The 113677-nt window shown below is 53.9% G+C and carries 105 protein-coding genes, 1 tRNA gene and 9 pseudogenes (2 of these 115 only partly in view); 54 read left to right on the forward strand and 61 right to left on the reverse strand.

The features are described from left to right. A protein-coding gene (locus tag LOY38_RS22685; RefSeq protein WP_258697144.1) for a hypothetical protein crosses the window boundary here: on the reverse strand, nt 1-286 show its 5' portion. 185 nt of this gene lie to the left of the window's left edge; the window shows 286 of its 471 coding nt (coding positions 1-286); it begins with the start codon at nt 284-286; the stop codon falls past the left edge of the window. Nucleotides 287-496: 210 nt separating this feature from the next. Beyond that, nucleotides 497-739, reverse strand: coding sequence for a hypothetical protein (locus tag LOY38_RS22690; protein WP_258697145.1), 243 nt, complete (start codon nt 737-739; stop codon nt 497-499). Nucleotides 740-942: 203 nt separating this feature from the next. Here LOY38_RS22690 and LOY38_RS22695 point away from each other — a divergent pair, with 203 nt between their 5' ends. The 11 genes from LOY38_RS22695 to LOY38_RS22745 all read left to right on the forward strand — a co-directional run bounded on the left by LOY38_RS22695 (nt 943) and on the right by LOY38_RS22745 (nt 12655). Next, entirely contained in the window at nt 943-1161 is a 219-nt protein-coding gene (locus tag LOY38_RS22695) for a cysteine-rich CWC family protein (protein WP_258697146.1), read from the forward strand. 33 nt (nt 1162-1194) lie between these two features. Beyond that, a complete protein-coding gene (locus tag LOY38_RS22700) occupies nt 1195-1887 on the forward strand; it encodes a pseudouridine synthase (RefSeq protein ID WP_258697147.1) in 693 nt (230 codons plus the stop codon). A 315-nt stretch (nt 1888-2202) separates the two neighbouring features. After that, nucleotides 2203-3087, forward strand: coding sequence for an alpha/beta fold hydrolase (locus LOY38_RS22705; protein WP_258697148.1), 885 nt, complete (start codon nt 2203-2205; stop codon nt 3085-3087). A 275-nt stretch (nt 3088-3362) separates the two neighbouring features. Then, nucleotides 3363-3436, forward strand: a tRNA-Gly gene (locus LOY38_RS22710). Nucleotides 3437-4117: 681 nt separating this feature from the next. Further along, nucleotides 4118-5497: a site-specific integrase gene (locus LOY38_RS22715; protein ID WP_258697149.1), complete on the forward strand. Its 1380-nt coding sequence runs from the start codon at nt 4118-4120 to the stop codon at nt 5495-5497. Then, nucleotides 5494-8844, forward strand: coding sequence for a hypothetical protein (locus LOY38_RS22720; RefSeq protein ID WP_258697150.1), 3351 nt, complete (start codon nt 5494-5496; stop codon nt 8842-8844). Before LOY38_RS22715 ends, LOY38_RS22720 begins: the two co-directional genes overlap by 4 nt. Then, nucleotides 8844-9401 (forward strand): hypothetical protein, encoded by a 558-nt coding sequence (locus tag LOY38_RS22725; protein WP_258697151.1) that lies wholly within the window; start codon nt 8844-8846, stop codon nt 9399-9401. Before LOY38_RS22720 ends, LOY38_RS22725 begins: the two co-directional genes overlap by 1 nt. Beyond that, nucleotides 9391-9795, forward strand: coding sequence for a hypothetical protein (locus tag LOY38_RS22730; RefSeq protein ID WP_181286650.1), 405 nt, complete (start codon nt 9391-9393; stop codon nt 9793-9795). The genes LOY38_RS22725 and LOY38_RS22730 overlap by 11 nt, the downstream gene beginning before the upstream one ends. A gap of 3 nt (nt 9796-9798) precedes the next feature. Next, the gene (locus LOY38_RS22735; protein WP_258697152.1) at nt 9799-11640 is read left to right on the forward strand and encodes a hypothetical protein; all 1842 of its coding nucleotides are present in this window, start codon (nt 9799-9801) and stop codon (nt 11638-11640) included. Nucleotides 11641-11745: 105 nt separating this feature from the next. Beyond that, nucleotides 11746-12069 (forward strand): hypothetical protein, encoded by a 324-nt coding sequence (locus tag LOY38_RS22740; RefSeq protein WP_258697153.1) that lies wholly within the window; start codon nt 11746-11748, stop codon nt 12067-12069. Continuing rightward, nucleotides 12053-12655 carry a DUF262 domain-containing protein gene (locus LOY38_RS22745; protein ID WP_258697154.1) on the forward strand — a complete coding sequence of 201 codons (603 nt, stop codon included), beginning with the start codon at nt 12053-12055 and terminating at the stop codon, nt 12653-12655. Before LOY38_RS22740 ends, LOY38_RS22745 begins: the two co-directional genes overlap by 17 nt. A 511-nt stretch (nt 12656-13166) precedes the next feature. Here LOY38_RS22745 and LOY38_RS22750 read toward each other — a convergent pair. Next, on the reverse strand, nt 13167-14219 hold the full coding sequence (locus LOY38_RS22750) for a hypothetical protein (RefSeq protein ID WP_258697155.1): 1053 nt from the start codon (nt 14217-14219) through the stop codon (nt 13167-13169). Between the two features lie 267 nt (nt 14220-14486). On the opposite strand from LOY38_RS22750, the gene LOY38_RS22755 reads away from it, so the two are divergent. Further along, nucleotides 14487-15290 (forward strand): DUF6694 family lipoprotein, encoded by an 804-nt coding sequence (locus LOY38_RS22755; protein WP_258697156.1) that lies wholly within the window; start codon nt 14487-14489, stop codon nt 15288-15290. Nucleotides 15291-15367: 77 nt separating this feature from the next. Here the strand turns inward: LOY38_RS22755 and LOY38_RS22760 are convergent, their stop codons facing one another. Further along, nucleotides 15368-15727 carry a hypothetical protein gene (locus tag LOY38_RS22760; protein ID WP_309475857.1) on the reverse strand — a complete coding sequence of 120 codons (360 nt, stop codon included), beginning with the start codon at nt 15725-15727 and terminating at the stop codon, nt 15368-15370. A 391-nt stretch (nt 15728-16118) separates the two neighbouring features. Here LOY38_RS22760 and LOY38_RS22765 point away from each other — a divergent pair, with 391 nt between their 5' ends. Together LOY38_RS22765 and LOY38_RS22770 are read left to right on the forward strand one after the other, a co-directional pair. Next, on the forward strand, nt 16119-17084 hold the full coding sequence (locus tag LOY38_RS22765; RefSeq protein ID WP_258697157.1) for a hypothetical protein: 966 nt from the start codon (nt 16119-16121) through the stop codon (nt 17082-17084). A 343-nt stretch (nt 17085-17427) separates the two neighbouring features. After that, on the forward strand, nt 17428-17826 hold the full coding sequence (locus LOY38_RS22770) for a GFA family protein (protein WP_258696296.1): 399 nt from the start codon (nt 17428-17430) through the stop codon (nt 17824-17826). A 26-nt stretch (nt 17827-17852) separates the two neighbouring features. On the opposite strand, the gene tnpC (LOY38_RS22775) is transcribed toward LOY38_RS22770, so the two are convergent. From tnpC (LOY38_RS22775) to LOY38_RS22795, 5 genes are all read right to left on the reverse strand, one after another. Next, nucleotides 17853-19400 carry an IS66 family transposase gene (gene tnpC, locus LOY38_RS22775; RefSeq protein WP_258696295.1) on the reverse strand — a complete coding sequence of 516 codons (1548 nt, stop codon included), beginning with the start codon at nt 19398-19400 and terminating at the stop codon, nt 17853-17855. Between the two features lie 61 nt (nt 19401-19461). Further along, a complete protein-coding gene (tnpB, locus tag LOY38_RS22780) occupies nt 19462-19797 on the reverse strand; it encodes an IS66 family insertion sequence element accessory protein TnpB (RefSeq protein ID WP_258696294.1) in 336 nt (111 codons plus the stop codon). Continuing rightward, on the reverse strand, nt 19794-20111 hold the full coding sequence (tnpA, locus tag LOY38_RS22785; protein WP_258696293.1) for an IS66-like element accessory protein TnpA: 318 nt from the start codon (nt 20109-20111) through the stop codon (nt 19794-19796). The genes tnpB (LOY38_RS22780) and tnpA (LOY38_RS22785) overlap by 4 nt, the downstream gene beginning before the upstream one ends. 59 nt (nt 20112-20170) lie before the next feature. Next, the gene (locus LOY38_RS22790) at nt 20171-20995 is read right to left on the reverse strand and encodes an HNH endonuclease (protein WP_258697158.1); all 825 of its coding nucleotides are present in this window, start codon (nt 20993-20995) and stop codon (nt 20171-20173) included. Then, nucleotides 20992-22530, reverse strand: coding sequence for an ATP-binding protein (locus LOY38_RS22795; protein WP_258697159.1), 1539 nt, complete (start codon nt 22528-22530; stop codon nt 20992-20994). The genes LOY38_RS22790 and LOY38_RS22795 overlap by 4 nt, the downstream gene beginning before the upstream one ends. A 352-nt stretch (nt 22531-22882) precedes the next feature. Here LOY38_RS22795 and LOY38_RS22800 point away from each other — a divergent pair, with 352 nt between their 5' ends. The 4 genes from LOY38_RS22800 to LOY38_RS22815 all read left to right on the forward strand — a co-directional run bounded on the left by LOY38_RS22800 (nt 22883) and on the right by LOY38_RS22815 (nt 26148). Beyond that, complete coding sequence (locus LOY38_RS22800; RefSeq protein ID WP_243241947.1) at nt 22883-23176, forward strand: hypothetical protein; 294 nt, start codon at nt 22883-22885, stop codon at nt 23174-23176. Then, entirely contained in the window at nt 23173-23745 is a 573-nt protein-coding gene (locus LOY38_RS22805; protein WP_060708137.1) for an ABC-three component system protein, read from the forward strand. The genes LOY38_RS22800 and LOY38_RS22805 overlap by 4 nt, the downstream gene beginning before the upstream one ends. After that, entirely contained in the window at nt 23739-24245 is a 507-nt protein-coding gene (locus tag LOY38_RS22810; protein ID WP_258697160.1) for an ABC-three component system middle component 5, read from the forward strand. Before LOY38_RS22805 ends, LOY38_RS22810 begins: the two co-directional genes overlap by 7 nt. A gap of 124 nt (nt 24246-24369) precedes the next feature. Beyond that, nucleotides 24370-26148 carry a hypothetical protein gene (locus tag LOY38_RS22815; RefSeq protein ID WP_231981943.1) on the forward strand — a complete coding sequence of 593 codons (1779 nt, stop codon included), beginning with the start codon at nt 24370-24372 and terminating at the stop codon, nt 26146-26148. A 77-nt stretch (nt 26149-26225) separates the two neighbouring features. Here the strand turns inward: LOY38_RS22815 and LOY38_RS22820 are convergent, their stop codons facing one another. Next, nucleotides 26226-27053 carry a pentapeptide repeat-containing protein gene (locus LOY38_RS22820; protein ID WP_258697161.1) on the reverse strand — a complete coding sequence of 276 codons (828 nt, stop codon included), beginning with the start codon at nt 27051-27053 and terminating at the stop codon, nt 26226-26228. Nucleotides 27054-27352: 299 nt separating this feature from the next. Here LOY38_RS22820 and LOY38_RS22825 point away from each other — a divergent pair, with 299 nt between their 5' ends. The 4 genes from LOY38_RS22825 (at nt 27353) to LOY38_RS22840 (ending at nt 30508) form a co-directional block, all read left to right on the forward strand. Continuing rightward, nucleotides 27353-28483 (forward strand): XRE family transcriptional regulator, encoded by a 1131-nt coding sequence (locus tag LOY38_RS22825; RefSeq protein ID WP_258697162.1) that lies wholly within the window; start codon nt 27353-27355, stop codon nt 28481-28483. After that, the gene (locus LOY38_RS22830) at nt 28473-29081 is read left to right on the forward strand and encodes a hypothetical protein (RefSeq protein ID WP_258697163.1); all 609 of its coding nucleotides are present in this window, start codon (nt 28473-28475) and stop codon (nt 29079-29081) included. Before LOY38_RS22825 ends, LOY38_RS22830 begins: the two co-directional genes overlap by 11 nt. A 59-nt stretch (nt 29082-29140) precedes the next feature. Further along, nucleotides 29141-29626, forward strand: coding sequence for a hypothetical protein (locus LOY38_RS22835; RefSeq protein ID WP_258697164.1), 486 nt, complete (start codon nt 29141-29143; stop codon nt 29624-29626). A gap of 189 nt (nt 29627-29815) precedes the next feature. Continuing rightward, nucleotides 29816-30508, forward strand: coding sequence for an ImmA/IrrE family metallo-endopeptidase (locus tag LOY38_RS22840; protein WP_258697165.1), 693 nt, complete (start codon nt 29816-29818; stop codon nt 30506-30508). A gap of 33 nt (nt 30509-30541) precedes the next feature. Here the strand turns inward: LOY38_RS22840 and LOY38_RS22845 are convergent, their stop codons facing one another. Next, the gene (locus tag LOY38_RS22845; RefSeq protein ID WP_258697166.1) at nt 30542-30754 is read right to left on the reverse strand and encodes a hypothetical protein; all 213 of its coding nucleotides are present in this window, start codon (nt 30752-30754) and stop codon (nt 30542-30544) included. 792 nt (nt 30755-31546) lie between these two features. On the opposite strand from LOY38_RS22845, the gene LOY38_RS22855 reads away from it, so the two are divergent. Continuing rightward, on the forward strand, nt 31547-31756 hold the full coding sequence (locus LOY38_RS22855; protein ID WP_258697168.1) for a hypothetical protein: 210 nt from the start codon (nt 31547-31549) through the stop codon (nt 31754-31756). A gap of 209 nt (nt 31757-31965) precedes the next feature. On the opposite strand, the gene LOY38_RS22860 is transcribed toward LOY38_RS22855, so the two are convergent. Beyond that, the gene (locus LOY38_RS22860; RefSeq protein ID WP_258697169.1) at nt 31966-32604 is read right to left on the reverse strand and encodes a hypothetical protein; all 639 of its coding nucleotides are present in this window, start codon (nt 32602-32604) and stop codon (nt 31966-31968) included. Between the two features lie 691 nt (nt 32605-33295). Further along, nucleotides 33296-34198, reverse strand: coding sequence for a LysR substrate-binding domain-containing protein (locus tag LOY38_RS22865; RefSeq protein ID WP_258697170.1), 903 nt, complete (start codon nt 34196-34198; stop codon nt 33296-33298). Nucleotides 34199-34357: 159 nt separating this feature from the next. Here LOY38_RS22865 and LOY38_RS22870 point away from each other — a divergent pair, with 159 nt between their 5' ends. The 3 genes and pseudogenes from LOY38_RS22870 to LOY38_RS22880 all read left to right on the forward strand — a co-directional run bounded on the left by LOY38_RS22870 (nt 34358) and on the right by LOY38_RS22880 (nt 37065). After that, a complete protein-coding gene (locus LOY38_RS22870) occupies nt 34358-34903 on the forward strand; it encodes a sugar ABC transporter (RefSeq protein ID WP_258697171.1) in 546 nt (181 codons plus the stop codon). A 503-nt stretch (nt 34904-35406) separates the two neighbouring features. Beyond that, entirely contained in the window at nt 35407-36267 is an 861-nt protein-coding gene (locus LOY38_RS22875; protein WP_258697172.1) for a LysR family transcriptional regulator, read from the forward strand. A gap of 125 nt (nt 36268-36392) precedes the next feature. Then, nucleotides 36393-37065: pseudogene (locus LOY38_RS22880) on the forward strand (IS5 family transposase). Nucleotides 37066-37088: 23 nt separating this feature from the next. Here the strand turns inward: LOY38_RS22880 and LOY38_RS22885 are convergent. Continuing rightward, nucleotides 37089-38312 (reverse strand): MFS transporter, encoded by a 1224-nt coding sequence (locus tag LOY38_RS22885; protein ID WP_258697173.1) that lies wholly within the window; start codon nt 38310-38312, stop codon nt 37089-37091. 293 nt (nt 38313-38605) lie between these two features. Between LOY38_RS22885 and LOY38_RS22890 the strand changes: the two genes are divergently transcribed. The 3 genes from LOY38_RS22890 to LOY38_RS22900 are packed head-to-tail and all read left to right on the forward strand — an operon-like array spanning nt 38606 to nt 42163. Continuing rightward, on the forward strand, nt 38606-40036 hold the full coding sequence (locus LOY38_RS22890) for a bifunctional 2-methylcitrate dehydratase/aconitate hydratase (RefSeq protein ID WP_258697174.1): 1431 nt from the start codon (nt 38606-38608) through the stop codon (nt 40034-40036). Nucleotides 40037-40067: 31 nt separating this feature from the next. Further along, entirely contained in the window at nt 40068-41207 is a 1140-nt protein-coding gene (locus LOY38_RS22895; RefSeq protein WP_258697175.1) for a hypothetical protein, read from the forward strand. Then, nucleotides 41207-42163, forward strand: coding sequence for a hypothetical protein (locus LOY38_RS22900; RefSeq protein WP_258697176.1), 957 nt, complete (start codon nt 41207-41209; stop codon nt 42161-42163). Before LOY38_RS22895 ends, LOY38_RS22900 begins: the two co-directional genes overlap by 1 nt. 356 nt (nt 42164-42519) lie before the next feature. On the opposite strand, the pseudogene LOY38_RS30395 reads toward LOY38_RS22900, so the two are convergent. Next, nucleotides 42520-42588, reverse strand: a pseudogene (locus LOY38_RS30395) (hypothetical protein); the annotation flags it as partial. Nucleotides 42589-42749: 161 nt separating this feature from the next. Between LOY38_RS30395 and LOY38_RS22905 the strand changes: the two are divergent. From LOY38_RS22905 to LOY38_RS22915, 3 genes and pseudogenes are all read left to right on the forward strand, one after another. Beyond that, nucleotides 42750-43853, forward strand: a pseudogene (locus LOY38_RS22905) (IS3 family transposase). 95 nt (nt 43854-43948) lie between these two features. After that, the gene (locus tag LOY38_RS22910; RefSeq protein WP_258697177.1) at nt 43949-44158 is read left to right on the forward strand and encodes a hypothetical protein; all 210 of its coding nucleotides are present in this window, start codon (nt 43949-43951) and stop codon (nt 44156-44158) included. A gap of 129 nt (nt 44159-44287) precedes the next feature. Beyond that, a complete protein-coding gene (locus tag LOY38_RS22915; RefSeq protein ID WP_258697178.1) occupies nt 44288-45475 on the forward strand; it encodes a hypothetical protein in 1188 nt (395 codons plus the stop codon). Between the two features lie 328 nt (nt 45476-45803). Here LOY38_RS22915 and LOY38_RS22920 read toward each other — a convergent pair whose 3' ends face one another. The 10 genes and pseudogenes from LOY38_RS22920 to LOY38_RS22965 all read right to left on the reverse strand — a co-directional run bounded on the left by LOY38_RS22920 (nt 45804) and on the right by LOY38_RS22965 (nt 58305). Next, nucleotides 45804-46958: a hypothetical protein gene (locus tag LOY38_RS22920; RefSeq protein ID WP_258697179.1), complete on the reverse strand. Its 1155-nt coding sequence runs from the start codon at nt 46956-46958 to the stop codon at nt 45804-45806. Further along, complete coding sequence (locus LOY38_RS22925; protein ID WP_258697180.1) at nt 46955-48112, reverse strand: hypothetical protein; 1158 nt, start codon at nt 48110-48112, stop codon at nt 46955-46957. The genes LOY38_RS22920 and LOY38_RS22925 overlap by 4 nt, the downstream gene beginning before the upstream one ends. A gap of 699 nt (nt 48113-48811) precedes the next feature. Further along, complete coding sequence (locus LOY38_RS22930) at nt 48812-50803, reverse strand: hypothetical protein (protein WP_258697181.1); 1992 nt, start codon at nt 50801-50803, stop codon at nt 48812-48814. A 320-nt stretch (nt 50804-51123) separates the two neighbouring features. Continuing rightward, nucleotides 51124-51267: pseudogene (locus LOY38_RS22935) on the reverse strand (AAA family ATPase); the annotation flags it as partial. A 143-nt stretch (nt 51268-51410) separates the two neighbouring features. Beyond that, nucleotides 51411-52067, reverse strand: a complete 657-nt coding sequence (locus tag LOY38_RS22940) for a VOC family protein (RefSeq protein WP_258697182.1) — start codon at nt 52065-52067, stop codon at nt 51411-51413. Nucleotides 52068-52079: 12 nt separating this feature from the next. After that, nucleotides 52080-53615 carry an IS66 family transposase gene (gene tnpC / locus LOY38_RS22945; protein ID WP_258697183.1) on the reverse strand — a complete coding sequence of 512 codons (1536 nt, stop codon included), beginning with the start codon at nt 53613-53615 and terminating at the stop codon, nt 52080-52082. A 61-nt stretch (nt 53616-53676) separates the two neighbouring features. Next, nucleotides 53677-54012, reverse strand: a complete 336-nt coding sequence (gene tnpB, locus LOY38_RS22950) for an IS66 family insertion sequence element accessory protein TnpB (RefSeq protein ID WP_068933360.1) — start codon at nt 54010-54012, stop codon at nt 53677-53679. After that, on the reverse strand, nt 54009-54341 hold the full coding sequence (gene tnpA, locus LOY38_RS22955; RefSeq protein WP_206379650.1) for an IS66-like element accessory protein TnpA: 333 nt from the start codon (nt 54339-54341) through the stop codon (nt 54009-54011). The genes tnpB (LOY38_RS22950) and tnpA (LOY38_RS22955) overlap by 4 nt, the downstream gene beginning before the upstream one ends. Before the next feature lie 155 nt (nt 54342-54496). Then, nucleotides 54497-56689, reverse strand: coding sequence for a DEAD/DEAH box helicase (locus tag LOY38_RS22960; RefSeq protein WP_258697184.1), 2193 nt, complete (start codon nt 56687-56689; stop codon nt 54497-54499). Further along, nucleotides 56686-58305 carry a dsDNA nuclease domain-containing protein gene (locus LOY38_RS22965; RefSeq protein ID WP_258697185.1) on the reverse strand — a complete coding sequence of 540 codons (1620 nt, stop codon included), beginning with the start codon at nt 58303-58305 and terminating at the stop codon, nt 56686-56688. Before LOY38_RS22965 ends, LOY38_RS22960 begins: the two co-directional genes overlap by 4 nt. Before the next feature lie 357 nt (nt 58306-58662). On the opposite strand from LOY38_RS22965, the gene LOY38_RS22970 reads away from it, so the two are divergent. Continuing rightward, nucleotides 58663-61308, forward strand: a complete 2646-nt coding sequence (locus tag LOY38_RS22970) for an ATP-binding protein (RefSeq protein ID WP_258697186.1) — start codon at nt 58663-58665, stop codon at nt 61306-61308. Nucleotides 61309-61741: 433 nt separating this feature from the next. Further along, the gene (locus LOY38_RS22975; RefSeq protein WP_258697187.1) at nt 61742-62740 is read left to right on the forward strand and encodes a metallophosphoesterase; all 999 of its coding nucleotides are present in this window, start codon (nt 61742-61744) and stop codon (nt 62738-62740) included. A gap of 195 nt (nt 62741-62935) precedes the next feature. On the opposite strand, the gene LOY38_RS22980 is transcribed toward LOY38_RS22975, so the two are convergent. From LOY38_RS22980 to LOY38_RS23015, 8 genes are all read right to left on the reverse strand, one after another. Next, a complete protein-coding gene (locus tag LOY38_RS22980; protein WP_258697188.1) occupies nt 62936-63805 on the reverse strand; it encodes a hypothetical protein in 870 nt (289 codons plus the stop codon). A gap of 125 nt (nt 63806-63930) precedes the next feature. Beyond that, nucleotides 63931-64722: a Shedu immune nuclease family protein gene (locus LOY38_RS22985; protein ID WP_258697189.1), complete on the reverse strand. Its 792-nt coding sequence runs from the start codon at nt 64720-64722 to the stop codon at nt 63931-63933. A gap of 119 nt (nt 64723-64841) precedes the next feature. After that, entirely contained in the window at nt 64842-66302 is a 1461-nt protein-coding gene (locus LOY38_RS22990) for an SAM-dependent methyltransferase (protein ID WP_258700778.1), read from the reverse strand. Further along, nucleotides 66295-66876, reverse strand: a complete 582-nt coding sequence (locus LOY38_RS22995) for a restriction endonuclease subunit S (protein WP_258697190.1) — start codon at nt 66874-66876, stop codon at nt 66295-66297. The genes LOY38_RS22990 and LOY38_RS22995 overlap by 8 nt, the downstream gene beginning before the upstream one ends. A 1502-nt stretch (nt 66877-68378) precedes the next feature. Next, entirely contained in the window at nt 68379-68660 is a 282-nt protein-coding gene (locus LOY38_RS23000) for a hypothetical protein (RefSeq protein ID WP_258697191.1), read from the reverse strand. 70 nt (nt 68661-68730) lie between these two features. After that, nucleotides 68731-69114: a hypothetical protein gene (locus tag LOY38_RS23005; RefSeq protein ID WP_258697192.1), complete on the reverse strand. Its 384-nt coding sequence runs from the start codon at nt 69112-69114 to the stop codon at nt 68731-68733. Between the two features lie 90 nt (nt 69115-69204). Continuing rightward, complete coding sequence (locus tag LOY38_RS23010) at nt 69205-69495, reverse strand: hypothetical protein (protein ID WP_236710306.1); 291 nt, start codon at nt 69493-69495, stop codon at nt 69205-69207. A 210-nt stretch (nt 69496-69705) separates the two neighbouring features. After that, the gene (locus tag LOY38_RS23015) at nt 69706-70089 is read right to left on the reverse strand and encodes a DUF6957 family protein (protein WP_258700779.1); all 384 of its coding nucleotides are present in this window, start codon (nt 70087-70089) and stop codon (nt 69706-69708) included. A 252-nt stretch (nt 70090-70341) separates the two neighbouring features. Here LOY38_RS23015 and LOY38_RS23020 point away from each other — a divergent pair, with 252 nt between their 5' ends. The 3 genes from LOY38_RS23020 (at nt 70342) to LOY38_RS23030 (ending at nt 73792) form a co-directional block, all read left to right on the forward strand. After that, nucleotides 70342-70839, forward strand: coding sequence for a helix-turn-helix domain-containing protein (locus LOY38_RS23020; protein WP_258697193.1), 498 nt, complete (start codon nt 70342-70344; stop codon nt 70837-70839). A 622-nt stretch (nt 70840-71461) separates the two neighbouring features. Beyond that, a complete protein-coding gene (locus tag LOY38_RS23025) occupies nt 71462-73006 on the forward strand; it encodes a Fic family protein (RefSeq protein ID WP_258697194.1) in 1545 nt (514 codons plus the stop codon). Between the two features lie 225 nt (nt 73007-73231). After that, a complete protein-coding gene (locus LOY38_RS23030) occupies nt 73232-73792 on the forward strand; it encodes a magnesium transporter (RefSeq protein ID WP_258697195.1) in 561 nt (186 codons plus the stop codon). Between the two features lie 32 nt (nt 73793-73824). Here LOY38_RS23030 and LOY38_RS23035 read toward each other — a convergent pair whose 3' ends face one another. From LOY38_RS23035 to LOY38_RS23055, 5 genes are read right to left on the reverse strand one after another with little or no spacing between them, the layout of a single operon-like run. Next, nucleotides 73825-74142 (reverse strand): cytochrome C oxidase subunit IV family protein, encoded by a 318-nt coding sequence (locus tag LOY38_RS23035; protein ID WP_007935708.1) that lies wholly within the window; start codon nt 74140-74142, stop codon nt 73825-73827. A 13-nt stretch (nt 74143-74155) separates the two neighbouring features. Beyond that, a complete protein-coding gene (locus LOY38_RS23040; protein ID WP_258697196.1) occupies nt 74156-74860 on the reverse strand; it encodes a heme-copper oxidase subunit III family protein in 705 nt (234 codons plus the stop codon). A gap of 6 nt (nt 74861-74866) precedes the next feature. After that, a complete protein-coding gene (locus LOY38_RS23045; protein ID WP_258697197.1) occupies nt 74867-75559 on the reverse strand; it encodes a cytochrome c oxidase subunit 3 in 693 nt (230 codons plus the stop codon). Next, a complete protein-coding gene (gene ctaD, locus LOY38_RS23050; protein WP_258700780.1) occupies nt 75556-77331 on the reverse strand; it encodes a cytochrome c oxidase subunit I in 1776 nt (591 codons plus the stop codon). The genes LOY38_RS23045 and ctaD overlap by 4 nt, the downstream gene beginning before the upstream one ends. Before the next feature lie 50 nt (nt 77332-77381). Continuing rightward, on the reverse strand, nt 77382-78854 hold the full coding sequence (locus LOY38_RS23055; protein ID WP_258697198.1) for a cytochrome c oxidase subunit II: 1473 nt from the start codon (nt 78852-78854) through the stop codon (nt 77382-77384). Nucleotides 78855-79114: 260 nt separating this feature from the next. Here LOY38_RS23055 and LOY38_RS23060 point away from each other — a divergent pair, with 260 nt between their 5' ends. Beyond that, nucleotides 79115-79450 carry a hypothetical protein gene (locus LOY38_RS23060; protein ID WP_258697199.1) on the forward strand — a complete coding sequence of 112 codons (336 nt, stop codon included), beginning with the start codon at nt 79115-79117 and terminating at the stop codon, nt 79448-79450. A gap of 148 nt (nt 79451-79598) precedes the next feature. Here LOY38_RS23060 and LOY38_RS23065 read toward each other — a convergent pair. Continuing rightward, nucleotides 79599-79718: pseudogene (locus LOY38_RS23065) on the reverse strand (IS630 family transposase); the annotation flags it as partial. A gap of 209 nt (nt 79719-79927) precedes the next feature. Here LOY38_RS23065 and LOY38_RS23070 point away from each other — a divergent pair. The 3 genes and pseudogenes from LOY38_RS23070 to LOY38_RS23080 form a co-directional block, all read left to right on the forward strand. Beyond that, the gene (locus LOY38_RS23070) at nt 79928-80458 is read left to right on the forward strand and encodes a DUF4822 domain-containing protein (RefSeq protein WP_258697200.1); all 531 of its coding nucleotides are present in this window, start codon (nt 79928-79930) and stop codon (nt 80456-80458) included. 103 nt (nt 80459-80561) lie between these two features. Continuing rightward, nucleotides 80562-81002 carry a hypothetical protein gene (locus tag LOY38_RS23075; protein ID WP_258697201.1) on the forward strand — a complete coding sequence of 147 codons (441 nt, stop codon included), beginning with the start codon at nt 80562-80564 and terminating at the stop codon, nt 81000-81002. Nucleotides 81003-81082: 80 nt separating this feature from the next. Continuing rightward, nucleotides 81083-81528 (forward strand): annotated as a pseudogene (locus LOY38_RS23080) (helix-turn-helix domain-containing protein); the annotation flags it as partial. Nucleotides 81529-81598: 70 nt separating this feature from the next. Here LOY38_RS23080 and LOY38_RS23085 read toward each other — a convergent pair. Together LOY38_RS23085 and tam are read right to left on the reverse strand one after the other, a co-directional pair. Continuing rightward, nucleotides 81599-83725: a TonB-dependent siderophore receptor gene (locus tag LOY38_RS23085; RefSeq protein WP_258697202.1), complete on the reverse strand. Its 2127-nt coding sequence runs from the start codon at nt 83723-83725 to the stop codon at nt 81599-81601. A 183-nt stretch (nt 83726-83908) separates the two neighbouring features. Beyond that, nucleotides 83909-84679 carry a trans-aconitate 2-methyltransferase gene (gene tam, locus LOY38_RS23090; protein ID WP_258697203.1) on the reverse strand — a complete coding sequence of 257 codons (771 nt, stop codon included), beginning with the start codon at nt 84677-84679 and terminating at the stop codon, nt 83909-83911. A 397-nt stretch (nt 84680-85076) separates the two neighbouring features. Here tam and LOY38_RS23095 point away from each other — a divergent pair, with 397 nt between their 5' ends. From LOY38_RS23095 to LOY38_RS23110, 4 genes and pseudogenes are all read left to right on the forward strand, one after another. Then, nucleotides 85077-85580, forward strand: a complete 504-nt coding sequence (locus tag LOY38_RS23095) for an inclusion body family protein (RefSeq protein WP_007903283.1) — start codon at nt 85077-85079, stop codon at nt 85578-85580. Nucleotides 85581-85704: 124 nt separating this feature from the next. Then, nucleotides 85705-86244 carry an inclusion body family protein gene (locus LOY38_RS23100; RefSeq protein ID WP_258700781.1) on the forward strand — a complete coding sequence of 180 codons (540 nt, stop codon included), beginning with the start codon at nt 85705-85707 and terminating at the stop codon, nt 86242-86244. 476 nt (nt 86245-86720) lie between these two features. Beyond that, a complete protein-coding gene (locus LOY38_RS23105) occupies nt 86721-87224 on the forward strand; it encodes an inclusion body family protein (protein ID WP_258697204.1) in 504 nt (167 codons plus the stop codon). A 122-nt stretch (nt 87225-87346) separates the two neighbouring features. Further along, a pseudogene (locus LOY38_RS23110) lies at nt 87347-87886 on the forward strand (AidA/PixA family protein). Nucleotides 87887-88139: 253 nt separating this feature from the next. On the opposite strand, the gene LOY38_RS23115 reads toward LOY38_RS23110, so the two are convergent. From LOY38_RS23115 to LOY38_RS23135, 5 genes and pseudogenes are all read right to left on the reverse strand, one after another. Further along, entirely contained in the window at nt 88140-88643 is a 504-nt protein-coding gene (locus LOY38_RS23115; RefSeq protein ID WP_258697205.1) for a DUF4142 domain-containing protein, read from the reverse strand. A gap of 73 nt (nt 88644-88716) precedes the next feature. Then, nucleotides 88717-88872 carry a stress protein gene (locus tag LOY38_RS23120; RefSeq protein ID WP_258697206.1) on the reverse strand — a complete coding sequence of 52 codons (156 nt, stop codon included), beginning with the start codon at nt 88870-88872 and terminating at the stop codon, nt 88717-88719. A 116-nt stretch (nt 88873-88988) separates the two neighbouring features. Next, a complete protein-coding gene (locus LOY38_RS23125; protein ID WP_258697207.1) occupies nt 88989-90338 on the reverse strand; it encodes a sensor domain-containing diguanylate cyclase in 1350 nt (449 codons plus the stop codon). Nucleotides 90339-90441: 103 nt separating this feature from the next. Next, nucleotides 90442-91080: a LysE family translocator gene (locus LOY38_RS23130; RefSeq protein ID WP_258697208.1), complete on the reverse strand. Its 639-nt coding sequence runs from the start codon at nt 91078-91080 to the stop codon at nt 90442-90444. Between the two features lie 66 nt (nt 91081-91146). Then, nucleotides 91147-91251, reverse strand: a pseudogene (locus LOY38_RS23135) (glutathione transferase); the annotation flags it as partial. A gap of 200 nt (nt 91252-91451) precedes the next feature. Here LOY38_RS23135 and LOY38_RS23140 point away from each other — a divergent pair. Further along, nucleotides 91452-92195, forward strand: a pseudogene (locus LOY38_RS23140) (MFS transporter); the annotation flags it as partial. Here LOY38_RS23140 and yiaY read toward each other — a convergent pair. Further along, entirely contained in the window at nt 92192-93340 is a 1149-nt protein-coding gene (gene yiaY, locus LOY38_RS23145; protein WP_258697209.1) for an L-threonine dehydrogenase, read from the reverse strand. The pseudogene LOY38_RS23140 and the gene yiaY sit on opposite strands and share 4 nt — an antisense overlap. Nucleotides 93341-93496: 156 nt before the next feature. On the opposite strand from yiaY, the gene LOY38_RS23150 reads away from it, so the two are divergent. Beyond that, nucleotides 93497-94516 carry a DUF4917 family protein gene (locus tag LOY38_RS23150; RefSeq protein ID WP_258697210.1) on the forward strand — a complete coding sequence of 340 codons (1020 nt, stop codon included), beginning with the start codon at nt 93497-93499 and terminating at the stop codon, nt 94514-94516. Between the two features lie 86 nt (nt 94517-94602). Here LOY38_RS23150 and LOY38_RS23155 read toward each other — a convergent pair whose 3' ends face one another. From LOY38_RS23155 to LOY38_RS23165, 3 genes are all read right to left on the reverse strand, one after another. Beyond that, nucleotides 94603-94947: a YegP family protein gene (locus tag LOY38_RS23155; protein ID WP_258697211.1), complete on the reverse strand. Its 345-nt coding sequence runs from the start codon at nt 94945-94947 to the stop codon at nt 94603-94605. Nucleotides 94948-95137: 190 nt separating this feature from the next. Beyond that, on the reverse strand, nt 95138-95443 hold the full coding sequence (locus LOY38_RS23160) for a ribbon-helix-helix domain-containing protein (protein WP_007935755.1): 306 nt from the start codon (nt 95441-95443) through the stop codon (nt 95138-95140). A gap of 14 nt (nt 95444-95457) precedes the next feature. After that, nucleotides 95458-96039 (reverse strand): DJ-1/PfpI family protein, encoded by a 582-nt coding sequence (locus tag LOY38_RS23165; RefSeq protein WP_258697212.1) that lies wholly within the window; start codon nt 96037-96039, stop codon nt 95458-95460. A gap of 272 nt (nt 96040-96311) precedes the next feature. On the opposite strand from LOY38_RS23165, the gene LOY38_RS23170 reads away from it, so the two are divergent. Next, nucleotides 96312-97217, forward strand: a complete 906-nt coding sequence (locus tag LOY38_RS23170; RefSeq protein ID WP_258697213.1) for a DMT family transporter — start codon at nt 96312-96314, stop codon at nt 97215-97217. 59 nt (nt 97218-97276) lie between these two features. Here LOY38_RS23170 and LOY38_RS23175 read toward each other — a convergent pair whose 3' ends face one another. From LOY38_RS23175 to LOY38_RS23190, 4 genes are all read right to left on the reverse strand, one after another. Then, nucleotides 97277-98491, reverse strand: a complete 1215-nt coding sequence (locus tag LOY38_RS23175; RefSeq protein ID WP_258697214.1) for an SAM-dependent methyltransferase — start codon at nt 98489-98491, stop codon at nt 97277-97279. A 152-nt stretch (nt 98492-98643) separates the two neighbouring features. Then, the gene (locus tag LOY38_RS23180) at nt 98644-99261 is read right to left on the reverse strand and encodes a TPM domain-containing protein (RefSeq protein WP_258697215.1); all 618 of its coding nucleotides are present in this window, start codon (nt 99259-99261) and stop codon (nt 98644-98646) included. 58 nt (nt 99262-99319) lie between these two features. Further along, nucleotides 99320-100072: a YgcG family protein gene (locus LOY38_RS23185; RefSeq protein ID WP_258697216.1), complete on the reverse strand. Its 753-nt coding sequence runs from the start codon at nt 100070-100072 to the stop codon at nt 99320-99322. A gap of 43 nt (nt 100073-100115) precedes the next feature. Continuing rightward, nucleotides 100116-100724, reverse strand: coding sequence for a LemA family protein (locus tag LOY38_RS23190; protein ID WP_258697217.1), 609 nt, complete (start codon nt 100722-100724; stop codon nt 100116-100118). Between the two features lie 234 nt (nt 100725-100958). On the opposite strand from LOY38_RS23190, the gene bglX reads away from it, so the two are divergent. After that, nucleotides 100959-103250 carry a beta-glucosidase BglX gene (gene bglX, locus LOY38_RS23195; RefSeq protein ID WP_258697218.1) on the forward strand — a complete coding sequence of 764 codons (2292 nt, stop codon included), beginning with the start codon at nt 100959-100961 and terminating at the stop codon, nt 103248-103250. A gap of 124 nt (nt 103251-103374) precedes the next feature. Here bglX and LOY38_RS23200 read toward each other — a convergent pair whose 3' ends face one another. The 5 genes from LOY38_RS23200 to LOY38_RS23220 all read right to left on the reverse strand — a co-directional run bounded on the left by LOY38_RS23200 (nt 103375) and on the right by LOY38_RS23220 (nt 107839). After that, nucleotides 103375-104532: a phosphatidylserine/phosphatidylglycerophosphate/cardiolipin synthase family protein gene (locus LOY38_RS23200; protein WP_258697219.1), complete on the reverse strand. Its 1158-nt coding sequence runs from the start codon at nt 104530-104532 to the stop codon at nt 103375-103377. Between the two features lies 1 nt (nt 104533). Beyond that, the gene (locus tag LOY38_RS23205; protein WP_258697220.1) at nt 104534-105124 is read right to left on the reverse strand and encodes a YceI family protein; all 591 of its coding nucleotides are present in this window, start codon (nt 105122-105124) and stop codon (nt 104534-104536) included. Between the two features lie 232 nt (nt 105125-105356). Next, on the reverse strand, nt 105357-105686 hold the full coding sequence (locus LOY38_RS23210; protein WP_258697221.1) for an amidase: 330 nt from the start codon (nt 105684-105686) through the stop codon (nt 105357-105359). Beyond that, nucleotides 105683-106777, reverse strand: coding sequence for a serine hydrolase (locus LOY38_RS23215; protein ID WP_258697222.1), 1095 nt, complete (start codon nt 106775-106777; stop codon nt 105683-105685). Before LOY38_RS23215 ends, LOY38_RS23210 begins: the two co-directional genes overlap by 4 nt. A 180-nt stretch (nt 106778-106957) precedes the next feature. Next, on the reverse strand, nt 106958-107839 hold the full coding sequence (locus LOY38_RS23220; protein ID WP_258697223.1) for an acyl-CoA dehydrogenase family protein: 882 nt from the start codon (nt 107837-107839) through the stop codon (nt 106958-106960). Between the two features lie 154 nt (nt 107840-107993). Here LOY38_RS23220 and olsB point away from each other — a divergent pair, with 154 nt between their 5' ends. Then, entirely contained in the window at nt 107994-108749 is a 756-nt protein-coding gene (gene olsB, locus LOY38_RS23225; protein ID WP_019580897.1) for an L-ornithine N(alpha)-acyltransferase, read from the forward strand. Next, nucleotides 108749-109543 (forward strand): 1-acyl-sn-glycerol-3-phosphate acyltransferase, encoded by a 795-nt coding sequence (locus tag LOY38_RS23230; protein WP_258697224.1) that lies wholly within the window; start codon nt 108749-108751, stop codon nt 109541-109543. The genes olsB and LOY38_RS23230 overlap by 1 nt, the downstream gene beginning before the upstream one ends. A 91-nt stretch (nt 109544-109634) precedes the next feature. On the opposite strand, the gene LOY38_RS23235 is transcribed toward LOY38_RS23230, so the two are convergent. Continuing rightward, nucleotides 109635-110207 carry an ACP phosphodiesterase gene (locus LOY38_RS23235; RefSeq protein ID WP_258697225.1) on the reverse strand — a complete coding sequence of 191 codons (573 nt, stop codon included), beginning with the start codon at nt 110205-110207 and terminating at the stop codon, nt 109635-109637. A gap of 154 nt (nt 110208-110361) precedes the next feature. Here LOY38_RS23235 and LOY38_RS23240 point away from each other — a divergent pair, with 154 nt between their 5' ends. The 3 genes from LOY38_RS23240 to LOY38_RS23250 are packed head-to-tail and all read left to right on the forward strand — an operon-like array spanning nt 110362 to nt 112937. Then, nucleotides 110362-110664, forward strand: coding sequence for a helix-turn-helix transcriptional regulator (locus LOY38_RS23240; RefSeq protein WP_258697226.1), 303 nt, complete (start codon nt 110362-110364; stop codon nt 110662-110664). A 34-nt stretch (nt 110665-110698) separates the two neighbouring features. Continuing rightward, the gene (locus LOY38_RS23245) at nt 110699-111865 is read left to right on the forward strand and encodes an MFS transporter (RefSeq protein WP_258697227.1); all 1167 of its coding nucleotides are present in this window, start codon (nt 110699-110701) and stop codon (nt 111863-111865) included. Nucleotides 111866-111887: 22 nt separating this feature from the next. After that, nucleotides 111888-112937 (forward strand): alkene reductase, encoded by a 1050-nt coding sequence (locus tag LOY38_RS23250; RefSeq protein ID WP_258697228.1) that lies wholly within the window; start codon nt 111888-111890, stop codon nt 112935-112937. Between the two features lie 325 nt (nt 112938-113262). Here LOY38_RS23250 and emhR read toward each other — a convergent pair whose 3' ends face one another. Then, on the reverse strand, nt 113263-113677 hold the 3' portion of the coding sequence (emhR, locus tag LOY38_RS23255) for an efflux system transcriptional repressor EmhR (RefSeq protein WP_258697229.1). Its footprint extends 218 nt past the window's final position; only the last 415 of its 633 coding nucleotides appear in the window; its start codon lies off the right edge, out of view — the gene reads right to left on this strand; it ends in the stop codon at nt 113263-113265.

Raw genomic sequence — 113677 nt, forward strand, 5'->3', positions numbered from 1 at the left:
CCGGCTGGTAATAACGTGGTGCCGATTGATAAACCCGCGGCTGGTGGTAATAACGCGGCGTTGGCTGGTAATACCGTGCAGGCGGTGAGTAATACCGGCGCGGCGCGGAGTAGTAACGGCCATCGGAGTAATAAGACCCGCCACCGGAGTAATACGGTGCTGGGGATGTATAGACCTCGGAACGGTAATAGCCGGATCCTCCATCGGAATAGGGCACGCATGCACCAAGAGACAGTCCCGATAAAACAATCAGCAGAATTTGGCGGAGCTTTTTTTGACAGAGCATGGCGGCCTCCTGGACCGCGGGTGAGCCATGCCAGCGACGCTGGCAGGCGACAGTCAATTGTTCGCGACTGTCGAAAGATCAGACAGTGAAATCGGAATCTGGTGCGCTCTTGCAACACGTTGAAACAAGTAGTCGATGAAAGTTTTTTCATCTACCGAAAGAAAATGGCGCCTCCGTAAGACCGGACGCGCCATCGTATTCATGACCTGATCAACGATGCCCGCGATAGTGTCCACCGTGGTAATGACGGGGTCCACGTCCACCGTAGTAAAAATAGCGATAGCCCCCGTAAAAACGCGGGCCGCCGTAGTAGTAAGGAGAGTAGTAATAGCCAGGGTAGTAATAAGGTGTCGAATAAACGTCGGCACCACCTACGTAGTAATAGCAGCCGGACAAGCCCAAACCAAAAAACACACAGAGCAGTATTCGGCGGAGCTTTTTCTGACAAAGCATGGCGGCCTCCTGGAAGACCCGCAAACAGCAGTCGGCACAGGCCGGCTGACACCTGTTTTGACTTTCAAACCGGCACCGAGTGCCAGACGGCGTCTGGCCTTCAGATCAGCGGCCAGCTGCAGCCGGCTTGCGCAGGAGTGCTTGCCGGCCGATCATGCGCGGTCTCGGGCCAGACAAACCGGCCGTAACCGAATGCCCCCTTCATGAATAAACCTGACCTCTGCCCGGCCTGCGGCGCCTCCAACGACTGCAGCCTGGCTGACCCGCGAACCGTCGATCATGCCTGTTGGTGCTACGGCGTCAGCATCGACCCGGCGGTGCTCCAGGCGCTGCCGGCCGAGCTGCGCGACAAGTCCTGCCTGTGCCCGGCCTGTGCCCGGGTCGAGGTGCAGTTGCAAGCAGCCGCCTGGCCGATCACGTAAGATGCGCCCCCCTTTTCCCACCGATCCCTAGTCATGCGCGTTGACCGCTTTCTCAGCAACCTGCCCCGCTTCAACCGCAAGCAGGTACGCCTGTTGCTGGTGGAAAAGCGCATCAGGGTCGACGGAAACATCGTCAGCGACCCTCACGCCGAGGTGCTCGAGTTCAGCCGCGTGGAAGTTGACGATGAGGTGCTGCAAGTCGGTAAACCGACCCGCTACTTCATGCTCCACAAACCGCCCGGCTGCGTCAGCGCCACCCGCGACCCGCAACACCCGACCGTGCTCGACCTGATCCATGAACCGGACAAGGATGACCTGCACATTGCCGGTCGCCTGGACTTCAACACCACCGGCCTGATGCTGATCACCAACGACGGCACCTGGTCGCGACGCCTGACCCAACCGCAAACCAAACTGCCCAAGGTTTACTACGTCGAGACCGAGCAGGACATCACTGCCGAATACGCGATCACCTTCGCCAAAGGGCTGTATTTCGCCTTCGAAGACCTCACCACACAACCTGCCGAACTGGTCGTGCTCGGAGCAAAATCGGCGCGTTTGAGCATTGTCGAGGGCCGCTATCATCAGGTAAAACGGATGTTCGGCCACTTCGACAACAAGGTGTTGCGCCTGCACCGCGAACGCATGGGGCCGCTGCTGCTCGACGACGCGTTGAAGCCTGGCGAATACCGGCCGCTGAGCGACGAAGAGATCCGATTGATCTAAGCAGACGACCGCTCAGCAGAAGTTGTCGAACATTTTACGAAAGATACTTGCGCGATGACGTGACCCCTGCTTGAATCAGGACGTCGGCGCGAAATGTGACCGACGAGTCACCAAAACTACTCTAAGAAACTTTTTGCCGGCAGAGAACCCTCAGGTTCCGCATTCCCCCGGCAAACTGCCCGCTTATAACAATACCCGTCGACCGGCCTTCAATGGATCGACATGGGCCTTCAAAAATTCCAGGCGTATGCCTACCTGTCACAAAGCTCGTGCAATCTGATTTGCGCGCATACCCGCTTGCCAGGAGTCTTTGACATGAGGCCAGAAATCGCTGTGCTGGATATACAGGGTCAGTATCGGGTTTACACGGAGTTCTATCGCGCAGACGCCGCAGAGAAGACCATTATTCTGGTCAACGGCTCGATGTCCACGACTGCGTCGTTTGCACAGACCGTGAAAAACCTTTATCCGCAGTTCAATGTGGTGTGCTACGACCAGCCCTACGCGGGCAAGTCCAAAGCGCACAACCTGCATGAGAAAATGCTCACCAAGGAAATCGAAGGGCAGATCCTCCTTGAGCTGATCGACCACTTCGCCGCCGAACACGTGCTGTCGTTTTCCTTTGGTGGCGCTGCCACGCTCGTCGCCCTCGCCCAACGGCCACGGCGCATCGAAAAGGCTGTGATCAGCTCGTTCTCGCCGGTGGTCAACGAACACATGCTCGACTACCTTGAACGCGGTGTCGACTACCTCGGCAGCCGTGACGGTGACCGGGTCGGCCATCTGGTGAACAGCACCATTGGCAAACACCTGCCCTCGCTGTTCAAGCGCTTCAACTACCGTCACGTCAGCAGCTTGGCCGAACATGAATACGGGCAGATGCATTTCCACATCAACGACGTACTCAACAGCGACCGCCAGTGCTACCTGAACGCGGCGAAGAAAATCAACGTGCCGGTACTGTTCATGAACGGCGAATGGGACGAGTACACCACCGCCGCCGATGCCAGGCTGTTCGCTGGCCATGTGCAACACAGCACCTTCAGTACCCTTCAGGCCACCGGCCACTTTCTCGACATGGAACACAAAACCGCTTGCCAGGACAGCCGCAATGCACTGCTGGGCTTCCTGAAACCGGCGCAACTCGAAAGCCGACCGCGTTACCACTACGTCCAGGACCACCATGCACTGGCAATCTGAAACAGAGTCATCGCGAGCAAGCTCCGCCCTACCGTGTTGAACGCACTCCTGTAGGCGCGAGGCTTGCCCGCGATAGACCGCAAAGCGGTCTCTGGTTCGTTTCACCTGTGCTAAAGCCATCGCCATAAAGAAAAACTTCAAATCCGCGCTCACATCTGGTACAAAGTCAGCCGCTCTGAGCGGGTGTCGTATAATGGCATTACTCCAGCTTCCCAAGCTGATAACGAGGGTTCTTATAGGACATCCCGTTTTGTGAGCAAAGAAATATGTGTAATGCGGGTATAGTTTAGTGGCAAAACGAAAGCTTCCCAAGCTTTAGTTGAGGGTTCGATTCCCTCTACCCGCTCCACAACACAGCACCACGCCCCAGCAAATATGGACTTCCCCTCCCTGATCCCTGATCAGCATTCCCTCCATCCCAACCTACTTTCCAATCGCACACCCCCTTCCCTCCGCGCCAATAAACAACCATCCGCGATCACATCAAGTTGTGAATAAAGAAACCCTGAAACGCACGCCAAACGGTAACTATCGGACGCAGTGAATACACGCTAGGCAGTGAGACCTGCATGAGGCAGGAAATCATAGAGAACCTCCGTCGCGCATCAGACCAAGACAACCTACAAAACTCCACTGAGAGCTCTAAGCCCATACAGCATTCGCACAGCAGCGTGCCCGACGGATGTCTGGCTTATCGAGCACAGGGAACCGGACAAGAGACGCGAATGATGTGGGAGTTATTGCCAAAGAAACTGCGGAGGGAATAAGCGACTTCCCATAAATCTACGAATGACGGAAGGCTCGAAACGCCGATATTCCTGAGAACAGCCAAAAGCAAAGTTTTAATTCCAAAAAGGAATTACACAATTTAAATGTTAGATGCGTAGAATTCGGCGCGAATTTATACACCATCATGCCTGGCGCGTCAATATATGCTTAATGTTTTTACACGGAATTGTCAGTCTTCTCCATTCCCAAGCGCAGATACTCGGCTGTCAGCTCGGGCCCTCCAGGTCGGAAGGAGAGCCCTGTGAAGCATGTTTACCTCATTCAGATGGACACACCCCGCCTATTCGAGGTAGCCACCGAACGCCCGATTGACGCCTTCAACAGGTATGCGGGATACAAGACGAAAGAAGTGGGTCATGCGTTTGGTGAATCTGTGCCCTACCAATATTGCAGCTCGGTAGCTCATTTCTTCGACTACTGCTACGAAACAGGTGTGATGGGAGGCCAGCCCATGCCACCCGAAGTCGCTCAAAAGACCATTAACCTGTACTGGGAGTTTTTGACCAAAGGGGTTAACAGCACTGATTTCATCGTGCGCCGAGCTGCTAAAGCCCTGGGAAAGACTCCAGTCAAAACTGTGAGTGCTCAAAAGTATTTGGCCGGGGTTAATGACTTCCTTCGCACCAGCCAAATGAAGCTCAATGACTTGGCATCCCTCATTCGGATCCTCACCAAGAGCGACGCATTCGCCAACGTCATGTCTCTACCCCAAACGCAGGACAGACGGCGCACCAAAGCCGAAATGGACAACATTCATAACAACACGTTGACATTCGGCAATACACCTAAGGATGCCCATGCTTACGCCCCTGGCGGCATTCCCGGCGGTAAGGTCAAAAGCTCTCACGTTAGTCGGAGTTTCCCCACTGAACATGTTCTGACGCTACTCAATAGCATTGAAGACCCTCAATGCAGGTGCGCTGCCGCAATGATTGCCGCAGGCGGCTTACGCCATTCAGAAGTTTGGGGGATTAGACGGTCGGACATCGATATTGATTCGCGTACCATCCGGATTGAAGATCCTAACTTCCACCGCAACCCTGCGGCGGAGAAAGCAGCGAGAAAGCTGCCATTCAAAGGCAGAACACTTGCGGCCATTGTAATGTTCGAGCCCTTCAAGAGCCTGTTTTTTGAGTCTCTGGCTGACTATCTGGATGTACGACCAACGACCGACAGTGACTATCTATTCGTTTCGAACGAAAGACAGACATACGGTGAGTCCATGCTTCTCTTGAGGAATATGAATTCGCTCAACAGGAATCTGAATAGGGCCTTGAGGAAGGCGCAGGTGGATCTTGGCACTATCTCACCTGCTACTGGGGCGCCTTATACCTCTCACAGCCTGAGGCATTTTTACGGGGTATGGGCAAGAAACTTTGTTTACATCCCCGGTCGTAATCAGATGGGGCTTACCTTGTCCGAGATAAAGCTTTTGATGGGCCACAAGGACATAAGATCTACGGAAAAGTACGCACGACTCAGCGAAGAAACCGTAATCGCTGAAATCGAGGCGGCAGAACGTATGAAAGCTTTATGGGGAAGAAACCCTCACATTGATCAGATCAGATCCGCTATATACGCCGAGCTTGCCTATGATCTTTCGCAGCGAATTGCCGCATGATTAACACCTCCGAGAAAGTCATCCTAGCTCCAAACGTGAACATCCAGGAAGAGGTGCGCGAGACCTTCGATACACTTTGCGAACAAATGCGCCAGGAGTATGGAAATAAAATTGATCAAGCCTTGGATAGCTCCAGCCGACAAGATCGAAGCAGGTTTTCGCTTTTCATTCTTAAAAGCTTAACAGGCTTCAAAAAAATCAACAAAACCCAGCTCGACTTGATGTATGACCTATCACTAATTAAAACAGAAGACACTTCCGGCGCAAGCACGCTTTATGAAAAGCTTACCGGACGCCTACCTGTCATCATTGAAGACGCTATAGGGTTACGGGTATCTTTTCGGGCAATGTTTGCGATCTTGTGGTCGAAAGGCCTAGCGACCTTACCTCATACATTTGAACTCCAAGGTATTTGGACAAAATTCCCTCTCCTCGAACCGCTAAGTAAAGGCTTTATCTACGAGCACTCACAGGGTTTCCCAGAGACCATCAGAGCTTCCAGGGTCTTTCAATACAGAACTAACTGGCTTAAAGCTGAGGATGTAAGCCTTGAAGAACTATGGGAGGCTGCACCCAGTGTTTGCGACAACCGTGTGCCCGACCCGAAAGTTTTCCGCTACCTCCCCTGGATCAAAACCTTTGCAGCCAGACACCCGACGATCATATCGCCTGCAGACGCCTATAATCTTGAAAAATACCACCAATATCTACAGGCAAAATCCACTGCATCCATCTCCGCCCACGACTTCAAAATGAGCATCGAGGAGTTCAAGGACTATTTCGCAGTCCCGTTCGAGGATGCCGTGGAGATGACACCAAAACAGCGTGAGCGTGCCAGACGAAATTACAAGTCTGACTGGGCAAAAAAAACAACGGCAATTGCAAGGCGCGTAAAGGATGCAACGATTGCCAGACAAATCTCGACACAACAAGATTTGACGGTCGAACAGCGCTACATGCTAACGCCCAAACCAGAGCGCACCACCAAAAATTTTAGCTGGCTCAAGAACACGTATTATCCAGGCCGTGAACACGTTAACATTTGCAACCTATCCAAATTTTGGCTAGCTGCCGCAAATTATTATCTTGTTCATCTGGACAAGCATAATCACGCGACCAAAACGCGAAAAGGTAAAATCAGGGCCATCTTCTTACTTTTGGACTACCTGCTTTGCTACTTACCGATGTGGCTAGAAGAGAACCCTGACACACTGGTGTGCTTCCCTCTGCGCCCATCCGAATTCGAACGAGTTCTTTTTTGGAATAACACCATTTCTCAAGATGAACTAAACAGCAGCTTATTTGATTTTGGCCACCCGATCAGCGGAATTACTCTTCCATGCACGCTTACCCAGATATACGATATGACTTTCTCTCCCAAGACCAAGTCAGCTTTCGTCGCGACAATTCATGAGTTCTTTGAACTTATAATAAAGAACAACGCGTTCGTTAAAGCCGACGGTGAATGGGTGGTCGAGAAAGGTTTCGAGAATCCAGTCAGCCTCCTGTTTGATCGCTCAGGAAGCGGCGCACGGGGGAGCACCGACAAGGTGCCCCTGCCTCTCGACTCAACCGTAATCGCTAAAGCGTACCTCCAAGCGGTTGAACATGTCGGCCTATCCCTCCAGCAGCAGATTCTCAAGGGCGAACTTAAAGGCGATCAACTGGATGAAGTTCGACGAGCAGAGTGGATCGACCTATCTGAAGTAGGTTTAAGTCACGAAATCCAGATCAGTAATCCTGACGACGAAGATGACGCGCTGGTTATTCCAGTTACGCGCATCATCAACGTTTACTCATGGTATTCCGGCCTGTATGGAGCCGCAAGTACCGAAGTTTACATGCCTTGGATAAGCGTCGTGAGGATGTTATCCATCGCCCTGCATGGTGGCTTGCGCCTTCAAAATTGCCAATGGCTCGATATCAATACATTCGACAGACTACTTAGCAAGCCTGAGCATCGAATACTCAACTCCTGCATTCTTTATGTTAATACAGATAAAGACGGGCAAGATCGTCCAGTTGTGATTCCTGATGACGTCATGGATTCCTTGATCGCCGAGCGGCATTTTCAGCGCAAGGTTTTCCAAAGCCCGTTGCTTCCGACGTACTATGAAAATGACTCTACAGATCCTAAAGAGTATGGAGAAATCCACTCCCTATTCCGCAGTCCTTGGAATCGCCATGCACTGCCCTTTTCTGACTCGAACTACTCCGAAAGATGGACACAATTACTATATGGCGTACAGGATGTTTACAACAGCCTAGTTCCTACAGAGCGCCATCATCAATTCGTTACTTATAACAAACACGGACAAATGAAGTCTGTCCATACACCACACTCGCTGAGGGCTACCTGGCTCACCCACGCTCGGATCTATGGCCACCTTGACATTCGAGTTGCTCAGCAGCAAGTCGCTCATAAAAACGCTTACACCACGGATTACTACACCATCCCGGACATCTCCGAGTCGATTAAGGCGATTTCGGAATCCAACAAGCTTATAATGCGTAGCGCTTGGTCGCAGATGATGCCTGCTGCCAGCAGCACCTATATGACGCCCAATGCGATTAGCTCCGGCTGGCGCTTAGACCGAAACAAACTGGCCCAAGATCAGAATTTTATCAGCGTAAGTTCAGCAGTTATTGAGCACGAAAAGACTGGCATGCAAATTATTGCCTCAGACAAAGATCCAGACGTGGGTTTTTACTCAAACTGCATTTGCCTTAAAAACGGGAATTGCCCTAAAAACCTCATCGATTTCACTGGCAGATCTAGAGTCTGTGGGCTGTGCCCGATTGCCGCTTTCGGCATCGACCATTTGCCTGCGATAAACTGCCTGATCAGAAAACTGACTGGCGAATCGGAAAGCCTGGTGGGCAAACTTAAGAGCCTCAAGGCAAGCAAAGCAAACAGACACGAAATCGATGCAGTCCATCACGAGCTGACCGTGGCGAAGCTTGAATTAGGTAGCTACCACCTTGTTAGGCAGGCTTTAAAAGATCGTCTCGAGAAGGACGCTACTGGGCCACGACTGATCACCAGAATGCGGGATCTGAAAGACTTCCAATCTCATGAGATTGACATGAACAATCCTGCACAACGCGTGATAGCTCAATTGCTAGACAGCCAGGATTACCCTCAATTCACATCGCACAACTATCCCTACATGATTGAAAAAATCGCCAAGAACCCTGACTTACTTAAGATGGCCATTGCTCAGGATTCTGACCGGGACAAATATGCTGGGCAAGTCCTTTCAATCATGAAGACCATGAACCTGTCCGTGGCGGAAATTGCCGACCGCATCGTCTCCAATTCACTCCCAATCGGCAATCACCTTTAATGAAGCGAAAACCGAACTGCGCTGCCTACCAGGCAAACCAGCTTGCCAATACTCTCCGAAGCATCGAGAGCTGTTTAATACTTCTTAAAAATGGGAAGCCGTTCCCCTCGATTAACCGGCTCACGCTAGAGGTCGGCAAGCAGCTGGACATTGATCCTTCTATCTTTCGCAAGCCTACAAGCGAACATCGAAAGCTACTAAATAAATACATTAAGGATTTAGTTTCAAGAGGCACAAAGGAAACCGACGAACCTTCAGTCGATGCGCTTAAGATTCGGAATATTGAGCTCACCCGAAAGGTCTCCATCCTAGAAAAAGAGCTGAAAAGCCCGCACAACAAACTGGCATTGGTGGCACCCAAAATCGCAAAGTCCGATCCAAGGCAATTCGACCTAGATAGCCTTTGCATGCTTATTGATGACATTTTGAAATGCCAGAGAAATCTACAATTCAAAGATGGTGCTCTATATAACCTGGAGACGTTTTCGGAGGAAAATGAGCTAGTATCAGCCAATAATAATTGCAAAGTCTATCTGGAGTGGAAAAATGGACGTTAACACTCTCATCGAAATCTTATTGAAAATGCCAGTTGGGAACACAAAGGCTATAAAGCTCCAGAAGGTCGTAGTTGAGATTTTACGCAGCGGCCAAAGCCTGATGCTGCATCATGGCGAAGTAAATCTTTCGTCCCTCGCCGCGCTGGTGGGTTGTACGCGCCAATGTTTTTATCCAGGTCGAGGACATGATGATATGCGAGCGATTGTTAGTCTTCTAAATACCCACGCTTCGGTGTTGGCAAACTGCGTGTCATCCTCCACACCGCCAAAACTTGGAAAACTCAACGTTTCGCTCCACAAGGTTTTATCAGATAATGAAAAACTCAAGAGGGAACTACTAAAAAGCCAGGCGCGCTGGAAGGATCTTTACAACCAGCGTTTGATAGTGGACTAACTAATGGCGACGTATTTGATCGTTAAAGTGATACACCGCCTTGACGGTACTGTAGTCGTCAAAGGTGTATTACCATGGAATCAACGGCGCGTGGTCTTCAGGCTTGAACGCGCACCAACGACGGCAATCCTGCCAGGCAAAACATACGGCGTGCGACGTTCTCAAGAAAGGATAGATTTTACGCTTACGTCGACCTCTGCTGCTCATTGGCACCTGCTGGTCAAGCACCACTTCTACTTGCCAGAACTGTACTTACCAAGGTGCGAGCAAGTTAGGCTCCTGGCTTTGAGTACCCAAGGTATCTCAGCCGCACTATTGGCGTTGGAACAGCAGGATCACAGAGCTCTGTGCATGTACATCTCTGAGCCGTATGCAAGTCAGCTGGCCTATCATTTCCATCGTCAATCTTGCCTCTTCGATGCAGCCACCTTCATGCTTGAATCCGGTTTTTGTCACTATCAGGCGCTTAATATCTGCCACCTCCATGGCCCTGGAGGCACTCGTGCACTATTTGAGACACCCGCCAAAGCGTTTCCATTCCTGGGTATTAGGCATTTGCAGGACAACTCCTCGACCGCCAGCCAGCTCGCGAGCACTCCCAGTTATCAGCTAATCGCCAAGATGCTCACCGACGCCAAGCGGGGGGCAACGGTTCTGAATGCCTTAGATCTCCCGGCGTCTCTCAGGTCGGCGCTACCTGATTGCTTGGACAAGAATCTGGTTGTTGGACACCATGATAATTTTCAACTCATGGGCCACCACCTGATCCAGAGTTCAATACGCTCGCAACTCCAGACGCTAACTCATGCCTTTTTTCCTACGTACTCCGACCGCGAGATCGAGTATGCCTACGTCCGGTATTCCAGTTTATACGGAGCCCTCAATGACTCTGACCACGGCCAGCTTGTTGGTGACGCGATTAATTCGCGGTTTTCCGTATTCACTCACTCAGGTAACGAATCGGCTGCGTCGTTCTGTGACGAGTTTTCTTCCATTCTGCAGATTCTAGGAGGCTCTGAACCAGGTATTGTTCATCAGGGTCTAGCTGGGCGGTATGGCTCCGAAGCCCATCTGGTACATTGGGAATCTATACCTGCGGGACGAGGCGAGTACCGAACCTTTATCGTCTGGGACTTTCAATGGTACAGCGCGGTTGAAGTATCCCTGCTTCTAGGACAGTTCACCCCCCGTGACCGGGTCGTCTTTCTTTGCAACCAAAAAACTGCAGTCGACGGCAGCTTGAATGGCCGCATTGTCAATCAGCTCCAAGGCTACTTCCCCAGTCACCACATTGACCCGCCTCTTGGCGCTATCTCGAACCTACCGTCAGGTCATCCGTCTCTGGATCAGGCTGTCGCGGGACTGCGGGCTGATCCCAACCTTGTCGCCATATGCGACAGCTTCCAACTCTGTGAAATGATCAACGAGTTAGTGCGCGAGCGTAGTAAGCCAGTGGCCTTGGAAACGCAGTGGGACACCTACTCAAAGGGAGATCGACTGCTCCTCAAACAGACGCTTCCCAAACGGGTTAGCTACGCCAGGTTGGTCTCGACCGATGACCGGGGCTTGCGTGTCGAGACTCAGGGGAGACACTGGCGGATCGACACGGAGACGGTGAGGGAATCTGTATGCGCTCTTGGAGCCGCCATGACCATCGATGATGCGCTGCACGCCGGGGTAAGGCGCGCGATGGTGGTTGCCGGCGTGGCTCGAATGTCGGGACTTGCTCGGGCGGTCGAAGAGTACGGTGTCGATTTGGTGGGAGCCTTCGCTCATGACTTATCCGAAGCAGGCTCGTCAGTAGTATGCATCTCGATGCAACGAATCACGCCAACTGTTGAGTAGGAATTCAGCCCACCTTACCTATTCACAAAAAATTATCATTTCAAGCTCAAGGTTTTCAGAATCCAACCGTTTGTCATATGCATGTAGACCATGAAGTGATAGGCCTTGAACCAGTCTAAAGATGCATACGCACAGAGTTTGAAAGACGCCATCTCGTTCCCCAAAACTCTCCCAGGCAATCGCCATCGGCTCACATGGAGGCGGCTGATTACCTACATCGAATCCTCTGCCTGTACATCCGCATTCGACAAGGCCGCAGCCTACGCTGAGGGCTATGCACAAGCGTTGGTCGATAGTGACCAGATCGGCATATCCATCGAACGAGATCTTTTGATCATTGCAACGGTGGATGCATGGCGATGCGCCCGTAATTACCCGAATACTTCGACCAACCTGAGCTACCCAAGAAACCATGACTCCCTTTTTTAAACGCTACGCCGACGGCGGAACATCAGACCTGCACATCCATATGCCGCAGCGTCTTCTGCCCACGACCGTTAGTCATTGTCCGCTCGAGGTCTTAGTGGGCCATTGGGAAAAATATCTGGTAGACCCCTCCTCCGTTCGTGAGCAGTTTCCGTGGGCGGCGCGATTCGTTATGGGCATGCCCGTTCCAACCTGGGCGCGCGGGCTGGAGTGGAACCTTGGTCAGAAGTCTCGTTTTATCTCCGCATTATGGTCAGGCGCGGATCTGGGGAGCTACCTCACGAATGACTGGTACCAGCCAGAGATCGCCGGCAGGGCATTGGCCGAAAACAGCGAGATTCTGGTTGATGGCCAACAACGTCTGCACAGCCTGGAAGAGTATCTCCTCGACCGGTTGGCGATTCCTGATGCACAAGGGCAGCCAAGGATTTGGTCTGAGCTCGGCAATGGCGAGCGGAGGCGGTTTTTGTCGACGATCTTTACCCATGCAAGGGTGTCTTCTGGTGACGAGGTGGCATTGCGCAGGACATACGATCTTTGCGCGCTGGGCGTAGTGCCTCGGTCATCTGATCAACGAGCTGTTCGGTAATCTTTGCATTTCCAATAGTCGGGCGCCCCCCTCCGGGGACGGCTGTCGTAAACCGAGCCCCGTGATGACGGGTCTCGGCCCTCCGGGCTTCCATCCTTACGCTCTTCGACCATCATGGTCTGCGCGCTCCGCTTGCAGAGCGAGCCGACTCACCTTCTTGCTTGGACATTGGCTACCGCTCCCACATACTGCTGAGCATCCGATCAAAGATGAGGCCGGGCAAATGGGTTGGCTCTTTTGGAAAGACAAGCGCCCCGCGTGGGTTCAGGCGGAAGAACGAGAATTCATTAAGGCTGCGAACCGCCTAAAGACGCTTCAGGTCACGCCTCGCGGTGGCATGCGCATTGACCCTGAGGAGATCAGGGATCAGATCCTTGAGGCCCGAGAGTTATACAAAGACTTGGTTAAAAAGTAGCACTACACACGTCCATAATCACACATTTCGGCCTTACCGGCCTGCGCGCTCTGGTTGCATCGTCAGGCTGTGCGAGTAAAGACAATGGTGTGGATGCTAAATAGCCGCCATCACGAGACGTTCACCAAGCAATATCAGCTTCGGAATGTACTCTGGGTCGCCAGATGTCTTGGGAACGTGCGAGTCGCTATGGATTCGTCGGAGCTGAATCCCTACTTCGTGAGCAATGCGCTGAGCGTCCTTTATCCCCCACCACTGGGCAAGCCCAGCTGCAATAAGCGAGGCATCACTCCCTTCGCGGCCTACTGTCATCAGGAGGTTCGTCGTTAGCTTCAAATGTGCATCGAAGCTAGCAAGCAAATATTGAACGTTCCCGAGATCGGCGCTCTCGTTTGAGCGAAGAATAAAATCGCTCAGATGAGTGATATCCCATGCAGCGTTTCTCACCCCAGCGATCGCCGCCATCCGATCAGCAGACCTGCTGTTTTTGAACACATTCTTGCGGGCAGGCGAATGAGTACCGAGGTACACACATGCGAGCATCAGAGCCGGCCCGGCGAATACAAGACTCCTACTCATCCAATCTAAAAGACGAAGCATCTTGTCGATTTGCCTACCCGGGGCAAGGTCTAACTCCAGAATTTTGAGCGCAGTGATGTAATTTCGATTCCAGCGTTTCAATGGCAGTTCTAGGTTGAGATGCGGAGCCTCGACCGGGGTATACGTGCGGGAAACACGATTTGTCCTACCGAGTGCTACGTTAAGTATATCCTGGGGAGGGGCGTTGTCAGCCGCCCTGAACCAGCCAAGCTCATCCGCTGCGCTAGTGTTACCACATCGGTGAGCAAGCTCATGGAAGGAAACACTTGGCTCAAAATCGATATTCAGAAGCTGAGCAAATCCTAGCAGTGCGGCTGATAGCTTGAGTTGCTTGTCGTTGGTCGTTTCTTTGCCTTTAGCTAATTGCGCGATACGCGAGGCTACGTTCCGATCCGGCAGTATGACCGTCTGGACGCCCTGATCTCGCGCATAAAAGTACACGGCAGGCTCATATATACCTGCGTCGGGTGGGAGGTATGCAGGTGTGAGCAAGCTTGCTGTTTTTAGCACCTCACTCACCTCAAAGAGATCATCGACCGGAAAGTCCATCGGTAGCATCCATTCTGTCTTTTTAGATTTCGCTTTCAATTCGGCCTACCTATGGATAATCGAACTACAGCAGTGCGTTTGAGCTACAGGCTATCATCAGCAGAGCACCGCCTCGGATAATCGCCTATTGACGCACCTACACAGCATGCTCATGGCTAATAGCGCAATGCTGAATTGCTCTGTTGGTTACGGAAACCAAAAACTGCACAGATCGCATTCAGACATCATTTTGATATGCTGCCCTGAATTTTCTGAGAGGGAATGCAGATGCGTCGATTTATATGCATAGCGCTTATGGCAGGGATGCTAGCTGGCTGTGGCGAGCCGAAGCTGGACGGTAGCTCACAACAGGCCTTCAAAGACTCTGCGGCGAAGGTTGCTGCGAGTTTGCCTGAGGACAAGCGCAAGCAGTTCGCATCTGATGTGATGGTGCTTGCATTTCAGGGACTCGATATTTCTCAGGTTTTACAGGGCAAAAAAAATGCCGAAGGTGTGTCAGCAGACATGCTTGCTGCCCTCAACGGAAAGACTGCTCAGCAGGTTGCCGATGAAGCAAACCGAGCACGAACAGAACGTGCGGAGCGAGAACGGCAACAGGCCTTGACGGAAATTCAGGAGCTGGTCGAAAAGCAAAAAAAATCCGAAGCTGCAAAAACAGAATTAGCCCGCTTTCAGGTTTCAAAGTCTCGCTTTTATCAAAGGGCCAAAGAGTATGGCCTTGGTAACCAACCTATCATCGAAATAAGGGTGAATAACGGGACTGCCAGCGCCGTGTCACGGGCGTATTTCAAAGGCACCATCGCCTCTCCTGGACGCTCAGTGCCTTGGCTTGTCGAAACGTTCAATTACTCAATCAGCGGTGGTTTGGAACCAGGCGAATCTCAATCCTGGAGTCTCGCACCTAATCAGTTTTCGGACTGGGGCAAGGTCGAACCACCAAAGGATGCCATCTTCACCGTAACCGTCGAACGGCTTGATGGTGCTGATGATAAGCCTCTATTCGACGCAGGCTCATTCACCGAGCGTGATGCAACTAGGCTAACCGCACTCCAAACCAAATACGCTCAGTGACGTGGTGCAGGCCCTATAGCAGACTCGTGATTAATGTTGAATTTCATCGGGCGAGCCGCCTTTGCGTGCGGAGATCATCATCCATTTTCAGTGCCTCGATTCAAACCGGCAGTCAGTCGACGATAAAGGTCGGCCAGGATTCGAGCGTCCATCAGCGCATGGTGTGGGAGTTCGGGCAGCACTGCGTCGATTTGATCTGCGGAGAGATGCCTGAATAGCTGAATCAAATTGGTTGCGCGATTGGCTGTATTTGCTGGCCAACGATGGTTTACGTAGGCCAACTTGCAAAAGAGATCCCAGTCCCAATCGGGAGCGTCCGAGCAAATCTCGAGCGGGCCTTCAAGGTTGCTTAGGAAAGTGAGCAGTGATGCTTGAGCTTTGGACAGGGTTTGTCCATGCAGCGAGAGGTCAAGCTGTGGCAGGACGTTTTGAATCACGAAGTCGCTGCAGTCCTCCACTCGGTAGGTGTCCGTGAGTTAGACGTAAAATTCCTGGCTGGCTTCAGACACCAGTGCCAAGGAGACCAACTTCGCTTCCCGGGTGAGCTGGGTGAACTCGCAGTCCAAAAATAGCTTCATCCCCTCCTCCCATGTGAGTACCTGGTTCATTCCTGCCGTTTTACCTTTGGTAAAACGATCAAAGCAGGCTGGTTTCTTTTATGACTTTAACCGATTGCCCTGACGAATCTATGCCTGCACTCACAGCAAGGGAGGTTTGCCCGGTTCACGACCATAAAATTTCATGGCTTCTCGACACATGAGTAGCGGAGACTAGGCAAAAGTAGCTTCGATCTGCCGTCAGCAGGTAAGCATTAACTGTGAGAAAGGGATGTCAATGCAGGATAACGCGGTCGCTTCGATCCGACTCGGGGTAGAAGACTTCAAGGCGGCGGAGCACGATGAAGCCCGAGCCCTTTCATCCATTCGAAATTTGACGTCGGGTCTCCTGTTGCTCTTCAAGGTCAAGTTGCAGGCCATGAGCTCGCCCGGTTCAGGTGAAGCACTCCTTAAAGAGAAAGTGACACCTACCTTGGGCACTGCAGGCCAAGTCATGTGGGTCGGCAGCGGTAAAAAGACCGTCGATGTCCACACGATAATTTCGCGACTCAAGAGCCTTGGGATTGATGGAGTAGAGTGGAACCTGCTGGAAGCACTCACCACCATCAGGAATGATATAGAGCACTATTTCAGCAGCCGTCCGACGTCGGTATTGCTAGAAACCGTTGCCAACTGCTTTCACCTGATACAGCAATTCGTCCCCACTCATTTAGGCATCAGCCCGGGGACTCTGCTTGGCACAGACACCTGGACATTTCTGACCGAGCAGGAAGCTTTCTACGAGCGGGAGCGAAAGACATGCCTGGAGTCTCTCAGCCAGATCACTTGGCCATCTGACATTCTTGCAAGCGCAATAGAGCATTTGAGCTGCCCTGAGTGCAGAGCAAAGCTCATGAAAGCTTCAGGCAACGTCGAAACACTCTCGCTAACATCCTTTCACTGCACCAGGTGCGAAGCCACCTCTGAGTTTGGTGACGTGGTTGACTCCATGCTCACTGGAAAGTATTTCGCAGACCTATACATTGCCGCCACCCAGGGCGGTGAAGGCCCTTTGGATCTCTGTGATCGTTGTGAACGTGATTCATACGTTGTAGAGGAACAATGTTGCGCTATCTGTGGGGACGGCCCGAAAGCTCCCGAGTGCATGCAATGCGGTACCCAGCTTGATGACGATACTGATGAAATGCAATCGCAAAGGCTGTGTGCCCATTGTCAGTACGTGCTTGAAATGGATTAGGGAGCCCTAACTGTTCTAGTCAACAGAGCAGTCTGAAAAGGAATCTATTCGCTCCCTATCGCACAACTTGACATCTAGGGAGCGCAGAACAAAGGATCCTCTGCCAAAGCGGAATACATTACCTTACGCCAGTGATTAGGGAACACACTCGTAGGCGTCCGCTCAATACACCTTGTGGATCACGATTTTTATGCTGTGCGTCCGGCACATATCGTAACCCTGAGAATTAGGGCAGAAAAATTTAGAGGTTTAGAAAATATGTATCTATTGATTGCTCGTCGAGACAGGTTCGATTGCCTACCGCTAAGCTTGACCCTATGACCGCAGGTCAACGGAGTAGTACATGGAAAAAACAACCTATAGTGGCGGATGCGTCTGCGGATGGGTTCGATATGAAGCGCTAGGCCCAGCAGAGAAACCACATACGTGCTCATGCAAAACTTGCCAGCAGCATACTGGCTCTCTTACTGCCGTGTGGGTCGAGTTTGCGCGAGACAGAGTTAAGTGGATAGGTGCCGGTGGTGCTCCCTCAGCGTTTAGATCCTCGGATTACTCCAGTAGAGCTTTTTGTCCAAAGTGCGGAAGCTCCATCGGTGCAATAGATGACGAACCAACTATCGCATTGCTAGTCGGTGGTTTTGACGACAATGATCTAGAAGCTCTCTTACCGTTGTATCACTCGTACGAGGACAGAAAGCCACGGTGGTGGTACGTTAGTTCGACGGATTCGGAATCAAAGTAAAATTTCTCAAAAAGTACACTCCTCGACTATAGGGGGTTCCATCTTTGGGGCAGTAACTCAGCAGCCTCACTCGCACGCTGCGTCGGCAGCCGCGTCAGCACATCTTTAAGATAGGCATACGGATCATGCCCATTCATGCGTGCCGACTGGATCAAGCTCATGATCGCAGCTGCCCGCTTACCGCTGCGTAGTGACCCGGCGAACAACCAGTTCGAGCGTCCAAGTGCCCACGGCCTTATCTGATTTTCGACCGCATTATTATCTATGGGCACAGCACCATCCTCGAGATATCGAGTCAGTGCCGTCCAGCGCTTGAGGCTGTAATCCAGAGCTTTGGCGATAGCCGACCCTTCGGGCACAAGGTCGCGCTGGGCCATCATCCAGGTATGCAGTGCGTCGATAATCGGCGCCGCTTTTTCCTGACGTATTCGCCAGCGATCTTCATCGGTCATCTCCCGCGCTTGCCGTTCAATTTCGTACAACCCGCCAATTGAGTGCAGCGCCTGCTCGGCCAGTTGGCTTTTATTCGTCGCGTGCAAATCGAAAAACTTGCGGCGGGCGTGGGCCATGCAGCCGATTTCAGTGATGCCTTGCTGGAAGCTTGCTTTGTAACCGGCGAAATCATCGCAAACCAGCTTGCCATTCCACGGGCCAAGGAAGTTGCGTGCATGCTCTCCCGCACGGCTTGGGCTGAAGTCGTAAACCACTGCTTTGAGTGCCGAAAAAGGCGTGGTGCAGTAGGCCCAGACGTAAGCACGGTGGGTTTTCTTCTCGCCCGGTGCGAGCATCTGCACCGGCGTTTCGTCAGCGTGGATCACGCCTTGAGCAAGCACTGTTTCGCGCAGTGCATCGACCAAGGGCTGGAGTTGCACACCGGTTTGGCCGACCCATTGCGCCAGTGTCGAGCGGGCGATAGCCAGGCCGGCGCGGCCAAAGATTTTCTCTTGGCGATACAGTGGCAAATGGTCGGCGAATTTGGCCACCATCACGTGAGCCAGCAGCCCTGCGGTCGGGATGCCCTTGTCGATTACCTGCGCCGGAACCGATGCCTGAGTCAGCGTTTCACACTCGCGGCAGACCCATTTCCCGCGCACATGCTGCTCCACGGTGAACACGCCCGGCGTGTAATCCAGCTTCTCGCTGACGTCCTCGCCGATCCGCTGGAGCTGGCAGCCGCAGGCGCATTGGGTGTTATCTGGTTCGTGATAAATCACGGTGCGCGGAAACTGCGCAGGCAAAGGAACACGCTTGGGCTGCTTGCGTGGCTCGGCCGGCGCAACCGGCGGATTCAACGCCTTCAGTTCGGCTTCAATGGCCGCGATGTCAGTGTCGAGCAGGTCGTCGAGCAGACTGCCTTGAGCAGGGCTCAATTGCTCACTGCGCTTGGCAAACTTGTTACGTTTGAACCAGGCGATTTCGTGGGTGAGTTGCTCGATGATGGTTTGGTCACGGTCGTTTTTCTTGCCCATCCTGTCGACTTGCTGCCCGAGAGAATCAACCTGGGACAGCAACTGCGCTGCGAGGGCACGCAGTTGGTCGGAGGACATTTGGTCGAGATTGGGCGATGAAGTCATGCCGCGAATTTTGCCAGAGCAAGCCGTTTGCGGAGATAGACCAATGGGCTAATGGCGGGCGTTAGAGCAGTGTGATTGCACCGCCAGCCCCAACGCGTTGCCAAGGTAGGCCGAGCACCAACGCTTGAAGTTGCTCAATATCCAACTCCATCTCGGAGCCACGCCGAATGCCGGGCCAGTGAAACTTGCCTTGATTCAACCTGCGAGCAGCCAGCCAGACGCCAATCCCGTCATGCACCAGCACTTTCATACGAGTGGCGCGGCGGTTGGCGAACAGATAAGCGCAGTGCGGCTTCGCCGCACCGAATACCGCGATCACCCTGGCCAGCGCAGTTTCAGTGCCGGCACGCATGTCCATGGGCTCGGTGGCGAGCCAGATGGCGTCGATGCGAATCATTGAGTGAGTCCACGGACAAAGCGGGCGCAGCCTTCAGGATCGGAAGTTGGCCATTTCACTGTGATCGATTGCTCGCCAAACGGCAGCTCAATAATCGCCAACGCTTCCGCCTGCCGTTTGGGCGTAGCTCTCAACGGAACGAAAGCCGGCAACGCCGCTGGCGGCTGGTCTCGGTAAAGTGGTAGCCACTTGCGGATCACGTTGGCGTTGATGCCGTGGCTGATGGCAACGCTGGATAGGGTTGCGCCCGGTTGCAGGCATTCCTGAACAATCTGGGCCTTGAAGGGTTTCGGGTAAGAGCTTCGTTGGCGCATGGAAATCCTGACGTTAAGGGCGATGGCGTCCGCTTAAAAATACGCGGACACAATCGCCCTTATCGGCCGAGCGAGGAAGGTGTGTTCCCCGGCCCCTTACACACACTCGAGCTTTCAGCCGCCGAACGTAGATATTGCGAGAACTCCTCAGCCGGTCTGTTGCGGAAATAGCTCCTGTGCATATCCAGCAAAAAAATAAGCTCGCTACTCGCGGCGATGCTGTAGCGCTTCGCGATCCCGAAAAACTCAAAATGATTTATGGCACGTTCACGATCCACTTCAGACCACGTGTCTGGAGGAGTTGCTGCATAGCTGATTACATGAGGCTGGCTATGCGTGACTGATGCGCTAATCCACGTTTGATCAAAGAAGCAAGGCTGATCAAAATACGGGTGGATTAGCTGTTTATGAGCGTGTTCGATCAGCGGATTGCCCTTGTCGGTGTTGCAATCCCGGCATGCGGGAATGAGATTTTGAGGAAGCACTGCCAATTTGGGGTAGTTAGCTTTCGGAAGGTAATGATCTAGCGTACGTGGATGACCTATTCCCCCACAGGTTGGGCATTCATCCCCCGCCCCAACTAAAATCGAATCGTAAATGACGCGCCCTAGAGGGCGTCTCACCATGTAATACTCATATAGTGCGACCAGTTCGCTCTTGCGAATATCACCGACCACAATCGGATCTTCGCCTTTCGCCACGACGAGAGGAGGAAGTTCCCAGGTTGCCCCGGCGGCGGCCCGCTCGACGAAGTCGATGGCCGTGTCTCGTATATCGTTCACACCCGCCATCATCCGGGTTCGTTCTGGCTCGTCGAGGATTGCCGATACGCAGGTAGCGTAAGAGTATTCTGGAGCGTATTCCGGACAAGGTAGCCGCTTCATGACTTGGCCCCGTTGTCTCGGTCGGCAATAAGTGCCCGGAGTATCGCCTGAGCCTCAAAGCCCAACTGTCGGTTGAATTCTAGGAAGATTTGGTCAAAGTCCTTACCTTGATCCACCGCTGCAGCCAACAGGGTGTGAAAGCCAGACGATGTCACTTCCAGTCCGAAGACCTCTCGCGTCAATATCCCTACATTCTCACCAAAGGTTTCGACAGATGGGCGATGGGCTGCTGCTACGAGATGTGAGCGGTTAATCTTCCACACGCACGATGAGGGGATCTCCTGGAGAACAACAGGTGAGTGAGTTGCGATGATCGCCACACCGTTGCGTTCCAAGAGCAATTCGCTCAAAGCTCTAATGAAAGCGGACAAAAGTGGCGGATGGAGGTGACTCTCCGGCTCGTCCAGAAGCACAAGCGTCTTCTCTTCGACTCGCTCAACCAGCTTTGTAATTGTCAGCAAGACGATAGAGTGCCCGGAGCTTAAATTTGAAAAAAGATACTCGGAAGTAGCAATAAACTCCTCACCGCTTAACGACAAAAGCCCCAGAAACCCCATGCCTGCAAAGTTTTCATCAGACTGCAACGTTTCAATGGCCCGCTTCCAGCGATTTCGCTTGTAGGCATCTTTGAGGCAAGCCCTTAAGCCGGCGAGAAACTCAGCTTTCAGAGCGTCACGTCGCTTCAGGTCATGCCCGTCCGTGGCTTTCGCCTTTAGCCCAATGTAGTAAAAACAAGTGCCCAGTGCCGGATCAGGCTGTTCAGGTGGTGGGTCGAATGGATCGAATGCGCTGAAAGAAACAAGCACAACGCTGCTGAAAAAATCCTGACCAATCGGTGTTTTTCCTCCGCCCCAAGGGTTAACCCGGAAAATAGCATCCAGTCCAGCGTGCCCACTACTGATAGCGTTTATCATGCCATTCAAAATGGTGGTTTTTCCGATACCATTGCGTCCAATCAAGGCATGTACATTGGTCAATGGTGTAGAGCCAGCGGTAACCTGAAAATCGAGTTCGATGCCCGCAGTAGCACTATCACTTTGTTTAACAAACGTGAAGGAGTAGTCCGTACGAACAGCCCCTCCCTGAAGCACACGGACAAACTGCTCTTTAACGCTGCTAAGACTTACATCACGTAGTAAAGACGTCGAAAAAACAGGCTCACCTGTGATTTTCTCAACAAGCTCAGGGTTGGCAACGATGTCCCTCAAACCTGCCAAATAAGCATATTTGAAGGGGGGTGACGGAATTTGGGCGATTTTGGTGTAATACTCGACATTGTTACCGAGAGAGAAAAAATCATCTGGTAACTCTGTGAAGTGCGCGGGAAGTTTTGAGTACGTGGAGGTAGAGGTATCCTGCCCCTTGAATCCGATTTTTAGATTTTCAAGCTCATAACGTACGCCTTCCTCGTCGAAGGCTACAGCGTAAAACATGGTGACGAAGCTGAAGTCGTTCCATCGATCCATTTTCAGGTAGGTTGCATTCTTTGCTCGATCAGGGAATTTCGTATCCCTACCAATCACATAAAAATCCATTTCGCCTGGTCTCCTTTAGGCTAGGTGACCCCCGCCCCCCCTGAGGTAGTGGGTTCACATTATTCATGCTTGCCTCGCAGCACGTTCTTGGTACCCCTACCGCAGAAGCTGCCCTCAAAAACTGGCGTCTCGCTGGATCCCTCACGGCCCTCTATTCTGATACCGGGACTGCGTGAAAAACCTCAGTTACGTCGATCTAAACCGACACCCTACGTATGCAGGCGGCTCCACGTCAAAAAGAAAGGCTAACGCCGTCGGTTCGCATCCGCTTGCGTGAGTTCGCGGTTCCGTGCCTTTACGAGGGCCCTCGAATACACGATGATAGCGTTTTGACTACCAGCTTGGGTTCATCATGGACGAATTTTGGAAAAGCGCTGTCAAGTATTGCGGCAGTGCGGCGCTAGCTGGCCTGTTGGGGTACACGGTTTATCCGCAAATCATCTCCTCGCCTTACCTCAAGAATCTGACGCATACCGAACTGTTCGCTCTGATGTGCCTCCTGGTGGTTGTGACCTTCGCATTATGCGTAGCATTGATTAATGCCGGTACAAAAGGACGCTCTGGAAGCAATACCGTGAACATCAAGGGTTCCACAGTTCATGGTTCAGTGCGGGCGGGCAACGACACAAACAACTCGCCCAAATGAATAAAGCAAGCATTTGGGGCTCAAACATCCAGGGCGGCGTGCGTGTGGGTGATGACACCAACTACGTCATCAACCTACCCCCTGCAGATCCGACTGCAATTACTCGCGCACTTGCAAGAATCCAAGAGTTGAGTGAGCACGATGAAGATTTCATGTATTTCATCGAACGTCTGGATTTTTTTACCAACCAGAAAACTCAGTCTCCGATGATCGGTCTGGAGCAAAAACTCAAAAACGGGGGGCGTGAGGATTTGCTAGAGGTAGCAATCGAGCGCAAAGATGCCTTTGCGAAGAGATTAATGAAGTCCCAGCTCAATCGAAGACGACAGGCTATCTTTCTCTACATTCTCCAAAAAATTAGTTTTGGCTTCGAAGAATCCATTCGACCGCTAATAAAACAAGGTGTCCCGAATGATGTTATCGATGGGGTAATCCTCAACGGAATTGTCGACACCATTTACCGGGAGGTTATGGCGGAAGACTTCACAATAGATCAGTACATGATTTCAGGGATGTTATATTTTCTCACTGGGAAGTGCCACTTGATCTGGGAGAAGCCAAAATGCTGATGTATCACCCAGCCTTCGATGCAAACCACTGTCTTTACAGAATAGTATCAATTCTCAATGCGACTGGTAGCACGCCAATTAGTTGGCCCCTGTTTCGCGTGCTTGATTTTTATTATTTGTTCCCTAGCCAGCTTAAGGCGATAAAACCGTGGCCCAGGGAAATCGGCAAGTACAAATCAAAAACCGCTAACATTCAAGATCAGTTTGAAGATTTGACAAATCCCGCTCGCACATTCTTTGACCTCCAAAGTTTCCAAAAGGCAGCAACACTCGAGCTTATTGCGAAAGGTTGTTTATCGAAATCCGAATTCGATAAAGGCATCATGCAGTTAGAGCCAGACGCTTTGCCGCCCGGTTATATTGCACTCCTTGAAACCGATGAGTTTTTGAGGAGCGACGCATTCATAGTCATTACAAAAGGTCTGCCAGAAGCACCTTTTTACGGATCGAACGGACTCAAATCTCGCTCCGGCCTAATGGAATTTATTTATGACATCTAAGCCTTCAACATTATTTGTGAACCGATTCATAATTACCAGGTCGGGGAAGGCGGTGTATGACGCAGTGTTCCACAAGGGCGTCAATATAATCCGAGGTGCTAACAGTGTCGGAAAGTCAACAATCATGGACTTTCTATTTAGCTGCCTCGGTGGGGATATAGCCGAAGATCGGTGGAATGAAGAAGCACAAACCTGTGATGGAGTTTTTGCTGAAATTGAGATTAACGGTCACGTGATGACCATACACAGGACGGTAGAGCCTGGAAAGAAGCCACCCATGAGCTTTTTCGGAGGGTCATACAATGAACTCCGCGAAGCAGGAACGTCAGCCGTGTGGCAAAAATATGGTTTGATTCGAACCGACGAAAAATTGAGCTTTTCTCAACAAATCTTTGAGTTACTAGATTGGCCTCACGACCAAACTGATGACTTTGCCAACTTGACTATTCATCAGGTCTTGCGACTGATTTATGTCGACCAAGGCACCGCAGTAAACAAGATCTTGAGAGCTGAGCACACTACCTTCGACAAGCCTAGCATGCGCCAGGCGATAGGTGACTTCCTACTCGGCCTTGATGATCTCGGGATTTATTCGCTGAAGCAAAAGCTCGCAAAAGCCGAATCAGAATTCGCCAAAATTGATGGGCAATTAGACTCAATCTACAGATACGTATCGCCATCCGAAGGCACCTTGCGTGAGACCTCACTCAATACTGCCATCAAGAATTCCAATATCGAACTACAGGAGCTTCTTGCGGAACGCGAGCGCCTGATTGTCCAACCTGAAGAGACCTCTGACGCGGCGCTTAATGTAGAGGCGGAGAAGGCAGCCAAAGCCATTGGTGAGCTCTCTAAGGAGATCGACATTCGAACTGCTAAGCAGGCGGAGATGGTGAATGAAATTGTAGAATCCGAACTTTTTATTTCGGCAATAGACTCAAGAATCAAATCCCTTAAAGAGTCGAAGACTGCCTATGACTTTTTTGGCGAAGTAAGATTTAAGTTTTGCCCAAGCTGTCTTTCCGCCATTACCAATCATGAGAGAGATCAGTGCCACCTGTGCAAAACCGAGATCGATACAAACTCTAGAGAGGCTTCTTATTTAGCAGCCTTGAATGAGCTGATTTTTCAAAAAAAGGAAAGCACTCAAGTATTACTTGAAATGAGGACGAAGTTTAGTGAGCACTCCCATTATCTGGAATCTAACCAGCTTGCACTTCAAGCTTTAAGGGCCAAGCATGTCACGACTTTACGTATAAGCTCCGACCGGACTCTGCAACTTAACGAGGTCTCTGCAAAAATCGGAAGCGTAGAGGAGCGGATTAAAAATTACGAAACCAAAGCCAAGCTGGTTGCTGCGATAGAGGGTCTCATCGAGAAGAAACGGGTTCTTAATGAGTCCATTCTAAATCTGGCAGAAGACATCAAGATTAAGAGAGGTCAAACTAGCACGCGCAGAGAAACTGTTGAAAGCCGCATTTCTGAAAAGACAGTCGAATTGCTGAAGCAAGATGGTGGTTTCGAGCCGGCCTTCAATGATGCCGAAGTGGTGATGTTCGATTTCGGCAAAGATTTTATGCTTGTTGATGGCCGTTCAAAATTCTCCGCAAGTTCGGAAACGATCCTTAAGAATAGCTTTCATCTTGCGATTCTACTGGAGTCGTTGGAAGATCAGACGATGCGTTACCCTAGGCTTTTGTTGCTGGACAACACAGAAGACAAGGGAATGAACTCCGACCGCAGTCAAAATTTTCAGCGAGTCTTGGTAGAGTCCCTATCGCATCATAATTCCACGCCTTTTCAGGTCATCATGACTACCTCCATGGTTGACCCAGTGCTAGATAAAACTGCACTTTGCGTAGGGCCGCATTATGCAAAAGGGATGCACACGCTAAATCTTTAGCCAACCTGCTGCGCCCTACGACGCCCAGTGTTCAATCTGGGCGCGTGAGCGGGGCACCAGAAACCAGAAGTTACGATTTAGACCTCATCGTCTGGCAGCCATGGGATAACACCCTTCGGGCCAACGTCCCAATTGTGGTAAAGAATTTCGCCGCTCACGAACGCCCCCTTGGCCCCGGTAAATATGCACTGGTTGATATTTGCATTGCGTAGATCGGCCCCGTCGAGTTTAGCCCCCAAAAAGCAGGCACCTCGAAGATATGCACCCCGAAGATCAACACCTCTCAAATCTGCTTGGCTGAAGTCAGTCTCCCAGCCGTAGGCTCCTGGTTGAACTACAGGATCTGCGGAAATAGAGTAAAACTTCGCATTGCTGAAATTCGAGTGACTCGCCTTCTGAACATCTTGAAACCAGTGATAGTGCACTAGGCTCCCGGGCGCCTGAAGATAGCTGAAATCAGGGACTTTCTTGCGCTTGAGAACGAGCCCAATTCTGCTGAATAGCAACGAGCTGAAATGGAATCCACTGAAATCCACTCCCCGTTTGTCCGCAGCTACTGCAAGAGGAACCTGGTCACGAAGGCATTCAACAAGCGCTTCAAACTGCAGTAAAAATCGGGCTCTACGAAATTCGCCTTCATAGGGCTGCCGCCAAAAACCTTGAGAAAAACAATGAGCGGCATATCGCGAAATCATCCGATCTCTAGCGACAATTTTTTTGTATGTCACACCGTATTCTTTAGCAAGAATACGAAGACAGATGTCTCTGTTGGCAGGGCCCGAACTGATTAACTGAGCGCGAATTGCTCTGTCTAATGCAGAGCGACTGCCACTGCGTAGCTCATGAAGCAGGACAGTAGCATCTGACTTGAAAGCAGCAAGCGAAGGAGTATCAGGGAAGTTCATAGCCTAGCCTCTCACGGTCAACGCTAAGCCCTAGTATCAGCTGACCATTCAAGGTGGCAGGAGAGGAAGTTGAAACGACGGTGCAGAGGCTTTTCCAAGCTAGGGCTGAACGCCACCGTCAATGGCGCAGACACATCTTGGAAAAAAAGCGAGTCGCCGTCAAGCCTCGCATCCCCCTCAAAGTTTGGGCGAGCTACAAGACTGCCCCCCTTGCGTAGTCGAAATTCCATGGGCGTTTTCACAACAAAAACCGACTATGATGTCTCGGTGCATTGCCTAACAGGACGTCAAAAAAGCACATGAATCTCCAGGCCCTTGGCAACAAGCTTGAACGCTACCGTATTCAGCTTCAGCGATCCGTTGACGAAGTCGCAGCGTTCACTGCTATCAACGTTGAACGCCTTAGTAGTATCGAGAAAGGTGAGTTGGAACCTACCGGAGACGAGGTGCTCATCCTCGCAGACTACTATCGATGCGATTTCAAATTCTTCATCTCGAACGAACAAGTCGCTCCGTTCGAACAAACTGAAACGCTCTACCGGGCGCATGGCCGGGAGTTCTCGAAGGAGGATCGCTCTGCCATTCAAGAGTTTCTGTACCTCTGCGAAACCGAAGAATTTTTAACCCAAGAGCTCCGTGGTGCTGCCAGCACCTTTGCATACACTCCGCAAGGCAGCTATTTCATTGGTCACGCAGAAGGCGCGGCAAGGGCGTTTCGCCAGCAGATGGGTCATACCGACAGAGAGGTTCCCCGCGACATCTACTCCGAGTTTCGCTCAGTAGGCGTGCATGTTTTCAGGCGAAAGCTGGCCAACTCCAAAATCTCAGGCCTCTTCGTGATGCACCCTGTCGCGGGTAAATGCATTTTGGTCAACTACACCGAGGACGTTTACCGACAGCGGTTCAGTGCAGCACACGAGATGGCCCACTGTATTTTTGATAGTGACCAAGGGGCCAGCATGACTATGCCGGGGGACAAGGATATGAGGGAGGTACGGGCAAACAGGTTCGCCTCCTGCTACCTGATGCCTCCCGAAACGATTCGCTTGCTTCCCGCCCCAGCTACCTGGTCTGAAGGAGATGCCCAAGATTGGGCAAACAAGTTCCGAGTGAGTTGTGACGCGCTGGGAATCGCTTTGAAGGCTGCAAAGCACGCTGACCTTGAAACCAGTCGACGTATCCGGGGATACCGGGTCACTCGGCAAGCCAAGATAGACCCCGAACTTCCAGAGAGCCTCACCGCCCAACAGCGATCCAGGAAAGCGGCGTTACTCGAACGAGGACTGTCCGATCACTACGTGAGGCTATGCCTAGATGCGCACAGCCAAGGCATCATAAGCCTCGGCAGGCTAGCCGAAGCTCTCCTTTGCAGCTACGGCGAACTAGCGGCACTTGCTTCTCTATATGGAAGGACAATACATGGCTATTGATCCATCGAAATTCCACAAGATCAATGTTGCCGACACCTGTTCGGTTTGGAACATTTTGTCTTCGCGCCGGCTGTATGCTGCGACTCAAGAGGCAAGCTGTGAGTTTTGCATGACGGGGTTTGTCCTATACGAATGCTTGGTCAAGCCTCGCACCTCCCCTACTGTAGCCGACCTAGAATTGAGGGAGCGCCTCAAGCAAGAGCAATCCAGGGGTAAATTTGCGTCGCACTCCTGCAGCATTGACGATCTCCAGGCCATTGCAAACCTTGAAAGCCGAAAAAAACTGGGTAAGGGCGAGCTCTCGTCAATCGCATTCGCAAGCAGAATTCGTCAAGCGTTCATCACCGATGATCGCAAAGCCAGAGCACTCTCAGAAAGCGTTGCTCAAGCGATAACACAGACAACTCCTCACATGCATTCTTGGCTCATTTTCACCAATGTTCTGACAGATGCAGATCACTATGTGGTTCTATCTCAACACATAGAGATGGGAGGTTCTCTAGCTACCCATCTAGTGACAGCCTATGGCATGGCGCTACAGTGTCGGCTAAATCTGCATGCCGCCAACAGGGCTACTGACGCTGACGCGGGGCATTGAGAAGGCACGCAGGCCGCAGTGATGGACGCACCGCGAACGCTCGTCTAGGACTCGCCCCCATGAAGCAGCCTCTGTTCGATTTTGACCTCAAACGCGTCTCGCATCAGCACTACATAACAGGGAAAGCCGCCATCAATTTTCCACATCCAGAAAGCACCACGGGTGGGTGGCATTTCCTTTCGTATTTTAACCGGGACTCCGGGGTGGCTAAGGTCTCATCGGCAGGTATCCATTATCCTGACACCACAGCCTACTTTGGTGACCTTGGCATCATCGACGTGACCGATGAGCTAGCAAAGCGTGGATGGTCTGTTGATGGCCATCGTCCGTTCATGGCAGATCACTACAGAGCCGCTGCGGACATGGTCGTGAGATGGGCATTGAGCGAGTCCAACCACTGCAGCGTCGAGATTGATGATTGGTTTCCCTCTCGTGCGGAGAGACAGCGCCTGCTTGAGATTCTAGATACAGGAAGGTCACAGCTTTCTAAGGTTGGCCGATGGCAAAAAGTGGAAGCGTGGCTGCGTACGCAAACCTTGAGCTAGGGTAGTCGGTAGTCTAGATCGCAACAGAGCAAGCACCGAGATGGGTTCTGGGCTGGAGTATCCAGCGCACGAGTACCGGGAGCCCACTCATGTCTTTAGCCCGACATCACCCTGGCATTACAGGTCGTTGACAACACTACATATGGTGAATAAAATGCAAAAATAGCACATCATATGGTGTACAAAGCTATGAATCGTGAAAGTATCCAGCAAGCAGTCCATCGTCTTCATAAAGAAATTTGGGACAACCAAGAACGCTTATGGCCAAACCGACACCTGACGCCATTTCAGATGCTGGCCCCCGAGGTCGCGGCCCATATTTTAGGACTTGATTACCAGCTCCTTCCTAATCTGGGCTCTCCACTCTTCGGGCGAGAGGGAGAGCGCTTCAAGGCTGCTGGTTTAATGAATCGCTCGATTCGACGCATAGCAGTTTCCACCGAATTCCCAATGAATGTAATCCGGTTCACTGGCGCTCATGAGGTCGGTCACTTTGTGCTTCATGAAGATGAGGTGATGCATCGTGATAAGCCTTTGGACGGATCGGCACGAGGACAAAGTCGCCCTCCCAAGGAAAGGGAGGCTGATTACTTTGCGGCGTGTTTTTTGATACCAGCCCGACTTCTACTGGATGCTTTTGCTGCCCAATTTCAAATGAAGGGCCCCTTCCCCTTCACCGATACCACCTGTTACCACCTCAACCCTTCAGATCCATGGTCGCTTCTGAACGCAGAAAGGGATTCGCTTGATCGAGAGATTTCGCTGGCAAGGTGTGCCCGGTTCAACAACCGTAATTTGATTCCACTTTCGGTTCAATTTGGGGTTTCGGATATTGCGATGGCGATTCGAATCAAGGAGCTTCAGCTAGTACGCTGGCCTTAGCCTCTATCCTCCTTGATGCTCTAGTGCCGATGCTCAGTGGTGCGTCGGCCGAAACAAGTCCCTGGTTGTTGGGTTTTCAACGAAATCGATGGATGTACTGAGTTCGTCTTGCATGTGCTCGAAGACTTTGTCGAGACGCGGATGAGCTTTCGATTCTCGCAGTGCATTTACCAACTCCAGAAGCTCTCGGCCCTGGGCTAGCGGCATCTGGATATCGCAGTACACCGTGTCATCGTCTTGTCCCATGCCCGCACCCGCTCAGTCCTTTTTAGATTTATTTCTTGCGGCCCTATGCTGCTCCAGGTGTCGCATCTCTGCTTCCCAACTCGCCAGGAATTTATCCCAGTCTGAGGCGTATAGCCCATCAACCAACCTGGTCGACCCGATGCTTGCCTGGTGGAAACGCTCTCTCCACGGTTGCGGAATAGTTCGCTCCAAAATGATGTCGACTCCGGAGTTGTGGCGCATCACCGAGACAGAGTTACGAACCTCAGTGAGCTCGAGTAGCCTATCGCTACAGGGGGTATTGTTTCGCTCCTGGTCGTCGAGATCATCGAGGATGGCAAGGAGGTCGGATGCAGTGGGATCGCCAGGACGGAGGCATGCAAGGGCCCAAAGAGTCCTTCGCCTAGCGCCCTCAAGCTGACGGAGTTCATCGTGGGTCATTTCAGCCGCATCCTTGTTGATTTGATATTGGACAATAGCTATGGCGTGCCGCCTGCGGCGGAAGGCTGGCGAGAACTGAGCCACGGCTGCGCCGCGTCTCAGCCCGTTGGGCGCTCATCCTGCACGCCTGCGCGCTCCGCTTGCCTGATACTCGCATGGAAAGGAAATACTGGCGCAGCGAGTCCGAATCCGGGGCAGGTGTAACCGTCCCCTAGGTACAGGATTATTACTTATGGAGCTTACTGAAGCGACTCGATAGCACTGCAGCTTCGGTAGTTTCCCCACTTATGCCGAGGGGCTAAATGGCCGAGCGACAAGATCCCATCAAATTCTCCTACTGCTACGCTGTCCTTTTTCCATAGAGGAATCGCGATGCCAAACTCAGATCTTCTCCCTTCCCCGCTCTTCAAGATCAACGAAAACCAGCAAGCCCTTGAGGCTGCCATCATGGAACTGACGCTTTGGGTCGAGCAGCGTGGATCGAGCGAGGCTGGTGGCAACGTGCGCGGCGCGCTGGACACGATCAGAAAAAATGAAGAGTTCATCAACATGACGCTCGCTATGTTGATGACACCGGAGTAATTCACCCCATATGTTGAAAGAGGCCTGTTGGGTACGAGGTGCTATTAGACACCGCTCATCAACTGCGGACAAAACGATTCATTATTGAAATTATTGGCCAGACATAATTATTGCCCAACCATAATTACCAATTCGATTTGCACACAATGGCGGATACTCGAAAGCTTGGGCTCCACCGCTCTAAGCTCAAGCCTAGTGCCTAATTAAACTCATCGACGCCCAGCTTGCGCCTGAGAAAAAACGAAAGGCAGTATAATAAAGAACATGACACTCGCAAGGGAAGTCGTATAAGTTTTATCATAGAACAGCCATACAGACGTTGCCGCTACCGGGATACAAAAAACTAAAAATACAAGCATTGTTATTGCAGTCCAGATTCGCTCCGTCACCTCCTTAAATGAGTCAACCAGCGGACTAACCAATGAAGTTATAGTTTCTGCGACAAACAGCAAAGGAAAATAAAGCAATGCTGAAATTAGAAAAAATGTAAATTGAAGATGGCTTTTTCCGATGGGAATGGCCGGAAGGTACTCTCCGACAAAACGAGCATTATTTAGAAAAACTTCACTATTAGCGAAAAGCGCCTTAAACAATGGCGGCGTGGTAATGGAAAGGTAGAGTGCTGCAAAGGTGGCAAAATAGAAAACAAATTTATATGCTGCATACTCAGCTGTCTGGAGATTTTTGGATCGACGATCCAAATCAACTGTATCATAAGGGACGTTGCTTTTTCTGGGAGAAGGCGCAGGGATAGGCCGAGCCCCCCTTCTTTTCCATATCCATACAACTCCCGCATATATGAATGCAGCTATGATATTGAGTATTAGATTCCAGAGATCACTTGCCATATAAATACTTTTAACAATAGATAATATTAAGCCTAATCGCCCAAATTTAGGTTATTGGCCCCGGCCAAAAAAATGCCGCCTTAGACTAAATCATTTTGAAGGCGAAATGCCACCCCTCAGAAAGCACAAAAAATGGGTTAAGTCCGTGGATGACCTGCTGCGGCCCCAAATTTTTTGGCGGTAGCTTTGTTAGAATGCTGGTAGCACTCGACGAATAAAAATGGTCTAGGCCTTGGGCTTCTACTCAAAACAAAACGTTTGGTCAGCAGTAACGCCTCGTCGAAACCGACGTTAAAGCGAGTTTCTCCTCCCCAGTCAAATGACCACGCTACCCTCCCAACCGCCCAATCAAATCAAATCAAATCAATCAGAGCCTGCGTTTCCACCCTGGCGCCAAGCATCCCCAAGGCATCTTTGAACCCAGCCCACCTGCCGGCGCCCCCTTTTCATTTGCTTGCTGCATCCAAGTCACCATCGAACAATTCCTGCTCCGCCTCTAGAACTACGAATGCGCATAGTCGATCACCTTCCACGAAGCTCAGGTGCCCCGCCTAGAACATCGAGTCGTACAGGATTGAGCGGTGGCGTCAGTGTGCAGCAGAGCTCAGCCACTGGGGCAGCTGAGCCCTCTTCGGATCGCAGTGGATCAAGCCGTTTAACGGTGTGCGTGCTGACCAACGCTCTCTCACGCCTACAGCTCAACTACTGTTGCTTTCTTCGATTCATCCAGTATCCATTGAGCAAACGCTCGTATTGGCTCTCTGCTCAGTCCAATAGGCTCGGGGAGGATGAGACTGAAGGTTTTGGAGATTGTTTTCCCATCTGGCCACGGAGCGGCCAATCGACCTTGCGCAAGTTCAGTTTCAATGTAGAAACGCGGTACCAAAGCAACGCCAAGGCCGGCCAAAGCAGCCTCGATCAACATTGCATGAAGATCGTAGCGCGCACCAATTGCAGGATTGGTCAGTGTGATTCCAGTCTCCTGGGCGTAGCATTGCCACGCATCAGGGTTCTGTCGTCTATGCAGACGCGGCAGGATGTCCAGTGCAGTTGCCGCTTTGACGTCCTTCAGAAGCTCGGGATGGCAAACCGGAACCAGCACCTCATTCAATAGAGGGTGCGTCCGCATTCCTGTCCATGCCGGATGCTCAAAATGGATTGCAGCATCGACCCCGCTTCCGGCGAGGACGAAGGGTTCCGTACGCTCGGCAAGGTGCACTGAGATGTTCGGATGCTTCTGCCGAAATTGTGGCAAACGTGGAATGAGCCACCGCATTGCGAAAGTCGGGACGGTGGCGATGTCGAGACTCGCGCCATCGCTCGGCTGTCCCATCAGGTATTGGCTATCCCGATTCAACCGATCAAGCGACTCCCGAACCTGGGCTGCGTAGCGCTCCCCGTTAGGCAGGAGTCGGACGCGATTTCCGATTCGCTCGAACAGCGTGACACCGAGGAATGCTTCCAGTCGGCCAATCTGACGACTGATGGCCCCTTCGGTGACAGATAGTTCGTCCGCCGCGCGCGCGAAGCTGCCATGACGGGCGGCAGCCTCGAATGCCATCAGTGCAGTGTTGCTGGGGATCTTTCGGCGCATGAGTGTTCCTGATTCAGGGCGAGGTACCCAAGCCATCTTGATATTTTATCAATGAAGGTTACCAAAAAATCGTTTTATACGCCGCGATACAAGTCATATCGTGACAGGATATCAACAAGCGAAGCCGGGCGCATGAGACTCCCGGCCAGGAGTAATCTGATGATCTATACAGTCGAATGCACCTTCGCCGATCCAGCCAGCGAAGCAGAGTGGAATCATTTTTACAGCTTGGAAAAACTGCCCGCGCTCATTTCAGTGAGCGGATTCCATACATCGCAGCGTTTCAAAGCAGTGAGCGCCGGTTGCCCTATTTACCTTGCCGTTCATTCGATCGACAATCTAGACGTTCTTCAGGGAGATGAATATCGTCAGAAAGGCGGTGGAAACTTCGCGCGCTGGCAACAGCACATCACCGATTGGCATCGCAATCTTTATAGTGGTCTTGACCGTGCTCCTGCCATCGGTGCAGACGAGTATCTGGTTGTGAGCGCAACCGGCCCCGATCCGCTCATCAGGATGGGCCTCACGCCTTATCAGATTCAAGCAGTAGCATTGGAGAAGTTTCCGGAGCATCGATGGCTGGCGAAGCTCGATCGTCCCATCGAATCCGGCGTGGAATATTTGCCGGAGGACGTCCACCTCTATGTGCCGATGACAGAGCAATTGACGAGCAGCGGTGACGCCACATCCGAAGTATCACGGTAGAGCAGAAATGCCCAATGTCACGATTTTTATCCCTGCGCAAAAGATGCCGCCAGATGAAGCGCTTGCGGAACTCACGGCGCACTGCATGTTGGCGCTGATTGAAAACTGACCCGCCTCGATCAAAGAAGCGCTCGTGACTGGCAGTCTCATTTCATCGGCGATGACAACCACTCGGGAAGGATACAGACGGCTGCTACCCGAGGCAGAAGCCGTATGCGGTAGTTCCGCACGTACGGATCTGTGCGGGGTGGCAGGTAACTGCCATCCCTACCGCGACCGATGCAGCGACAGCTTGTCACGAAAATACATGCGCCGAATTTTGCCCATCATTTCCATGCTGATCAGCCGGTGTTCTCCTGCTCAAAAATTGAGCAGAAACAGTTGAACACCTGCGGTCAGTTTTGGGTCAGCGGCAACATACACACTTTCTCTGGCCTTTTAAGCGGTAAGCTAGACCTTTGCTTACGTACTCTAAGCCCCTTACGCCAACCTGATGATTAAATATGCTTGACTGGGATAGCCTGCGCTTTTTCTCTGCCTTTGCTCGTGAAGGATCCCTGGCTGGTGCCGCACGTTCACTAGGAGTGGAGCACGCAACCGTAGCTCGCAGGATCGCGGCCCTCGAAGCATCTCTGAACATGAAGCTAGTGGATCGCAGAGGCCGTGTTTACCAGCTAACTGAAGACGGGGTCAGGGTAAACGAATATGCCGCGCAGATGGAGATCGCGTCATTTGCGCTTCAGCGATTCGTTGACCGCGAGGAAAGTCGCATTGAGGGTGAGGTCATCTTGTCTGCACCTCCTGCATACCTCGGGGCTCTGGTAGCTCGGCGACTCGGGGCGTTACGCGAACGTCATCCCCGGTTGCAACTGAGGCTCGTTGGCGCCAAGTCCATCGCGTCATTGGAGAGGAAAGAAACCGATATTGCCATTACCTTCAGCAGGCCGGAAGAAAAGAGCGTTGTTGCCAAAAGCCTAGGCTTTTTGCGCTTTTTCCCTTACGCAAGTCAGGATTACATCACTCAACGAAAATCTGACAAGTATGAGTTTATAGGCTATGACCGGAGCATGGGCGATTCGATACAGCAACGATGGCTCTTAGATCACCTGGAAGGGAGACCGCTCTCCGTTACCAGCAATGATCTGCGCATCCAGGCATTAGCCGCCGTAGGGAACGCAGGCATCGTTTTCCTCCCGGATTTTTTAGGGAAAGAATATCGGCTGGCAAGAGTAGATATGGATCATAGTCCGCTGGAGCTACCGGTCTGGCTCGCGTTTCATGAAGATCTACGCGGCTCTCTAAAAATCCGAGTAGTTCTCGATTTCCTCATGGAGGGGCTAGGGTCTGTTGCCGCTCCGCCATAAACCTTTGATATATAAGAGCAAGCTCGTATTGTTGTAGCTCTTACAAAACACCAATACGAGCTTGCAATGCCCCGATTACGCTCAGTGATGAGCACTGGGCGAAGCTGCGGGAAATTCTGCTGCATATGACCATCTACAACAAGCGTGATCTACGGATGACCATCGAAGGCTGCATGCGTACGGGATGTCCTTGGCAAGACCCCACCCAAGGCATTCGGGGACTGGAACAAGGTCTATAAGCGCTTCAATACGTGGTCAGCGCCAGGTAAGTGGCTCAAGGCAATCAAGGTGCTCGTGGTGAACCCGACATTGAATAGGTTTTCATCGCTACGCCAAGGCTCACTAGCACAGTGCAGGTGCGGCCAGTGGCAGCGTCGAGGCGATAGGCAAAAGTCGAGCAGGTAATAACAGCAAGAGTCACCTGGCGGTGGACGCTCATGGTCTGCCCATCGAGTTTGACATCACCGGAGGGCAGATCAACGATTGCAGCCAAGCTCCCAGCCTGATTGCCAAGCTCCCGGCGGCAGAAACAATCGTGCAGATAAGGGGTACGACAGCGAAAAAGTCCGGGAGCAGATAGAGCAGCGAGGTGCCGAGGTGGTGATTCCGAGAAAGCGTAATTCGGTGAAAGGCAACGCGAATCTGGATCGAGGTCTTTACTGCAACCGGCACTTGGTGGAAAACGCCTTCGCCCGACTGAGGCACTACCGGGCGCTGGCATCGCGGTTCGACAAACTCAAGAGAAATTACGGGAGTGTGGTCGCGATGGCCTGCGCCTTTCTTTGGTTACCTATGTGAAATGGCAACAGACCCTAGTGAGATTAACTATCTGCTACTGCATAAGTGGGGTCGTTAAGCTGCGTGGGCGGGCCTAGATTGCCTCTGCGGAGCTGTACCAGTGCAAAGGATGCGAGACTAGCGATAATAAGAGCCAGCGAGGTGATTCCGACGTTCAGCCCCCAGAAGTCGATTAAATAGCCTGTGATCACCGGGATCGCACCAGCGGGCACATAACCTCCCATGTTAAACACTGCGTTGGCTTCAGCTCTACGCTGAGCGGGTACATTGTCAGCAATCAGGGACAGCCCACCTAGTTGGCCTAAGCCCTGACCGGCACCTGCCAGTAGAGCGGAAGCGATCAGCCATGGAGCAGAGCCCATTTCCAATGCAAACCAAACGCAGATCATTGAGAAAATGGTCGCAAGTCCGCTAAACGAAAACACGATACGGCTACTGAGTCTCTTTGCCGCGAACTGCACGCCTACGGCGACCAGAAACATTGAAAATGCCATACAACCCGTAATGAGGGGACTATTCACGCTGAGAAAGGTGGATATCATCTTGGGGCCGAGCGACAGGATGAATGAAGTCGATGTTATGCCTGGGCCGAAGAACGCTATTCCCAACAGCACGATGCCAAGATTTTCTTTAGGAACGGTGGGGAAACGTGCTTTGAACGAACCGACCCCGAGCTTCTGGTTCTTCTGCATAAGTAACGCCACGAGCGCCACGCACAAAATCGCGATTTCAATTCGGAAGACTGTATGAATCGGGCTTGGGAAATATTGCGCCACAACCCCAGCCAATAGCGGCCCGGTTCCTGCTCCAGCTACCATTGCGACAGATGCCATTAGCGAAGCAAAGTGCTTGCGATGTGGCTGAGCATGCTCAACGACATTTGCCATACCGCCAGATACAACGAGGCCTACCGAAACGCCAGTTAGGAAGCGCGCGAGCATCAATACGCCGATGCTATCGGCTTGATCGAATAGAATCGCAGCAACGATAGCAAGACTTACACATGGCAGAAGTAAGGCTTTGCGCCCATAGTGATCGGACAGCTGTCCGGCGACGGTCAGGGTTAGAAGAAGACCGATAATGTAGCAGGCAAAGATCACCGTTAGCACGCCGGAAGTGAAGCCCAAGGATTGCTGCCACAAGCTGTAGAGTGGGGTAGTTGCATTCGAAAGTATAAAAATAGCGGTTACGATCCATGCTGTCCGATATACAGCAAGTGATCCCTGTTTGGAGTAGTTACTGCTCACGGGTGAAGAACCTCTCAAGGGCAGAGAATCGAATTTGTCCCTAGAATAGAGAGATGTTTCGTGATAGCCCACTCACCAAATGCACAAATTAGATGTGAAAAAATTCACAGTGACAAAATAGAAAGACCTGCTTCATCATTATCTAGCGTGATCACGGAAGAGCAGATGACGCGTGCCAGGAAGGTTGCAGCTTATAATAATAACTCGCTGACTCACGCTCGCTGGCCCGCTCGCCTGCGAAAATGATCTAGATATTGCTCTAGATTGACGGTATTCGATAGTCGAGAAACAAATTGGCAAATCAAAAGTTTGATCAGTTGATGCAAGAACTCGTTGACCATGTGTATTCGAACGAGCCCAGCAGTGAACAATCACTAGAGCTAGCGCGCTATGCGTTGCTGGATTCGATCGGGTGCGCACTGGCGGCATTGGATAATGAGCCTTGCAAACAACTACTTAGCACTATGAAATTTACGCTAGGTGCTTCTAATGGGGCTCGAGTACCTGGAGCGGGTGAGGAGCTTGGGCCGATTGAGGCTGCATTCCAAATTGGCACGTTGATTCGATGGCTGGAGTTCAATGACACTTGGCTTGCTCAGGAGTGGGGCCATCCGTCTGACAATCTAGGGGCAATTCTCGCCGTCGCAGATTGGGTTTCCCGCAACAACAGAATAGCGGGACGAGAGCCCGTGTCTATGCGCACGGTTCTGGATGTCATGGTGAAGGTTTATGAAGTCCATGGGGTACTGTGCTTAGAAAACTGTTTCAATAAGCTCGGTATCGACCACGTAATATTCGTCAAAGTCGCCTCAAGCATTGCTGCTAGCGTTCTTTTGGGGCTAAGCAGAGAGCAGGCGTTAAACGCATTATCCAATGCATTTATCGACGGTCATTCCTTACGAACCTACCGCCACGCGCCAAATGCTGGCACGCGTAAGTCCTGGGCTGCCGGGGATGCGACCGCGAGAGGGGTTCAGCTCGCACTGTTCAGCCAAGCTGGCGAAATGGGCTACCCGAGTGCGCTCTCCACTCCACGCTGGGGCTTCAATGATGCCGTGTTCCAAGGCAAAGAGATGCAGCTGGGCCGCCCACTTGAAGAGTATGTCATTGAGAACATCCTCTTCAAGGTTCCCAATCCTGCCGAATACCATGCGCAGACCGCTGTGGAGGGGGCAATCAAACTTCATGCGTTCATGCATGAAAAAGGTCTCGTTATCGACGATATCAGTGAAATTTTCATTGAAACTCAAAAACCCGCGATGCAGATCATCAACAAGGTTGGAGTTTTGGGTAACCCGGCTGATCGTGATCACTGCTTGCAGTACATGGTCGCGGTCGCTGCGCTAAACGGCGATCTAACCATCGAAGACTTCGATGGGCCAATTGCGTTTGACCCGAGGGTTGATCAGCTTCGCGACAAGATTCGATGTGAAGAAAAGCCGGAATACACTGCAAATTACTATGCGCCCGACAAGCGTTCAATCGGCAATACCCTCACCGTTCGCTTCAAGACTCAGGTCGAACCATTTGTGGCAGCAATAGAATACCCGGTCGGACATCGCGTTCGTAGGTCTGAGTGTCTACCCTTGCTGGTGCAAAAGTTTACTGCCAATGCAAGTGTTCGTTACGGTTCGGAGCGCTCGAAAAATATCGAGAAATTGATCACAAGTTCTAGTGATCTTGAAGGACTTGCAGCTGACGATTTTATGCAACTACTGGCGTAACTTGCCCATTTTTATATTAAGGATAATGTAAATGAAGACCTGCCTACTGATTGGCTGCGGGGCGGAGATTGGCGCCAATTTACTGCTATTGAATGATCCTCTACAAGACGGCTTTTTCATATCTACTGTAATTACTAACGCACCGTCCACCGATAAGCATTACCCTCATTTATTGCCGATTCACGGCATCGTAGCAAAGTTGGCTTTGGCACAAGCAAACGCACTTGAGCGAATTAAGGTGCTATCGCCAAATCAGATAAAAATCGACGAGAATGTCGTAAATTTTGTATTCTCGAATATTGAGAAAGATGACATTAATGAGTTAGGTCGTTTCGACTTTGCGGTCATTGCGACTTCAAAATCCGATATTCTGCCGGAAAGTGCCGTCGCCCAGAAGGTGAGGAAGGTTGCGCCGATTGTGCTCGGTGTAGCTGAAGCAGATGCCCTGCCAAGCATTTATGGTTGTTTGATTGACTTACCGCATGAGCTATTGCCATCTGTCGCTCCAACAGAGGTTAGCGCGGGGATGTTCTGCTTAGGCTCCTGCCAGTCAAACGGTATGCATGCGTCGTTAAGAGTGTTATTGGAAGCATTGGCGAGCCGTGACAAGGACGCGACTGCAATTCTCTCGGTACAAACAGACATTGTGCATCCTGATACTCCCAATGGCGTACTGGGCACCCGTTCGTTCGAAGGACGTATGCAGGATGCTCGCAACAACCTGCGACCCAGCTTCTCTCAGATCGTCCAAAGCCGCCGCAAGGTTCTGCCATGGGCTGACATGCTGAATACTGTTTCGCTTCGTGCACCAGTCCAAGCACCCGGCTACCAAATCAACCGGTTTGTAATTTCGGATCAGGGAATGTTGCTCAAGAGCGACATCATCGATGCTGCCGCTAAAGTCCATGAGCACTATCCATACATCGCGATGGCTACAGATTTGCCGTTGGGTAGCCGCGCTTATGGCTACCAACCTCGCTGCGGTAGTCTGGTTGCCGACGATAAGCATCTGCTAATCAACCGTCCAGGCTACCTAAGTAAACAAGGTCTGTCCGAGGTGATAGTACAGTCCTATGTCAGCAACACCATTGGTTACTCAGCAGTTGTGCTCGCAACACTACGCACTCTCAGTGCAGGCAAAAAAGTTTCTGTCTTCGAAGGTGTTTGCTAATGGCCAAGTCACATGATGTAGATCTTCTCAGCGCCGGATTTGTTATCAAAACGGCAAGGGACGAAAAATTCAATGAAAAGCTGACCAAGGAGGCTTTGCAAATCAAGGCACTATGCCAACTCCATCCTGATCAGATGATTCCCGTAATCCATGAAGGCGCGATAAACGGACGAGCCTTCTACGCATTAGAAAAAATCTCGGGCAGCACGCTCTCTAATATTGTATTCGACGCCAAACTGGCCAACACTTCGAAACGCGCCTCTCTGCAGAAAGCGCTGGCCACGATTGGCCCGGCAATTTCCAGGGAGTACCAGAGTTCGAAAGGAGAGCGCTTCGACCTCCTTCATAAGCTGCAGCAAGAATGGGACGAGATCAAGAGTCTTGATCCCATGTTTCTTGAGTGTCCTATTTTCAATAGTGTAATGCTTAACGAATCATTGTTCGAGATTTATACAAAAGCATCAAACTTTGCCAGGTCTGAAAAGTTCTCTTCCGTCGATGTTGCACATTTGAATTTTCATTTTGGAAACGTGATCAGCAAAGATGGAAATGGGCCAATTGTGTTCATTGACCCGGACGACTCAGTGAGAGGAGCAGATCCTCTGTTTGGCCTTGCGCGTTTTGCATTTTCCTTTTGGCATGAAATTGGCACCGAATCGCGAGGAAAAGTGGCCGTCGACACCCAGGCGGATGGTAAACGGCACTACCGACTTGCGGAGGCGGATCACCAAACACTGTTGGATGAAGTTCCGGAGATCTCTCACCTCGGTGGCATTGCAGACTGGATCCTGTCGGAGGATCTCAAGCGTCTTTACGCTCTGACAGTGTATTGCTTCCTTCGCAGCATCAGGTTGAATCGCACGACAGTTCCAGCACCATGCGGCGAGGCCCTCCCTCAAGAGGTTCTGGCGTTAGGTTGTATTGTCTTCCTTTCTGGACAGTGCCCACTTAATTAAAGAGCAGGTCACCGGGAGCACGTTGATTACGTTGCACCCGGTGGCCATCCGACATCTCTCAATTCCCCATCGCTACTTTGCTGCCGCCGCTGTCATGATAGATATCTTGATGACCTCGCTAGGGCCTGTTGCCATTTCATATAGGTAACCAAAGAAAGGCGCAGGCCATCGCGAGCACACTCTCGTAATTTCTCCGTAAGCGATCCACCGAGTACACATTCACCGCCGTCATTTGAAGCCTGATGCTGTGCTCCCGATCTTTTCAGAGCTCTACCCCAAGCCCGTGGACTTCCGAAGGCGCGCAAAGACTTACCATGCTCACCTCGCCACGAGCGTAAAAACGCTCTGAGCTCGCTGTAGTCGTCGAGGCTCTCGGGAAGTAAGGTGCCTTGGCCTCGATGTTCACCTTGGATAAAGCGCTTCATGGACGATCCCTGCGATGAAATCCTCAGAAATCATAGCAAGGGTTCGCGAAGGCGTTTTTACACACTCTGGGCCAATAGCGGTCGTTGATGGCCGGTGCTACGAGCTCGGCGGTAGTGCCGGCATAGAATATTGAACCGCCCACTCCCGACGTTCCTCTCATTTGCAGTTCAAAGAGTCCCATAACGTTCAGCCCAAGTTAGCCAGTCGTTCACTCGGCATCGGCGAATCGGCCTTGCGCCGTTGGGTTGATCAAGTTCAGAAGTAACGCCATGGCGTTACTCCGCAGAGCAAAGCGCTGACACCGTAACAGCAGAAAATCCAGCAGGAACTGGAGCTCGTATCGCTCGGCTTGAGCGAGAGAAATCCAACTTAAAAAAGGCTGCCGCGCTCTTGATGTCGGAAGAACACGTTCGCGCTGATTACCAACTGAGTGTCCACGAGCCGGTTAATTGGCTGTGCAAGGTGTTTGAAGTCACCCGCTCGTGTTTCTACACCCAGCGTCTCAGACGCCGAACTCCTGATGTTGAGCGGCTTCAGCTGCGCAGTCGAGTCAATGAACTGTTCACGCAAAGTCGCAGTGCTGCGGGCAGCCGCAGCATCTTGTCGATGATGCGTGAAGACGGTGAGCAACTGGGCCGGTTCAAGGTTCGTAGCTTAATGCGCGAACTTGAGCTTGTGAGCAAACAGCCAGGTTCTCATGCCTATAAACGAGCGACGGTTGAACGACTGGATATCCCGAATACGTTGAATCGAGAGTTCGACGTCCCGGCACCAGGGCTGGCGTGGTGACATCACTTACATCTGGGCTCAGGGCAAATGGCATTACTTGGCTATTGTGTTGGATCTTTGCGCGCGCCGGATAGTGGGTTGGGCATTGTCGGAAAAGCCGGACGCCGAGCTGGTAATCAAGGCATTGGACATGGCCTATGAGCAACGTGGAAGACCTCTGGGTTTGCTGTTTCACTCGGATCAAGGATCCAGTATGCGAGTCGTTTATTTCGCCAGAGACTCTGGCGTTATCGCATGCGCCAGAGCATGAGTCGCCGGGGAAATTGCTGGGACAGCGCCGATGGAGCGAGTATTTCGGAGTTTGAAAACCGAATGGATACCGACCACAGGCTACTGAACGGCCCAAGAGGCCCAGCGCGACATCAATCATTTTTTGATGCATAGGTACAACTGGATTCGGCCCCATCAATTCAACGGTGGGCTGGCGCCCGCTCAGGCCGAGAAAAAACTTAACGTCGTGTCCGGGATTAGTTGACCACTACACTCTGTGCGAACCATCGATAGCCGAGCGACAAGATCCCATCAAATTATCCTACTGCTACGCTGTCCTTTTTCCATGGAGGAATCGCGATGCCAAACTCTAACCTGCTCCCTTCCCTGCTATTCAAGATCAACGAAAACCAGCAAGCCCTTGAGGCTGCCATCATGGAAACGACACTCTGGGTCGAGCAGCGTGGATCGAGTGAGGTTGGAGGCAACGTGCGTGGTGCGTTGGACACGATCAGAACCAATGAAGAGTTCATCAACATGACGCTCGCTGTATTGATGGCGCCGGAGTGATCTCCTACGAAGAAGCCAAGTGAATAGCTGGACGTTACGCCCCCCCCGGGCATCACTCGCAAAATTTGACTTGAGATTGGAGAGACAGAATCTACGCTGGTATCGGAACGCCAAACGCCGGATAAGTCTATGTACAAAATCGTGACCTTCTCTCCCAGGGAACTGTTCGACAAAGTCTGGGAAACACCCGTACTAAAACTGGCCCAAGAGATCGGCATATCAGACGTTGCGCTTTCCAAAGCATGTCGTAAAGCTGGACTGCCCCTGCCCCCTCGAGGGCATTGGGCAAAACCAGTGTCTAAACGCCCTAGTAAGCCAAAACCTCCCACCGACGAACGCCCCCTCACTTTCACGGTATTGGATCGAAGTACGCTTCCAGTTCACAGCGCTGCGCCTGTTCAGCCGAAAGCAGTTCGCTCAGTAATCGAAGTGCCTCACATCCTATTAGCTCCTCATCCTCTGGTGAGCAAGTGGTTGAAATGCGTTAACGCGGCCAAGCGCCATGAAGGCTATCTCGTGACCACGGGCAAAAATGTGCTCGATGCCAAAATCTCTATCGGACTCATTGATCGCTGCGCACTGATCTTCGACGCCCTGATAAAAGAGAGCGAGGTGCTCGGCTTCAAGTGGAAGGTCACGGACGACAAAACGCTGGTAGAGATCAACGGCGAGCACCTTGGGATCAAACTTGTGGAGCGCTTGAATAAACACGTTATCCCGCCACCGCCGCCACCCGCCCCTAAGCGCAATGCTCGATGGGAACCCGATTTCTCGATGCTGCGTTCGCCCCAGTTTGAATGGTCTTCCACCGGAGAGTTAAGCCTGCAGATTGATGCACGCGCGGAATATGGAAAGAGGAAAAACTGGACGGATACTAAGACCGGGAAAATCGAGGAAAAGCTTACGAGCATCCTTGATGGTTTCGGTTCGATAGCTGAATCCGTGAAAGCGCTGCGCTTGAAGAATGAAGAGGATCGTCGTGAGCGAATGGCTCAAGAAGCGGTACGACTTGAACGAGCCAAGCGTGAAGAAACTCATAGACGCCTGCGTCACAGACTCGTGAAAAATACAAAACAGTGGGAGCAGTCTCAGCGCCTAAGGGCATTCATCCAGGCGATCTGCGATGCCAGTGACGATACCTCAGAGCAAACTCAGCAACAAACTGCGCTGTGGGTGGCCTGGGCTACATCGCAAGCGAACCTTCTCGACCCACTGCACCCAAACACCTCATCCGTCACTTCGCTCACCGTAGAAATTGAAAGCTGGTTCAACGGCTATGGAATGATACGTACAGAAAAGGACTGGTGGTCAGAATGAAAGAGCACATCCGTTGATCGATCCGGGTTTGTTCTGACAACTCGCAGATCAACGCCGGCTGCGCCCATGCTTATTAAATCCAAGATAGTAGTAATATCCGACTACAGAGACACAGCATAGAAGAGACTGTGCTTCAGATGTTTCCTCAAACCCAGTCTCACACTCCAAAATTACGACGCCCCCTCAAGCGAGCTGAGTGCCCATGATCCTCTTGAAGCATCTGCGTCGCTTCCATGCCGATGCTTGATGTATAGTCATGTTCGTGCGTTCAAGCCTGGCGCGGCCCAATTCGTATGGCTTGTTCAACACCCGAAGATCAAATAACCGCTTATGGAACGGCAGGTTTCGCAGCTGCTTTTTCTTTCGACAGCGACTCGATCTTATCGATCAGGTACTTTTCCAGATCCTTGTCGCGTGCAGACAAATCGGCCAACATTTTGGCGGTCGGCATCTTGTCCGGCCCCTCAGTGACTTTGATCGAAATCGATTGATAGCTCTGGTTGACGGGCGCCTCGAACATTACGTACTTGGAGATCAGGTCATCATTGTCATATACCCAACCACTTTTCAGCGTATCGAATGACAGGGCTGGTTTATTGGTGCCAAATACAAGTTCAATCATCACCTTGCGTTCGAGTCCATTGGCCGTATTTTTGTGCAGCGGTTTTGGGTAGAAAATGTAGTTCGGCTTGATGGTGTATACCATTTTGTCGTTAACGACGGTCGGCACCACATGAAGTTCGGCGATGAAGGACGGGTCGCTGGCTAGATTGTCGAACGGCTTAGGTGACTCGTTGAAGGTAGTGCCTGGTACCGCCATGCGATATTTATCGAGGAGTTCGGTGTTAGCCCCTGAAAATTTGGTGAAATCCTCCTTGTGCTTGGTATGCCCGTTGTGGGCTTGATATTCGCCTGCCACGATCAACACGCACAGATCGTTGTCGCTGCCTTGAATTTTGGTTAGTTTGTCATACCGCTCCCTGGCGGCATTTTCAGCCTCCGCCACGGATGCAACAAGCCCCTTGTCTGTGGCTCTAGCTTTAGGATGGGCTTGCTGGTAGCTATCCCGTGCCTCCATCGCTGCCTCGGCTACTTGCCCATCGCGGTTTTGCTTTGCCTCCTGTGCGGTCGATTCGTTCGGCCAAGCATTTGACTTGTCGAACGTGAGGTAGGCATTCGCATTGAGGACTACGTCTGCACTTAAGTAAGCAGCCTGTTTGTCGAGATAGTCCTTCCCATAAGCAATGCCTTCCTTGACGATGTAACTGAGTGCTGAAATTGCCAGCGGCGGTAACGATTCCGCTGAAGCCCCAAGCGACTTACAGACCCCGCTTTGTCTGACAAACACCCTGGTTTCGGCAACCGGTGCGTGTGTTTTTACCGAACCGTAGTCGGCGTCTCCGGTTCTGAATGAGTTAGGTGTTGGAGCCGTGCACCCTACAACTGTTACAGTAAGTATGGCGATGGATAATTCCTTTCTCATAGTGGATTTCCTTTCATAGAAGTAAGACGGCCATAATTGGTTTTGGCCTTTGCTTGGCAGCTATTTTTAGTGCTATCAACACCTGAATGGACTCCCAGCAGCTGGATTTTCTTGTTGGCTGAGTCATAGGCATAGACAGGAGCACCAGAAAATCCAACCAGCGTGCTGCAGGTGTGGGAAAAGCAACCATTAGCCTGTATGTCTAAGGCTCGGCAATAACCGACCCCATAGGGACTCCACATCAGTTTTTTTAGATAGTCACCACTGGAAATACCTTTAAATGTCAAGTTGTCTCGCAGTGTCGTGTTATACACAACTCCTGGCACAAAAATCCCATCTTCCCAATTAAACTCGCGCAGATCTGGGTTGATCCTAGGGAGTGTGGAAGAATCAAGTTTAGGTGTCGGGGCTTGTATAAAGACGATGTCGCAAGGACTTGTGAACTTGCAGGGGGTAGTTGAGTTTATAAGAACGAATTTACCATCGAGTAACAGATATCGGGCGTCCATGCCGGGAATGCAATGGCTCGCGGTGACCCACTCCCCATCTTTGTAAACAGAGGCCATGCACTGGTGTTTTCTATTGATGTCGACGATAGATGTAACCAGTGATAACGCCTTCAGATAGCCCGTTTTTGCTTCTTGATTTTTGTTAACCTGGGTCAGTGCTTCATCGAGTTGTTGATTCCAACTCGGGCCATTTGGGCGGTCAAAGCTGGCAAAGCATTTTTCGGCTTGTTCCTTAACTTGGTTTTCAGGAACGGCATCCAGTTCGCCTATACAACCCGCAGCCTCCTCTCGCATCTTTTGTTTTGCTAAGGCACTAGGGCCAGCAGTTTGAACGTGGTCGACCTCATTCTTAAAAATCGGAAATTTTTCGACGATGCCGGGGCCGTTTTTATCGCCTACCGTTTGATCGGTCTCGTGGCTGCGTTTCAGCAGGGGCGTGGCGATATCCGTTAAATCGGCTGATTGTAGATAGCTCATTTGGCGCTGAGATTCAGGTGCCCAATCAACACGCTGACCTCTGTCGTAGTGGCTCTCCGGCCCAAAATTGCCGATTTTCTCCAGATTTCCGCCTGCCATTCCACGGGTGGTAAAGACCATCGACACCATCATGGCCAGCGCGCTGAGCTGTGAGAGTCCGTTCTTCATGGGCCTAAAGTCCTACTAAGTGCCACCTCTTTTTATGTATAGCAGCGAAATGATGTCCAAGCCGTCTTAAAAAAATCAAATAGTCATTAGCAACCCGACGTGCCCATCACCAGCATTATTGGCCCATCAGTCTGTAGCCGCTCGATGACATCTCTGGCAAAATCAGCGGCCTGACGTCCATCCCGAATCTCGACCTATTGAACCCTTAACAATTGCGCGCTCGCTGCGCATTTGATGCCGAGCGTCGAAAATCTCGATAAAAAGGTCGAGACGCGGACAAGCAAGTCCCCCTCACAAGACGATCAACAAGACGCTCGCGCACGAGATCGCTCTGATCAAGCGCTTCAAGTTTTCCAGCTAAAACAAGCAACCAAGGCCAGCTTAAGCCAGCTAATTTGATGATCTGATCGATATCGACATCCCGGCGATTGAAGCCGAAGCGTTGCAACTGACCCCGGGAACGCCCAAAGCACGCCAGCAACCTATGCTTACCCCATCGCCACCGCAGGTTTCTCGCGCGCGGCTCCACCACGAGCCGAACAACAGCCATCACCAAAGCAGGTAGCCCCTGGAGCGTACGAGACAACCCAGTTGCTATCCGTTCCTCCTCATAAGGAAAATGATGGTGCCTGAATCAATCCACTCATCAGACCCATCGGCTACACGATGTAACAGCCGGTTAGGAATCACATACAATGACTATTTAGTTACAATCTTTGGTGAGTTATCTATCGAGTCAGCGATCCCGGCATGAACCTGGGCCACAGGATGCACAGAGCCATTCATCCAGTCTTCCTGGATTTTTCCGTCGACGAATCTGGCTTGAGTCAGAACCGAATCATTTGACATCCGTAACCCTCTCATTCGCGTTGGGGAATAGGATTCCCATTGGGTGATATTTTGCATAGGTCTCCATGAAGGATCTAAGTCATGACGTGGGTCTCTCCATCCGGGAAGATCTGCCCAATCACATTTTCCATCACGTCGGTCACAGGCACTCGCTACAGCACACATTGTTCTAGTACCTGTAGGCGACTCAAAGCCTCGCTGGGACTCTATTGGCGTCCACCCAAGCTTGGTAATAGCTGCCCTTTGAGCGACCTGTAAAGGCACTATGAAATCCCTTACGATCTCTTCCGCATGCTCGTCTTCTATCCTGTAGACAAAGTTATTGAACTTACCTCTAGTTATTAAGCGCTTATTCCCTTCATTAATAGAGAAAGCACTCAGTGCAGCATTCCCCTGCCCCATTCGACCAGAACATACTTCTGACAACTTCTCCGGTAGCGGATTGGGGTATATTAGTTCCTTTATTCCATTGCCTTTAACGTTAAACAGATTGATGAACGTCCAGGCCAGATCGGAATACATCAAATAAGTTTGGTCTTTCGCCATTTTCCCTGCGGGTTTTGGTTCCTGTACTTTCATCAGTCCCCGAAAAGTCGACAGAGTCCACGTCCTAAATAGTTTTTCGATGGTTTCGGATTTCCCTACTGCAGTTCGAGGAACGAGCCCCCACATGACGACCCCAGAAAACCCAAAATCATTTCCACCAAACGACGTCAGAAGTTCATCAGGCTGGCGCAAACTGCCCTGACACTTATCATATTTGAACTCACCATAATAAGGACTAGACCGTAAGCCTTCCCGCTGTGGTCGGAATGACTTTGAAAATCCAGGAATAGTCTTTCCATCACAAAGCACGGCAATAGCAGCATTAAGTTGAGACTTATTCAGAACTGTCTTAGTGCTCTTGTCTTCAACAAATACTGTTTTTTCTGGCCTTCGCTCCTCCTTTACCTTCAGAGCGACCGTGATATTTCCCCCATCACGAGTCCACCCTTTTTGAACCCTTCGTGCCCCAACTACCACAGGAGGATTGCTCTGTGCTCTAAAAAATCCATCATAGGCTTCAGCTCCAGAACAAGAAAAAGATGCAAATCGAACCACTAGGTGTGGATCGGCAACGGCTTTTCTTATCGCGTAAAGCGATTGCCATGACAAAAACGATCGATGGCACGCGGTATCCCACCAATCAGCCGACGCCGTAAATCTTTGGTTACCCATGTTTTCCTGAAGAAACCAATCCAAGGTCTTCAGACCGGTCTTGTTTTCTTTTCCCGAACCTTTTTCCGGTACCGTGTTCGTAATAGCTGCGTAGTCGGGATTACCTTCACCTGAAGCAAAGGAGTCGCCGACGGCGAGAATCAGTTTGGTTGCGATACGCTGATTTATAAGCTCTTGTGCTGACGCACCGTCTACCGAAACAGAAATAGTAAAGGGAGTGTCCTCCTTTATCTCCGAAGCTTTGACTTTAGTGTCGCAGGGTACCGCCGAACCAATCAAGTTTCTGTCAATGCTCCACTGACATGTCCGCCCTTGTACTGTCCCTAGATAGCTCAGAAGAACGTTATGGGAAGGATTGAACAGACCGTCATTGTTATAAAGTCCATTTTTTTCGTCCCACCATGTGTTCTTAATTGGCAGCAACTTCCTTAGAGATGCTGCGTTTTGTGTCACAAGGAAAGCCTCTGCCGACATTTGTGGCTTCCACGCCTCTTTGAGCGTTTGGAAGTCTGCATCGCTTTTGAATTGTTGAAATCCATTGGCAACCTCCCAAGATATTTCTGCCGCTCCAGCTGGAACCACCGGTAGCGCAAGAACAGCAGTAAGCGCGATATACCTTCGCATGAGGATCAATCTCCTACATGAATGAAAATACAGCAGATCAGTTATAGCAGTCACTCATACGCTTTGCTCAACACCTAAGGAAGAACTGCTAGGTATTTACGTCATAACCAAGCCAAAAATACGAAAGCACCACACGCTGGGCGGCTGACTGTCGGCGCTGATTGAAAACTGACCCACCCTGCCGATTGAAAACTGACCCAGGGCGGATTGCTGATTTTTGGCATCAGCAATTGAGGATAAGCTTAGCAGTCGTGTCCCGGTGGAAGAGACATTAAAGCCCCACCGCATGTGGGCATGCGGTGGGGTATTTTTGGTGCAGATCAAAACAGCTCATCGTCCTCGGCACCATCATTGTCTTTGCGCTTTCGTTCACGTGATTTGATCTTGGTCTGGGCGACCAAGCTGCTGTCTTGCAGGCGGTAGGACTCGTTGCCCGTTTCGACGATGTGGCAGTAGTGTGTCAAGGCACTGTACTTTGGACGCTCAATCTCTTGACGCGTAAGCGCCCGGGCAACACACCCTCCTGAATCCAAACCTCAATGAAGCACACACAGCGCCCCCAGCGTTGGGATCAGAACGAGATTGGCTGAATGATTAGGCCAATGCATCACCAGTTCATAATCATCGGCAACCCAGGACGGAAATCGTGTGTCTGGCCGCTTGCGCCATGATCGATTTCCAATACGACCAGATGCTCATGACCATGAACAATTTCAAATCCTTTCAGCTGGTTTGCGCAGTTGGCAGGGGTAGAAAAAGCTTGGCTGTTGGGAGTGGTAACTCGCACAGATGTAATGTCGCGAAAGCCGTTGGGATGTTCAAACGGCTGCGCTCGCTCAATTGGAGCCTCATCTGGTCTCTTGGCAAACGAAAGAAAAAACCACATCGGTTCGGATATAGGCGCATGTCCCACGTCGACTTTCAGGGCAACTGGTAAGTAAACAGGTCGATACTCCCAGACCGGAAATATTGGCTTCTCGCCTACGGTGGATGGTCTGAAGCAAATTCCAAAGGGCGCGGTGACTCCATCTGCGCACTTGAGGCGGTCAAAGAGTTGGGTTGGCGCTGTTAACTGACTTTGAGCTTCTAACTCATCGGTGAGATGTAAAAGCTCAATGAAAGAGTTTCGGAAGAAGAACCTTCTATTGGCAGTGCCTTGGCCTGGATGTACGTTTGGCGTCCCTTCAGCAAGCCCGAGGGCTTTCAGAGCATCAGCGCCTCGACCGTCATCATTCACACAAATAAAAATGTGATCTATTTCCATCGTTAATTCCCTTTAATCCTGTGATTTGATTGCCCAATTATTCGGCAACAGGTCAGCAACTTCACTAGCCCGCTGCGTCGGCAGGCGCGTGAGCACGTCCTTCAAATAAGCATACGGATCATGCCCATTGAGTCGCGCAGACTGGATCAAACTCATGATCGCTGCCGCCCTTTTTCCGCTGCGCAATGATCCTGCAAAGAGCCAATTCTTGCGTCCAAGCGCCCATGGTCGGATCTGGTTCTCGGCCCAATTGTTATCAATGGGTACGGCCCCGTCGTCGAGGTAGCGCGACAGCGCTGCCCAGCGTTTCAGACTGTAATCGAGTGCTCTGCTGATAGCCGAACCTTCGGGCACGAGATCACGCTGGGCGATCATCCAGGCATGCAGCATGTCCATCACGGGCACGGCTTTTTCTTGTCGTATTCGGCATCGTAAATCCGGCTCCAGGTCGCGGACTTCGCTCTCGATTTCGTAAAGCAATTGGATGTAACGCAGGGCCTGCTCGGCGAGCATGCTCTTGTTGGTCGCGTGCAGTTCGAAGAACTTGCGCCGTGCATGGGCCATGCAACCGATCTCGGTCACGCCGAGTTCAAAGCTGGCCTTGTAGCCGCCAAAATCATCACAGACCAGCTTACCCTTCCAGTCTTTCAGGAAGTTGCGAGCATGCTCACCGGCCCTGCTGGGGCTGAAGTCGTAAACCACCGCTGACAAGTCCGAGAACTGGCTGGTGGAGTAGGCCCAAACATAGGAACGGTGGGTTTTCTTCGAGCCCGGCGCGAGCATCTGCACGGGTGTTTCATCGGCGTGGATGACTTGCTGCCCAAGCACCACGTCGCGCAGCGCGTCGACCAGCGGCTGTAACTGCACGCCAGTCATGCCAACCCATTGAGCCAACGTTGAACGTGGAATCGCCAAGCCCGCTCGACCGAAAATCGACTCCTGGCGGTAAAGCGGAAGATGGTCGGCAAACTTGACAATCATGACGTGGGCAAGCAGCCCAGCGGTCGGGATGCCCTTATCAATGACCTGCGCCGGAATCGGTGCTTGGATCAGTGTTTCGCAGTCATCACAGACCCATTTGCCACGGATGTGGCGTTCGACGGTAAATACGCCGGGCGTGTAGTCCAACTTCTCGCTGACGTCCTCGCCGATGCGCTTGAGTGCGCAGCCGCATTGGCAGCGAGTATTGTCCGGTTCGTGATGGATCAATGTGCGTGGAAACTCTGCCGGCAATGCAGTGCGCTTGGGCTTTTGCTTTTTCTCGGTCGTCGCTGGCACTGTTTGCAACGCCTGAAGCTCTGCTTCAGTCGCCGCGATATCGGTATCGATCAAGTCATCTAGCAGGCTGGCCTGCTCAGGATTCATCTGCTCGCTACGCTTGGCAAACTTCAAACGCTTAAGTTGGGCAATCTCGTGCGTCAGTTTCTCGATCACCGTTTGATCGCGGTTGATCTTCTTACCCATGGTGTCGACCTGTGACAGCAGTTGCGCTGCCAAAGCGCGCAGTTGGTCGGGGGACATTTGGTCGAGATTGGGCGAAGAATTCATGCCCCTGATTTTGCCAGAACGGGCAGTTCGCGGCGATAGACCGATAGGCTAATGGCAGCCGTTAAAGCAGTGTGATCACGCCGCCGGAACCCGCACGTTGCCATGGCAGGCCTAATACCAAGGCTTGGAGTTGCTCGGTGTCCAACTGCATTTCAGAGCCATGACGAATGCTTGGCCAGTGGAACCTACCTTGGTTCAACCGACGTGCAGCCAGCCAGATACCGAAGCCGTCATGCACCAGAACTTTCATGCGAGTGGCGCGGCGGTTGGCAAATAGATAAGCACAGTGCGGCTTCGCCTCACCGAACACCGCGATCACCCGGGCTAACGCGGTTTCGGTGCCCGCTCGCATGTCCATCGGCTCAGTAGCGAGCCAGATGAAGTCAATGCGGATCATCGCAGCAGGTCTCGAAGAAAGGTCGCGCAGGCAGCAGCATTTTCGCTTGGCCAGTTCACTTTGACGGTGCCGCGCGGGTGTGGAATTTCGAGACAGATCATGGCTGGGGTGATATCCGGTCGTGACGCCGACGACGGCACTGTCACCGGAATAAATGCAGGTTGCAGGACAAGACTATTTTGCGATTGCAGCCGAATCCACTTATGGACGAGGTTCGCGTTGAGGCTATGGCTCAGTGCAACATTGGCAATCGAAGCGCCGGGCTGGGCACACTCTTGAATGACCTGGGCCTTGAAGGATTTGGAATAGGAACGGCGTGTTGACTGCATGAAATACCCGCTTAAAAGGCTAGAACTGGTGCCCACTTAAATTTAAGTGCACACCATGTCTTGGCGTTGTGGGGCTGGGTAGATGACTTGGCCGGACGGATACCTTGACGCAGTCGGATGCACAGCTTCATTAGCTTGAACGCGGCGGCGAACCATTAAACAAATCCCGGAGCGATTCCCAAAGCCCTTTTTACAAACGTCTGATCCACGTGGCCAATATCCCACCAAGCGTCGGCGTTAGCCCTAAGGTAATCGGACAACCCATCAACGCCCACTTCAGGAGGAAACTCCATCACTGAGGCAAGACGGTGCAATGTCTGCACTGGAATGCCGATCTCTTCCAAAGCATTCACCCCCGGTGGTAGGTGAAGGTTTTCGAAAATCATCCTAAGGTGACCGTAATCGACCTTGCCTCGAATACTTTTCTTAGCTGCGCGCAAACGAACGACATCCTCTAGCAGCCCAAGCACCTTAGGAATCGTGTAACCGAAAGTATTTGTTACCAGCTTAAGATCGTTGTTGAGCATGGTCGAGAGGGTGGCATCTTCGCCCTCCTCGATCCGTTGCCTGGCGTACTCAATCTGGCTTTTCAGATAACCCGAGTAGCTTTTCGCGTTAAGGTAACTCACTAGCTTTGCAACGATCACCTCGGTGGTTCGGGTTTGCACTCCATTCCTTGTAAAGGACTTGGGCACTATCCGCGCTAAGACTTTTGCTAAGGTCTTCAGGGACTCACCGGATGGCAACCAATGGAAGATGAGAGACTCGAACTCCTCCTCCCCTAGCATCTCAAGCAAGCTGTAGAGCTGTTCGAACTGCTCCATTTTGAAGAACGAGTGCTTTTTCACGAGCTCAATCGAGAAGTGGTCTTGCGCAAACGCCTCTTCAAATCTGTCCTGAGAATACTCAGACAGATGATCAGGCTGTGCGCTCGCCAGCATGTTTAGTGGTGTGTCTGCATCCTGGACACCCAAGGGAACTTCGACCTCTTGGTTCAGGTTGTCCTCCGGCACATCTTCCAGACAGAACACCTTGCCTACGAAGTGGACGCCCATACGGCCCGCGCGCCCCTTAATATTGCCGTGCGTGAATTTGTCGATGCCTCGAGTACCGTCACGATTGTCATAAATCACTACGTTCTTCGCGACGGTGTTCACACCTTCAATGATTGTAGAGGTACACAACAAGAAGCGAATGTCACCGGCATTGAATCGATCCGCCGTGTATTGCTGAAGTGCTCTGGGTAAGCCACCAAAGTGCAGACCAATTCCGTGCTCGAGAGCATAGGTATAGTCCCACTCTGGGTCGAACTCTTCGGCGACCCAATCGATGTGCTCACTTTTAAATTCCGCCCCGTAACCAAGTCGAACGAGTTCACGGGCCACTCTCCCGGCGACTCCTGACGACTTGCAGTAGATGATTGTCGCCCCTTGGCAATGCGGTGCGATCTTGGCCAACGCCCTGAGCTTCCCGTCATCGTCGTTTGCATCCACGCCAAACGTCTGTACATCAACTGCAACCGTATTGAAATCGGCTGAAATGAACGTGTGGTCATATCCAAGCTCAGTCAGGCCGCGAATGCTGTTCACAAAAGGGCCGGTGAGGTAGAACTGTTTGGACACCTTCAACAGCTTGCTAAGGGCGATGTTGAGTTCAATAACCCTCTCATCGTTGTAGTCAGTATTTCCGTTTTTAAGCTGCCGAAACGCTAGCTTGTAAAATTCGTCGATGACAAACAGGTCGATGTCTTCGATGTCGTCCCGTTCGTTAACCCGCTCCTGAGTCAGGACGTACACTACCCAATCGGAACGGCACTCCTGTGAGCTGTGGTGAATTATTTGGTACTCGGCACCAAAGCGGTCTTGCAGACGCCGGCGAGTCTCGTCGGCCAAAGCGACGGTAGGCACAACCAAGACCACACGCTTGAAGCAGCCTAGCCCGAGCAATGAATCGACGATTGCGCTTTTGCCCATACTGGTTGGAGCACTGAGTACGACATTGCGTCCAGTCTTAAGCAGATCAAAAATGTGGAACTGCATGGAATGAAATACGAAATCGTGGGAAAACGGCGTCCGATAGAGATCTAGAACTACTCGTTCCTCGGGCGTTAGCGCTGAGAATTCCTTTTTGAGGTAGGGAAAAAGTCCAGCTTTCCTGACCATGTTGCGCAGAATGCCCACATGGTCTGTGAACTTCTCACGGGCATCCAGCGCCCGGATAGTCAGGTCGCGGCCAAGAGGGGTGGACACTGGGTTAGACAGAAGGCTATTGATAGCTGCCAAGTAACGGAATGCTGAAAAGCCATCGGTACCCAAGCTGAGCTTCGCTGCAATGTAAATTTCAGTCATACGGCCTCCCTGACCTTTTGCTCAACCATCCTTGTTAATTTATCCAAACTCGGTGCCGGATAGATAAACACATCAATCGTGAGCCCCGCGAACGGCGAGTCAGATTGTAGGTCATCTGCAAACGCTTCGAAGAGAGCGGCCGTTTCCTGCTCTAAATGATCCTCGTGGTCAGAGGTCTCAGGGTCTGTGAGGAGTGGAGAGTCGTAACCCACGAACAGCACAAACCTGAACCGATCCAGGTATTTGTCGAAGGGGTTGCTCTCGTCCAAGATCACATCGATGTCATGCCTTAACAGATAGTTATCATCTTTTATGTCGAGGATTTTTCCCCTGGCATTGTTGAAACACTCTGAGATTTCGTCGTATAGCTGGTCTCGGATCTCCGGTAGCCGCGTCTTGATATCGGCCACTGAGACCAGCTCACTGAACCCAACCCAAAGCTGGTCACCCTCAGGATCACGACGGACGATATGCACGTTTTCGAGAATTTTTTCTTCATCATCCCCATCTAGATAGAGGAGGCACGGGATAGGTTGGCTTTCATGTACCTGGCGTATCGTGGCATGGAGAAGCACTCGGCCTAGAAAAGAGCGAACGTCTGTTAAAGACGCGAACACCATCGTTTGTAACCGCTGCCCTTGTTCAACAAGAGACAGCTTGTGGATGTCTGCCAACTCCTTCGGACGAAGAAACACTTCATCCAGCCATTTGCATACATTGTCAACGATGTGCGTATAGCGATAGCGTCTGAGGCTGTACTGCTGATGGAGCACACGACCGTTTCGCTTAGCGCAAGGTGATGCGAGCGGATTCCGAAAGGGCACGAGTATGTGCGGCAGTTCGCGCTTGACGTAAACCTTCCGACCAGCACGTCTCTGATCGTCGTCAACTAGCTGTTTGAACCAGGTGTTCAAATCCGCCCGCATATATGATTTGTTGTCTACGGAATTGATCCTGCGGGACGAGGCACCTTTGCGGGTGACCGTATCCAAGATCCTTCGCCAGATGTCCTCCGCGCACGCCTCTGTGCTGAGCCCTACCCCGTGGAGTTCCTGAGAAGCGAGGCGAATGTTCCTCACCCCGAGCAGCTCAATCTCCCGCATGGTTCGAAAGACCTCCCAGTACGCGGCATCTACCCACGCTGCTACGTCCACGCCACTAGGAGCGCAATAGTCTGAAGTCTTTGCGTTTAGGTAATCAATCAAGTCCTCACGGCCCGGTTTGCCCGCCCGATCGTTTCGATTGATCTGCAAATACTCAAGGGTCACATTTACCGGGTGCTCAGTTACGACGCGAAATCTTCTCGGGACTGTGAGGCTTGGCTCACTCTGCATGGACTTGTGAAGGATGGAGCTGCTGGGGATTTTTTTGGTCTTCCCAGAACCCTTGGAGAGCACGACCAAATCAGATTTGGCCCAATGCGCTTTCGAGGTGGTTTTCACCTGTACGAATTCTACGAAGTCGTCGTAGACGACATCAATGTCGTCCGTGACTTCGCACCGAACGCGCTGGATAGATTTGTCACGCAACATTTGGGTGACGTAAAAGGCGGCGACACAATCCTGAAAGATGAAGCCGTGCTTGGCGGCTACACCGCCAGCGTCATTAGGTTCCATCTCGACTTCCGTGGCATGTATGCATTGGAATCTATGGTAATAACACTCCTCCGTCCATACCCTTGGTGGCTCTTTGCCTTCGCAAGTGGACAGCGATAAGCTCGAAATCACATCTCAGGTCAATCTCACGAGCTATTGATGTGGCCGCTAACCTCTCGTGCATTACGCAGATTATTCCGGGAGGCAGATGATGAAGATCGATTTCCGGCCTTGTCTGATCTGATCATCAGGCTGCCTGCATGCCGGCGGTCGCTCACCATTATTGCAGATGAGTGAGGCAACCATGTGTTGACTATGCTTCATGGCGATTGTTGGGGCGGCGCATTGCCAAGCTCCACCACGGACGGAGCAAAACGCATGAGCCTGGTCGACGATCTATTGCTGTGGTCTGCCGAACTTAAAGATTGGCAGCGAGATGCTCTTAGACGCCTATTCACCCAAGACACACTCAGTCCAGCTGACCTTGAAGGTCTTGCTGGAATGGTGAAAGAGGCCCATGGAAATGGCCTACCGTCCCCTGAGCGCGCCTCGCCACTGACTCAAGATCATGTTGCAGGGGTCGGAAGCGGTGCGACTGTCCAGCTTTTAGGGCTCTCCAACCTTTCCAATATCAACGGTTTCCCAGCAGGGCGTGGATTCGACCTTCAGCCTAATGGCTTGACTGTGTTGTTTGGCGAGAATGGTGTCGGGAAATCAGGTTACGCCCGGCTGCTCAAAAACACCTGTCGAGCCAGGCGACGCGACAATGTCCGCTGTAATGCTTTCGGAGCGGCGGGGGTGCCAGCGGCGGATGTCTCATTCCTCGTCGATGGCGAGCGTCATCAAACTACGTGGACGCAGGGAGAGCCTTCAAACTCTGATCTGAGCATGATCTCCGTTTACGACGCTGCCTGTGCTATGGATTACGTGGAAGAAGAAGGAACGCCTGTCTTTTTACCTTATGGCCTTGGGCAAATGAATCGCCTTGTGCTCGCACAGCGAGAGTTGCATCGCATTATCACGGCAGAGCGGGACGCAGTAATTCTTAATGCAGGGCTCTTCGACCTTTTGCGGGGGGAGACAGAGGTGGGTGCTCTCATTAACGCATTGGGTGTGGGGACTGACGTGGAAGTCATGAGAGCCCTAGCCGTTTTGAGCGAAAGAGACGAAGCGCGCTTGGGGGAACTCATACAAGCTCTGCAGGACATGAATCCAGAACCTAAGGCTCAAGCTTTAGACAGACAGTCAGAGCGGTTAGAAGTCGGCGCTACGCACGCCTCGTCAGCTTATGTCCTAGTGTCTGACGAAGCTCTGCAGACACTCCGACGCCTTTATGATGAAAACATAGATGCGGACGCGGCCTACCAAGCTGCACAGAAAAATCTACGCGAAGTAGATGACGCAACGCTTCCTGGAACTGGCAACGGTCTTTGGAAACTACTTTATGAGGCCGCCGAGCGCTTCTCTTCTGCGGATGCGTACCCAGACCACGCGTTTCCACACACAGAGGATGGAGCGAAATGTGTTCTGTGCCAGACAGTTCTGACCCCTGACGCACAGAAACGCATGCGAGATTTTTCAACCTTCGTCAACGAACATGCAGCGGCAAATGCAACCGCTGCTGCTAAAGCACTTCGAACAGCATTAGCTGTATTGAACAATGCGAACTTTACCCCTCTCGACGCTCCCTCATTGGTTGAATTACTGGCGAGAGCGCCGGATGAGCATGCTCATTTGACTGCAGCATGTGAAGCCTGGCAATTACGCAGAGCATGGCTGACATCGGCAATCGAAACGAATGACTGGACTCAGGCTATTCCAGCCTTCCCTGACGGCGATCGTCCCGAAGTCCGATTACGCCGATTGATAGAAGCCAACAAATTAGCAGCCGAAACGCTGCGAGAATCTGATGATCCGGACAGTAGAGCGCGACTTCAGGAGGAGCTTAATCAGCTCAAGGCTCGTCAGGCGTTCGCAGTATTACTGCCACAGGCAGAGCAATATGTTCACAACAGCCTCGTGCGGCAAAACCTCGATAAATGCCTAGCAGCACTAAGCCCGACCGGTATCTCAACTAAAATGACGAACCTAGCCAGGCAGTACGTCACTTCTGCTCTGGCAGACGCCATGACGACCGAATTGCGGCTCTTGGGCTATCGTCGTGATATTCAACCTGAACTCGCCGGACGGACAAGCGCAGGGATGACCAAGGTCACCTTGAAAATCAGAGGCTCCAACCTTGACGCTCACCATCTTCTTTCAGAAGGTGAACAGCGTGCGATTGCGCTAGCACTGTTCTTGGCGGAGATCCGTTCATTGCCTCATCAGTCCACCGTTATTTTCGATGATCCTTCGACCTCACTGGATCACCGTTACCGTCGAAAGATGGCTGAGAGACTCGCGTCGTTGGCAATCGAGCGGCAAGTCATCGTTCTCACTCATGACGCGGTATTCCTCACAGAGCTGAACACAGCGCAACGAAAAGCGGGAGTAGAGGCAAGCTACAAATCTGTTCGTTGGGATAACGCGCCAGGACAAATAGTCGACGGTCTCACTTGGGAAACTATGAACTGCAAAATGCGCTTGGAAGACATTGCTAGGACTGCAAAAGAAATACAGGAGACGATGGGTACGTATATGAACGACGACTGCGCACAGGCTGTGACGAGGGCATACGGCAAATTACGCGGCACCATTGAAAGAGCTGTCCGCGAAGAATTCATGAACAATACCGTGCAGCCTTTTAGCGACGTAGTGTCAGTTGAATCCTTCGGAGCAGTGATCGGACACCCCCAAGCAGAATGGGAAACGTTGATCGATATTTACGACCGGTCTTGCGAGGCGATTGAAGCACACGATACGCCCGCAGAGCGTCAGCTACCCATTCCTCCCCCTGAACAGCTTTTGAGTGATATCCAAGTCGCTGTCGAAATGATTGGAGAAGCCGCGAAAAGAAGAAAGGCGTACGAAAGGGTACGATCGGATCGCAACGCTGCTCGGAAAAAGCCGTTTCAAGCAGCCTGACGCGTCTGATACCTATGCTCGCCGCACAGAAAAGAGCAGTGCTTGGCGGCGAGCATTTTGATCTCGCCCACAGATAGTCATGTTGCAATGTTAGTCCCTCCCGCTCCCCTGCTATTCGCGATAAAATAGACCAGCTTCGCTGCCAGATCGCCATCGTGGATCAGTGAGGTAGCGCACCTGCTCAAGCTAGAGCCAGGTACAACAACACAATCGAAAATATACGGGCATCTAGACCGCCGCTTCAGCGCATTCACGCTCCCCCAACAGCAGGCCACTTTGGCTAGGCCTGGCGCAACGTTTTTGCTTGCCGAAACAACCTTAGGAGCCGGCTCGGCGCGGTATAATTGGACGCAAATCTGCAACGGATTTGGGGCTTTTCTTCTTCCTCAACTCAATGTGAATGCGACGAATCAGCTCGGGAATCCTAGAATTTATGACCAAGGTACTGAGGCTCACGCGAAACGAGTGCGGTAGGGATTTCGTAGTCGGTGATATTCACTTCAAGACGATTGATCTCCACAAGGGCCTCAGGGCTCTAGGATTCGACAGCACGGTCGACCGGGTGATAGCTGTAGGCGATCTGATCGATCGTGGGCCTGGAGTTCTCGATGGATTGAAGCTGTTGGGAGAGCCTTGGTTCTTTACCGTCATGGGTAACCATGAGTTGATGCTGATTGATGCCTTCCGACGTGATCCGGAAGCCAGATATGCGTCCCATGGCGCGGGCTGGTGGTCGACGATTGCTGATGAATCAAAAGAGATGATCATCTCCAAGCTTGAGAGGCTTCCTACGCTAATAGAGATCGAGTCACCCGTTGGGACAGTTGGTGTTGTACACGCCGACATACCTGGCGGCATTACATGGCCTGAGTTCGTAAGGAGCATCGCGAACCCGCAAATCGAAGAAATAGCCCTCTGGGGACGAGAGCGAATCAAGAAACATCATCGTCAGGGCGTCGCCGGCGTATGGCGGGTCTGCACAGGACACACATGGATTCCCCAACCCTTACGTCTTGGAAACGTGCTTGCGCTTGATTGCACTGGGGGCGGTGAAGGGCCTCTTGCGATTTATTGCGTTCAAGACGATACCATTTACGTTGAAGGGCGCTCAGTTGCGCTTGATCAGTCCGAAGTCCTCACAGAACTGCTTAGAGATCTGGAGCGCGTGCAGTCGGAAATTAAAACCACGTTAAGTGCGCACAAGCTCATCGAATCCCAAACCTTGAGCAGCGAAGCCGGCGAGATAGTAATTCGAGCCAACACAGCATGGCTGTCCCTGCAGTCTGAGATTGAAGCATCTCAAAAGCTCATGAATGCACTCCATGGGCTTAGCCTCGTTAGAGGGGATCAAAGGGCAGCAAAGCTTGAAGAACTCAAATCCAGATATGAAGGGACGCAGGTCGAAGGACTGCTGGACAGACTGATCAACTGATGACTGGCGCACCCGGTTTAGCGCTCGACAGAGGAGTCGAAAACCCGCTCCAGCTGGCAATTGCTTCATGGCAGTTTCCAGCTAAATGAGATTCCTCGGCGCATCCCGAAGCGAGTAGCCCTACGAGGCTACTCATGGTTCAAGTACCTAAGCGTAAACAACTCGCGCCAATTCCAATTGCACACTCGTAGAGTGTTAAAGTTTAGACTGCTGCTCTAAAAAATTATTTGTTTTCTCTAGCGCACCGAGAAGAGGATGCAAATATCGACGGGCATTCGAAGGTATGTCATCGAGCATGAAAAATGTCCGATAGTATTCTGTGACGACCTTACCATTTCGTTTGGAAATTATATCAAGCATTACCTTTTGGGTTATTGACGCCTTGTTAGCCTTATAACTTCGCTGTATAACGCGACTTCGCTCAACCAATCTATCCCTTGTACAATGATTTAATAAATAATCCTTCACAATACGGAAAAACCAATCCGGCGCAGATACTGTTTCAAATCGTCCGGTAGTTAGGACATTTTTCTTCAGTGCGGCGATTGCTGTCTCTCCATGTAGGTTTTTTAGAAATTCAGAGTAGAACGCACTGAAGTTCCCTAGTAGCTCGTCCCCATAAATTTTGTCAGATGGCCCGATCAGAGCACAGCACGGGGCTGGAGCTCCGGGTGCAACCATTCCTAGACTGTAGCCGCCAAAACAGGCGGCAACGGCAATTAATAAGTTAAAACTTGTAGCTTTATTTAGTTTACGAAGCGCATCCGCAAGACTAGACCAGCCTAGGAAACTTCCATCCGAAAATACAAGCCCTTTCTTGTCCTCGCTTCCATGAACTTCTATATGTAAAATTGGGTAATCACCACCAGTAGCCCGTATGACCTCTTGATCAATCAAACTCAAAAAATCTGCAACGCCAAGCACCCTTGTAAACTCTATAGACAACCCTGCGGGAAAGTCACCTGACATCCCATTCAAGCGATCCCGCAACATCAACCCTGAAGGAAAGTCTTTCTCTGTTAGCGACTCTACTATTAAAAGCCTATTAAATTCGAAGTCCGCCACTATACAACTCCTTTTACCTATACCGAACCCCTATGATGCTTGCAGGAGGAACTCTGTTCCAAACTGAGCGATAACTTCAGGTGAGCGGCTCTGTGAATTTAAGGGGCGCAGATACGCGATCAGCGTCAGCGACGACCCACGCTAGGTAGCTTTCGCTCGATCTCGAACCCACCTTGCAAGCTGATGATCTGCCACCGACGTCTGCTCGTAAAGATGTCAGCTCTCAACTCATCATTGATCCTGATCAAGCTCGGATCTAGATACGTAAAAATCTGATCCGATACAAATTGCTTAGAGAGAATATCCAGATACTCGTTTTTCCGGGCGCAGACGTAGAGCGGGTACTTTGTATGTAAGGATTCGAGCAAGCTGTCGAAAGAAAGTATTTTAAAGTCGGCTGACTCCCGCGCGCGAATAAGAGACCGCCTCAGATTACTACCTTCAAATTCATCTCTGCGGCCATGAACTAAAACGTATTTGATGTGGCATTTGTTGTACCCCATTGGGGTACGGATTTCTCCAAGGGTGCCGTTGACAAACCCTTCAAAATTTCCTCCTGTCTCAAACCAAGCTTTCCATCTGTTAATCTGCTCTAGAGCGGCGAGAAAATCGGGATGAATATCATTGCTGTTGTTCCTAAAATAGCGGGATTGAGGTTTTTCAATCTCTATTAGAACGAGATTCCAGTCGGCGGAGCTTTTAGACATGTAGAAGAAATCAGGTGCGTAGTCGCTCGCCAGATGTAATTTCCGAAATACAAGATCGAAATGCACGCCGTGATTCTGAACAAATTCACGAGGTACAAGTTGGGTGTGCTGTTCAATAAATTCTTGATAGACCTGCTCAGGATGAGCGTCACTCATCAATGCCATGAACCTATTTTTAAGGTCTAGCAGATAACCTGAATCATTGAACATATTTATATCCTTGACTACTCAAGATAGTCCAGCCAGATAGGAAAGCTCGCACCCGCCTTGATAAGGCCCGCTTCGTAGCGGCCAAACTAGGCATTTATAAATCCAGCCCACGCAACCACTCATACCAGCTCGGCAATGAGCAGCGCCCGCTTAGCCTCAAGGCGTGCAAGCTCAGCCGTTAGAGACGCTTTTTCGCTACGTAGCGCTGGAATATTTACTAAGTTTTTCTCTAACGGCGACCCTACATAGCGAGCCACGCTTAGATTCATGTCGTTAGCTGCAATATCGCTTTGAGAAGCGCGCTTCGAGTAATAATTTAACGTTGATCGATCATGGAAACAGCTCACGATTCTTTCGAGATCACTGTGCCTCAATGTATTTTGAACCTTGCCAGCCTGGAAGGATCTGCTGGCATCAATAAATAGGACATCATCAGTAGACTTGTTATTTCTTATGACCAGAATCGCTGCCCCAATAGATGTAGATGAAAACAATTTAGTGGGCAGTGCTATGATTGCATCTATGAGATTTTCCCGAACTAGACTCTCCCTAATCTGCAACTCAGACCCACCCCGAAAAAGCACACCCAGAGGGACAATGACTGCCATGCGTCCATTCCCTGATTTCAGGCTCGCTATCATATGACTAAGAAACGCATAGTCCCCTGAAGATCGCGGAGGAACGCCTCGGGAAAAACGCTCGAAGCGATCATTACCCGCCTCATCGCCCCCCCAATCACGCACCGAAAAGGGCGGATGAGATATCAGGATGTCAAATTTCTCAAGCCGGCCAGAGGTGTCCAGATATTGGGGATCTCGCAATGAATCGCCGAGCTTAAGCTGATATTGATCCTCCCCATTCAAGATCATGTTCATCTTGGCTAGCGCCCATGTATCGCCGTTTATTTCTTGTCCATACAAAGCGCGGCCACTTTTCGCTAAAGGCTCACCGGCCTCTTGGTTGCAGGTAATCAGTGTCGAGGCACTACCGCAATAAGGGTCAAATATTGTCTCTCCAGACTTTACCTTCATCAGCCTAGCGATGAGCAACGACAGCTCTGGCGGCGTGAAAAACTCCGCGCCTCGCTTTCCTCCAGCACTAGATGCAAACATCAGGAGAATTCGGCTAGCCTCGATCGCAATCTTCGAGGTTTTAGAGCAAGGGGAAGGAAAGCTCAAATCGAGCACGCTGAAAGCATCTAAAAGCATCGGTAGAAGGCGATCTTTCTGTTCCGAGCTCCCCAACGTCGGGGCATCGAAATCAATGCCACGGAAGACACCTGTTAACTCAGTATTTTCCTCTTCTAACGCTCGGAGTGCTGAGTTCAGGCGTTTAGCATTTCCTGGTCGAAACTGCGCTTCCATTAGGGCCGAATATCGCGCCTCACCAGGAACTAAAAAACGGGCAGGTGGCAGCGGTTCTCGAGAATCATCGCGAATGCACGTATCTGAAATGTACTTCAACAGCAGAGCTGCAAAAGTGAAACGTAATGTATAAGCCGGGTCACACACACCACTGAGTACATTGCATGCTTGCAGGACGACTGCTTTGACAGAAGGCAGCTCTGACTCTTTAATCATTTTCACGACCTCTGCTCCAGAGCCCTTCAGTCAAGTGTGCAGTTTCTTCCCCGTCCAGCTCATTCAAACGATGACGAATCAATGCGATTCTCTGCGTGGTGGATTCCAGATCTGCGATGAGTCGCTGTTTACTCATTTCTGGAGCCTCTATCACTAACGATTGTAGGGATGACTTCGTGAGAGCTAGGATACTTGTCCCGCTCAACATCAACGCTATCTTGGCCTGCGTCGAAGCCCGATTGAGATACCACGCAAGGTAATGCGGATCCAGATCCCGGCTGGGCGTGATTACGTTCAACTGCCCTAGCGGGAAAACGGGCTCATCGGCACCTTCAAAACACCAAGCTCGATATCGATCTCCCCGCGACGGGATGACCACATCACCGGGTTGCAAGCAGTAGCCTTTGAGCTGATCGTCGATTTTGATCCTCGGGAGATCTTGCCATTGCAGCGGCCGGACACTTGCCAGATTGCGAATGGCCAATGCGCGAACATTCCCTTCATCGTCCTCTTGAGGTACCTGAGACCGGAACACGTATGCTGTTCGGATGTTATTCAGAAAAAACGAGCGCATGTCATAGGTCTCTACTGCTGATGTGGAGACTGTAGGCTAGAATGACACCGACGGTCAAGCAGTAGAGCCCTATGCAAATCGCTTAAGCAGGGAGGAGTATTCGCCTCGCATACCACTGACGTTGTCTTTAGGCTCTCCCTGGAGCTAGTGAGGCAGCGGCGTCGGCGAAACGACTGATATTCTTTTAGCGCTGAAAGCTAAATCGCCAAGCTGGCAGTGAGCTCACGAATCCTCCCGCTAGCACCTGGTCTCAGCAAGGTGACGCTTCGCTGCATCAAGTCGGATGGTCTGAGCTCAGATATCACGAATGTCAATGCGGCATATCTACAGGCAGGCGCCAGGATCTTGGGAAAACATCTATTCTCGAACATTGGTCACAGAGCCTCCTGTTCTCCGCTATACGTCTCTACCCGCCTGACAGTTCCACGCCAACGAACAGTTGGTCAGTAAAGTGTCGCCGGTTTCAAACTCTTATTTATTCCAGAAGGCTCGCGAAACGACCGAATGCTCAGAGACTTACATCTATTTATATATTGGTAGGGAAAAAAATCTCCAGCCCTTCTTAGCAAAAAACTGTACGAACCTACAGCACCAACCAGGAAATGCATAAGGCCTCTAAATACTACTCAGCTGTCAAACCCTTGAATCTACTAAGTCACGCCCATCCCACCGTTGGAACCACCGTCTCGAATCCATTACCGCAATACAGACACAACCCAATATTTCCAAGCTATTTAATTTTAGCGGTGCTCCTTGATTTATCGAACCACTGTGCAAAACTCGCAGCATCAGTCTTGGCATCCAAAGTAAAAGGTGAAAGATGGACTATCACGTGTATTACATCAGTATTGATATCACTGTCGAAGAGAGACTCCTCGACCACCCTGATAATCTATGCGGAGTATCGAGAGCGACAGTGGATACCAAGAAGAATCCACTGTACTGGCATTGCAAAAATATCCGAGAGGTTGAACAGGCATACGAACGTCATCACAACTTTCCGACTAATGATGATGCAGTTCTTTGGCCGAAACAGAAGGTAAAGGTGCTTAAGGTCGAGCCCGCACCTGCATGTTAGGTCTAGCGATTCGTAGCCACCGCCTTTGGGCAGCTTACTAATCATGAAGATCCTTTCTCCGTGCACGACGCCGATCTTATACGAAACTATAAATAGGCATTCATGAAATTGCTAATCAGCTTCGTCGTCTTTGACACCACCGTTGGGGCGGTTTTACTGGGCAATCACTCCTCTATGAGCGCAGTTCGATATGAGATCGTCAGTACGGACGCGGTCGAATATTCCACATGCGAGTCAGTCAGAGATGTCGAAGCGGCGTTTGAGGGAGTATGTAATTATGTGTGTACCGACGACGATGTAACCCGTCCAGAAAGAAAAGTTAAGGTGATCAAGGTAGAGGCGCTTCCCGGATAATAATACGGTAGCCTTTGAATTTAGGCTGCGCAGGTTCACAGGAATGCCATGTGAGATCGCACCTAGATCCTCAGGGGTAATTATCGCGTTCTTCGCCGAGATCAAATTCACCGAAAGCACCGAGATAAACGTTTCGACAGGGCATTTTAACAAGCAGACCCTGTGCTATTAGCAAGCTGGGGATTTCTCGCATGAGGTCACCAGCATCCAACGGGGTCATATTCGGTAATCTGATCTTTTCGATGAAAGCTGAAATATCGAAGTCGCGCACAGCCACATAGGGGCCATTCCTGTCATAGCCTCCGAAACCACCGGAGGCTATGCAGATCACCTCGCCTTTATTGAAAATCATGCTGAGCCCCCTTTTTGGATGACAAGCCTGCTACGCAGCGGCCAGCGACTGAACAGGACGCATGCGACTATCACTGCAGCGTGTGCGGAGAAAGATGATGTTGCCCCTTGGAGAGTCGTAGGAAATCTCGAAGGCTCGAACGTCCATTTCCACGTTGGAAGGTGGCAAGCACATAGCGGGAGTTCTCCGTAGTCAGAATCCAGTACCGCCCTTCTCGTTCCGCCTTAACGATGTCAGAGGTGCGTATGAGGTGCCCATCTTCAAACCGTCCAAATTGATCTTTTCGCTTGTGGCCAAAAACCATACCGATGCCCGCCCGCGCCCGGATAGAAACACCGCAGAGGTACGCGGTCACTGGCACATCAAAGCCTTGTTCCTGAGCTTTGATGATTCGCTTGAGGTCGAAATCTGTGTGGCGTTTTCCGTGGAAGTTCATATCTAATGTGTCCAGCATCGTTGGGCTCCGGTTGCGGTCTGGATGGAGTTATCAAGAACTGCACACGCAACCAGACGCGCTGGTATCGTGCGGGATTATTGGTAAATTTCAGGCTGATTGAATCATGCATGAGAGAAAGACGGGCCTCAGGTTGGCCAGCGCTTCAATCTTGAAATCTCGCTGGTGTGAGGTGTGATACACCGCTCCCTTAGCCACTTCCAACAAGCAAACCTCAGAACCAGACCCGTCGTCACCAACGGTTACTCTGGTTAACCGCTCCATCTGCCAGCCTCCGGACTTATTCATCCAAGATGGCGTCACAGCCATAATCTCGGTAATAGCTAAATCCGCACCCTGGCTTACCAACATTTTTTGAAGCTGGTGGGTGTCGTCAATCATCAACGCGCACTCGCTAAGTCGACCCTCGTTTTCGATACAAAGGGTGAGGTGATACCAAGGTGTTCGTAGCAGCCTTGACACTCCACGCCAATGGGACACGCCCTCCCCGAACATTCCTGGGACGCCTATCAGGTCGTTGCCTAAGGTTCTGAACATGTGTCGCCTCAAATTGCTGGAGCACGTCAGTTGCCCAGCAGAACCGGTTGGTAATCAGAAAAGGGAAAATATCGCTTCGATAGAAGCAGACTTACGATGGCCTGGGCCGAGCAAGACGTAGACCGTGTTGCGTGTTTCGAATAGGTAGCCTTCCTTGAAAGCGGTGCCCATGCTTGAGCGCACCCAATGGCCTGGCTCGAAACGCCTCTGCTCATCGTCCACAACTTTGTGGGCAAACATAAACATTGGTTGGCAGCCTGCGGCGGTAACTTTCGCTCGCTCTTCGTCGGTGACGATGGCGTCTAGGATGATCCATTCTTCGACGGCGCAGAGGGGCATCCATTTGTAGCGCTTTCTGGCAGCGGCCATCGCGTCTTCGAGGCTATATTCTGAGCCAACTATAGAGATTCCAGGATCTCCCAAAAGCCCCACATCCATCACTCCAACCAAGTGCTACCTCCGAAATCATCTACGAGTAGTACGCTTGCTCACCAGAGGCTTGCTGAAAAGTCAGCGTGCTGGTCTTCATGCCCAGCGAAACGCTCTCATCTAATTCCCATAAATTGCCAAAACGAGCTTACGGAAGCTTCGCTATGGGCCGTCCCCGTCAGCTTTATGCGCAATACTACCTCATTATGGTATTTAACGGAAACCCTCCTGTGTGGCTATATCCTGACTTTTGAGTGAGCCATGCAGCTTAGAATCGCACTCGCAGGCGCAATCCGAGCCCTGCGCCTGCAGCGTCAGCTTCGACACGAAGATCTTTCTGACGCCTCCGCGAAATCCAAACTCAGCGCCCTCGAACGAGGCGATACAAGTATCACCCTTGAGAAGTTCGAGAGCCTTGCTGAGGGCCTTCGAATAGACCCTCTAGCCCTCCTGGCTCTATGCATGTCCAAACGGCTAAACACTCCCTATCCCGCTCTCATGGAGACTGCTCTAAAGCAGCTTCGAGCCTTTGAAAAAGAAGGAGGTCTGGGGATTCTTGCTGAACAGCTTTCTGATGGAGAAGTCGCCCATCGTAAGCCTGGCAAGCCCCAGAATAAGGGAAGCGAAAACGTCGTTCGCGAGCTAAAGGCGGCAGGGATGAATCAATCGCAGATTGCACGCGAGACCGGCTTAGCTCTATCGACTGTCCATCGATATTGGAAGAGGATCAATGCTACTGATCCTAGAGCGGATGAATGAGGCGGATGAAGAAGGTTTCTGCAAGTGGTTCGGGCCACGTGCGGATAGTTGATATGCCTTGGGATATGCGAGGAGTCTGCCAAGCCAAAAGCTCCTGTATCAGGCTTGGAGGATCATGGGGGGCGACGGAAGGTCTCCGTTTCAAAAGTCACAATGTGAGTCAAGACGGATTTGAGGAATCACAACTTTACGGCCAACGACTCCAGGGGGGTGAGCCGCTCACGCACCTACACACCTACACAACATTTACACTTCGTTGTCCATTAACGGGTCGATTCCCTTCACCCGCTCCAATCAGATTTCAGTCTCACGTCGTTTTTTGACGGGGGATGCAGGTAAAGAAAAAACCGGCCTTGATGGTCGGTTTTTTTGTGTCTGGGATTTGGTGGAATCGGGCTCTGAGGCATCCCCCCATTTTCATCCGTTGTCCGCTGATCGATGAGTAAGTGCTCTCGGGGCGGTAGCGACTAATCTGAAGTCCGTTAGCGTTTTTTTCGAAAAACACGGGTTTATTATCAAATTTCATCAAGCGTTAATGTTTTCACATCTATGAAAATTAGCGTTTTCGCATATGATCGATCTTCTGTTAGCGTTTTTCTTGCCCCAGTAAAGGATTTCGTCAATGCAAGTCGGTTACAAGACCCTCGCGAACCGTTACGACATCGCACTGGCACAGCCTCTACGAGTCGACTCGATGATCGGCACTGTACGTGTCAGTCGCGAGAGTGACGGAAATGTGGAGAACCGGTATCCGGCAAGCTATCGGCCCGCAGACGATTTCGCAGGACATTTCGAATTCGGCCTCAAGTATGAAGAGATCCATCTCGAGTTCTTCGCCCGCCTGTTTGCGGTCATAGGTCCGCAGCCTGTCGAAGACTGGTGTCGACGGGAGCCATTCGGCCAGTATGCCCGTCGCACGGGATTCCTCTACGAATGGCTGACAGGACAACGTCTGGATGTGCCAGACGTGACCAATGGCGGCTATGTTGATGTACTTTCGCCAAAAGATTACCTGACTCGTCGCGAGGCACTGCGAACGCGGCGTTGGCGAGTTAATAACAACCTGCCGGGGACGGCTGAGTTCTGCCCCTTGGTTCGTCGTACGGCGCCAGTGCAGGACGCTCTGCAATTTGATCTGCGCGAGGCACTGGATGAATTGGACCAGGCCTTTGGCCCCGACATCCTGATGCGTACCGCCAGTTGGCTGACGTTCAAGGAATCGCGCGCGAGCTTTCTCATCGAAAAGGAAGCCGACCAGGCCGATCGCATCCAGCGGTTTGCCCATGTCATTGCCCAGTACTGCGGACATATCGAAGACCCGTTGAGCAACGACAGCCTGCACTCCCTGCAAGCCGGCATTCTGGGGTGTGACGCCATTGGACTGGGCTTGCGGCGCTCCCCTGTGTTTGTGGGGCAGGCCACGATGCGCGAGGACATCGTGCATTACATTGCCCCCCATTTCGCGGATCTTGCGCAGCTGTTGGCAGGACTCAACGAGTTTGAGGTCGCAACGCGTGGTGCGGAATCAGTGGCACGTGCCGCAGTGTTGGCATTTGGCTTCGTGTACATCCATCCCATGCGCGATGGCAATGGCCGGATTCATCGCTTCCTTATCAACGACACCCTGATTCGGGATAAGGCAGTGCCCGACGGCGTAATACTGCCGGTGTCAGCCACAATCACGAGTTCGATCGACTTCAGGGCCGGCTACGACCGTACTCTCGAAGTGTTCTCGCGACCGTTCATGCGACGTTACGCAGCGGCCTATCGGTTCGGCGAACTCGTGACCTACGAGGACGGGACTCGCAGCAACTTCACCTTCGATGAATACGAGGACGCGTGTTTTGCCTGGCGGTATCCCGATCTGACCGAACATGTCCTGTACACCGCACGCGTCGTCGAGCACACGATTCGAAAAGAAATGGCGGATGAAGCCAGAGTACTGGTGATCTTTCAGCGAGCTCAGGAGCAGCTGAAAGAGGTACTGGAAATGCCAGACCTGGATGCGAACCGCATCATCCGCTCCATCAAGGAGAACAGCTGGGTAGTGTCCGGCAAGCTAAAGAAAGGGTACCCGCAGCTTGAAGATGAGCGCATGGCGGAACGCGTCGTGGAGGCCGTACGTTCTGCGTTTGAGGATCGAGAGATGGAGGTCGGCGAAGAGTGATTCTTCGGCGGACTCGGATAAGCCTTTGATTCCCCGTTTTTCACGCCCCTAATGCTGCCGCTGAATCTTGACACTGCAAATACCGCATGCTAGCGAGTGCTATACTTCCTACGAATTGCATCAAGTGTGCAGCGTTCCCCACGTGCACAGACATCGACTGCAAATCTCAGTTAACGGCTGCAAGACAGAGGAGGTCTACAGCCAATACGAGATGGGAGGTGTGGCATGAATCGGCACTATTACATCAGTGATAATCTCGACGATCTCGAAGCCGTTGAAAATGAACTGGAAGCCAACGGCATCAATACCGAACAAATTCATGTGCTCAGCGAAAAAGTGGCTGATGTTGAAGAACATCACCTCCACGAGGTTAACTCGCTGATGAAACAGGATGTTGTTCACTCTGGCGAGATTGGTGCAGTGATCGGTGTGCCACTCGCGGCACTGGTCCTTGGCGGCGCCTATTGGCTGGGCTGGACCGAATCCGCCGCAGGCTGGGTGCCTTTTATCTTCCTGGCCGTTGTTATATTTGGCTTCTGCATCTGGGAAGGCGGTTTTTTCGGGTTCCAGGTGCCGAATGCTCACTTCCGCAGTTTTAAACAGATGGTAGAAGAGGGTAAACATGTCTTCTTCGTGGATGTTGAACCGAACCAGGAATTGGTACTGGACCAGGTCATCGAACACCATCCAACGCTGAAGATCGCCGGCATGGGAGCGGCAGCACCCCACTGGACAGTCGCCTGGCAGCACAAATGGCATCAGTTCAAGCGAGTGATATCGGGTTAGCCCCTGGAGGCTGAAGGCCATCCGGCAGTTGATTATTGACCGAAGAAAATGACCCGGCTGAGGAAAACATAGTCCGCCTCGGTGGCCATCAGCCCGACGAGCACCAGTAAGCACAACGGTGGCACCAATATGGCGTAGACCATGGCCAACCGTTCCCAGGCCATATGCATGAAGATGGAGACAATTAAACCTGCCTTCAACAACATGAACGTGATAATCAGGGCCCACCGAAGGTAGCCATGGAAGTGAAAGTAGTCGACCAGATACGACATCGTGCTGAGGACGAATAACAGCCCCCAGATTTTGAGGTACAAACTGATTGGATGTTGCTGACCCTGAGCATGTGCCATCACCCGTGCTCCTCTACCATAAATAGAAGAAAGCAAAAATAAACACCCACACCAAATCCACGAAGTGCCAGTAAAGCCCGGCTATCTCGACGTTCTGATAGTTTCCGGAGCGCTCATAATCTCCTCGCATGACTTTCATCGCCACAATGCTGAGGTAGATGGCGCCGATTGACACATGCAGCCCGTGAAAACCGGTAATCATGAAAAAACTGGCACCAAATTGCGCCGCCCCCATGGGGTTCCCCCAGGGACGCACCCCTTCTGCGATGAGTTTGCTCCATTCAAATGCCTGCATGCTGACGAAGGTCACCCCCAAGGCAGCGGTCGCCAGCATCAGGGCAGCGGTTTTCGCGCGATCACGGCGATAGGCGAAGTTAACGGCCATGGCCATGGTGCCGCTGCTACTGATCAGCACAAAGGTCATGATGGCGATCAGAATAAGCGGGATTTCCTTACCAGCAATCGTCAACGCGAACACTTCACTGGGGTTCGGCCAGGCGGTGGTGATGGTCATGCGTACCGACATGTAGCCGGTTAAAAAACAGGTGAATATAAAAGTATCGCTGAGCAGGAATATCCACATCATCGCCTTGCCCCAAGGGACCTGCTTGAAGGCCTCTCTATCCGAGGACCAATCGCTGGCGATACCCTGCCATCCCGGTGCAGGCGGTGAGTCTGGTGGATTGGATTCGCCTGGGGCAAGTGGGTGCGATGCCATGGTTTTTCACCTCAGGCCGCAGAATCTGGCGATGGCTTCATAGGTCTCCGGCGTGCTGGCCAGCAAAGCGAATAGCACGAACCAAAGACCCAGCAAGTAATGCCAATAGGTGGTACAGAGCTCTATGCTGACGCTGAGTTGCGCCAACGGCACGCGACGCAGGAATTTAGCGACGATGATGCTCCAGGCTATCAGCCCGCCCAGCAAGTGGAGCCCATGCAGTCCGGTCAACAGGTAGAAGAAACTGTTGGCCGGATTGCTGGCGACAAAGTAGCCCCAGGCGACAAACTGCTGCCAGACCCAGAATTGCCCCACCAGAAAGGCAATGGCAAATACGCCCCCCAAGGCAAAACCAATGACCGTAGCGTCCAGTCGAGCCTGCCGGGCGGCCATACGGCCCCCCTGCAGTGCGATGCAACTCAACACCAGAAAAGCCGAATTCAGCCATAGCTGCCAGAGATTGGCTAACGGCGCCAAGGGGTCTGTCAGGGGGAGCCAGTCGGCCATTTGTGAACGGGCAATAAAGGCGAACAGGAAGAGAAAGAATAACGAACTCACCACGACCAGAAACAAGCGCAGGCCCACTCTTGCGATTTGCCTTCTATCGGCACCCTCGGAGGCCTGAATACCCCCAGGGTCGCGACTCCAACTGCCGCTGGGGTCAGCACCGTCGGCGTTTCTCAATAGCAGCCTTTTCATGTTTTAACGTCCGCTATCTTGGTTCCGGCACTCAGTTGCCGCATCTGCTCCAGCTCCTCGGCGGAGACCGTTTGCGGAACGAAATCCTGTTCTATCCCCGGCACACTGTAGTCATAGGCCCAGCGATGCACGACCGGCAGCTTCGCTCCCCAGTTACCGTGAATCGGTGGGGTGTTCGGCGTTTGCCATTCCAGGCTGGCCGCGCCCCAGGGATTACTGCCTGCGGGCTTGCCCTTGAATGCACTCCAGGCCAGGTTGAACAGGAACAGCAACTGGGAAACGCCGACGGTCAATGCAATCACCGTAATGAAAGCATTCAGCTCTTGCGCCGACTGCGGAATGAACGCGTAGTTTTCATAGGCGTAGTAGCGGCGTGGCATACCCTGAAAACCCAGGTAGTGCATGGGGAAGAAGATGGCGTAGGTACCCAGAAAGGTAATCCAGAAATGCAACTTGCCCAGGGTGTCGTTCAACATGCGCCCGGTTACTTTGGGGAACCAATGATAAATGCCGCCGAACACCACCAGTACCGGTGCGACCCCCATGACCATATGAAAATGGGCTACGACGAAATAGGTGTCCGAGAGCGGAATATCCACAATCACATTGCCGAGAAACAACCCGGTCAGACCGCCGACCAGGAAGGTGACGATAAAGGCCAGGGCAAACAGCATCGGCACGGTCAGATGGATGTCGCCCCGCCACAGGGTCAGCACCCAGTTGTAGACTTTCAGTGCGGTCGGCACCGCGATGATCAAGGTGGTGACGGCGAAGAAAAAGCCAAAGTACGGGTTCATTCCGCTGACATACATGTGGTGCGCCCAGACCACAAAGCTGAGTACGCCAATCGCAATAATGGCCCACACCATCATTCGGTAGCCGAAGATATTTTTACGCGCATGCGTGCTGATCAAGTCGGAGACCAGGCCAAACGCAGGGAGCGCCACGATGTAGACCTCCGGGTGGCCGAAGAACCAGAACAGGTGCTGGAATAATATTGGGCTGCCACCCTGGTGATCGATCTGCTGCCCCAGCGAGATCATCGCCGGCATAAAGAAGCTGGTGCCCAATAGCTTGTCGAACAGCATCATGACAGCACTGACGAACAATGCCGGGAACGCCAGCAAGGCCATAATCGAGGCCATGAAGATTCCCCATACGGAGAGCGGCATGCGAAACAATGTCATGCCGTGCGTGCGCGCCTGCAACACCGTGGTGACGTAGTTCAACCCGCCCATGGTGGCTGCGACAATAAAGATCGCCAGCGAGACGAGCATCAGGACGATGCCCCACTCGAAACCCGGTGTCCCCTGAGAAATGGACTGTGGCGGATAGAGCGTCCAACCCGAACCGGTGGGGCCGCCAGGGACAAAGAAACTGGAGAGCAACACCACTACCGCTAGCAGGTAGAACCAGTAACTCAGCATGTTGACATAGGGGAAGACCATGTCGCGGGCGCCCACCATCAACGGGATCAGATAGTTACCGAAGCCACCCAGAAACAAGGCCGTCAGCAAGTAAATGACCATGATCATGCCGTGCATGGTCATCGCCTGATAGTAAGCACTGGCGTCCATGAACTCCAAAGTGCCGGGGAAGCCAATCTGTATGCGCATCAAGCCGGACAACACCACGGCGATAACGCCCACGAATATAGCCGTCAAGGAATATTGAATGGCTATGACCTTGTGGTCCTGACTCCAGATATATTTGGTCAGGAAGCTTTTGGGTTCGTGCAGTGCTTCTGTTTCGGCTTGCTCCGCATAGGCCATCACGTCATCCTCCTGTTCGAAGTTTCGGTGCATTCCTGGCTGCTTTACGGCTACTTCCCTGGCTCCGCCTTGCTCGCATCAGCGTCGGCATTCGCTTTGGATTTGATAAAAGCGATCAGTGCGTTCAACTCCTGATCACTCGGAGCCAAGGCCGGCATGACGGCTGCGTAGCCTTTGACGATTTTGGCGCTGGGATTAAGAACCGAATCCTTTATATAGCCCTCATCGACCTTTATGCTCGTACCGTCGGCAAGGGTTTCGGTCTTGCCATACAGGCCCTGCCAACTGGGGCCGACGCCCTTACTGCCATCGACACTGTGGCAGGCCAGACAGCCGAGCGACTCGGCCAACCGCTGCCCCTGCGCCGCCAGGTCGTCACCTGGGCCCGGCGCTTCGCTGGCAGAAACTTCATCATCTTGCCGCGCGGCACCCAGTGATTTGATCAGGGCGACGAGTGCACCCAGTTCATCGTCATTGAGAGTATAGGTCACCATGACCGGCGGGTAGCCTTGTACCAGGCGGGCCTTCGGATCGAGGATCGACTCTTTCAGGTAGGCCTCATCGACCAGCACACGGGTGCCGTCGGCAAGCTGTTCAGTGCGCCCGTACAACCCCTTCCATCCCGGGCCGAGACTGGCACTGCCATCCTGGCTATGGCAGGCACCGCAGCCGTATTTTTCGACCAACAGGCGGCCTTTTTCCAGCACGCTATCCCGACTGGGCTTGGCAGCGGTCGTTAATGTCTGGGCAAAAGTCGGCTGGCTGCTCAGCCATTGATCGAAGGCGCCCTGCTCTTCCACGATCATCTGGCCGCGCATGTTGTAATGACCTACACCACAATACTCAGCACAAAGGATTTCATACTTCCCGGTTTTAGTCGGCGTAAACCAAAAGTACGACACCATCCCTGGCACCATGTCCATCTTGCTGCGAATTTGCGGCACATAAAAATTGTGCAGCACATCTTTAGAACGCAGTAAAACTTTTACCGGTTTATCGAGCGGAAGACGAACTTCATTGTTTTTTATCAGCACATCGTCCTGCCCGGCAGGATCTTTGGGATCAAGGCCGAAGGGATTGGCGGCATCAACAAACTTGATATCCGATTTGCCCAGCTTCCCGTCCTGGCCGGGAAAACGAAAGGCCCACTGCCACTGCTGGGCGATCACCTCAAGCTCATAAGCATTTTTCGGCACCCGGATGAAATCACTGTAAACAACCAGACCTGGCGCCAACATCCCGACAATGCCTACCGAGGTCACGACAATTAACCATAATTCCAACTTTTTACTTTCTGGCTGGTAATGCGCCCTGGAACCCTCCTTGTGACGATAACGCATCACGGCTACCGCCATGAATACCGTAATGGCGATGAAGAATATTCCGCTAATGATCAGGGTGATGAACAGGGTGGTGTCTATTGACCCCCAGTTGGAAGCTGCCGGTGTCGCATGCCAAGGCGCCAGTATGTGGAAGAGCACTGATGCAATAACGATTAGTATTAAGATAATTGCTATTGCCATTTTCTCGTCATCCTATGCCTGTTGCTCATTGGCTTGCAAAAGCATCACCACTAAACAGCATAGATTGAGAAGGCCAAGGCGCAGGCGCGGTCGAAGGTCGAACAAGGGAGGAAGGCAGGCAAGCGAGGCCCGGTTGCCAGCTATACTCAATTTCAGATTACGGACGGCAGAGGTCGGCCAGAAGCGCCCCCGATGACGTACCCTGCCCCGAGAAGAGACAAGAGCTGCCGAGTCCAGCAGTCCACGACGGAGGTTTCGTCATGAGTACCCTGACAATCGAAGGCTGGTGCAAAACCAGCCCCGACCAAAAGTCCACCCCGACGGGTGAAATCCATTTTTACGTCGACGGCCCCCTCCATCTGCGTCTGGAGCAAGCTGAGGAACGCCTGCAGAAGACCCATGAGCGTGAAGCCATGGTCGATGTCGACATGAGCTCAATGGAGTTGATCTTGCCAGAGGGATACGGCCCCTTGTCCGACTGCCAAATGCGCGTCTATTTGCACCATGAGCGCGGTCAGTTCCATTTGGTCGGGCATCGAGCGAGCGATGGAAGCCTGATCTATACCAACGCGGTTTTGATTGATCAGCTGCTTTAGAAGCACGATGTCCTGCCTCATCGACGAGAGCAGCGTATTTATCCCCGGGCCGTCAGGTTTAAATCCCCGAAGTATCCGTTTAGAAATAAAAATGCCAGTCAGACTAACTGACTGGCATTCCCCTTGAAGGGCCCTTTTGTACTCAACCATGCAGATCCAGTCCGTCTGGTGTGCTGCGTTCAATCTGTTGCAGAAAAGCCAGAAACTCCTTGACTCGATGGCGCTGGGTAATCCGTCCGATGACTTGGTCGGTCATGATATCGAAAGCCCTAATTTCGACATGTAGGAAAACTCCGACAACCAACACATCGAAAAACAAGTACGACAAAATATTACTTCAAAACAAGAAACACCAAATTGTTACAAGTCACTACCCCGCCATTGAACACCTCCCAATTCCCGACCTATACTTTTCACGCATTGAATTTGGATGATCAATAGCGAGAAACTAACAAAAATAGATAGGGAGTTATCCGCATGCAAAGAAACAACGTTACTTCTACATGCCTACTTCTTGCGGCATTGTTTTGTCCTCTCGGTAGTTTTGCGCAACAAGCCACTGCCACTGCCACTGCCGATACTCGGGCTCTGGCATCCTCTCCTCGATGGCTGACAACCAAGGTCTATATAGAGGGTTTACCGCAAACGGACGTAAAAGCGAATTATCCTGGAGTGGTCGGAATATCGACGTGGGATCCCGAACGCAATCGCTATGAGTTCTTTTACACCGATACGGGAAAATCAAAGTACAACAATGGTGGTGGAGGTTACTTTTTTGTCACTGGCGATCAAAAAAACCACATCTTAGTGCCCGATGTCGGGCCAACCAAAACCGTGATCAGGCGATTGGAAAAGTTGAACCCAGATGAATTCACCTATTCTCGCGAAGTGCCTCGCGACATGGTAGACAATAACCCTTTGGTGCGTATTTATGTAGTTCATACCCCCTACACCGGAACAATAGAAACAAAGTCCGCCATGAAGCCAGATGCAAACATCACAAACTGAAAGCAATCGCCCACAGTACACTAAATGATCCAGTCAGTTCCGCTGGAGTAGCGCTAACGCTTGAAACCAATCTTTTTTTCCGAATAAAACATGGAGTTTCAAAATGCAGAAATCACTCAAAACACTCCTTGTATCTACGCTGCTGATATCCTCGGCCTTCTGCGGCGTTGTCAATGCGCAGTCCACAACAAATTCCCCTGCAAAAAATGCCGTTGCCACGCCAGATAATGCCGTCATGCTGACCGTATTTTTAAAGCACGATCAATCACGGCCATTGGACGAACTAAAGGCTCAACTTGCCAAGCAAGGATTCTATAAGGCATTTCCACCTGCGGGAGTAGAGATTGTCAGTTGGAACATAATGATGGGTATCGGACAAGTCGTCACAGTGCGCTTCCCAGCCTCCCGTCTTGCTGAAGTAAACCTTGCACTTGAAAATACAGCGTGGGGAAGTTACAGAACCGAGTTCTATCCGACCTATGATTTCAAAGCGATAGCACTGGCGGAACAAAACAAAGCGCAGCAAACGCAAACTGCCCAGTGATGCTAGTTGACTGAGCGGTTAATTAATTTATCTACCGGTAACGTATACCGTGCGTCCAATGTCATGGATTGGTTATGCGCATGGCCCGACCTGCTTCCCCCTTTGCTTTAACGCCTTCCGATCTCATCGCCCTGCAAGGTTGGTTGCACATGAGTTCGCTGGAACATAGCCTCGCCCAGCGAGCGCGCATTCTGCTTCTACTGGCTGATGGATTGACGCCCAAGGCCGTCAGCGAGTAGTTGCAGATCACGCCGCCAACGGTATTCAAGTGGCGAAAACGTTATCGGGAGGCGGGAATCGAAGGGTTGAGCAATCTGCCGCGCAGCGGCCAGCCATTCAAACTTTGGCCCGAAACAATCAACGAAATCCTGACGTGTCCCCCCTGGAATCCACTCACAGGAGCGTTCGTTTGGTGGCCAAGTATGCGCGGGTCACCACGTGGCAGGTTCGGCTGGTCTGGGCCGCTTCCGACCCCAAACCCCATTGCCTGAAGAGCTTCAAAATCAGCAACGATCCTCATTTCGCCGGTACATAAGGCGAAGCTGAGCGTGATAGAAAATAAATCTATGGATTAACCGCCCGGGCCACTAGATCGTCTAGAGCGTGTAAGAAATACCGACCTGAACGGTTCTTGGCTCACCAGGGTAGGCATAAACATTGCCGAAGGCGCCTTCTTCATAGTCACGGTCGAACAGGTTCTTCACATCGAGATTAAGCCTGACCTGGTCATTGACCTTGTAGAAACCAAGCAGATCGACAACTGTGTAGCTGCCCATCGAAAACGCCGTGTTAGCGGTCTGGCCCGCACGTTCATCGACGTATTTACCCCCCACACCCAAGCCTAGCCCTTTGAAAGTGCCATCCTGGAACTCGTAGACGTTGAGCAGGCTGAAGCTGTTCTGCGGAATGTTCATCAGCCGGGTTCCCGACTGGATCACATTGTCCTTGGTGACCTCGGCATCGACATAGGCATAGCCGCCAATCACCCGCCATTCTGGAGTCAGATTGCCTGCCACGTTCAGATCAAAGCCACGGCTGCGTACTTCGCCAGCCGCCACGCTGAATGTAGAGTCCACGGGGTCGGTGGTGAGGACGTTGCGCTTTTCAATCTGGTATATCGCCGCGTCAACGCTCAACTGGCGATCCAGGGCTTCCCATTTGATACCCATCTCATAAGACTTGCCCTTTTCCGGCTCAAAGCCACCGCCCTGACGGCTGGCCCCCGTATTGGGCTTGAAAGAGCGTGCTGCATCGGCATACACCGCCACAGTATCGGTCAGGTCGTAAATCACCCCAAGACGCGGCGTCACCGCGTTGTCGCTCGCAGCCCAGCTTCTGCCACCCGGTACAAAGTTTTCGTATTCATGCTCAAAGCGCTCGAAACGGGCACCCGCCAAGACTTTTAAACGCTCGGTCAACGCTACCTGATCCTGAACGAAGGCCGCGTATGTCTTGAGGTTTTCCTTGTCGTTGGTCGGGGTACGGGTCAGGGCTGGACGAGGCTGGCCGTACACCGGATTGAAGAGGTCGATCGAATAGGCGCCGACCGCTCCGCTGGAGCGCTGGATGATGGACTTGTAGTCATAATCCTCGTACTCGACACCGGTCAACAGCGTGTGATCGAAGCCGCCCGTGGAGAAATGCCCGGTGAGGTTCAGTTGAGTGTCTTTGTCCGTCCATTCCAGCTTGCGGTAGCTGAAGTTACGACCCAGCGTGCGCCCATCAGCGGCGACACCATTGGCTTCAATTGCGTTGCCCTGCAAGGTGCCATCGAGCCATTGAAAACCACCACCCAATGTCCAGTCATCACTTAGCAGGTGCTCGAACCGCAGTTGCGCCATGTTGTTGTCGTTGTGTAATTTGCCCGCGTCTTTTTCACCGAAGAAGGTGTCACGGGATGCTGTGCCAATCTGATTCGGATAGCGCGTCACACCGCGATCCAGCGGGTGATTGTTGCGCATGAAGTCGCCCTCGAAAATCACCTTGGTGTCGTCGTTGGCCTGCCAGGATAGTACCGGTGTCACACCATAACGTTCGGTTTCGACATGGTCACGGAAGGTATCCCCGCCCTCGCCCACCACATTCAGGCGATACGCCAGACGACCTTCTTCGTCGAGCGGGCCAGAGGCATCCAGCGTGCCGCGCTGCATACCCTGGTCGTCCAGTTGGCTGCCCAGCGTTACCGTGCGTTCTGCCAGCGGCTGTTTGGAGACCACGTTGAACGTGCCACCAGGATCGCCCCGGCCATAGAGCATGGTCGCTGGGCCGCGCAGTACCTCCAGCCGCTCGATGGTGTTGGCATCAGGCATGTTCGGATAACCACGGTTGATCGGAAAACCGTTGCGATAAAACTCACCGGTGGTAAATCCACGCACCGTAAAAGTGGTCAGCCCCTGACCACCGAAATTGTTGGCCCGCCCCACTCCGCCAGCATAATCGAGTGCGTCCTGAAGACGAGTTGCACCGATGTCCTCTACAACATCCTTGGACACCACACTGATGGACTGCGGCGTCTCGTGAATCGCAGTGTCGGTTCGCGTCGCACTGGCCGACCGCGTTGCGTGATACCCCTTCACCGGCCCTTGTGCCGTTTCATAGTCCGTCGTACCGATGATGTCGGTCGCTTGCAACTCCAGACTGGTCTTTTCCGTAGCGGCTTGCTCTGCCCATGTAGAAGGAGAAAACGCCTGAAGCACACAGATAGAAAGCAGAGTACGACGCATTGATGATGAACCTTGGTGAAGAAGCCAAATGGAATGGCATACGTGCCAATAATTTGCGGCGAATGGTATACCGTACCGACAGCTTTTGATACGTATTCGCATTTGAATTCTTCACGGAGCTCACCAAAGGGCTCCAGGGACAAACCAACGGGACAAACGATCAAGCGTGTGTCCCTTTATTCGTCAGCGCGTCGCCACCATGAACAACCGCGGAAACGGCAGCAGCACCGAGCCATCGCTCAGCGCTGGATAAGCCTGCTCGATCGCCGTCTGATACTGCTTGAGATACTGCGCCCGCTGCGCGTCATCCAGCGGTTCGAGAAAAGGCCGCAAACCGGAGCCCTTGAACCACTCGACCACGCCCGATGCGCCGTCCGCGAGCGGGTGATAGTAAGTGGTGCGCCATACATCGACCCGAGTGCAGTGGGCACGCAGCATCGAGTAGTAGCCGCCAGCATCCTCCATTTCCGTTCGCAGGCCAGCGGCCCTTGCCAGTTTGTCAGCCCAAGGGCCGTTCGCGGCGACCTCGCGCATCAACCGGTGTGACGGTTCGTTGAGGTTGTCGGGCATCTGGATCGCCAGGCTACCGCCGGGCGCGAGCCTGGCCACCAATGAAGGCAACAACCGGGCGTGATCGGACAGCCACTGCAACACCGCGTTGGCGAAAATCACGTCGAACGGGCCGGTCTCGTTCCAGGTATCAATGTCAGCAGTGTCGAAACGCAGGTGAGGCAAGCGCTCGCGAGCGGCCTCGATCATATCGGGCGAACTGTCCACCCCTCGCACCGCGGCATTGGGAAAGCGCTGCACCAGCAACTCGGTGGAATTACCGGGGCCACAACCAATGTCGATTGCCGATCGAACGTCCACCGCGGGAATGGCGGCCAGCAAGTCACGCGCCGGGCGTGTGCGCTCATCTTCAAAAGCTACGTATTGTTTGGCGGACCAACTCATGTCGCTCTCCTGTCGGTACATGGTTGTAGCCAGAGGCCGACAACCGGTTCGCTACGATACATTGACCGGTGTGCTCTGCCCTATCTCGACTTTTTGAGAGCATAGGGATTTGAGTGAGTTTTCTCTTATCGCAAAAATCATTGAAAGCCATAACCAAAAGGACCGTTCGTCGACCGACTGGCAAAGCAGTTTTGACAGTATATAAATGACATCTATAGTCCTATCGCGGCCTGTTGGAAGGAACCCGACCCGTCATTTCAAGACAAGGAGCAAGGCCAGCTCGTCCCCTTGATCGAGTGGGTTCCCCAGTAGTGTGTTCGCAACGGCCGCAAGGCAAGCAAGCGTTGTCGTGCCTGGTAGGTAGCCAGGTAATCACTATGTTCAAAGGAGCTTCACTATGTCTCGAGTCACGGATGTACTTGTTTCGATCGACACTGAAACCATTCTGAAAAACTACCCGAACATCAGCAAAAATCCTGCTGCACCGACGATGATCGACGTCAATCATGTGTACATGGTGACCAATCAGAACAACGTGGTAAGTGGCCAGGCCGGTGGCGAGCTCAACTTGAAAGCCCAGGTAGGCGATTTGATTCGCTGGCGTGAAGCCAGCCTGTCGCTGGGCTTCGAGCAAGCGGTGATTTTCTACAAGTTCGTCGGTAACGCAGGCAACGAGTTGATCTCTACGCCCACGCCACGCAAGGCTACCGCCTCCTTTGCAGTCCCTAACACCAGCAATCCGTCGGTGCCCAGCTGCCAGAAGGTCGATAACCATTACTGGTCTTCGGAAACCCTTGCCTGCGGCAGCGTGACCTATCACTTCCAGTTTCTGATCGTGAATCGCGACTGCCAGATCATCGGCTGCTGCACATGGGATCCGTTCATTACCATCCGTAACTGATGCTGGGCCGGGCCCCTTGGCAACGAGGGGCCTACCGAGCTCGTTGCCGCCTCGGCTGGAACAGGATGTCTCACCCGAACCGAAGCGGTTACCGTTTTGCGTCAACATCATGAAAGGATCCATGATGACTTCCGAACCGATCACCTCCCCTTCGGCGGACGCCGTGATAGCCAGTAGTGTGCTGCTGATCGTCGATGCCGAATCGTTGCTTTCACGCTATCCACAACCCAGCCTTGAAGCGCAAAACCCGACTGTGATTGAAGACGGCTTCATCTTCTCCGTGAGTAGTAGCACGACGAAAAAAAATACTGAAAATGACAGTAAAATAACGCTGACAGCCAGCAATGGAAAGGTCTTCCATATTCGCGGCAGGACCGTCAGCCTGTTGGCCGAACATACGGTGGTATTTCACAACCTGACGGTGGACGATGCCGGGGTCCTTTCGCCGCCCAAACTGATCGTCCACAGCGACCAGGCAGTCCCCGCACCCGACCCCGCCAATCCGACCCAACCGGGTAGCCATAAGGCCGACGATCATTATTGGGAGTGCTCGCAACTGACCACGGGCGTGGCCACCTGCGAACTGAGCTTCATGCTGATCAACCAGCGCTGTGAAGCGGTGGGATACTTCAGCTGGAAAACTGAAGTGACGCTGTCGGCGTGAATAGAGCCCCGCAAAAAACCGGCCTCAAGGGCTAATGCCGATCAGTCAAGCTCTCTTGCTTGACCTTTGGCCGCAAGAATCAGAATCCGACGCCTGTACTGTCATCGGCGAGCGGGTGATAGCAAGTGGAGCGCCATACATCGACACGGGTGTCCTGCCCTATCCCGACTTTTAAAGGGCATAGGGTTTGAATGAGTCTTTTCTTATCGTCAATTCATTGAAAGCCATAACCAAAAAGACCGTTCGTCGAACGACAGGCAAAGCGATTTTGACAGCATTAAAATGGCATCTATAGTCCTACCCGCGGCCTGTTGGAAGGAACCCAACCCGTCATTTCAAGGCAAGGAGCATGGCCAGCTCGCACCCCGTGATCAAGTGGGTTCCCCAGTAGTGTGCTCGCAACGGCCGTAAGGCAAGCAAGCGTTGTCGTGCCTGGCAGGTAGCCAGGTAATCACTATGTTCAAAGGAGCTTTACTATGTCTCGAGTCACGGATGTACTTGTTTCCATCGACACTGAAACCATTCTGAAAAACTACCCGAACATCAGCAAAAATCCTCATACACCAACAACGATCGATTTCAGGCACGTTTATATGGTCACCAACCAGAACAACGTGGTCAGCGGCCAGGCCGGTGGTGAGCTGGACCTCAAGGCGCAGGTCGGCGATCTGATTCGCTGGCGTGAAGCCAGCCTGTCGCTGGGCTTCGAGCAAGCCGTGATTTTCTACAAGTTCATCGGTAACGTAGGCAACGAGTTGATCTCTACGCCCACGCCACGCAAGGCTACCGCCTCCTTTGCGGTACCCAACACCAGCAATCCGTCAGTGCCTAGTTGTCAGAAAGTCGACAACCATTACTGGTCCTCGGAAACCCTTGCGTGTGGTCGCGTGACCTACCACTTCAACTTCCTGATCGTGGATCGCGACTGCCAAATTATCGGCTGCTGTGCGTGGGACCCGTTCATTTCCATCCATAACTGACGATGGATCGGCCCCTTGGCAACGAGGGGCTACCTGGTTCGTTACCGCCTCGGCTGGAATGGATCTCTTGCTTGAACTGAAGCGGCTACGGTTTTGCTTCAACATCATGAAAGGAATCCATGATGACTTCAAAAGCGATTACTTCTCCTTCGGCGAGCATCGCGACAGCCAATAACGTGCTGCTGATCGTCGATGCCGAATCGCTGCTTCCCCGTTATCCGCACCCAAGTCTTGAACCAAAAAAACCAACTGTAATTGAAGATGATTTCATCTTCGCCATCAGCGGTACAACGACAACACAAAATGCTAAAAGTGACAGTGTAATTACACTGACAGCCAACAACAGAAAAGTCTTTCATCTCCGCGGCAGGACCGTCAGCTTGCTGGCCGAACACAGCGTGGTATTTCACAACATGACAGTGAGCGATGACTGAGTGCTTTCACCACCCAAACTGGTCGTCCACAGCGACCAGACAGTCCCCGCGCCCGACCCCGCCAATCCGACCCAACCGGGTAGCCATAAGGCCGGTGATCATTATTGGGAGTGCTCGCAACTGACCATGGGCGTGGCCACCTGCGAACTGAGCTTCATGCTGATCAACCAGCGCTGTGAAGCGATGGGGTACTTCAGCTGGAAAACTGAAGTGACGTTGTCGGCGTGAATGGATAGGCATAAAAACCGGCCTCAAGAACCTAATGCCAGTCAGTTCAGCTATCTCAGCCGCGACGCACTCTTTGTAGCAACTGCCGAAGCCTGCATTCGACTGCGCCGCAGTCGTAAAACCAGAGATTGCGGTGTGTCAGGCAGACCGCGCCAACCGGATTTACGACTGCTTTGCAGCCGAACACAGGCTTCGGCAGCTGCTACAAATTGCATGACGGTTTAACTGAGGCGTCACCCGCGCAACAGGCTGACTAGCGACCGGCTTGCAGAGCCCTGGCCATTTGCAGGTGGTTTTGCAGTTTGGGCAGGGTTTCTTCGGCGAACGCTTTGATTTGCGGCACATCCGTGGTCTGCGCCTGTTGTTGAAGTTGCTCGATGGCTTCCTGGGTGGTTTTTACCTGACTGTCGACGTACGCCTGATCAAAAGAGGCGTCGTCCTTCATCTCCGGTATCAAGGCTTTGGCCTTGTCGACCACCTCTTCGCGTGGCGCGACCGGTAAATCGAGTTGTTTGGCAATTTTCGCCAGATGCTGGTTTGCGGTGGTGCGATCGTTGATCACCACGATGGTGTAATCCTTGACCGCTTTGGATTCGGTTTTCTGATGCGCCAGGCGGCTGGCTTCGATATCGGCCATGCCTTTGGCCGACGCCTCGTTGACGAAGTCGGCGGGGGACTGGGCAAAGGCACTGCCGGCACACAGGCCCAGTAAGGCGGCAAAACTGGCATTGCGTAAGCGGGTGGCCATCCGGCTCATGGTCGCGCCCTCCTTCTAGAAATTCAAACGGGAGCTTGCGCCCCCGTCTATTAAACAAAACTACCGTCACCTATTACCGAGATTTCTGACCGCCTTTGCGGCCCATGCCGCCTTTGGCAGGGTCTTTATCAACAGTCGTGGTGGTAGTTTTCCCACCTTTGCGACCGGCTTCAGACGCCTTCGTTCGATCGATGGCGCTACCCGGGGTCGGAGTTTTTGAAGTAGGCATGGCTCTCATCCTCTTGGTGATGATCACAGCGAGCAGTCGCCCGCATAGGATATGAATTTCCATGACCTAAAAGGTTTAGAAAACCTGACAACGTCGCGACGAACGGTGACGGTCTTTCAGGCCCCGAGACGCAGATGATGCTGGCGCTTGGCGGCGTACATCGCCTCGTCGGCATGCCTGAACAGCTGATTTTCTTCGGTGCCATGCTCGGGGTATCGCGCGACGCCGATGCTCGGCTGGATGTTCAGGTTATGCCCGTCCAGGCGCAGGGGCTGAACCAGCACCTGGCGGATTTTTCCCGCCACATTCTCGGCGTCTTCCGCGGCGTGGAGGCTGTGCAACAACACGACAAACTCATCACCGCCGATGCGCGCTACCGTGTCGGTTTCTCGCACGCACCCCTTGAGCCGATTGGCGACCGCTTGCAGCAGCATATCGCCGACCGCATGACCGAGGGTGTCGTTGACTTGCTTGAAGCGGTCCAGGTCGACGTAGAGCAACGCCATTCGACCGGAGTCTGCCCGGGCCTGCGCCAGCGAGGCTTTAAGGCGTTCGCGCAGCAATTCGCGATTGGGCAACTGGGTCAGTTGGTCGTACTGGGCCATGCGCTGGAGCCGGGTATGCAATTGCTTGCGCTCGATCGCGGTTGCGACCTGGGCGCAGACATACTGCAGCAGCTCTTTGTCTTGCTCGGTGTAGCGCTCACCGCCCGGTATGCTTTTGACGATCAGCGCGCCGATGGTGCCGTTCTGCGAACTCAATGGCACGCCCAGCCAGCAGGGCGAATCCTGGCCCGCGACCAGCGCCGCAAAGCCCTCCGGCAGATTGTCCTGATCCGGGGTCAGCAGGATCGGCTGGCCACTGCGAATCACTTCGGCACACAGACGCCCGGTAACAGTCCCGGGCTGTTCGGGTTGCGACTCACGGTCGTCGACGTGATAGGGAAAATTCAGCTGTGCACAGTGCTCGTCATACAGCGCCACGGAGAAATTCAACGCCGGGAGCCATTCGCCGATGATCGAATGGATGCGTTTGAACAGCGCCAGCAAATCTTCGGCCGCGTGGGCCGCTTCGGAGATCGCATACAGCGCCGCTTGCCGGGACTCGGCCTGTTTGCGCTCGGTGATGTCGTGGGCCACGGCGATGCGCAATTGGTCGACCTCCGACCAGCGTGCCGACCAGAGAATGTGTGCCACCCGGCCATCCTTGCGCAGGTAACGATTTTCAAAGTTGAGCTTGGGCTCGCCCCCCATGATCTCCCGAGCGGCGTCGAGGGTGCGCTGTCGGTCGGCGGGATGGACCAGATCGATCATTGGCTGGCCGATCAGCTCGTCGGGGGTGTAACCGAAAATGCGCTCGCAGGCCGCGCTGACAAATACGAAGCGGCCTTGTTTGTCCACCGCACAGACGGCGTCCAGCAAGAGGTCGATGTAGCTCGCCAGTGGCGCGGAATTTCTGGTTTCCATTATGCCGAGAGCATGTCCGGACAATGCAACATTGAACAACCCTCCCTGACCGGTCATACGCCCACGCGATGACGATGCAGCCGACGCCTCCTTGCGCTCAGCCTCAAGCCTTGTTCGTCACCAGCCCCGGCAGCGCGTGTACCAGGGCATTGATGGCGAAACCGATGAACATCAGCCCGCACAACCGGGTGATCGCCAGTTCATGGCGCTGATACAAGGTGCGCACCTGTTGCGCACCGACAATACCGATGAGAATAGCGTAGGCCATAAGGCCACCGACGAAGCTCAGGATGATCAGCCATGGCAGCATTGACCAATGCAGCAATTCTGCACGGCTGGACAGCAGCGCAGTAAAGGTCGCCACCGCCACCGGATAGGCCTTGGGGTTGGTCAGGCCGAACACAATGCCGTGCCAGAACGGCTGCCGCGCCGGGCCTTGAGGAGACTCGGTACTGGCGCGGCGAGCGCGAACCGCGCGCAGGCCAAGCCAGAACAGGTAGAGCCCGCTGAGCACACCCAGCACATCGAACGCGGCGCTGCCGATTTCCCGCGCGCCGACAATTGCGATCAGCGCAGTGCTGCACCAGACCACATCGCCCAGCAAATGCCCGCACAGAAACCCCGCTCCGGCCCGCCGCCCGCGTGCCGCGCCGATGCCGAACACCGCCAGCACCCCCGGCCCCGGCGTGATGCCATAAATGAAGCCCGAGGCGAGAACGGCCATTAGCAGCGATGGGGTCATTGGAAGTCCTTTTGAAACGCTTGGGGTGAATGCACGCCAGTCTATCTCAGTGCCCGGAACATCGACTCACTGATCGTCGAAGAACGTCATCCCCGCATACGGCCGTTGCCGACAAGCCGCCAGCCGCGACGCCAGATCCCCGACATGCGCCTCAAGCTTGTGCCCGTCCGGGCGAGAGTCAGGGTGGTTGAGGCCGGTCAGCATGGATTGGGTTACCTTGAGTCGCTCTGGCGGGTTCCGAACGGAGCGTACAACTTAAATGCCCTTGAGCGTAGAGCTGCTGGGGCTTTGTTGGCTGTGAGTCAGTCTTCGCGAGCAAACCCGCCACACATTTGATTTGTGGTGCACCGAATATCGAATCCGGCACAAATCTGGGTATCGGCCAATACCTGGGGTCGATCATCCTGCAGGTGCTGGGCTGGTCGGCGATTTTCTGCGTGTTGGGTGGTGTGAGCCTGTTGATGGCGGTGGTGGTGGCGCGGGTCACGTTCCCGGTACTGGCAGAAGAGAACACACCGTCATCCGCCTGGACGAGCTACTGGCACATTCTGCGTCATCGGGCCTTCCTGCTGCCGGCCCTCGCCGGTGGTCTGGGGTACGGGGTGATCGTCGCGTTCAACACGGCGGCTCCGCTGATTCTGCAAGGCGCCTTCAACTGGTCGGCAGTGGAATACGGATTGTTGGGCTGGCCAATCAGCGCGGCCTATTTTCTCGGGGCTGTGGCGGTCAATCGCTTTGTGCTGCGCACGGGTCAGCGCCAACTGATGGCGGCGGGCGTTGGACTGATGCTGGTCGGCAGCGCAGTCATGTTGCTGGGGAGCATCGCCGGCACTTCAATAGCGCTGCTGTTCTGGTTGCCCTATTGTTTTGCGGTGTTTGGCCAGTCGCTGAATTACCCGATCAGCCTGTCCCTGGCCAATGACGGTTCACCGGTCGGCGGTGCTTATGCGATGGCGTTGAGCGGTTTCATTCACCAACTGATGGCCGCCGTAATCGGCGGTATCGCCAGCCTGATAGCCAGCCAGCAGGCATGGCCGCTGTCGCTGCTTTGCACCTTGCTGGCCTTGGGCGCGCTGCTTTGCGCAGTGCTCGCGCCCGGCCGTAGAACCGCTTAGAACGCGCTGCGGAAAATCTCCTCGATCTGCCGCTGATCCGCCGGCCGTGGATTGGTCAGTCCGCAGGCATCTTTCAGGGCATTGCTGGCGAGAACCGGGATGTCGTTGAGCCTGGCACCGAGTTCACGCAAACCGGCGGGAATGTCCACATCCCTGGCCAGGCCGCGAATGGCCGCGATCGCTGCTTGCGCACCCTCTTCCGGGCGGAACCCACGAATGTCGGCGCCCATTGCCCGGGCCACATCGGTCAGACGATCGGCACACACCAACGCATTGAAGCTTTGCACATGAGGCAGCAGCACCGCGTTGCACACGCCATGGGGCAAGTCGTAAAACCCGCCCAACTGGTGCGCCATGGCATGGACATAGCCCAGGGACGCATTGTTGAACGCCATCCCGGCGAGGAACTGCGCGTAAGCCATGTTTTCCCGCGCGATCATGTCACTGCCGTCCTGTACGGCCAGGCGCAGATTATGGCTGATCAACGTGATGGCTTTCAGCGCACAGGCATCGGTAATCGGGTTGGCCGCCGTGGAAACGTAGGCTTCGATGGCGTGGGTCAGTGCATCCATGCCGGTGGCGGCGGTCAGGCCCTTGGGCATGGCGACCATCAGCGCCGGGTCGTTGACTGATAGCAGCGGCGTAACGTTGCGGTCGACAATGGCCATTTTAACGTGACGGGATTCGTCGGTGATGATGCAAAAGCGGGTCATCTCGCTGGCGGTGCCGGCGGTGGTGTTGATCGCGATCAGCGGTAGTTGGGGTTTGGTCGACTGGTCGACACCTTCGTAGTCACGAATCGTCCCGCCGTTAGTGGCACACAAGGCGATGCCCTTGGCGCAGTCGTGAGGCGAACCGCCGCCCAGAGACACCACGAAATCACAGCGACTTTCCTTGAGCAAGCCCAGGCCACGCTCGACGTTGGCGATGCTCGGATTCGGCTTGGCACCGTCGAAGATCACCGAATCGATGTCCTGCAGCGCCAGTTTCCCGGCAATCATCTTCGCCACGCCCGCCTCGGCCAGCCCGATGTCGGTGACGATCAACGCCTTGCGAAAACCATACTTCCCAATGGCGTCCATGGCTTCGTCGAGGCAACCGGAGCCCATGATGTTCACGGCAGGGATGAAAAACGTACTACTCATGAGCGTGTCTCCTGGCTGAAGCCGAATCAACAGCACCGATCCGGCGGGTGCGCACAGGATCGACCCATTAGTCGTGCGGTAACTTGATCTGGCTCAAGTCCGGGTCGTGATAAAGTCGCCGTCCATCAGACCTTTTGCTTTGAGACAACGAACGCAATGACCGATTTCCAGGATGTCGATGCCCAACTTGAAGACTGGAACGCCTTGCGCACCACCGCCTCGTTCGGCGGCTTGTTAGTGGGTAACGGCGCCAGCCGCGCAGTGTGGGACGACTTCGGCTACGACTCGCTGTTCGAAAACGCCCGCACTGTCGAAGAAAAGCCTCTGAGCCAATCCGAACTGAGCGTGTTCGACGCGATGCAGACGCGCAGTTTCGAGCAGGTTCTCAGCGCGCTGAAAACCACCAGCCGCGTGAACAAGGCATTGGCCGTCAGCTCTGCCGCACCGCGTAATCGCTATTACGCGATCAAGGAAGCGCTGATCAACACCGTGCATGCAATACACATCCCGTGGCGGTTGGTGAAGGCTTCGACGCTGGTGACGATCAACCAGGAACTGGGCAGCTATCGGACGGTGTTCACCACCAATTACGACCTGCTCAACTATTGGGCGATTCAGCACCGGCCGGACGTCATTACCGATCTGTTCCAGGGCACCGAGCCACGTTTTGATCTGAGCCTCACCGCAACGGACAAAACCCGGCTGCTGTACCTGCACGGCGGTCTGCATCTGGTGCGCAATCAGGACGGCACGGCGCGCAAACTGATGTCGACCGAGGGCACGTTGCTCGGCAGTTTCGCGATCAACAATACGATCAAGACCCTCGACGACGTGCCGCTGTTCGTCAACGAAGGCCCGGTTCAAGACAAGCTCAAGACCATTCGCAGCTCGGATTACCTGTCGTTCTGCTACGACCAATTACTCGGCCATGCCGACGGGTTGTGTATCTTCGGGCATGCCCTTGGCGAGCAGGACAGTCACATCATTCATGCGTTGCGCCAGGCGAAGCCGAAGACAGTGGCGATCTCGATTTATCCACGCAGCAAGGCGTTCATCCAGCATCAGAAGCGGCATTACGCGAAGGTGTTTGAGGGGACGGGTGTGGAGTTGCGGTTTTTTGATTCGAAGACGCATGCACTCGGTAGTCCGAAATTATCCGTTCCGGTCGAAGCTTAGCGGCGACGGGGCCAACGCCTTCGCGAGCGGTGTACGCCAAGCCCGCTCCCACACTGGATGGGTATCGGGCTTAGCAAACGGCAGGGTCAGAGCACCGGCAAGGTCTTGTCCTTGATCACCGTGGTCGGGCCGTTGGCCTTGACGCTGGCGATGCCTTTATCCCTCGCTGCATCGGAGGAGTAGGACTCGCTGCTGCCGATGACCTGATGGTTGGCAGCCTTGAGGTTGAAGTAAGGATGACCGTCCTTGGTGTTTTTTTTCTCGTAGCGTTCGTCCAGCGGGCTGTTGGCCTGAACCGAGGCGATACCGCTGTCGGCCGCACCGCGCGTGGTGTACAGCTCGCTGACCAGAATGGTTTCGGCGTTGGCCGCTTTCAATACAAACTTGAATTGACCGTTGCTGGTTTTGCTCACTTCGTACCATCCAGACATGCTTGTTCTCCTTGGCGATTGAGAGGTTGCGCGCTTCAGAGTAAAGACCAAGCCGGGATTTCTGTCGCCTGTACCGGCCTCTTCGCGGGCAAGCCCGTTCCCACAGTTGACCGAGTTGTTCAGAAGGTGCGGTCTGATGTGGGAGCGGGATTGCCCGCGAAGAGGCCGGTAAGGTCTAAACAAAACCGTCCTATTTCACCACCGCCCGCACCACCGACAACTCAGGTGCCTGCACCCGACGCTGGCTCAAATAGCGCATGCAACTGACCCGCAAGAACGAGGCGAAATTCACCACTTCGCCGCGGTAGTCCATCACCTCTTCATACAACTTGGCGATCAACTGATTGGTCGTCATACCGTCGACCTCGGCGATTTCGCTGAGAATGTCCCAGAACTGATTCTCCAGCCGCAGGGTGGTCACCACCCCGCAGATGCGCAGCGAGCGGGAGCGCGATTCGTAGAGTATCGGATCGGCTTTGACATAGAGCTCGCACATGAACAGGTCCCTCGTTACAGCGTGATTTTGGTACCCAGCAACCCGAGGAAACCGGCCAGCCAGCTCGGGTGCGCCGGCCAGGCCGGAGCAGTGGCCAGATTGCCTTGAACGTGGCCTTCCGTCACTGGGATATCGATGTACGTGCCACCAGCCAGGCGCACTTCCGGGGCACAGGCCGGGTAGGCGCTGCACTCGCGACCTTCAAGAATGCCTGCGGCGGCGAGCAATTGCGCGCCGTGACACACGGCGGCGATCGGTTTGCCGGCCTTGTCGAACGCTCGCACCAGGTCCAGGACTTTTTCGTTCAGGCGCAGGTACTCCGGTGCACGACCGCCCGGCACCAACAGCGCGTCGTAGTCCGCGGCGTCGACTTTGGCGAAATCGAAGTTCAAGGCAAACAGGTGACCGGGTTTCTCGCTGTAGGTCTGGTCGCCTTCGAAGTCATGGATCGCTGTGCGCACGGTCTGACCGGCGGTTTTGTCCGGGCAAACGGCGTGTACCGTGTGGCCGACCATCAGCAGCGCCTGGAAGGGCACCATCACTTCGTAGTCTTCGACGTAATCGCCGACCAGCATCAGAATTTTTTTAGCCGCCATGGGGAGGACTCCTCTGGAAAATGCGTGGGCATGCAGGAGTATTCAAGGTAGTCCTTATCTGGCGGGGTGGGTAATAACCAGCTACTACGGCGTTATCGTTCATCGCGAGCAGGCTCGCTCCCACATTGGAATGCATTCCCCTGTGTGCGAGCCTGCTCGCGATGGCGTCCTCAAACTGTACGCCTAACTCTGCGCCTAGCTGTAACAGCAGCTCACCTCGTGTTTATGGCTAGATAAAGGCTCTTCCGCCACCCTCAATTCTGGTTGCCATCATGTCCTCGCGCGAAAACACTGGCATGGCCCTCGGCCTGCTCGGTGTCGTTATCTTCAGCCTGACCCTGCCCTTCACACGGATCGTCGTGCAGGAACTCCATCCACTGCTCAACGGCCTCGGCCGTGCGCTGTTTGCGGCGATTCCGGCAGCACTTTTATTGCTGTGGCGCCGGGAAAAATGGCCCACCTGGAAACAGGTCAAAGGCCTGACGCTGGTGATCGCGGGTGTCATCCTCGGCTTCCCGGTGCTGTCGGCCTGGGCCATGCAGACGTTGCCCGCCTCCCACGGTGCATTGGTCAACGGCTTGCAACCGCTGTGCGTGGCGCTGTATGCCGCGTGGCTGTCCCATGAGCGCCCGTCGAAAGCCTTCTGGGCCTGCGCCGCGCTGGGCAGTGCGTTGGTGCTCGGTTATGCATTGATCAGCGGCGCCGGCAGTATTCAGGCCGGTGACTTGCTGATGCTCGGCGCGATTGCCGTGGGTGGGCTCGGTTATGCCGAAGGCGGCCGGTTGGCCAGGGAGATGGGTGGCTGGCAGGTGATCTGCTGGGCGCTGGTGCTGTCGACACCGCTGCTGATCGGGCCGGTGGTGTACCTGGCGCTGCAACATCAGGGCGAAATTTCGGCGAAAACCTGGTGGGCCTTCGGTTACGTCTCGCTGTTTTCGCAGTTCATCGGGTTCTTTGCCTGGTACGCCGGGCTGGCCATGGGCGGCATTGCCCGGGTCAGCCAGATCCAGTTGCTGCAAATCTTCTTCACGATCGCGTTTTCGGCGTTGTTCTTCGGTGAACATGTCGAGCCGATTACCTGGCTGTTTGCGGCCGGGGTGATCGTGACGGTGATGTTGGGGCGCAAGACCGCAATCAAACCCCATGTGGGAGCGAGCCTGCTCGCGAAGGGGGCTTAACATTCAACACTTATGCCGACAGTTAAGCCGCCTTCGCGAGCAGGCTCGCTCCCACAGTTTTAGAGAAAGCCGTCGGCCCGCAGCAGGGTTTCCAGGCAATGCTCGCTGATGTGGTAGAAATCCTTCAGTTCCTGAATCTTCACCAACAACTGAGCCGGGTCCACCGGCTCGGCGCGTTTGACCGCCAGAATCATCTTGTTCTTGTTGGTGTGGTCCAGTGAGATGAACTCGAACACCTTGGTCTCGTAGCCGCAGGCTTCCAGAAACAGTGCACGCAAACTGTCGGTGACCATTTCCGCCTGCTGGCCCAGGTGCAGACCGTATTGCAGCATCGGCTTGAGCAGCGCCGGGCTCTGGATTTGCAAGCGAATCTGTTTGTGACAGCACGGCGAGCACATGATGATCGAAGCGCCCGAACGAATGCCGGTGTGAATCGCATAGTCGGTGGCGATGTCGCAGGCGTGTAACGCGATCATCACGTCCAGTTCGCTCGGCGCCACGCTGCGTACATCACCGCATTTGAACACCAGCCCCGGATGCTCCAGCTTCGCCGCCGCGCTGTTGCACAGGTTGACCATGTCTTCGCGCAACTCGACGCCAGTCACCTCACCTTCGGCTTTCAAGGTGTTGCGCAGGTAGTCGTGGATCGCGAACGTCAGGTAACCCTTGCCCGAACCGAAATCCGCCACCCGTACCGGTTTGTCCAGCGACAACGGCGACGAGGTCAGCGCATGGCTGAAGACCTCGATGAACTTGTTGATCTGCTTCCACTTGCGCGACATCGCCGGGATCAGCTCATGCTGCGCGTTGGTCACGCCGAGGTCTTTGAGGAACGGCCGGCTCAGGTCGAGGAAGCGGTTCTTCTCGCGGTTGTGCTCGGCGGACGGCACTTCGCGCAATTGCTGAGGCTTGCTCTTGAACAGCGAAGATTTGCCCTTCTTGCTGTATTCGAGCTGGGCTTCGTCGGTCAATGACAGTAAATGCGCATTTTTGAACGAGACCGGCAACAGTGCGGCGATGGTCGCCACGCCTTCGGCAAGCGGCAGGTTTTTGGTGATGTCGCGGGTTTTGTAGCGATAGACGAAGGACAGGCATGGCTGATCCTTGACCGTCAGCTGCTTGATGATCAGCCGCTGCAAATCCGCTTCGCCACCGACGTACTTGGCCAGCACCAGTTTGATGAAAGCATTCTGGTCGAGGCTGGTTTGCAGCAGGTCGATGAACTGGGCGTGATGATCCGGCGCGAGGCTGGCGGGAGTGGCGGTGACAGACATGGGAAAAAACGGCCTCGGGCGGTGCGGATCGGGGAATGGTGGGTATTTTAGGGGGGATGGCCGTTCGGGACACGCAGTTATTTGCCGAACGGTGCGAATCCTGCGGCGAGTGAGCCCCCTCGCCACAAAAGCGGCTGAAGGCTGCGATCTTTTTAGTTCAACACCACCAACCGATTCGGTAACTCATTGCGCACATGGGTCACCGGCACATGCACCTTGAGCAACTCGCCGCACGCCTCGATGCACGTCACAAAGCCCTGCAACGTCTGCCCCTGTTTCACCTGTTGCGTGAACGCGGCCACGATCGCATCCCAGTTCTTGTTGTCCAGCCGCTTGGAAATCCCTTCATCCACCAGAATTTCCACATAGCGCTCGGCCTCGGAGACGAAAATCAGCATGCCGGTGCTGCCCACGGTGTGGTGCAGGTTTTGCTCCAGGAACTGCCGACGCGCCAGGTTCGACGCCCGCCAGTGACGCACCGAGCGCGGGATCAGGCGCGTGGTGACTTTCGGAATCCGGAACACCAGGCACAACACGATGAAGCTGAGCCATTGCACCAGCAACAGGCTGTGCATGGTCAGCCAGCCCGTCAGGTAATGCACGATGCCCGGCACCACCAGCGCCAACAGACTGGCCCAGAGCAGCGGGATGTACGCGTAATCGTCGGCGCGAGCCGCAAGCACCGTGACCAGTTCGGCGTCGGTGTCGTGCTCGACCCGGGCAATCGCCTCGGCGACTTTGCGTTGTTCGTGTTCAGTCAGTAATGCCATGGTTATGAATGCCTGCTCGCTATTATTTTTACCTGCAATGTTATGACCCTCAGTGTTATCACCAACCGCCCGACGAACCGCCGCCCCCGAAACCGCCCCCGCCGCCGCTGAAGCCCCCGCCGCCATCTCCACTGCCGCTGCCCCCATCAGAGCCGCTGCCGTAGAATATGTCGTCAGACGAGCTTCGTCCCCTTGAGCCCACTACGCCGAGCATGTTCAGGAACCAGTACGTAATCAAAAAAGGCAATGCCATGATAAAAAGCATACCCACGCCATTGGCAAATATCTGGCTAAACGACTCTTCGTCTTCCGGCGGCCCCACGTTCAGCGGGTTGCCACCCAGCACCACCAGCATGGCGGCCACGCCGTCACTGATGCCCTTGCTGAAATTGCCTGTCTTGAACGAGGGAGTGATCACCTGATTGATGATCACTGAACTCTGGGCATCGGTCAGGCGATCTTCCAGTCCATACCCGACTTCGATGCGCAACTTGCGGTCGTCACGGGCGACGATCAGCAAGGCACCCGTATTTTTGTCCTTCTGGCCGATGCCCCAGTGGCGTCCCAGCTGATAACCGAAGTCTTCGATGCTGGCGCCCTGCAGGTTTTCCACAGTGACCACTACCACCTGTTCACCGGTGGCCTTTTCGTGAGCCTGGAGCTGTTGCGTCAATTGCTCGCGCACCCCGGGCTCGATCAATCGGGCGTTGTCCACCACCCTTGCGGTCAGTGCCGGAAACGTCAATTCGGCCTGGGCCGTGAGCGCCATGGCGCACAACAATAGCGCCAGGCCTATTCTAAAAACACGCATTGGAACCTCATCCCTGATAACTGTATCGCCGACAGGGCGTTGATCAGAATTTCACTTGCGGCGCTTGTTCGGCCCCGGGAGTGGTGGCCTCGAAGGTTTCGCGAATCGGCAAATCGCTGTACATCACGCTGTGCCACAGGCGACCGGGGAAAGTGCGAAGCTCGGTATTGTACTTTTGCACCGCCAGGATGAAATCGCGACGCGCCACGGCGATGCGGTTCTCAGTGCCTTCGAGTTGCGATTGCAGCGCCAGGAAGTTCTGGTTGGCCTTGAGGTCCGGGTAGCGCTCAGACACCACCATCAAACGACTGAGAGCACCGCTCAACTGATCCTGGGCCTGCTGATACTGTTTGAGTTTTTCCGGATTATCGAGGGACTTGGCATCGACCTGAATCGACGTCGCCTTGGCCCGGGCTTCGATCACCGCCGTCAGGGTGGCTTCTTCATGCTTGGCGTAGCCCTTGACGACTTCCACCAGAGTGGGAATCAGGTCGGCGCGGCGCTGGTACTGGTTCTGCACCTGGCCCCAGGCAGCCTTGGCCTGCTCGTCGAGGGTCGGGATAGTGTTGATGCCGCAACCGGCCAGTAGTGTGGTCAGCAACATCAAGGCTGCAACCTGCAGGCTCGACCGATAGTGGTGTCGTACATTCATCTGGTTGACGCTCCTTGCACATTCCGTTGAAAAACAACCGGCGAACTTTGAACCCCGCTCTTGGGGCATAATCTGCGCCGCTACTGGATTGCATCGAGCCAATGGGCTAAAAGATGCCCAGCACTGAGACTCTGCAGAAGTGTGCTGCATTTACCTGAACAACAATAGTCGCTCCCCAAATTTTGGCTGACCGGCGTGTATTCACTGCCGTTTAGGCTTTTGAGAAAACAATTCATGAAGAAGCTGTGTTTGCTGGGCCTGTTCGTCAGCCTGGCCAGTCATACCGTATTGGCCGCCACGACGCCCGCACCTATAGAGAACAAGGACGCCTTCATCAGCCACCTGATGAAGCAAATGACCCTCGATGAAAAGATCGGCCAGTTACGCCTGATCAGCATCGGCCCGGAAATGCCGCGGGAGATGATCCGCAAGGAGATCGCTGCCGGCAATATCGGCGGCACCTTCAACTCGATCACCCGCGCCGAGAACCGTCCGATGCAGGACGCGGCCATGCGCAGCCGGTTGAAGATCCCGATGTTCTTCGCCTATGACGTGATCCACGGCCACCGCACCATTTTCCCGATTCCGCTGGCCCTGGCCTCGAGCTGGGACATGGACGCCATTGGTCGCTCCGGGCGCATCGCCGCTCAGGAAGCGGCGGCTGACAGCCTCGACATCACCTTCGCACCGATGGTCGACATCTCCCGCGACCCACGCTGGGGCCGCACGTCCGAAGGTTTCGGCGAAGACACCTACCTGGTTTCGCGGATCGCCGGCGTCATGGTCAAGGCGTTCCAGGGCTCAGGCGCGAACGCGGCCGACAGCATCATGGCCAGCGTCAAGCATTTTGCCTTGTACGGCGCGGTCGAGGGCGGTCGCGACTACAACGTCGTCGACATGAGCCCGGTCAAGATGTACCAGGATTACCTGCCACCGTACCGCGCCGCTATCGACGCCGGTGCTGGCGGGGTGATGGTTGCGCTGAACTCGATCAACGGCGTGCCAGCCACCGCCAACACCTGGTTGATGAACGACCTGCTGCGCAAGGAATGGGGCTTCAAGGGCCTGGCGGTCAGCGATCACGGGGCAATTTTCGAGCTGATCAAGCACGGCGTCGCCGCTGACGGTCGCGAAGCCGCGAAGCTGGCGATCAAGGCCGGCATCGACATGAGCATGAACGACACCCTCTATGGCAAGGAGTTGCCAGGGCTGTTGAAGGCCGGTGAGATCGAACAGAAAGACATCGACAACGCCGTGCGCGAAGTGCTCGCCGCCAAGTACGACATGGGCCTGTTCAAAGACCCGTACCTGCGCATCGGCAAGGCCGAGGATGACCCGGCCGACACCTACGCCGAAAGCCGCCTGCACCGCGCCGAGGCCCGTGATGTGGCGCGCCGCAGCCAGGTATTGCTGAAGAACCAGGGCGACACCCTGCCGCTGAAGAAAACCGCGAAAATCGCCCTGGTCGGTCCACTGGCCAAAGCCCCAATCGACATGATGGGCAGTTGGGCTGCCGCTGGCCGGCCCGCGCAATCGGTAACGCTGTTCGACGGCATGACCCATGCACTCGGCGCGCAGTCGACGCTGATCTACGCCCGTGGCGCGAACATCACCAGCGACAAGAAAATCCTCGATTACCTGAACTTCCTCAACTTCGATGCACCGGAAGTGGTGGATGATCCGCGTCCGGCCAACGTGCTGATCGATGAAGCGGTGAAAGCCGCACAGCAGGCCGATGTGGTGGTGGCAGCGGTGGGCGAATCACGTGGCATGTCCCACGAATCGTCGAGCCGTACCGACCTGAACATTCCGGCCAACCAGCGCGAGCTGATCAGGGCTTTGAAAGCCACCGGCAAACCGCTGGTGCTGGTGTTGATGAATGGCCGTCCGCTGTCGATTCTCGAAGAGAAAGAGCAGGCTGACGCGATTCTGGAAACCTGGTTCAGCGGCACCGAAGGCGGTAACGCTATCGCCGACGTGCTGTTCGGCGACTACAACCCGTCGGGCAAACTGCCGATCACCATTCCCCGCTCGGTGGGTCAGATTCCGACCTACTACAACCACCTGAGCATTGGCCGGCCGTTCACCCCGGGCAAACCGGGCAACTACACCTCGCAGTATTTCGAAGACACCACCGGGCCATTGTTCCCGTTCGGCTTCGGCCTGAGCTACACCCAGTTCAGCCTGACCGACATGGCCCTGTCATCGACCACACTGAACAAGACCGGCAAGCTCGACGCCAGCGTCGTGGTGAAGAACACCGGCAAGCGTGACGGTGAAACCGTGGTGCAGCTGTACATCCAGGACGTGACCGGTTCGATGATCCGCCCGGTCAAGGAACTGAAGAACTTCCAGAAAGTAATGGTCAAGGCCGGCGAACAGAAAGTCGTGCACTTCACCATCACCGAGGATGACCTGAAGTTCTACAACGCCCAGCTCAAGTACGCCGCAGAACCGGGCAAGTTCAACGTGCAGATCGGCCTGGACTCTCAGGACGTGACGCAGCAGAGTTTTGAATTGCTGTAATCCCGCGCACGGACTGATCGTTCCCACGCTCTGCGTGGGAATGCCTCAAGGGACGCTCCGCGTCCAGTGACGCGGAGCGTCACGGGCTGCATTCCCACGCAGAGCGTGGGAACGATCTGAACGACTACCCCCGCCGATCCAGCAGATTCACCACCAACCGATCCACCCATCCCCAAACCCTTTGCTTGACCCGCCGCCACAACGGTCGGCGTTTCCATGCTTCGAGGCTGACTTCCTGGCTCAGGGCAAAGTCATTCTCGAAACTCGCTGCCACCGCCCGGGTCAGTCCGGGGTCCAGGGCTTCGAGATTGGCTTCCAGATTAAAGCGCAGATTCCAGTGGTCGAAGTTGCACGAACCGATACTCACCCAGTCATCGATCAACACCATCTTCAGGTGCAGGAAACATGGCTGGTATTCGAAGATCTTCACACCGGCCCTGAGCAGGCGCGGGTAATAGCGATGCCCGGCGTAGCGTACCGACGGGTGATCGGTGCGCGGCCCGGTCAGCAGCAGACGCACGTCGACGCCACGACTCGCCGCCCGACGCAGTGAGCGGCGGACTTTCCAGGTCGGCAGGAAATACGGCGTGGCCAGCCAGATCCGCCGCTGGCCGCTGTTCAGCGCGCGAACCAGCGATTGCAGAATATCGCGGTGTTGGCGGGCGTCGGCATAGGCGACCCGGCCCATGCCCTCGCCCATGGCCGGCACTCGCGGCAGGCGCGGCAAACCGAAGTGCGCAGTGGGTTTCCAGGCACGCCGATGGCGGTTGGCGATCCATTGGCGGTCGAACAGCAACTGCCAGTCGATCACCAGCGGGCCGGTGATTTCCACCATCACTTCGTGCCATTCGCTGGTGTCTTCGCCTGGCGTCCAGAACTCATCGGTAACCCCGGTGCCGCCGACGACCGCCAGGGTTTGATCCACCAGCAGCAGCTTGCGGTGATCGCGATAGAAGTTGCCCACCCAGCGCCGCCAGCTCAGGCGATTGTAGAAACGCAACTCGACACCGGCGGCCATCAGGCGCTGACGCAAGGTCAGGGTGAAGGCCAGGCTGCCATAGTCATCGAACAGGCAGCGCACCCGCACGCCGCGCTCGGCGGCCTGGACCAACGCCTGAACCATCGCCTCGGCGCAGGCCCCCGCCTCCACCAGGTACAGCTCCAGTTCGACTTGCTCTTCGGCGCGGGCAATCGCCACCAGCATTCGCGGAAAAAACTGCGGACCGTCGATCAGCAGTTCAAAGCGATTGCCTTCACGCCACGGGAAAATTGCGCCGCGCATATCAGCGCGCCGTGAAAATCAGCACCGCACCCACCGGCACCGACAGACTGATGGCCGACAAACCGGCAACCTTGCGTAAGCTTTCCAGGCCCGGGGCCAGGTCGAAATCTTGCGCACTGATCACCAACGGTTCGAGGGTCACCACTTGAAAGCGCCGGTCATCGAGACGGGTCGCCAGCAGTTCGGCGTTGTATTGGTGTTGTTTGCCATGCAGGTTGACCGTCAGCGGCAAGCGCAACTCCAGTTGCGCACCGGGCGCCAGGTCGTTGATCGGCCGCAGATCGATTTGCGTGGTGATCAGCGCTTCGGGAAACGTCTGGATCTCGAACAGCTCCTTGCGCATGCGTTCGTCACGCAGCGGAATACCGCTGTTGACCGACTCCAGCTCAACCTCCACCTGCGCCAGGCCTTTGGGGTCGACCTTGCCGTGCAGCACCAGAAAGCGCTGCACTTCGCAGATGTTGGCGTTTTTAGTGCTGATGAACGACAGCCGCGAAGACTCGCCGTCCAGATACCAATTGGCCTGGGCCGACACGGTGACACCGGCCAGCAACAGGAAAGCGAGGGTTTTGCAGACAAAACGGTTGAACATAGAGACTCATGGGCAGATAAACCTGAGAGAACCTTAACTGGCCTGAGGCAGGTTGCAAACTTTCTGTTACTCCAACCCAACCTTTGTGGCGAGGGAGCTTGCTCCCGCTCGGCTGCGAAGCGCTCCCAAAATCAGACAATGAGTTCTTCCAGTCAGACCTCGGCCACTGACATTACGACTGCTTCGCAGCCGAGCGGGAGCAAGCTCCCTCGCCACAAAAAACTGACCACTGTCAGGGTTGCAGGCGACAGCCTTGGCGTTCACCAACCCAAACAGCGCTATTGCTGCGCCCCATCCCACCAACCGTCACACGCTTGTTCACGGCGTCATCGACGAATCCACTGGTGGGCAAATACTGCTTCACATAGCTTTGGCAATACTCCACCGGATTGTTCATCACATACCGGCAAGAACAGTATTCCTTGGCGGTATAGGCGCTGATGATGTCCGGGAAAGCCCACAACGCCACACGCTCCTGCCAGACCCAGCCGAACAAGGCGATCAGCAGCACCAGCAACAGCGTGCTGAACGGCCGACGGCGAATAAAACTGTGGCGGCTCATGGCTGCACCTTCATGGCAAACGCCTTGAGCGCAAGTTTGAGCAATTCGTTGTGCCGATAACGCCCATCGCGATCATCGCCGTAGCGCACGATCACCAGCTTCTCGCTGGGAATCACGTACATTGCCTGGCCCCAATGGCCCAGTGCGGCGAAGGTATCGGCGGGGGCATCGGGCCAAGGTTGTGTCGCGCCATCCACCGCGCGATTGAGCCACCAATGCCCGCCGGGCACTGCTTCATCCTGGTTGGCTTGATAATGGGCAAAAGGCTCACTGCTGAAGTCGACCCAATCCTTGGGCAGCAATTGCTGCTCACGCCAACGACCGTCACGCGCCATCAACAGGCCGACGCGAGCCAGGTCCCGGGCGGTGAGGTAGGCATAAGACGATGCGACGAACGCCCCCGTGGCATCCGCTTCCCAAACCGCACTGCGAATCCCCAAGGGTTCGAACAGCGCAGTCCATGGATAATCCGGATAACGGGCCGGGCCGACGATGGTTTTCAGTGCGGCGGACAGCAGGTTGCTATCGCCGCTAGAGTAACGGAATGCCTGACCGGGCCTGGCGTACTCGTCGTGGTCGGCGGTGAACGCAGCCATGTCGCGGTGACCACGGGTGTAAAGCATGGCCACCACTGAGGACTTCAACGGTGCGTATTCATAGTCTTCCTGCCAGTCCAGGCCGGAAGCCCAGTGCAGCAGGTCGGCCATGGTCATGGCCGGGTGTTTTTCCAGCGGCGGATAGAACTGCACCACCGGGTCGTGCAATTTGAACAAGCCTTCGCCATACGCCACACCGAGCACCGTGGCCATCAGGCTTTTGCTGATCGACCAGGTCAGGTGCGGCGTTTGGGCAGTGGTCGGGCCGGCGTAGCGTTCGTAGACGAGTTGACCGTCGCGGATCACCAGCAAGGCATCGGTGCGAATGCCTTGGTGAGTGGCATCGTCGCGGGGTGGGAAGGCGTAACTCTCCAGGGCCTGAAGTGCCGGCCCGGTGACTTTCGGGCCGGGCGACCATTGCTCGGCCGGCCAGTTTTCGGCCTGGGCCGTGAGGCTGAGCAGCAACATGAAAAACAGGGACAAGCCTTTGAACATGGGGGGCGCTCGGAGGGATGAACCTGCAGAGCCTAGTCGAGTTTGATGACAGTATTTGCGTCGCCAATGAGGCCGCCATCGCGGGCAAGCCCGCTCCCACATGATCTGCGTCATACACAATATTTTGCACACCAGAGATCCTTGTGGGAGCGGGCTTGCCCGCGAAGGGTCCCTTCAGCCTTACGACAACCCCGCCAACGCCTTGGCCAACCGCTTCCCCCGCGCCCCTGCCGCCAGATCCATCACGGTTTGGTCGCGCTGCCACATCGCCGCCCATTGAGGCGGGCCATCGGCCAGGGCCTGATTCACTTCAGCCTTGAGCCCATCGAACTGCGCAAACAACCCGCCCAGCAACACATGCCCGGCCGGATTGTTCGGCGCCTGACGGCTGACTTCCGCGCACCCGGCCAGCAGCGCCAGCAAGCGCAGTTGCAAGGTGTGCGGCCAGTCGCTGTCCTGGCCGACACCGAACAGCCAGGCAGTCATGGCGCTCAGCACATAGATGTCTTCCAGGGTGCGGAACGGTTTGACGTAAGCATCCCAGCCATCCCCCGCCAGCAATTCGCACAGCGCGTTATCGAGAAACAAACGACCGTGGCCTATGTCCGGCATCAGTGGCATCGGCGCGAGTTTTTCCAGACGCACGCCCGGTTCGCCGGGGTAAACCACCGCCAGGCTCAGTCGCGGGTCGCTGCCGGGCTTTTCACTGCGAGCGGCGACCAGCAACCAGTCGGCGGCATCGCCGGCGGTGACGAAATCCTTGCGACCGCTCAGGCGCAGATCGCGCAGTCGCGTCTGCATGTCCGCCACCCGCAAACTGCGCTGTTCGGTCGCGCACAACGCGCCGAGGCTCAGCGGTGCGCTCGGCCAAAGCATGCGCAACGCCGCTTGATACCCCACCAGAAACGCCAGCCCCGGTGTCGCCATCAGCCGTCCGCCGACCACCGCCAGTTCGAACGGCGTGACCGTACCCAACCGGTGCATCAAGGTCGCAAAGCCTTCGGCCAGGTCTGGGTTGGCGGGCAGGCGATCGCGGCGAGTCAACAGGGTTTGCCAGGGCATAAGAGGCTCCTTGTGGGCTGTCATATAAGCATCACCAAAGCTTCATGGCGATGACACCGGGGCTACATAGCCTGACTTTGCACAACACGGCTGCATAAAGAAAGTCGATCGGCTGCACCCCAAGACGGGTGGCCAGCCCGTACGGAGATTCGCAATGACTCAGATCGCCCGCATCAGCGACACCGGCAATGAACGCCGCCTGCAAGCCGAACGCCTGGTGGGCGCCGAGGCGTTGCAGGAAGCCCAGGCCTTGCGCTTCAACGTGTTCAGCGGCGAATTCAACGCCAGGCTCAAAGGCGCGGAGCTGGGTCTGGACATGGATGACTATGATGTTCACTGCGCCCACATCGGCGTGCGTGACTTGAACACCGGGCGCCTGGTGGCGACCACCCGTTTGCTCGACCACACAGCCGCCAGCAGCCTGGGCAAGTTCTACAGCGAAGAAGAATTCAGCCTGCATGGTCTGGTCCATCTGAAAGGCCCGATCCTGGAAATCGGTCGCACCTGCGTCGACCCGGCCTACCGCAACGGCGGCACCATCGCCGTGCTCTGGGGTGAACTGGCCGAAGTGCTGAACCAGGGCGGTTACAGCTATTTGATGGGGTGCGCGAGCATTCCGATGCAGGACGGCGGCATTCAGGCTCACGCGATCATGCAGCGTCTGCGCGAACGCTACCTGTGCACCGAACACCTGCGGGCCGAGCCGAAGAAACCGTTGCCGACACTGGATATCCCGTCCAACGTCATCGCCGAAATGCCGCCGCTGCTCAAGGCCTACATGCGCCTGGGCGCGAAAATCTGCGGCGAGCCGTGCTGGGACGAAGACTTCCAGGTGGCCGACGTGTTCATCCTGCTCAAGCGCGACGAGCTCTGCCCGCGCTACGCCAAGCACTTCAAGGCGGCTGTGTAATGAGCCGCTTGCGGGTGTACGCGCGAATTGCGCGAGTGCTTTTGGTGGTGGCCCTGGGCTTGAGCATGGCCGGCGTGTTCGGGCTGTTCGAGCGACTGGGGGTTGCCCATTCGATGGTCCGTCGCCAGCGCTGGTCGCGGTTTTTCATGGCACGGCTGAGCAATGCCTTGCCCTTTCGTGTGACCGTGCATGGTCAATTGCCGAAGGCGCCGATGCTGTGGGTCAGCAATCATGTGTCCTGGACCGACATTCCGCTGCTGGGCATGCTCACGCCGCTGTCGTTCCTGTCCAAGGCCGAAGTGCGTACCTGGCCGGTGGCGGGCTGGTTGGCGGCCAAGGCCGGCAGCCTGTTCATTCGCCGTGGTTCAGGCGACAGTCAGTTGATCCGCAAACAAATGACCCGTCATCTGGAACAGGAACATCCGCTGCTGATGTTCCCGGAAGGCACCACCACCGATGGCCGCTCGCTGCGTACGTTTCATGGGCGTTTGCTGTCCGCGGCGATCGATTCCGAAGTGGCGCTGCAGCCGGTGGCGATTCGTTATCTGCGCAATGGCGAGCTCGATGCCCTGGCACCGTTCATTGGCGATGATGATTTGCTGTCGCACCTGATGCGTTTGTTCGCCAATGATCGAGGCGAGGTGGAGATTCACCTGCTCAAACCGATCGAATGCCAGGACCGGGAGCGCGCGGCGCTGGCGTTCGAAGCGCAGCAGGCGGTGCAGAGCGCGTTGTTTGGTGAAATCGCGAAACCTGCCGAGCCACGGCGTGCCGGCGAACTGATCGCTGCCTGATAGAAAAAGATCGCAGCCTTCGGCAGCTCCTACATTGGAATGATGCCCCCTGTAGGAGCTGCCGAAGGCTGCGATCTTTTGATCCTGCTGGCTACACTCGTCGCGCTACAAAGTCCTGCAACTCGGGATAGAACAATCGGAAATCCTCGCTCAACGGTTCATACAACGCCCGTAATTCCTGCATCGCAGCGGCCAGTTCCTCCGGCCGGGTCAGCCTGCGTGATATCCCGCGCAGCACCTGCTCCAGCACCTCGAACTCCTGATAAGCCCCCAACCAGTCATTGGCCACCATGTGCGGCGCAATCTTCGCCAGGCGCTCCGGCAATTGCGACTCGGTGGACAGCACCCTGTACACGTCCGACGTGAACTGCTCCAGTGGCTGATCCGAATAAAGCGTCCAGTCCCGCGCCAGGCAATGATCGAAAAACACATCGAGCACGATCCCGGCGTAACGCCGGCGCGTGATGGAAAACCGCGACAAGGCGATATCCACCAGCGGATGGCGATCGGTAAACACGTCAATGCTGCGGTGCAACTGGATGGCCGCTTCAATCTCCGGATCGAACTGCCCCTGCAGCCGTCCTTTGACGAAATCGCCATACAAACTGCCGAGCAGTTGACCGGGGCGCTGGCCACCGAGGTGCAGATGTGCGAGATAGTTCATGGGCGCAGCTTAACACTGCGTCATCCATATCGTTATAACTCGATATACCGATTTACGCGGTCATCAGACCAAAATCATATTGGTATATCGCGAAGTACCGATTTAAAGTTCGCCTCATCGCGATATAGCGTTTTACTCATCACGAGCCCAAACCATGACCCTCGACCTCGACGAAATAATAAAAGCCCTGGCACACCCAGTACGGCGAGACATCCTGCACTGGCTCAAAGACCCGACCGTCGAATTCCCCGACCAGTCCCACAGCAATGAGCACGGCGTCTGCGCCGGGCAGATCGATCAACGTTGCGGTTTGTCGCAGTCCACGGTGTCCGCACACCTGGCGACTCTGCAACGCGCCGGCTTGATCAGCAGCCGCAAAGTCGGCCAGTGGCATTTTTTCAAACGCAACGAGGAAACCATCCAGGAATTCCTCCGCACTTTCAGCAAAGAGCTCTGACCCTTTACGTCAGTACGCCGATAAGGAATCAACAATGCCCCTCTCGCTACTCATTCTGGCCTTGAGCGCCTTCGCCATCGGCACCACCGAGTTCGTCATCATGGGTTTGCTGCCCGATGTGGCGGCGGACCTCGGCGTGTCGATCCCCGGCGCTGGCTGGCTGGTGACCGGTTACGCCCTGGGCGTAGCCATCGGTGCGCCGTTCATGGCACTGGCCACCGCCAGACTGCCGCGCAAGGCCGCTTTGGTAGCATTGATGGGCATCTTCATCATCGGCAACCTGCTCTGCGCCCTGGCCAGTGACTACAACGTTTTGATGTTTGCCCGCGTGGTCACCGCGCTGTGTCATGGCGCCTTCTTCGGCATCGGTTCGGTGGTGGCGGCAGGTCTGGTACCGGCCAACAAACGTGCGTCGGCCGTGGCTTTGATGTTCACCGGCCTGACCCTGGCCAACGTCCTCGGCGTGCCGCTGGGCACCGCGCTCGGTCAGGAAGCCGGCTGGCGTTCGACCTTCTGGGCGGTGACCGTGATCGGTGTGATTGCGCTGATCGGCCTGATCCGCTTCCTGCCGGCCAGGCGCGATGAAGAAAAACTCGACATGCGCGCCGAACTGCGCGCTCTCAAGGGCGCTGGCATCTGGTTGTCGTTGAGCATGACTGCGTTATTCGCCGCCTCGGTCTTCACCTTGTTCACCTATGTCGCCCCTCTGTTGGGCGAGGTCACCGGAGTCTCGCCACGCGGCGTGACCTGGACCTTGATGCTCATCGGCTTGGGCTTGACGGTCGGCAACATCATCGGCGGCAAGCTGGCAGACAAAAGCATGGCGGCGACGCTGATCGGTGTGTTCATCACCATGGCGGTCGTGTCCACCGTGCTGACCTGGACCAGCATTGCCGTGATCCCGACCGAAATCACCCTGTTCCTCTGGGCCACCGCGTGCTTCGCCGCCGTACCCGCCCTGCAAGTGAACGTTGTGACCTACGGCAAGGCGGCACCGAACCTGGTATCGACCCTGAACATCGGCGCTTTCAACGTCGGCAACGCGCTCGGTGCCTGGGTCGGCGGCAGCGTCATCGCCCACGGCTTCGGTCTCACCAGCGTGCCGCTCGCGGCAGCGGCACTGGCGGTACTCGCCCTGCTCGTGACCCTGATTACTTTCCGTCAGAGCGGTAATCCCGAACTGGCCCCTGCTACTAACTGATACCTCACGAGGGTTGTATTAAATGACGACTATTTTCGATCCGATCAAACTGGGCGACCTCGAGTTGGCCAACCGCATCATCATGGCACCGCTGACCCGCTGCCGCGCCGACGAAGGCCGTGTGCCGAACGCGCTGATGGCCGAGTACTACGTGCAACGCGCCTCTGCCGGCCTGATCCTCAGCGAAGCTACGTCGGTCACGCCGATAGGCGTGGGCTACCCGGACACTCCCGGTATCTGGTCCAATGACCAGGTACGCGGCTGGAGCAACGTGACCAAAGCAATCCACGGCGCTGGCGGCAAAATCTTCCTGCAACTGTGGCATGTGGGTCGGATTTCCCACCCCTTGTACCTGAACGGCGAAGCACCGGTCGCGCCGAGTGCCATCCAGCCCAAGGGCCATGTCAGCCTGGTTCGCCCATTGGCCGACTTCCCAACGCCGCGTGCCCTGGAAACCGCTGAAATCGCCGACATCGTCGATGCTTACCGCGTGGGTGCCGAGAACGCCAAGGCTGCCGGTTTCGACGGTGTGGAAATCCACGGCGCCAACGGTTACCTGCTCGACCAGTTCCTGCAAAGCAGCACCAACCAGCGCACCGACAACTACGGCGGCTCCCTGGAAAACCGTGCGCGCCTGTTGCTGGAAGTGACCGATGCCGCCATCGAAATCTGGGGCGCGGGCCGCGTGGGTGTGCACCTGTCACCACGTGCCGATCTCCATGACATGGGCGACGAAAACCTGTCCGAGACGTTCACCTACGTCGCTCGCGAATTGGGCAAACGTGGTATCGCCTTCATCTGCTCGCGCGAGAAAGAAGCCGGCGACAGCCTCGGCCCACAACTGAAGGAAGCCTTCGGCGGCCCGTACATCGCCAACGAACGCTTCACCAAGGACAGCGCCAACGAGTGGCTGGCCAGCGGCAAGGCTGATGCGGTGGCGTTCGGTGTACCGTTTATCGCCAACCCGGATCTGCCGGCGCGTCTGAAGGCCGATGCGCCGCTGAACGAGGCGCGTCCTGAGTCGTTCTACGGTAAAGGCCCGGTCGGTTATATCGATTATCCGGCGTTGTAAGTTTCAACTATTGAAATGAAAAGCCCCGACTCGAAAGAGCCGGGGCTTTTGCGTATGGATAGAAGAACAAAAGATCGCAGCCTTCGGCAGCTCCTACCTTGGAATGGCATACACCTTGTGGGAGCTGCCGAAGGCTGCGATCTTTTCAGTCGCTCACACTCATTCACACACTCGACACAAAATCCCTACAAAATACGTAGTTCGCTATGTATCAACCCGAGTCGCAGACGTATATAAAAGCATCCCATTGCAATGAGGCGAGCGAACAGGGTTCTTCACTGGCGCCCGTCCATTTACACAACCTGATCCAATTACGCATTTTGTTTCATTTGCGCAGGCTGGGACTCAAGCGCAGCATATCCAACCCTGTATCGACCCATCGCTCGGCTTCGGTGTGCAGCTGAAAACTGTCGGGAGCCAACAGCCACTGATACAGGATGCCATCGATGTACGCATGCAGGCTGATGGCCGCGCGGGCAGCGTCGAGATCTTCCGGCAATTGCCCGCGTTTCATCGCATTACTCAGGGCCAGAGCGATTCGCACATTGCAATCGAGACTGACCGTTCGGCGCTGCTGGCGCAGGTCGCACATTTCATCGGTGAATTCGCACTTATGAAACAGAATCTCGTTGATGCGTCGGGTTTTCGGGTCCAGTGCAACTTGATGAAACAAATGAATCAGCAGCTTGCGCATGCAGCCCAGCGGATCAAGTTCCTCTTCGCTTTCGCTGGCCTTGGCC

This window comes from Pseudomonas sp. B21-015 (assembly GCF_024749285.1).
GTDB lineage: Bacteria > Pseudomonadota > Gammaproteobacteria > Pseudomonadales > Pseudomonadaceae > Aquipseudomonas.

What these genes read in the sequence shown, in the direction of transcription:
- LOY38_RS22845 (WP_258697166.1), bottom strand. Translation starts at nt 30,754, where the DNA reads ATGGGACAAGACGATGACACGGTGTACTGCGATATCCAGATGCCGCTA.
- LOY38_RS23020 (WP_258697193.1), top strand. Translation starts at nt 70,342, where the DNA reads ATGCAGCTTAGAATCGCACTCGCAGGCGCAATCCGAGCCCTGCGCCTG.
- LOY38_RS23175 (WP_258697214.1), bottom strand. Translation starts at nt 98,491, where the DNA reads ATGTCTGTCACCGCCACTCCCGCCAGCCTCGCGCCGGATCATCACGCC.
- LOY38_RS23015 (WP_258700779.1), bottom strand. Translation starts at nt 70,089, where the DNA reads ATGGATGTGGGGCTTTTGGGAGATCCTGGAATCTCTATAGTTGGCTCA.
- LOY38_RS22735 (WP_258697152.1), top strand. Translation starts at nt 9,799, where the DNA reads ATGGCGACGTATTTGATCGTTAAAGTGATACACCGCCTTGACGGTACT.
- LOY38_RS23150 (WP_258697210.1), top strand. Translation starts at nt 93,497, where the DNA reads ATGACCGATTTCCAGGATGTCGATGCCCAACTTGAAGACTGGAACGCC.
- LOY38_RS22770 (WP_258696296.1), top strand. Translation starts at nt 17,428, where the DNA reads ATGGAAAAAACAACCTATAGTGGCGGATGCGTCTGCGGATGGGTTCGA.
- tam (WP_258697203.1), bottom strand. Translation starts at nt 84,679, where the DNA reads ATGAGTTGGTCCGCCAAACAATACGTAGCTTTTGAAGATGAGCGCACA.
- LOY38_RS22985 (WP_258697189.1), bottom strand. Translation starts at nt 64,722, where the DNA reads ATGTTCAATGATTCAGGTTATCTGCTAGACCTTAAAAATAGGTTCATG.
- olsB (WP_019580897.1), top strand. Translation starts at nt 107,994, where the DNA reads ATGACTCAGATCGCCCGCATCAGCGACACCGGCAATGAACGCCGCCTG.
- LOY38_RS23085 (WP_258697202.1), bottom strand. Translation starts at nt 83,725, where the DNA reads ATGCGTCGTACTCTGCTTTCTATCTGTGTGCTTCAGGCGTTTTCTCCT.
- LOY38_RS23190 (WP_258697217.1), bottom strand. Translation starts at nt 100,724, where the DNA reads ATGAATGTACGACACCACTATCGGTCGAGCCTGCAGGTTGCAGCCTTG.
- LOY38_RS23115 (WP_258697205.1), bottom strand. Translation starts at nt 88,643, where the DNA reads ATGAGCCGGATGGCCACCCGCTTACGCAATGCCAGTTTTGCCGCCTTA.
- yiaY (WP_258697209.1), bottom strand. Translation starts at nt 93,340, where the DNA reads ATGAGTAGTACGTTTTTCATCCCTGCCGTGAACATCATGGGCTCCGGT.
- LOY38_RS23010 (WP_236710306.1), bottom strand. Translation starts at nt 69,495, where the DNA reads ATGATTGACGACACCCACCAGCTTCAAAAAATGTTGGTAAGCCAGGGT.
- tnpC (WP_258697183.1), bottom strand. Translation starts at nt 53,615, where the DNA reads ATGAATTCTTCGCCCAATCTCGACCAAATGTCCCCCGACCAACTGCGC.
- LOY38_RS22900 (WP_258697176.1), top strand. Translation starts at nt 41,207, where the DNA reads ATGGCCAAGTCACATGATGTAGATCTTCTCAGCGCCGGATTTGTTATC.
- LOY38_RS23240 (WP_258697226.1), top strand. Translation starts at nt 110,362, where the DNA reads ATGACCCTCGACCTCGACGAAATAATAAAAGCCCTGGCACACCCAGTA.
- LOY38_RS22915 (WP_258697178.1), top strand. Translation starts at nt 44,288, where the DNA reads ATGTACAAAATCGTGACCTTCTCTCCCAGGGAACTGTTCGACAAAGTC.
- LOY38_RS23130 (WP_258697208.1), bottom strand. Translation starts at nt 91,080, where the DNA reads ATGACCCCATCGCTGCTAATGGCCGTTCTCGCCTCGGGCTTCATTTAT.
- LOY38_RS23250 (WP_258697228.1), top strand. Translation starts at nt 111,888, where the DNA reads ATGACGACTATTTTCGATCCGATCAAACTGGGCGACCTCGAGTTGGCC.
- LOY38_RS23030 (WP_258697195.1), top strand. Translation starts at nt 73,232, where the DNA reads ATGAATCGGCACTATTACATCAGTGATAATCTCGACGATCTCGAAGCC.
- LOY38_RS22925 (WP_258697180.1), bottom strand. Translation starts at nt 48,112, where the DNA reads ATGAAGAACGGACTCTCACAGCTCAGCGCGCTGGCCATGATGGTGTCG.
- LOY38_RS23180 (WP_258697215.1), bottom strand. Translation starts at nt 99,261, where the DNA reads ATGGCATTACTGACTGAACACGAACAACGCAAAGTCGCCGAGGCGATT.
- tnpA (WP_206379650.1), bottom strand. Translation starts at nt 54,341, where the DNA reads ATGCAGTCAACACGCCGTTCCTATTCCAAATCCTTCAAGGCCCAGGTC.
- LOY38_RS23095 (WP_007903283.1), top strand. Translation starts at nt 85,077, where the DNA reads ATGTCTCGAGTCACGGATGTACTTGTTTCGATCGACACTGAAACCATT.
- LOY38_RS22825 (WP_258697162.1), top strand. Translation starts at nt 27,353, where the DNA reads ATGAATCTCCAGGCCCTTGGCAACAAGCTTGAACGCTACCGTATTCAG.
- LOY38_RS22795 (WP_258697159.1), bottom strand. Translation starts at nt 22,530, where the DNA reads ATGGATTTTTATGTGATTGGTAGGGATACGAAATTCCCTGATCGAGCA.
- LOY38_RS22910 (WP_258697177.1), top strand. Translation starts at nt 43,949, where the DNA reads ATGCCAAACTCTAACCTGCTCCCTTCCCTGCTATTCAAGATCAACGAA.
- LOY38_RS23005 (WP_258697192.1), bottom strand. Translation starts at nt 69,114, where the DNA reads ATGCTGGACACATTAGATATGAACTTCCACGGAAAACGCCACACAGAT.
- LOY38_RS22855 (WP_258697168.1), top strand. Translation starts at nt 31,547, where the DNA reads ATGCCAAACTCAGATCTTCTCCCTTCCCCGCTCTTCAAGATCAACGAA.
- tnpC (WP_258696295.1), bottom strand. Translation starts at nt 19,400, where the DNA reads ATGACTTCATCGCCCAATCTCGACCAAATGTCCTCCGACCAACTGCGT.
- LOY38_RS23235 (WP_258697225.1), bottom strand. Translation starts at nt 110,207, where the DNA reads ATGAACTATCTCGCACATCTGCACCTCGGTGGCCAGCGCCCCGGTCAA.
- LOY38_RS22930 (WP_258697181.1), bottom strand. Translation starts at nt 50,803, where the DNA reads ATGCGAAGGTATATCGCGCTTACTGCTGTTCTTGCGCTACCGGTGGTT.
- LOY38_RS22790 (WP_258697158.1), bottom strand. Translation starts at nt 20,995, where the DNA reads ATGAAGCGGCTACCTTGTCCGGAATACGCTCCAGAATACTCTTACGCT.
- LOY38_RS22870 (WP_258697171.1), top strand. Translation starts at nt 34,358, where the DNA reads ATGATCTATACAGTCGAATGCACCTTCGCCGATCCAGCCAGCGAAGCA.
- LOY38_RS22960 (WP_258697184.1), bottom strand. Translation starts at nt 56,689, where the DNA reads ATGACTGAAATTTACATTGCAGCGAAGCTCAGCTTGGGTACCGATGGC.
- LOY38_RS22965 (WP_258697185.1), bottom strand. Translation starts at nt 58,305, where the DNA reads ATGGAACCTAATGACGCTGGCGGTGTAGCCGCCAAGCACGGCTTCATC.
- LOY38_RS22835 (WP_258697164.1), top strand. Translation starts at nt 29,141, where the DNA reads ATGAAGCAGCCTCTGTTCGATTTTGACCTCAAACGCGTCTCGCATCAG.
- LOY38_RS22720 (WP_258697150.1), top strand. Translation starts at nt 5,494, where the DNA reads ATGATTAACACCTCCGAGAAAGTCATCCTAGCTCCAAACGTGAACATC.
- tnpB (WP_068933360.1), bottom strand. Translation starts at nt 54,012, where the DNA reads ATGATCCGCATTGACTTCATCTGGCTCGCTACTGAGCCGATGGACATG.
- LOY38_RS23185 (WP_258697216.1), bottom strand. Translation starts at nt 100,072, where the DNA reads ATGCGTGTTTTTAGAATAGGCCTGGCGCTATTGTTGTGCGCCATGGCG.
- LOY38_RS22990 (WP_258700778.1), bottom strand. Translation starts at nt 66,302, where the DNA reads ATGATTAAAGAGTCAGAGCTGCCTTCTGTCAAAGCAGTCGTCCTGCAA.
- LOY38_RS23120 (WP_258697206.1), bottom strand. Translation starts at nt 88,872, where the DNA reads ATGCCTACTTCAAAAACTCCGACCCCGGGTAGCGCCATCGATCGAACG.
- LOY38_RS23200 (WP_258697219.1), bottom strand. Translation starts at nt 104,532, where the DNA reads ATGCGCGGCGCAATTTTCCCGTGGCGTGAAGGCAATCGCTTTGAACTG.
- LOY38_RS22860 (WP_258697169.1), bottom strand. Translation starts at nt 32,604, where the DNA reads ATGGCAAGTGATCTCTGGAATCTAATACTCAATATCATAGCTGCATTC.
- LOY38_RS22805 (WP_060708137.1), top strand. Translation starts at nt 23,173, where the DNA reads ATGAATAAAGCAAGCATTTGGGGCTCAAACATCCAGGGCGGCGTGCGT.
- LOY38_RS23025 (WP_258697194.1), top strand. Translation starts at nt 71,462, where the DNA reads ATGCAAGTCGGTTACAAGACCCTCGCGAACCGTTACGACATCGCACTG.
- LOY38_RS22820 (WP_258697161.1), bottom strand. Translation starts at nt 27,053, where the DNA reads ATGAACTTCCCTGATACTCCTTCGCTTGCTGCTTTCAAGTCAGATGCT.
- LOY38_RS22995 (WP_258697190.1), bottom strand. Translation starts at nt 66,876, where the DNA reads ATGCGCTCGTTTTTTCTGAATAACATCCGAACAGCATACGTGTTCCGG.
- LOY38_RS23220 (WP_258697223.1), bottom strand. Translation starts at nt 107,839, where the DNA reads ATGCCCTGGCAAACCCTGTTGACTCGCCGCGATCGCCTGCCCGCCAAC.
- LOY38_RS22700 (WP_258697147.1), top strand. Translation starts at nt 1,195, where the DNA reads ATGCGCGTTGACCGCTTTCTCAGCAACCTGCCCCGCTTCAACCGCAAG.
- LOY38_RS22690 (WP_258697145.1), bottom strand. Translation starts at nt 739, where the DNA reads ATGCTTTGTCAGAAAAAGCTCCGCCGAATACTGCTCTGTGTGTTTTTT.
- LOY38_RS22745 (WP_258697154.1), top strand. Translation starts at nt 12,053, where the DNA reads ATGACTCCCTTTTTTAAACGCTACGCCGACGGCGGAACATCAGACCTG.
- LOY38_RS23045 (WP_258697197.1), bottom strand. Translation starts at nt 75,559, where the DNA reads ATGAAAAGGCTGCTATTGAGAAACGCCGACGGTGCTGACCCCAGCGGC.
- LOY38_RS23215 (WP_258697222.1), bottom strand. Translation starts at nt 106,777, where the DNA reads ATGTTCAAAGGCTTGTCCCTGTTTTTCATGTTGCTGCTCAGCCTCACG.
- LOY38_RS22810 (WP_258697160.1), top strand. Translation starts at nt 23,739, where the DNA reads ATGCTGATGTATCACCCAGCCTTCGATGCAAACCACTGTCTTTACAGA.
- LOY38_RS22765 (WP_258697157.1), top strand. Translation starts at nt 16,119, where the DNA reads ATGTCAATGCAGGATAACGCGGTCGCTTCGATCCGACTCGGGGTAGAA.
- LOY38_RS23100 (WP_258700781.1), top strand. Translation starts at nt 85,705, where the DNA reads ATGACTTCCGAACCGATCACCTCCCCTTCGGCGGACGCCGTGATAGCC.
- LOY38_RS22830 (WP_258697163.1), top strand. Translation starts at nt 28,473, where the DNA reads ATGGCTATTGATCCATCGAAATTCCACAAGATCAATGTTGCCGACACC.
- LOY38_RS22725 (WP_258697151.1), top strand. Translation starts at nt 8,844, where the DNA reads ATGAAGCGAAAACCGAACTGCGCTGCCTACCAGGCAAACCAGCTTGCC.
- LOY38_RS23160 (WP_007935755.1), bottom strand. Translation starts at nt 95,443, where the DNA reads ATGTGCGAGCTCTATGTCAAAGCCGATCCGATACTCTACGAATCGCGC.
- LOY38_RS22730 (WP_181286650.1), top strand. Translation starts at nt 9,391, where the DNA reads ATGGACGTTAACACTCTCATCGAAATCTTATTGAAAATGCCAGTTGGG.
- LOY38_RS23125 (WP_258697207.1), bottom strand. Translation starts at nt 90,338, where the DNA reads ATGGAAACCAGAAATTCCGCGCCACTGGCGAGCTACATCGACCTCTTG.
- LOY38_RS22940 (WP_258697182.1), bottom strand. Translation starts at nt 52,067, where the DNA reads ATGGAAATAGATCACATTTTTATTTGTGTGAATGATGACGGTCGAGGC.
- LOY38_RS23035 (WP_007935708.1), bottom strand. Translation starts at nt 74,142, where the DNA reads ATGGCACATGCTCAGGGTCAGCAACATCCAATCAGTTTGTACCTCAAA.
- LOY38_RS23165 (WP_258697212.1), bottom strand. Translation starts at nt 96,039, where the DNA reads ATGGCGGCTAAAAAAATTCTGATGCTGGTCGGCGATTACGTCGAAGAC.
- LOY38_RS22920 (WP_258697179.1), bottom strand. Translation starts at nt 46,958, where the DNA reads ATGAGAAAGGAATTATCCATCGCCATACTTACTGTAACAGTTGTAGGG.
- LOY38_RS22705 (WP_258697148.1), top strand. Translation starts at nt 2,203, where the DNA reads ATGAGGCCAGAAATCGCTGTGCTGGATATACAGGGTCAGTATCGGGTT.
- LOY38_RS23055 (WP_258697198.1), bottom strand. Translation starts at nt 78,854, where the DNA reads ATGGCAATAGCAATTATCTTAATACTAATCGTTATTGCATCAGTGCTC.
- LOY38_RS23060 (WP_258697199.1), top strand. Translation starts at nt 79,115, where the DNA reads ATGAGTACCCTGACAATCGAAGGCTGGTGCAAAACCAGCCCCGACCAA.
- LOY38_RS22970 (WP_258697186.1), top strand. Translation starts at nt 58,663, where the DNA reads ATGAGCCTGGTCGACGATCTATTGCTGTGGTCTGCCGAACTTAAAGAT.
- LOY38_RS23170 (WP_258697213.1), top strand. Translation starts at nt 96,312, where the DNA reads ATGTCCTCGCGCGAAAACACTGGCATGGCCCTCGGCCTGCTCGGTGTC.
- LOY38_RS22865 (WP_258697170.1), bottom strand. Translation starts at nt 34,198, where the DNA reads ATGCGCCGAAAGATCCCCAGCAACACTGCACTGATGGCATTCGAGGCT.
- bglX (WP_258697218.1), top strand. Translation starts at nt 100,959, where the DNA reads ATGAAGAAGCTGTGTTTGCTGGGCCTGTTCGTCAGCCTGGCCAGTCAT.
- LOY38_RS22895 (WP_258697175.1), top strand. Translation starts at nt 40,068, where the DNA reads ATGAAGACCTGCCTACTGATTGGCTGCGGGGCGGAGATTGGCGCCAAT.
- ctaD (WP_258700780.1), bottom strand. Translation starts at nt 77,331, where the DNA reads ATGGCCTATGCGGAGCAAGCCGAAACAGAAGCACTGCACGAACCCAAA.
- LOY38_RS23245 (WP_258697227.1), top strand. Translation starts at nt 110,699, where the DNA reads ATGCCCCTCTCGCTACTCATTCTGGCCTTGAGCGCCTTCGCCATCGGC.
- LOY38_RS23205 (WP_258697220.1), bottom strand. Translation starts at nt 105,124, where the DNA reads ATGTTCAACCGTTTTGTCTGCAAAACCCTCGCTTTCCTGTTGCTGGCC.
- LOY38_RS23210 (WP_258697221.1), bottom strand. Translation starts at nt 105,686, where the DNA reads ATGAGCCGCCACAGTTTTATTCGCCGTCGGCCGTTCAGCACGCTGTTG.
- LOY38_RS23155 (WP_258697211.1), bottom strand. Translation starts at nt 94,947, where the DNA reads ATGTCTGGATGGTACGAAGTGAGCAAAACCAGCAACGGTCAATTCAAG.
- tnpA (WP_258696293.1), bottom strand. Translation starts at nt 20,111, where the DNA reads ATGCGCCAACGAAGCTCTTACCCGAAACCCTTCAAGGCCCAGATTGTT.
- LOY38_RS22755 (WP_258697156.1), top strand. Translation starts at nt 14,487, where the DNA reads ATGCGTCGATTTATATGCATAGCGCTTATGGCAGGGATGCTAGCTGGC.
- LOY38_RS23000 (WP_258697191.1), bottom strand. Translation starts at nt 68,660, where the DNA reads ATGATTTTCAATAAAGGCGAGGTGATCTGCATAGCCTCCGGTGGTTTC.
- LOY38_RS23105 (WP_258697204.1), top strand. Translation starts at nt 86,721, where the DNA reads ATGTCTCGAGTCACGGATGTACTTGTTTCCATCGACACTGAAACCATT.
- tnpB (WP_258696294.1), bottom strand. Translation starts at nt 19,797, where the DNA reads ATGATTCGCATCGACGCCATCTGGCTCGCCACCGAGCCCATGGACATG.
- LOY38_RS22840 (WP_258697165.1), top strand. Translation starts at nt 29,816, where the DNA reads ATGAATCGTGAAAGTATCCAGCAAGCAGTCCATCGTCTTCATAAAGAA.
- LOY38_RS22815 (WP_231981943.1), top strand. Translation starts at nt 24,370, where the DNA reads ATGGACTTTCTATTTAGCTGCCTCGGTGGGGATATAGCCGAAGATCGG.
- LOY38_RS22975 (WP_258697187.1), top strand. Translation starts at nt 61,742, where the DNA reads ATGACCAAGGTACTGAGGCTCACGCGAAACGAGTGCGGTAGGGATTTC.
- LOY38_RS22695 (WP_258697146.1), top strand. Translation starts at nt 943, where the DNA reads ATGAATAAACCTGACCTCTGCCCGGCCTGCGGCGCCTCCAACGACTGC.
- LOY38_RS23040 (WP_258697196.1), bottom strand. Translation starts at nt 74,860, where the DNA reads ATGGCATCGCACCCACTTGCCCCAGGCGAATCCAATCCACCAGACTCA.
- LOY38_RS23075 (WP_258697201.1), top strand. Translation starts at nt 80,562, where the DNA reads ATGCAGAAATCACTCAAAACACTCCTTGTATCTACGCTGCTGATATCC.
- LOY38_RS22875 (WP_258697172.1), top strand. Translation starts at nt 35,407, where the DNA reads ATGCTTGACTGGGATAGCCTGCGCTTTTTCTCTGCCTTTGCTCGTGAA.
- LOY38_RS23230 (WP_258697224.1), top strand. Translation starts at nt 108,749, where the DNA reads ATGAGCCGCTTGCGGGTGTACGCGCGAATTGCGCGAGTGCTTTTGGTG.
- LOY38_RS22750 (WP_258697155.1), bottom strand. Translation starts at nt 14,219, where the DNA reads ATGGACTTTCCGGTCGATGATCTCTTTGAGGTGAGTGAGGTGCTAAAA.
- LOY38_RS23070 (WP_258697200.1), top strand. Translation starts at nt 79,928, where the DNA reads ATGCAAAGAAACAACGTTACTTCTACATGCCTACTTCTTGCGGCATTG.
- LOY38_RS22800 (WP_243241947.1), top strand. Translation starts at nt 22,883, where the DNA reads ATGGACGAATTTTGGAAAAGCGCTGTCAAGTATTGCGGCAGTGCGGCG.